The 115,343-nt window shown below is 71.4% G+C and carries 95 protein-coding genes, 2 tRNA genes and 2 pseudogenes (1 of these 99 cut by a window edge); 40 read left to right on the forward strand and 59 right to left on the reverse strand.

Features of this window, described 5'->3' with window-relative positions; translation table 11 throughout:
• The 6 genes from AB0D53_RS26985 to AB0D53_RS27010 all read left to right on the forward strand — a co-directional run.
• Window positions 1-889 carry the final stretch of a phosphatidylglycerol lysyltransferase domain-containing protein gene (locus tag AB0D53_RS26985; RefSeq protein ID WP_362451074.1) on the forward strand. It extends 947 nt beyond the left edge of the window, so the window shows 889 of its 1,836 coding nt (coding positions 948-1,836); the start codon falls outside the window, past its left edge; the stop codon is at window positions 887-889.
• A gap of 89 nt (window positions 890-978) precedes the next feature.
• Window positions 979-1,776: a dihydropteroate synthase gene (gene folP / locus AB0D53_RS26990; RefSeq protein WP_362451278.1), complete on the forward strand. Its 798-nt coding sequence runs from the start codon at window positions 979-981 to the stop codon at window positions 1,774-1,776.
• Window positions 1,773-2,255, forward strand: a complete 483-nt coding sequence (locus AB0D53_RS26995) for a nuclear transport factor 2 family protein (protein ID WP_362451077.1) — start codon at window positions 1,773-1,775, stop codon at window positions 2,253-2,255. The genes folP and AB0D53_RS26995 overlap by 4 nt, the downstream gene beginning before the upstream one ends.
• A gap of 204 nt (window positions 2,256-2,459) precedes the next feature.
• Window positions 2,460-2,819: a dihydroneopterin aldolase gene (gene folB / locus AB0D53_RS27000; protein ID WP_072487082.1), complete on the forward strand. Its 360-nt coding sequence runs from the start codon at window positions 2,460-2,462 to the stop codon at window positions 2,817-2,819.
• Window positions 2,816-3,427, forward strand: coding sequence for a 2-amino-4-hydroxy-6-hydroxymethyldihydropteridine diphosphokinase (gene folK, locus AB0D53_RS27005; protein ID WP_362451082.1), 612 nt, complete (start codon window positions 2,816-2,818; stop codon window positions 3,425-3,427). Before folB ends, folK begins: the two co-directional genes overlap by 4 nt.
• Window positions 3,428-3,526: 99 nt before the next feature.
• Window positions 3,527-4,009, forward strand: a complete 483-nt coding sequence (locus tag AB0D53_RS27010) for a DUF3180 domain-containing protein (RefSeq protein ID WP_362451085.1) — start codon at window positions 3,527-3,529, stop codon at window positions 4,007-4,009.
• A 61-nt stretch (window positions 4,010-4,070) separates the two neighbouring features.
• Here AB0D53_RS27010 and folE read toward each other — a convergent pair whose 3' ends face one another.
• From folE to dacB, 6 genes are all read right to left on the reverse strand, one after another.
• Window positions 4,071-4,676: a GTP cyclohydrolase I FolE gene (gene folE, locus AB0D53_RS27015; protein WP_093547466.1), complete on the reverse strand. Its 606-nt coding sequence runs from the start codon at window positions 4,674-4,676 to the stop codon at window positions 4,071-4,073.
• Window positions 4,677-4,830: 154 nt separating this feature from the next.
• The gene (gene ftsH / locus AB0D53_RS27020; protein ID WP_362451088.1) at window positions 4,831-6,861 is read right to left on the reverse strand and encodes an ATP-dependent zinc metalloprotease FtsH; all 2,031 of its coding nucleotides are present in this window, start codon (window positions 6,859-6,861) and stop codon (window positions 4,831-4,833) included.
• 226 nt (window positions 6,862-7,087) lie between these two features.
• Complete coding sequence (gene hpt / locus AB0D53_RS27025; RefSeq protein ID WP_072487175.1) at window positions 7,088-7,627, reverse strand: hypoxanthine phosphoribosyltransferase; 540 nt, start codon at window positions 7,625-7,627, stop codon at window positions 7,088-7,090.
• A gap of 99 nt (window positions 7,628-7,726) precedes the next feature.
• Window positions 7,727-8,809 (reverse strand): tRNA lysidine(34) synthetase TilS, encoded by a 1,083-nt coding sequence (tilS, locus tag AB0D53_RS27030; protein WP_362451092.1) that lies wholly within the window; start codon window positions 8,807-8,809, stop codon window positions 7,727-7,729.
• A 198-nt stretch (window positions 8,810-9,007) separates the two neighbouring features.
• Window positions 9,008-10,141 (reverse strand): zinc-dependent metalloprotease, encoded by a 1,134-nt coding sequence (locus AB0D53_RS27035; protein WP_362451095.1) that lies wholly within the window; start codon window positions 10,139-10,141, stop codon window positions 9,008-9,010.
• A gap of 214 nt (window positions 10,142-10,355) precedes the next feature.
• Window positions 10,356-11,858: a D-alanyl-D-alanine carboxypeptidase/D-alanyl-D-alanine-endopeptidase gene (gene dacB / locus AB0D53_RS27040; protein WP_362451097.1), complete on the reverse strand. Its 1,503-nt coding sequence runs from the start codon at window positions 11,856-11,858 to the stop codon at window positions 10,356-10,358.
• Window positions 11,859-11,944: 86 nt separating this feature from the next.
• Between dacB and AB0D53_RS27045 the strand changes: the two genes are divergently transcribed.
• Window positions 11,945-12,439: an inorganic diphosphatase gene (locus AB0D53_RS27045; protein ID WP_031090989.1), complete on the forward strand. Its 495-nt coding sequence runs from the start codon at window positions 11,945-11,947 to the stop codon at window positions 12,437-12,439.
• A gap of 202 nt (window positions 12,440-12,641) precedes the next feature.
• Window positions 12,642-14,363: a threonine/serine exporter family protein gene (locus AB0D53_RS27050; RefSeq protein ID WP_362451101.1), complete on the forward strand. Its 1,722-nt coding sequence runs from the start codon at window positions 12,642-12,644 to the stop codon at window positions 14,361-14,363.
• 24 nt (window positions 14,364-14,387) lie between these two features.
• Here AB0D53_RS27050 and AB0D53_RS27055 read toward each other — a convergent pair whose 3' ends face one another.
• A complete protein-coding gene (locus AB0D53_RS27055; RefSeq protein WP_362451103.1) occupies window positions 14,388-15,098 on the reverse strand; it encodes a VTT domain-containing protein in 711 nt (236 codons plus the stop codon).
• A 170-nt stretch (window positions 15,099-15,268) separates the two neighbouring features.
• Between AB0D53_RS27055 and AB0D53_RS27060 the strand changes: the two are divergent.
• Window positions 15,269-15,672: pseudogene (locus AB0D53_RS27060) on the forward strand (YbjQ family protein).
• A 55-nt stretch (window positions 15,673-15,727) separates the two neighbouring features.
• Here AB0D53_RS27060 and AB0D53_RS27065 read toward each other — a convergent pair.
• A complete protein-coding gene (locus AB0D53_RS27065) occupies window positions 15,728-16,486 on the reverse strand; it encodes a MerR family transcriptional regulator (protein ID WP_362451106.1) in 759 nt (252 codons plus the stop codon).
• Window positions 16,487-16,622: 136 nt separating this feature from the next.
• Here AB0D53_RS27065 and AB0D53_RS27070 point away from each other — a divergent pair, with 136 nt between their 5' ends.
• From AB0D53_RS27070 to AB0D53_RS27080, 3 genes are all read left to right on the forward strand, one after another.
• Entirely contained in the window at window positions 16,623-17,909 is a 1,287-nt protein-coding gene (locus tag AB0D53_RS27070; protein ID WP_362451109.1) for an ion channel protein, read from the forward strand.
• Between the two features lie 95 nt (window positions 17,910-18,004).
• Window positions 18,005-18,628, forward strand: a complete 624-nt coding sequence (gene wrbA, locus AB0D53_RS27075; protein ID WP_362451111.1) for an NAD(P)H:quinone oxidoreductase — start codon at window positions 18,005-18,007, stop codon at window positions 18,626-18,628.
• A 71-nt stretch (window positions 18,629-18,699) separates the two neighbouring features.
• Complete coding sequence (locus AB0D53_RS27080; RefSeq protein WP_362451113.1) at window positions 18,700-20,124, forward strand: glutamate decarboxylase; 1,425 nt, start codon at window positions 18,700-18,702, stop codon at window positions 20,122-20,124.
• Between the two features lie 17 nt (window positions 20,125-20,141).
• On the opposite strand, the gene AB0D53_RS27085 is transcribed toward AB0D53_RS27080, so the two are convergent.
• The 4 genes from AB0D53_RS27085 to AB0D53_RS27100 form a co-directional block, all read right to left on the reverse strand.
• Entirely contained in the window at window positions 20,142-20,783 is a 642-nt protein-coding gene (locus tag AB0D53_RS27085; protein WP_362451282.1) for a PadR family transcriptional regulator, read from the reverse strand.
• Window positions 20,784-20,800: 17 nt separating this feature from the next.
• Window positions 20,801-21,352: a DinB family protein gene (locus tag AB0D53_RS27090; protein ID WP_362451115.1), complete on the reverse strand. Its 552-nt coding sequence runs from the start codon at window positions 21,350-21,352 to the stop codon at window positions 20,801-20,803.
• A 95-nt stretch (window positions 21,353-21,447) separates the two neighbouring features.
• Window positions 21,448-22,905, reverse strand: coding sequence for an aldehyde dehydrogenase family protein (locus AB0D53_RS27095; RefSeq protein WP_362451117.1), 1,458 nt, complete (start codon window positions 22,903-22,905; stop codon window positions 21,448-21,450).
• A gap of 53 nt (window positions 22,906-22,958) precedes the next feature.
• Window positions 22,959-23,840, reverse strand: a complete 882-nt coding sequence (locus AB0D53_RS27100; RefSeq protein ID WP_362451284.1) for a helix-turn-helix transcriptional regulator — start codon at window positions 23,838-23,840, stop codon at window positions 22,959-22,961.
• A gap of 329 nt (window positions 23,841-24,169) precedes the next feature.
• Here AB0D53_RS27100 and AB0D53_RS27105 point away from each other — a divergent pair, with 329 nt between their 5' ends.
• On the forward strand, window positions 24,170-24,667 hold the full coding sequence (locus tag AB0D53_RS27105) for an ATP-binding protein (protein ID WP_362451119.1): 498 nt from the start codon (window positions 24,170-24,172) through the stop codon (window positions 24,665-24,667).
• A gap of 96 nt (window positions 24,668-24,763) precedes the next feature.
• On the opposite strand, the gene AB0D53_RS27110 is transcribed toward AB0D53_RS27105, so the two are convergent.
• Window positions 24,764-25,006, reverse strand: coding sequence for a DUF397 domain-containing protein (locus AB0D53_RS27110; RefSeq protein WP_037690973.1), 243 nt, complete (start codon window positions 25,004-25,006; stop codon window positions 24,764-24,766).
• Window positions 25,007-25,271: 265 nt separating this feature from the next.
• Here AB0D53_RS27110 and AB0D53_RS27115 point away from each other — a divergent pair, with 265 nt between their 5' ends.
• Window positions 25,272-25,757, forward strand: coding sequence for a hypothetical protein (locus AB0D53_RS27115; protein WP_362451122.1), 486 nt, complete (start codon window positions 25,272-25,274; stop codon window positions 25,755-25,757).
• An 18-nt stretch (window positions 25,758-25,775) separates the two neighbouring features.
• Here AB0D53_RS27115 and AB0D53_RS27120 read toward each other — a convergent pair whose 3' ends face one another.
• Both AB0D53_RS27120 and AB0D53_RS27125 read right to left on the reverse strand, forming a co-directional pair.
• A complete protein-coding gene (locus AB0D53_RS27120; RefSeq protein ID WP_362451124.1) occupies window positions 25,776-27,947 on the reverse strand; it encodes an FUSC family protein in 2,172 nt (723 codons plus the stop codon).
• Between the two features lie 97 nt (window positions 27,948-28,044).
• Window positions 28,045-29,247, reverse strand: a complete 1,203-nt coding sequence (locus AB0D53_RS27125; RefSeq protein WP_362451127.1) for a DUF2786 domain-containing protein — start codon at window positions 29,245-29,247, stop codon at window positions 28,045-28,047.
• Between the two features lie 106 nt (window positions 29,248-29,353).
• On the opposite strand from AB0D53_RS27125, the gene AB0D53_RS27130 reads away from it, so the two are divergent.
• The 6 genes from AB0D53_RS27130 to AB0D53_RS27155 all read left to right on the forward strand — a co-directional run bounded on the left by AB0D53_RS27130 (window position 29,354) and on the right by AB0D53_RS27155 (window position 38,289).
• Window positions 29,354-30,163: an ABC transporter ATP-binding protein gene (locus AB0D53_RS27130; RefSeq protein ID WP_362451129.1), complete on the forward strand. Its 810-nt coding sequence runs from the start codon at window positions 29,354-29,356 to the stop codon at window positions 30,161-30,163.
• Window positions 30,157-32,316, forward strand: coding sequence for an ABC transporter permease (locus tag AB0D53_RS27135; RefSeq protein ID WP_362451132.1), 2,160 nt, complete (start codon window positions 30,157-30,159; stop codon window positions 32,314-32,316). The genes AB0D53_RS27130 and AB0D53_RS27135 overlap by 7 nt, the downstream gene beginning before the upstream one ends.
• 151 nt (window positions 32,317-32,467) lie before the next feature.
• Window positions 32,468-33,499: a DUF1259 domain-containing protein gene (locus tag AB0D53_RS27140; protein WP_362451134.1), complete on the forward strand. Its 1,032-nt coding sequence runs from the start codon at window positions 32,468-32,470 to the stop codon at window positions 33,497-33,499.
• A 230-nt stretch (window positions 33,500-33,729) separates the two neighbouring features.
• Window positions 33,730-34,935, forward strand: coding sequence for a cytochrome P450 (locus AB0D53_RS27145; protein WP_362451137.1), 1,206 nt, complete (start codon window positions 33,730-33,732; stop codon window positions 34,933-34,935).
• A 492-nt stretch (window positions 34,936-35,427) separates the two neighbouring features.
• On the forward strand, window positions 35,428-36,486 hold the full coding sequence (locus tag AB0D53_RS27150; protein WP_362451139.1) for a type III polyketide synthase: 1,059 nt from the start codon (window positions 35,428-35,430) through the stop codon (window positions 36,484-36,486).
• 108 nt (window positions 36,487-36,594) lie between these two features.
• On the forward strand, window positions 36,595-38,289 hold the full coding sequence (locus AB0D53_RS27155) for a bifunctional 3'-5' exonuclease/DNA polymerase (protein ID WP_362451141.1): 1,695 nt from the start codon (window positions 36,595-36,597) through the stop codon (window positions 38,287-38,289).
• On the opposite strand, the gene AB0D53_RS27160 is transcribed toward AB0D53_RS27155, so the two are convergent.
• The 3 genes from AB0D53_RS27160 to AB0D53_RS27170 form a co-directional block, all read right to left on the reverse strand.
• Entirely contained in the window at window positions 38,252-38,458 is a 207-nt protein-coding gene (locus tag AB0D53_RS27160) for a hypothetical protein (RefSeq protein WP_362451143.1), read from the reverse strand. The two genes, AB0D53_RS27155 and AB0D53_RS27160, sit on opposite strands and share 38 nt — an antisense overlap.
• A 215-nt stretch (window positions 38,459-38,673) precedes the next feature.
• A complete protein-coding gene (locus tag AB0D53_RS27165) occupies window positions 38,674-39,510 on the reverse strand; it encodes a carbohydrate-binding protein (RefSeq protein WP_362451145.1) in 837 nt (278 codons plus the stop codon).
• Window positions 39,511-39,573: 63 nt separating this feature from the next.
• A complete protein-coding gene (locus AB0D53_RS27170; protein WP_362451148.1) occupies window positions 39,574-40,935 on the reverse strand; it encodes an alpha-lytic protease prodomain-containing protein in 1,362 nt (453 codons plus the stop codon).
• A gap of 184 nt (window positions 40,936-41,119) precedes the next feature.
• Between AB0D53_RS27170 and AB0D53_RS27175 the strand changes: the two genes are divergently transcribed.
• Window positions 41,120-41,800 carry a phosphotransferase gene (locus tag AB0D53_RS27175; RefSeq protein ID WP_362451150.1) on the forward strand — a complete coding sequence of 227 codons (681 nt, stop codon included), beginning with the start codon at window positions 41,120-41,122 and terminating at the stop codon, window positions 41,798-41,800.
• Window positions 41,801-42,160: 360 nt separating this feature from the next.
• Here the strand turns inward: AB0D53_RS27175 and AB0D53_RS27180 are convergent, their stop codons facing one another.
• The 14 genes from AB0D53_RS27180 to AB0D53_RS27245 all read right to left on the reverse strand — a co-directional run bounded on the left by AB0D53_RS27180 (window position 42,161) and on the right by AB0D53_RS27245 (window position 65,427).
• Entirely contained in the window at window positions 42,161-45,100 is a 2,940-nt protein-coding gene (locus tag AB0D53_RS27180; RefSeq protein ID WP_362451153.1) for a hypothetical protein, read from the reverse strand.
• 2 nt (window positions 45,101-45,102) lie between these two features.
• Complete coding sequence (locus AB0D53_RS27185; RefSeq protein ID WP_362451155.1) at window positions 45,103-46,950, reverse strand: HSP90 family protein; 1,848 nt, start codon at window positions 46,948-46,950, stop codon at window positions 45,103-45,105.
• A 59-nt stretch (window positions 46,951-47,009) separates the two neighbouring features.
• On the reverse strand, window positions 47,010-47,996 hold the full coding sequence (locus AB0D53_RS27190; protein ID WP_362451157.1) for a hypothetical protein: 987 nt from the start codon (window positions 47,994-47,996) through the stop codon (window positions 47,010-47,012).
• Window positions 47,997-48,152: 156 nt separating this feature from the next.
• Window positions 48,153-48,226, reverse strand: a tRNA-Thr gene (locus tag AB0D53_RS27195).
• Between the two features lie 118 nt (window positions 48,227-48,344).
• Window positions 48,345-49,889, reverse strand: a complete 1,545-nt coding sequence (locus tag AB0D53_RS27200; RefSeq protein ID WP_362451160.1) for an alpha/beta hydrolase — start codon at window positions 49,887-49,889, stop codon at window positions 48,345-48,347.
• A gap of 270 nt (window positions 49,890-50,159) precedes the next feature.
• Window positions 50,160-51,365, reverse strand: coding sequence for a DNA polymerase III subunit delta' (locus AB0D53_RS27205; protein WP_362451162.1), 1,206 nt, complete (start codon window positions 51,363-51,365; stop codon window positions 50,160-50,162).
• A 242-nt stretch (window positions 51,366-51,607) separates the two neighbouring features.
• On the reverse strand, window positions 51,608-54,751 hold the full coding sequence (tmk, locus tag AB0D53_RS27210; protein ID WP_362451164.1) for a dTMP kinase: 3,144 nt from the start codon (window positions 54,749-54,751) through the stop codon (window positions 51,608-51,610).
• 173 nt (window positions 54,752-54,924) lie between these two features.
• Window positions 54,925-57,780: a type I DNA topoisomerase gene (topA, locus tag AB0D53_RS27215; RefSeq protein WP_362451166.1), complete on the reverse strand. Its 2,856-nt coding sequence runs from the start codon at window positions 57,778-57,780 to the stop codon at window positions 54,925-54,927.
• Window positions 57,781-58,109: 329 nt separating this feature from the next.
• Window positions 58,110-58,307, reverse strand: coding sequence for a hypothetical protein (locus AB0D53_RS27220; RefSeq protein ID WP_362451168.1), 198 nt, complete (start codon window positions 58,305-58,307; stop codon window positions 58,110-58,112).
• 416 nt (window positions 58,308-58,723) lie between these two features.
• Complete coding sequence (locus AB0D53_RS27225; RefSeq protein ID WP_362451170.1) at window positions 58,724-60,238, reverse strand: class I SAM-dependent methyltransferase; 1,515 nt, start codon at window positions 60,236-60,238, stop codon at window positions 58,724-58,726.
• A gap of 49 nt (window positions 60,239-60,287) precedes the next feature.
• A complete protein-coding gene (locus AB0D53_RS27230) occupies window positions 60,288-60,905 on the reverse strand; it encodes a small secreted protein (protein ID WP_362451172.1) in 618 nt (205 codons plus the stop codon).
• A gap of 325 nt (window positions 60,906-61,230) precedes the next feature.
• The gene (locus tag AB0D53_RS27235) at window positions 61,231-63,681 is read right to left on the reverse strand and encodes a sodium-translocating pyrophosphatase (RefSeq protein WP_362451175.1); all 2,451 of its coding nucleotides are present in this window, start codon (window positions 63,679-63,681) and stop codon (window positions 61,231-61,233) included.
• A 407-nt stretch (window positions 63,682-64,088) separates the two neighbouring features.
• On the reverse strand, window positions 64,089-64,571 hold the full coding sequence (locus tag AB0D53_RS27240) for an ATP-binding protein (RefSeq protein WP_329820350.1): 483 nt from the start codon (window positions 64,569-64,571) through the stop codon (window positions 64,089-64,091).
• Window positions 64,572-65,073: 502 nt separating this feature from the next.
• Window positions 65,074-65,427 carry an STAS domain-containing protein gene (locus AB0D53_RS27245; RefSeq protein ID WP_003967428.1) on the reverse strand — a complete coding sequence of 118 codons (354 nt, stop codon included), beginning with the start codon at window positions 65,425-65,427 and terminating at the stop codon, window positions 65,074-65,076.
• 78 nt (window positions 65,428-65,505) lie between these two features.
• On the opposite strand from AB0D53_RS27245, the gene AB0D53_RS27250 reads away from it, so the two are divergent.
• A complete protein-coding gene (locus tag AB0D53_RS27250; RefSeq protein WP_362451179.1) occupies window positions 65,506-67,995 on the forward strand; it encodes a DEAD/DEAH box helicase in 2,490 nt (829 codons plus the stop codon).
• On the opposite strand, the gene AB0D53_RS27255 is transcribed toward AB0D53_RS27250, so the two are convergent.
• Genes AB0D53_RS27255 through ssd form a run of 7 tightly spaced genes read right to left on the reverse strand, consistent with a single transcriptional unit; the run spans window position 67,925 to window position 73,039 of the window.
• Window positions 67,925-68,437, reverse strand: coding sequence for an Rv3654c family TadE-like protein (locus AB0D53_RS27255; RefSeq protein ID WP_362451287.1), 513 nt, complete (start codon window positions 68,435-68,437; stop codon window positions 67,925-67,927). The genes AB0D53_RS27250 and AB0D53_RS27255 overlap by 71 nt on opposite strands.
• Window positions 68,438-68,487: 50 nt before the next feature.
• Entirely contained in the window at window positions 68,488-68,886 is a 399-nt protein-coding gene (locus AB0D53_RS27260; RefSeq protein ID WP_362451181.1) for a TadE family type IV pilus minor pilin, read from the reverse strand.
• On the reverse strand, window positions 68,873-69,073 hold the full coding sequence (locus AB0D53_RS27265) for a DUF4244 domain-containing protein (protein WP_362451183.1): 201 nt from the start codon (window positions 69,071-69,073) through the stop codon (window positions 68,873-68,875). The genes AB0D53_RS27260 and AB0D53_RS27265 overlap by 14 nt, the downstream gene beginning before the upstream one ends.
• A 57-nt stretch (window positions 69,074-69,130) precedes the next feature.
• Window positions 69,131-69,958 carry a type II secretion system F family protein gene (locus tag AB0D53_RS27270; RefSeq protein ID WP_362451185.1) on the reverse strand — a complete coding sequence of 276 codons (828 nt, stop codon included), beginning with the start codon at window positions 69,956-69,958 and terminating at the stop codon, window positions 69,131-69,133.
• A complete protein-coding gene (locus AB0D53_RS27275; RefSeq protein ID WP_362451187.1) occupies window positions 69,955-70,836 on the reverse strand; it encodes a type II secretion system F family protein in 882 nt (293 codons plus the stop codon). The genes AB0D53_RS27270 and AB0D53_RS27275 overlap by 4 nt, the downstream gene beginning before the upstream one ends.
• Window positions 70,833-71,981 (reverse strand): TadA family conjugal transfer-associated ATPase, encoded by a 1,149-nt coding sequence (locus AB0D53_RS27280; protein WP_362451189.1) that lies wholly within the window; start codon window positions 71,979-71,981, stop codon window positions 70,833-70,835. The genes AB0D53_RS27275 and AB0D53_RS27280 overlap by 4 nt, the downstream gene beginning before the upstream one ends.
• Window positions 71,978-73,039 carry a septum site-determining protein Ssd gene (gene ssd / locus AB0D53_RS27285; protein WP_362451289.1) on the reverse strand — a complete coding sequence of 354 codons (1,062 nt, stop codon included), beginning with the start codon at window positions 73,037-73,039 and terminating at the stop codon, window positions 71,978-71,980. The genes AB0D53_RS27280 and ssd overlap by 4 nt, the downstream gene beginning before the upstream one ends.
• Before the next feature lie 567 nt (window positions 73,040-73,606).
• Between ssd and AB0D53_RS27290 the strand changes: the two genes are divergently transcribed.
• Window positions 73,607-74,446: an HAD-IB family hydrolase gene (locus AB0D53_RS27290; protein ID WP_362451191.1), complete on the forward strand. Its 840-nt coding sequence runs from the start codon at window positions 73,607-73,609 to the stop codon at window positions 74,444-74,446.
• A gap of 522 nt (window positions 74,447-74,968) precedes the next feature.
• Here AB0D53_RS27290 and AB0D53_RS27295 read toward each other — a convergent pair.
• On the reverse strand, window positions 74,969-75,793 hold the full coding sequence (locus AB0D53_RS27295) for an oxidoreductase (RefSeq protein WP_362451193.1): 825 nt from the start codon (window positions 75,791-75,793) through the stop codon (window positions 74,969-74,971).
• Window positions 75,794-75,895: 102 nt separating this feature from the next.
• Here AB0D53_RS27295 and AB0D53_RS27300 point away from each other — a divergent pair, with 102 nt between their 5' ends.
• Entirely contained in the window at window positions 75,896-76,891 is a 996-nt protein-coding gene (locus AB0D53_RS27300; protein WP_362451195.1) for an ATP-binding protein, read from the forward strand.
• Window positions 76,892-77,063: 172 nt separating this feature from the next.
• Here the strand turns inward: AB0D53_RS27300 and AB0D53_RS27305 are convergent, their stop codons facing one another.
• Window positions 77,064-78,455, reverse strand: coding sequence for a hypothetical protein (locus AB0D53_RS27305; protein WP_362451197.1), 1,392 nt, complete (start codon window positions 78,453-78,455; stop codon window positions 77,064-77,066).
• 285 nt (window positions 78,456-78,740) lie between these two features.
• Between AB0D53_RS27305 and AB0D53_RS27310 the strand changes: the two genes are divergently transcribed.
• The 6 genes from AB0D53_RS27310 to AB0D53_RS27335 all read left to right on the forward strand — a co-directional run bounded on the left by AB0D53_RS27310 (window position 78,741) and on the right by AB0D53_RS27335 (window position 87,350).
• Window positions 78,741-81,467 carry a SulP family inorganic anion transporter gene (locus AB0D53_RS27310; RefSeq protein WP_362451199.1) on the forward strand — a complete coding sequence of 909 codons (2,727 nt, stop codon included), beginning with the start codon at window positions 78,741-78,743 and terminating at the stop codon, window positions 81,465-81,467.
• Between the two features lie 235 nt (window positions 81,468-81,702).
• Window positions 81,703-83,700 (forward strand): acetate--CoA ligase, encoded by a 1,998-nt coding sequence (acs, locus tag AB0D53_RS27315; protein ID WP_362451201.1) that lies wholly within the window; start codon window positions 81,703-81,705, stop codon window positions 83,698-83,700.
• Between the two features lie 243 nt (window positions 83,701-83,943).
• Window positions 83,944-85,359, forward strand: a complete 1,416-nt coding sequence (nhaA, locus tag AB0D53_RS27320) for a Na+/H+ antiporter NhaA (protein ID WP_362451203.1) — start codon at window positions 83,944-83,946, stop codon at window positions 85,357-85,359.
• Between the two features lie 47 nt (window positions 85,360-85,406).
• Entirely contained in the window at window positions 85,407-85,940 is a 534-nt protein-coding gene (locus tag AB0D53_RS27325; RefSeq protein ID WP_362451205.1) for a phage holin family protein, read from the forward strand.
• Complete coding sequence (locus tag AB0D53_RS27330) at window positions 85,937-87,040, forward strand: alpha/beta hydrolase (RefSeq protein ID WP_362451207.1); 1,104 nt, start codon at window positions 85,937-85,939, stop codon at window positions 87,038-87,040. Before AB0D53_RS27325 ends, AB0D53_RS27330 begins: the two co-directional genes overlap by 4 nt.
• 106 nt (window positions 87,041-87,146) lie before the next feature.
• Entirely contained in the window at window positions 87,147-87,350 is a 204-nt protein-coding gene (locus tag AB0D53_RS27335; protein WP_362451209.1) for a hypothetical protein, read from the forward strand.
• 201 nt (window positions 87,351-87,551) lie between these two features.
• Here AB0D53_RS27335 and AB0D53_RS27340 read toward each other — a convergent pair whose 3' ends face one another.
• The 3 genes from AB0D53_RS27340 to nth form a co-directional block, all read right to left on the reverse strand.
• Window positions 87,552-88,757, reverse strand: a complete 1,206-nt coding sequence (locus AB0D53_RS27340; protein ID WP_362451211.1) for a MarP family serine protease — start codon at window positions 88,755-88,757, stop codon at window positions 87,552-87,554.
• Between the two features lie 89 nt (window positions 88,758-88,846).
• A complete protein-coding gene (locus tag AB0D53_RS27345) occupies window positions 88,847-89,575 on the reverse strand; it encodes a CoA pyrophosphatase (protein WP_362451214.1) in 729 nt (242 codons plus the stop codon).
• A gap of 277 nt (window positions 89,576-89,852) precedes the next feature.
• Window positions 89,853-90,674, reverse strand: a complete 822-nt coding sequence (gene nth / locus AB0D53_RS27350) for an endonuclease III (RefSeq protein WP_362451216.1) — start codon at window positions 90,672-90,674, stop codon at window positions 89,853-89,855.
• Between the two features lie 313 nt (window positions 90,675-90,987).
• On the opposite strand from nth, the gene AB0D53_RS27355 reads away from it, so the two are divergent.
• The gene (locus tag AB0D53_RS27355; protein WP_014046869.1) at window positions 90,988-91,662 is read left to right on the forward strand and encodes a Crp/Fnr family transcriptional regulator; all 675 of its coding nucleotides are present in this window, start codon (window positions 90,988-90,990) and stop codon (window positions 91,660-91,662) included.
• A 69-nt stretch (window positions 91,663-91,731) separates the two neighbouring features.
• On the opposite strand, the gene AB0D53_RS27360 is transcribed toward AB0D53_RS27355, so the two are convergent.
• The 4 genes from AB0D53_RS27360 to AB0D53_RS27375 form a co-directional block, all read right to left on the reverse strand.
• A complete protein-coding gene (locus tag AB0D53_RS27360; protein WP_362451218.1) occupies window positions 91,732-92,562 on the reverse strand; it encodes an MBL fold metallo-hydrolase in 831 nt (276 codons plus the stop codon).
• A complete protein-coding gene (locus AB0D53_RS27365; protein ID WP_362451220.1) occupies window positions 92,559-93,449 on the reverse strand; it encodes an NUDIX hydrolase in 891 nt (296 codons plus the stop codon). The genes AB0D53_RS27360 and AB0D53_RS27365 overlap by 4 nt, the downstream gene beginning before the upstream one ends.
• A 182-nt stretch (window positions 93,450-93,631) precedes the next feature.
• Window positions 93,632-94,102: a RidA family protein gene (locus AB0D53_RS27370; RefSeq protein WP_362451222.1), complete on the reverse strand. Its 471-nt coding sequence runs from the start codon at window positions 94,100-94,102 to the stop codon at window positions 93,632-93,634.
• Window positions 94,102-94,260 (reverse strand): DUF4177 domain-containing protein, encoded by a 159-nt coding sequence (locus AB0D53_RS27375; RefSeq protein ID WP_003967454.1) that lies wholly within the window; start codon window positions 94,258-94,260, stop codon window positions 94,102-94,104. The genes AB0D53_RS27370 and AB0D53_RS27375 overlap by 1 nt, the downstream gene beginning before the upstream one ends.
• A gap of 71 nt (window positions 94,261-94,331) precedes the next feature.
• Here AB0D53_RS27375 and AB0D53_RS27380 point away from each other — a divergent pair, with 71 nt between their 5' ends.
• On the forward strand, window positions 94,332-95,318 hold the full coding sequence (locus tag AB0D53_RS27380; protein ID WP_362451225.1) for an ArsA-related P-loop ATPase: 987 nt from the start codon (window positions 94,332-94,334) through the stop codon (window positions 95,316-95,318).
• Window positions 95,315-96,727 carry an ArsA family ATPase gene (locus AB0D53_RS27385; RefSeq protein WP_362451227.1) on the forward strand — a complete coding sequence of 471 codons (1,413 nt, stop codon included), beginning with the start codon at window positions 95,315-95,317 and terminating at the stop codon, window positions 96,725-96,727. The genes AB0D53_RS27380 and AB0D53_RS27385 overlap by 4 nt, the downstream gene beginning before the upstream one ends.
• A 13-nt stretch (window positions 96,728-96,740) precedes the next feature.
• Here AB0D53_RS27385 and AB0D53_RS27390 read toward each other — a convergent pair whose 3' ends face one another.
• The gene (locus tag AB0D53_RS27390; RefSeq protein WP_176740522.1) at window positions 96,741-97,091 is read right to left on the reverse strand and encodes a WhiB family transcriptional regulator; all 351 of its coding nucleotides are present in this window, start codon (window positions 97,089-97,091) and stop codon (window positions 96,741-96,743) included.
• Between the two features lie 386 nt (window positions 97,092-97,477).
• On the opposite strand from AB0D53_RS27390, the gene AB0D53_RS27395 reads away from it, so the two are divergent.
• A complete protein-coding gene (locus AB0D53_RS27395; RefSeq protein ID WP_362451230.1) occupies window positions 97,478-99,727 on the forward strand; it encodes a transglycosylase domain-containing protein in 2,250 nt (749 codons plus the stop codon).
• 111 nt (window positions 99,728-99,838) lie between these two features.
• Here AB0D53_RS27395 and AB0D53_RS27400 read toward each other — a convergent pair whose 3' ends face one another.
• The gene (locus AB0D53_RS27400) at window positions 99,839-100,303 is read right to left on the reverse strand and encodes a GatB/YqeY domain-containing protein (protein ID WP_362451232.1); all 465 of its coding nucleotides are present in this window, start codon (window positions 100,301-100,303) and stop codon (window positions 99,839-99,841) included.
• A gap of 79 nt (window positions 100,304-100,382) precedes the next feature.
• Here AB0D53_RS27400 and AB0D53_RS27405 point away from each other — a divergent pair, with 79 nt between their 5' ends.
• Entirely contained in the window at window positions 100,383-101,321 is a 939-nt protein-coding gene (locus AB0D53_RS27405) for a metallophosphoesterase (protein WP_362451234.1), read from the forward strand.
• Window positions 101,322-101,421: 100 nt separating this feature from the next.
• Window positions 101,422-101,495: transfer RNA gene (locus AB0D53_RS27410), tRNA-Pro, on the forward strand.
• A gap of 82 nt (window positions 101,496-101,577) precedes the next feature.
• Here the strand turns inward: AB0D53_RS27410 and AB0D53_RS27415 are convergent.
• Window positions 101,578-101,793: pseudogene (locus AB0D53_RS27415) on the reverse strand (tyrosine-type recombinase/integrase); the annotation flags it as partial.
• A gap of 97 nt (window positions 101,794-101,890) precedes the next feature.
• Here AB0D53_RS27415 and AB0D53_RS27420 point away from each other — a divergent pair.
• Complete coding sequence (locus AB0D53_RS27420) at window positions 101,891-102,100, forward strand: hypothetical protein (protein ID WP_362451293.1); 210 nt, start codon at window positions 101,891-101,893, stop codon at window positions 102,098-102,100.
• Window positions 102,101-102,312: 212 nt separating this feature from the next.
• Here the strand turns inward: AB0D53_RS27420 and AB0D53_RS27425 are convergent, their stop codons facing one another.
• On the reverse strand, window positions 102,313-103,710 hold the full coding sequence (locus tag AB0D53_RS27425; protein ID WP_362451236.1) for a hypothetical protein: 1,398 nt from the start codon (window positions 103,708-103,710) through the stop codon (window positions 102,313-102,315).
• A gap of 732 nt (window positions 103,711-104,442) precedes the next feature.
• Window positions 104,443-105,837, reverse strand: coding sequence for a hypothetical protein (locus AB0D53_RS27430; RefSeq protein WP_362451238.1), 1,395 nt, complete (start codon window positions 105,835-105,837; stop codon window positions 104,443-104,445).
• A gap of 162 nt (window positions 105,838-105,999) precedes the next feature.
• On the opposite strand from AB0D53_RS27430, the gene AB0D53_RS27435 reads away from it, so the two are divergent.
• Window positions 106,000-107,313, forward strand: a complete 1,314-nt coding sequence (locus AB0D53_RS27435; protein WP_362451240.1) for a molybdopterin-dependent oxidoreductase — start codon at window positions 106,000-106,002, stop codon at window positions 107,311-107,313.
• Between the two features lie 352 nt (window positions 107,314-107,665).
• Here the strand turns inward: AB0D53_RS27435 and AB0D53_RS27440 are convergent, their stop codons facing one another.
• The 3 genes from AB0D53_RS27440 to AB0D53_RS27450 are packed head-to-tail and all read right to left on the reverse strand — an operon-like array spanning window position 107,666 to window position 109,895.
• Window positions 107,666-108,478, reverse strand: a complete 813-nt coding sequence (locus tag AB0D53_RS27440) for a methyltransferase domain-containing protein (protein WP_362451243.1) — start codon at window positions 108,476-108,478, stop codon at window positions 107,666-107,668.
• Window positions 108,475-109,152, reverse strand: a complete 678-nt coding sequence (locus AB0D53_RS27445; protein WP_362451245.1) for a DUF2064 domain-containing protein — start codon at window positions 109,150-109,152, stop codon at window positions 108,475-108,477. Before AB0D53_RS27445 ends, AB0D53_RS27440 begins: the two co-directional genes overlap by 4 nt.
• Entirely contained in the window at window positions 109,149-109,895 is a 747-nt protein-coding gene (locus AB0D53_RS27450) for a glycosyltransferase family 2 protein (protein WP_362451247.1), read from the reverse strand. Before AB0D53_RS27450 ends, AB0D53_RS27445 begins: the two co-directional genes overlap by 4 nt.
• A 123-nt stretch (window positions 109,896-110,018) precedes the next feature.
• On the opposite strand from AB0D53_RS27450, the gene AB0D53_RS27455 reads away from it, so the two are divergent.
• Window positions 110,019-110,807, forward strand: a complete 789-nt coding sequence (locus tag AB0D53_RS27455; protein WP_362451249.1) for a response regulator transcription factor — start codon at window positions 110,019-110,021, stop codon at window positions 110,805-110,807.
• On the forward strand, window positions 110,804-111,916 hold the full coding sequence (locus AB0D53_RS27460; RefSeq protein ID WP_362451252.1) for a HAMP domain-containing sensor histidine kinase: 1,113 nt from the start codon (window positions 110,804-110,806) through the stop codon (window positions 111,914-111,916). Before AB0D53_RS27455 ends, AB0D53_RS27460 begins: the two co-directional genes overlap by 4 nt.
• 37 nt (window positions 111,917-111,953) lie before the next feature.
• Here the strand turns inward: AB0D53_RS27460 and AB0D53_RS27465 are convergent, their stop codons facing one another.
• The 3 genes from AB0D53_RS27465 to AB0D53_RS27475 form a co-directional block, all read right to left on the reverse strand.
• Window positions 111,954-113,030 (reverse strand): NAD-dependent epimerase/dehydratase family protein, encoded by a 1,077-nt coding sequence (locus AB0D53_RS27465; RefSeq protein ID WP_362451255.1) that lies wholly within the window; start codon window positions 113,028-113,030, stop codon window positions 111,954-111,956.
• A gap of 160 nt (window positions 113,031-113,190) precedes the next feature.
• Window positions 113,191-114,630 (reverse strand): alpha/beta hydrolase, encoded by a 1,440-nt coding sequence (locus tag AB0D53_RS27470; RefSeq protein WP_362451258.1) that lies wholly within the window; start codon window positions 114,628-114,630, stop codon window positions 113,191-113,193.
• A gap of 209 nt (window positions 114,631-114,839) precedes the next feature.
• A complete protein-coding gene (locus AB0D53_RS27475; protein ID WP_362451260.1) occupies window positions 114,840-115,259 on the reverse strand; it encodes a DUF4190 domain-containing protein in 420 nt (139 codons plus the stop codon).
• Window positions 115,260-115,343: the final 84 nt, after the last annotated feature.

A 115,343-nucleotide genomic window follows, 5' to 3' on the forward strand; every position in this document is an offset into this window, starting at 1 on the left:
CAGGGCCCACTCCTGGACCCCGGCCGTGATGGGCTGCAGCGAGACCGGCGGCGAGGTCTGGACCCGCGAAACCGGACTCGACGCCCTGGAACTCGGCGACGAGGCGGTGGTGGATGTCGCGGATTTCTCGCTCGCCGGGCGCGCGATGCGCAACGTACGCCAGATGGTGAAGCGCATTGAACGGCTCGGCTACGAGACCCGGGTCCGGCGCGTGAGCGACATCGGCGAGGCCGAACTCGCCCGCATCCGGCGCGCCGCCGCCGACTGGCGCGGCACCGACAACGAGCGCGGCTTCTCCATGGCGCTCGGCCGGATCGGCGACCCGGCCGACGGCGACTGCGTCATCGCCACCGCCCACAAGGCCGACGAGCACACCGCCGACTCCCCCTACGGCGACCTGAAGGCCGTACTCCACTTCGTCCCGTGGGGCCACGACGGCATGTCCCTCGACCTGATGCGACGCGACCGCTCCGCCGACCCCGGCATGAACGAGCTGCTGATCGTCGCCTCCCTCCAGGAAGCCCCCCGGCTGGAGGTCGAACGCGTCTCGCTCAACTTCGCGATGTTCCGCTCGGCGCTCGCCCGGGGCGAGAAACTGGGCGCGGGACCGGTGCTGCGGACCTGGCGCGGACTGCTGATCTTCCTCTCGCGCTGGTTCCAGATCGAGTCGCTGTACAAGTTCAACGCCAAGTTCCGGCCCCGCTGGGAGCCGCGCTTCGTCGTCTACCGCGCCGCCCGCGACCTGCCCCGCATCTCCCTCGCCGCCATGCAGGCGGAGGGCTTCGTGAACCTCGCCCTCCCCTTCGCCCGCCGCTTCCCGGCCCGCCGGCCCCGCCCCTGCGCCCACACCCCGGCGCCCGGACAGGAGCAGCACGCCCGCGCGGCGTAGCGACGTACGGGGCCTACGCTGGTCGCATGAGTACGTTGCGTGGACGAGGCACGGTCCAGGGCCTGCCGGAGTGGGACCGCTGCGCGGTCATGGGTGTCGTGAACGTGACCCCGGACTCCTTCTCCGACGGGGGCCGCTGGTTCGACACCACGGCCGCGGTCAAACACGGCCTCGACCTGGTCGCCGAGGGCGCCGACCTGATCGACGTCGGCGGCGAGTCGACTCGCCCCGGCGCCAGCCGCGTGGACGCCTCGGAGGAGCTGCGGCGCGTGATCCCGGTGGTCAAGGGCCTGGCCTCCGAAGGAGTCACGGTCTCCGTGGACACCATGCGGGCCCGGGTCGCCGAGGAGGCGGTCGCGGCCGGTGCCGCCCTGGTCAACGATGTGAGCGGCGGCCTCGCCGACCCCGACATGATCCCGGTCGTCGCCGCGGCCGGCGCCCCCTTCGTCGTGATGCACTGGCGCGGCTTCAGCGAGTCCATGAACAGCCGGGCGGTGTACGGGGACGTCGTCGCCGAGGTCGTCACGGAGCTGCGGGAACGGATGGACGCCGTGGTCGCGGGCGGTGTCGCCCCGGAACGGATCGTGATCGACCCCGGTCTCGGCTTCGCCAAGGACGCCTGCCACGACCTCGCCCTGGTCGCCCACCTCGACGAGCTGCACGCCCTGGGCCGACCGCTGCTGGTCGCCGCCTCCCGCAAACGCTTCCTCGGCCATGTACTGGCCGGCGGGGGCGCCGCACCCCCGCCCGCCCGCGAACGCGACGCCGCCACCGCGGCGATCTCCGCGCTCTCCGCCCACGCGGGCGCCTGGGCCGTCCGGGTCCACGAGGTACGGGCCACGGCCGACGCCGTACGGGTCGCCCGCGCCGTCGAGGGAGCCGCGTGACCGGGCCCCGCGACGAGCACGCGGAGGCGGCCGCCGACATCGCGGCCGTCGAGGGGGCCAACACCGCCTTCTACGAGGCGATGGAACGCGGCGACTTCGAGGAGCTCTCCGGGCTCTGGCTGCCCGGCGAGGACCTCACCGTCTCCTGCGTCCACCCGGGCTGGCCGGTGCTGACCGGCCGCGGCGAGGTGCTGCGCAGCTACGCGCTGATCATGGCGAACACCGAGTACATCCAGTTCTTCCTGACCGACGTCGGGGTCTCGATGACCGGCGACACCGCCCTGGTGACCTGCACGGAGAACATCCTCAGCGGCGGCCCCGCGGAGGACGGCAACGCGCTCGGACCCCTGGTCGGCCAACTCGTCGTGGCCACCAATGTGTTCCGGCGCACACCGGACGGCTGGAAACTCTGGTCCCACCACGGCTCGCCCGTACTGACCGAAACCGGTGAGGAAGAGGACGAGGAGACACCCTCCTGACCCGGTGGCCGAGCGGCCGCACCCCCGCAAGGGGGTTGGATCCGGGAAGCGCGGGTATACGCGGCTACCAGTCCCGTGAGGCCGCTCCCACGGCCACCCACGGGCGAGCACTGTCGGTGCTCGCAGGTAGATTCGGAAGAGAGCACCTTGCCGTCCGCACGCGGCCCCGTGTCTCTACGCCCAACGACAGCAGGAGTGATTCGCGTGGATCGTGTCGCGCTGCGCGGCCTCAAGGCCCGTGGACACCATGGCGTCTTCCCCAAGGAACGGGAAGAGGGCCAGACGTTCATCGTGGACCTGGTGCTCGGCCTGGACACCCGCCCCGCGGCGGCCGCCGACGACCTGACGAAGACCGTGCACTACGGCGTCGTCGCCGAGGAGGTCGTCGAAGTGGTGCAGGGTGAACCCGTCGATCTGATCGAAACGCTCGCGGAGCGCATCGCCCAGAAGTGCCTCAAGCACGAAGGAGTCGAGGAGGTGGAGGTCGTGGTGCACAAGCCGGACGCGCCGATCACCGTCCCCTTCGACGATGTGACCATCACCATCACCCGGAGCCGAGTATGACTGCGTTTTCCACCGAAGGGCAGAGCGACCCGACCGTACAGCCGGTGCCCGCCTCCGTGGTCGAGCAGGTGGACGCGGCGGACGTCACCCTCTCCAACCCCAAGCGCGCCGTGATCTCCCTGGGCTCCAACCTCGGCAACCGCCTGGAGACCCTCCAGGGCGCCATCGACGCCCTGGAGGACACCCCCGGCCTGCGGGTCAAGGCCGTCTCCCCGGTGTACGAGACGGAGCCCTGGGGCGTCGCCCCCGGCTCCCAGCCCTCGTACTTCAACGCGGTGATCGTCGTGAAGACGACGCTCCCCCCGTCCTCCCTCCTGGAGCGCGGCCAGGCCATCGAGGAGGCCTTCGACCGGGTCCGCGAGGAGCGCTGGGGCCCGCGCACCATCGACGTCGACATCGTGGCGTACGCGGACGTCGTCGCCGACGACCCGGTGCTCACCCTCCCCCACCCCAGGGCCCATGAGCGGGCCTTCGTCCTCGCCCCGTGGCACGACGTCGACCCCGATGCCCAGCTGCCCGGCGCCGGACCCGTCACGGAGCTGCTGGCCGGGATCGGCCGGGACGGCGTGCTGCCCCGGGCCGATCTGGAACTCCGTCTGCCCGAGTAGTCGTTAGGCTCGACGGAAACGGATCACCGGCGCCGCGGTCTCCCGGCGACGGTGACCACGGGCGACACGGACCACTGGCGGCGAAGGGCGGACCACTCGGTGAAGCAACTCAGGCTCGGGGTACTGGCCGGCCTCTTCGCCGCGGCCGGGGTGATCTCCTGGGGCGGCGCCCGCCTCTGGGACTCCCTGGGCAATCTGCCGAGCGTCCCCCTCGCCGCGCCCATCGTGCTCGCCGTGATCGCCGTCATCCTGCTGGCGACGGCGCTCTCCATCCGTTCCCGGCTGCGCGCCCAGCGCGAGCGCCGGCCGGGAGCCAAGGGCGTCGAACCGCTGATGGCGGCCCGGGCGGTCGTCTTCGGCCAGGCCAGCGCCCTGGTCGTCTCCCTGGTCTCCGGCATGTACGGCGGCATCGGCGTCTTCCTGCTCGGCTCCCTCGACATCCCGGCCCGCCGCGACCAGGCGATCTACGCGGGCTTCGCGGTCCTGGCCGGCATCGCGGTGATCGCCGCCGCCCTCTGGCTGGAACGCATCTGCAAGCTCCCGGACGACGAGGACAACGACAAGAGCTCGGCGGCCGCGTAGGGCTGTCCGGCGGACGGCCCAGGGCCTCCGAGCTCTTGTCGCGCGACTGCGCAGGAGTTCGTCAGCGCGCCATGATCAGGCTCATGGCCTCGGCACGTGTCGCGGGGTCGCGGAGCTGTCCGCGCACCGCCGAGGTCAGCGTCTTCGCCCCGGGCTTGCGGATGCCCCGCATCGACATGCACATGTGCTCGCACTCGACGACGACGATGACCCCGCGCGGCTCAAGGATCTCCATCAGTGACTCGGCGATCTGCGTGGTGAGCCGCTCCTGGACCTGCGGGCGCCGGGCGTAGACATCGACCAGCCGGGCCAGCTTGGAGAGGCCGGTGATCTTTCCGCTGGTGGCCGGGATGTACCCGACATGCGCGACGCCCCGGAACGGCACCAGATGGTGTTCACAGGTACTGAACACTTCGATGTCCTTGACCAGCACCATCTCGTCGTGACCGAGGTCGAACGTGGTCGTGAGGACGTCCTCGGGCTCCTGGTGGAGCCCCGCGAATATCTCCTTGTACGCCCGTGCCACCCGCCCCGGCGTCTCGCGCAGCCCCTCGCGGTCCGGGTCCTCGCCCACCGCGATGAGGAGTTCGCGGACGGCTGCCTCGGCCCTCTTCTCGTCGAACTCGCCGATCGAACCCTGGCCGTCCAGCGTCACCGGGTCGGTCATCTGTGCCTCGTTCCTCTGAGCTGTCACCCGCGCATACCTCCGCACGGGCGTACGTAAAAGCCGCGCCCCCACAGGCTAGAACCTGTGAGGGCGCGGCTTCCATTCCGGGCCCGGTGGGACTCCCGTGAAAGGGGCCACACCGGGGAACGGGACCTCAGCTCTCGGGGTGGTCCTCCGGGACGACCTCGGTGGCCGGGACGGTGTCCGTGGGGACGGCCGTTCCGTTCGCCGTGGTGGCGCCGTTGGTGAGGGCGAGCTCCTTCGGCGAGAGCACCGGCGGCCGCGTCGACGGCGTACGCCGCGCGGAACCCGTCCATGCCGGACGGGCCGGACGCTTCACGATCGGGGCGAAGATCTCGGCGATCTCCTCCTTGCCGAGCGTCTCCTTCTCCAGGAGCTGGAGAACGAGGTTGTCCAGCACGTCGCGGTTCTCGACGAGGATCTCCCACGCGTCGTTGTGGGCGGTCTCGATGAGCTTCTTGACCTCTTCGTCGACGAGCGCCGCGACCTCTTCCGAGTAGTCGCGCTGGTGGCCCATCTCCCGGCCCACGAAGGGCTCAGTGTTGTCGCCGCCGAACTTGATCGCGCCGAGCCGCTCCGTCATGCCGTACTGCGTGACCATCGCGCGGGCCGTTGCGGTGGCCTTCTCGATGTCGTTCGCGGCACCGGTGGTCGGGTCGTGGAAGACCAGCTCCTCGGCCGCGCGCCCGCCCAGCATGTAGGCCAGCTGGTCGAGCATCTCGTTGCGCGTCGTGGAGTACTTGTCCTCCTCCGGGAGCACCATCGTGTAACCGAGGGCGCGGCCGCGGGAGAGGATCGTGATCTTGTGGACCGGGTCCGCCTGGGGGGAAGCCGCCGCGACCAGGGCGTGTCCGCCCTCGTGGTACGCGGTGATCTTCTTCTCCTTCTCGGACATGATCCGGGTCCGCTTCTGCGGGCCCGCCACGACGCGGTCGATGGCCTCGTCGAGCATCTTGTTGTCGATCAGCTTCAGATTGCTGCGCGCCGTGAGGAGCGCCGCTTCGTTCAGCACGTTCGACAGGTCGGCACCGGTGAAGCCGGGCGTACGACGGGCGACGGCGCCGAGATCGACGTCCTTCGCGACCGGCTTGCCCTTCTGGTGCACCTTGAGGATCTCCAGCCGGCCCTGCATGTCCGGCCGGTCGACCGCGATCTGCCGGTCGAAGCGGCCCGGACGCAGCAGCGCCGGGTCGAGGATGTCCGGCCGGTTCGTGGCGGCGATCAGGATGACGCCGCCCTTCACGTCGAAGCCGTCCATCTCGACGAGCAGCTGGTTCAGCGTCTGCTCGCGCTCGTCGTGCCCGCCGCCCATTCCGGCGCCGCGGTGCCGGCCGACGGCGTCGATCTCGTCGACGAAGACGATCGCCGGGGCGTTCGCCTTGGCCTGCTCGAAGAGGTCACGGACCCGGCTGGCACCGACACCGACGAACATCTCGACGAAGTCGGAACCGGAGATCGAGTAGAACGGGACGCCCGCCTCGCCGGCGACGGCGCGTGCGAGCAGCGTCTTGCCGGTACCGGGAGGCCCGTACAGCAGGACGCCCTTGGGAATCTTGGCGCCGACGGCCTGGAACTTCGCCGGCTCCTGGAGGAACTCCTTGATCTCCTGGAGCTCCTCGACGGCCTCGTCCGACCCCGCCACATCGGCGAACGTCGTCTTCGGCGTGTCCTTGGTGATCAGCTTGGCCTTGGACTTCCCGAACTGCATGACCCGGGAGCCGCCGCCCTGCATCTGATTCATCAGGAACAGGAAGACGACCACGATCAGGACGAAGGGCAGCAGGGAGAGGAGGATCGAAATGAACGGGGACTGCTTGGACGGCGAGACCGTGTAGCCCTTGTCGATCTTGCCGCTCTCGAACTTCTGCTGCAGCGTGTCGGCCAGCTGGACACCCTGGTCGCCGATGTAGCTCGCCTGGAACTTGGTGCCGGACTCGCCCGAGAGCTCCTGGCCCTTCTTCAATTCGATCTTGATGATCTGGTCGTCACCGGTGGTCAGCTTGGCCTGCGCCACCTGGTCCTTGCTGATCGCCTGGATCACCTTGCCGGTGTCCACCGATTTGTAGCCGCCCGACGAGCCGACGACTGTCATCAACACGACCACGGCGAGGACGGCCAGCACGATCCACATGACCGGCCCACGGAAGTATCGCTTCACGTCCATCCATACGGGGCGAATCCGCCCCGTCCCTCCTGCCCGTAGGTAAATGCTGCTGTGAGAAAAGACTGTTCTTCGGACGGTACCCCAGCATTGTCACCTGCGACCGCCGGGGACGTCTGTCAAAACCCGCCTTCGAAGACTCAACGGCGGGAATCCCGTGAAAGGTTCCCGCCGCCCGCTCCGGCCGGTCCGGGCACCCCGGGTCCGGGCGAAGGGCTCCGGTAGGAGGTCAGCCCCCGTAGACGTGCGGGGCCAGCGTGCCGACGAAGGGGAGGTTGCGGTACTTCTCGGCGTAGTCGAGCCCGTAACCGACGACGAATTCGTTGGGGATGTCGAAACCGACCCACTTGCAGTCGAGCGCGACCTTGGCCGCGTCCGGCTTGCGCAGCAGGGTGCAGATCTCCAGGGAGGCGGGCTCGCGCGAGCCGAGGTTCGACATCAGCCACGACAGGGTCAGGCCCGAGTCGATGATGTCCTCGACGATCAGGACGTGCTTGCCCTTGATGTCGGTGTCCAGGTCCTTGAGGATCCGGACCACTCCGGAGGACTGGGTGCCCGCGCCGTACGACGAGACGGCCATCCAGTCCATGGTGACGGGGGTGGACAGCGCGCGCGCCAGGTCCGCCATCACCATCACTGCGCCCTTGAGGACGCCGACGATGAGCAGGTCCTTGCCCGCGTACTCCGCGTCGATCTTCGCGGCCAGCTCGACGAGCTTCGCGTCGATCTCTTCCTTGGTGAGGAGCACCGACTGAAGGTCGGTGCCCATGTCCTTCTCGTTCACCCGCGTCTCTTTCTCTGCCTGCCGGGTCCGGGGTGTTGCCCCGCACCTGCGCGGCCGCTCGCCTGCATGTCAGCCGCTTGTGCTTCAGCTCTGCCGAATGACCAGTCTGCCACCCTGCCGCATGGCTTCGACGCGACCGGGCAGGTTGATGGCGCGCTGGCCGCGCCAGCCGGTGATCAGACGGTCGACTTCCTCGATGTGCCGGGCGAAGAGCGAACCGGCCGGGGAACCCGCCTCCATGGCGGCCCGGCGCAGGACCCGGCGGCGCACGGCGGGCGGCAGCGCGTACAGCTTGGCGCACTCCAGACGGCCCGCGTCGTCCCGCACGGTGCGGTCGGCCTCGGCGGCCCAGGTGTCCAGTGCGTCGGCGTCGTCGCGGGAGAGCTGGGCGGTACGGGCCAGGGCCTCGACGACCCCTTTGCCCAGCGCCTTCTCCAGGGCGGGCAGGCCCTCGTGGCGCAGCCGGGAGCGGGTGTAGGCGGGGTCGATGTTGTGCGGGTCGTCCCAGACGGGCAGGGACTGGACGAGGCAGGCCTTGCGGGCGGTCTGCCGGTCGAGCTGGAGGAAGGGGCGGCGGTAGCGGCCGGCCGGTCCGGACGCGGCGGCCATGCCGGAGAGCGAGCGGATGCCGGAGCCGCGGGCGAGGCCGAGCAGGACCGTCTCGGCCTGGTCGTCGCGGGTGTGTCCGAGCAGGACGGCGGCGGCGCCGTGCCGCTCGGCCGCGGCGTCCAGGGCGGCGTAGCGGGCGTCCCGGGCCGCGGCTTCGGGCCCGCCTTCGTGGCCGACCTGCACGGCGACGGCCTCGACCGGGTCGAGACGCATGTCGGTGAGGCGGTCGACGACCTCGGCGGCCCGGTCGTCGGAGCCGTCCTGGAGGCCGTGGTCGACGGTGATCCCGCCGGCCCGGACGTCGAGTTTGCGGGCCTCGAAGGCGAGGGCGGAGGCGAGGGCCATGGAGTCGGCGCCGCCGGAGCATGCCACCAGCACCAGCGGGGTGCCGGGGCGCTCGGGGAGTGCGGCGCGCTGCCTGCCCGCACCGGCTTCGGCGAACTCGGGGTGCGGGGTGCGCCGGGTGTGTTCGGCGCTTCGGGTGTGTTCGGTGAGTACGTCGTGGAGTACGCGGCGGACCGCCAGGCGTATCGCCGCGACCGCAGGATGGGGACCCATGTCCGGTGCCCTTCGTGGAGTTCGGTGAGGTGCCTCGAAGTGCCGGACAGGACGTGTGCCGTCACTCAGAGTGCGTCGATGGTGACAGAGGCAAGCCGTTCATCGAGCATTGCACGCCTTCCCATGCCCCTACGGTCCCTCGGATGGGTGATTACCGGCGCGTTTTCTTCCTGTCGCCCACCGTCGGACCGGTCGCGGTCAGGACTCTGCCTTACGGTGCACCCTCGCGATCCAGTCCGCGGGCTTCGCGATCTCCGCCTTGGTGGGCAGGGTGTTCGGCGAGGTCCAGACCCGGTTGAAGCCGTCCATGCCGACCTCGTCGACCACGGCCCGGACGAATCGCTCGCCGTCGCGGTACTGGCGCAGTTTCGCGTCGAGGCCGAGGAGCTTGCGCAGCGCCTGGTCGAGGCGGCCGGCGCCGCGCGCCCTGCGCTGCTGGAACTTCTCCCGGATCTCGCCGACGGAGGAGACGACCTCGGGGCCGACGCCGTCCATCACGTAGTCGGCGTGGCCTTCGAGCAGGGACATCACGGCGGTGAGCCGGCTGAGGATCTCGCGCTGGGCGGGTGTCTGGACGAGTTCGACGAGGCTGCGGCCGCCGTCCTCGCCGTCCTCGCCCTCGGGGCGGCCCCCGGCCAGGGACTGGGCCGCCTCGCGGAGCCGCTCCAGCACGGTCACCGGGTCGACGTCGGTCTCCTCAAGGAATGACTGGATCTCGCCCTGAAGGTGGTCCCGTAGCCAGGGCACCCCGGTGAACTGGGTGCGGTGGGTCTCCTCGTGGAGCGCGACCCAGAGCCGGAAGTCGTGCGGGTCGACGTCCAGTTCGCGCTCGACGTGCACGATGTTCGGGGCGACGAGCAGCAGCCGGCCGCCGCCGTCGGCCGAGGCCGGGAGTTCGCGGGTGGCCGGGGCGAACGTCTCGTACTGGCCGAGGACGCGGGAGGCCAGGAACGACAGGAGCATCCCGACCTCGACGCCGGTCACCTTGCCGCCGACCGCGCCGAGCACCGCGCCGCCGGGGCCGCCCGGGCGCCGGTCCTGCATCTTGCCGAGCAGCGGGCGGAGCAGTTCGCGGAAGCCCGCGACATTGGCCTTGATCCAGCCGGCCCGGTCCACGACCAGGACCGGGGTGTCCTCGGGGTGGGCCCCCTCCGGGATCATCCGGGTGAAGGCGCGGACGTGCTCCTCCGAGGCCTTGGCATGCCGGCGCAGCTCCGCGACGACCTCGCGGGCCTCCTCGCGGCTGATCTCCGGCCCCGGCCGCACAAGTCGGGTCGCGGTCGCGACCGCGAGATTCCAGTCGACCATCTCGGCACCACCGATGCTCGTCATGCGTCAACCGTACGTGCTCGGGTCCGTCCGCGGTGTGGTGTTGACCGGCTCGGTGGGGGCGGGAGGAGAGGGCTGTGGCGTGGTTCCCGGCGGATCGGCGCGCGGCGTCGGATGCGGTGCGTCGCATGGCCGGGGAGCGCTCGCGCACGGGGTGTGTGCGGGTGTTCCGACGGCGCGGCGGGGTGCCGTGGCCGGCGTCGCGCGCCCGCCGGGGTCACGGGGCGGCCCTCAGCGCTGTGGCGAGGCGGTCGAGGGCGGACTGGGCACCGGAGGGGGAGGTGGTGCCGGACGCCAGGAAGGCGAAGGCGAGCAGGCGGCCCTGCCGGTCGACGACCGTTCCCGCGAGGGTGTTCACGCCGGTGAGGGTGCCGGTCTTGGCGCGGATCAGGCCGGTGCCCGCGGACCTGCCGGTGTAGCGGTCGCTGAGCGTGCCGCTGAAACCGGCCACGGGCAGGCCGGTGAGGACGGGGCGCAGTTCGGGGTGGTCCGGGTCGGCCGCGCGGGCGAGGAGGCCGGCCAGCAGTCCGGCGGTGACCTTGTCCTTGCGGTTCAGTCCGCTGCCGTCAGCGAGGTCGGCGCCCTTCAGCGGCAGGCCGAGCTTCTTGAGCTGTGCGGTGACGGCCCGTCGGCCGCCGTCGAAGTCGGCCGGTTCGCCCGCGGCGAGGGCGGTCTGCCGGGCGAGTGCCTCGGCGATGTCGTTGTCGCTGTTGGTCAGGGCGCGTTCGACCAGGGCGGAGAGCGGGGCCGAGCGGTGTTCGGCGACCTTCTCGGACCCGGCGGCCGGGCGGCCGGGCTTCGGGCCGGACCCGGTGGCGATGCCCGCGCCGTGGAGGAACCTCGCGAAGGTGCGGGCGGTGTCGCCGGCCGGGTCGTCGCTGCGCGGGGCGGGGCCGCTGTCGGTGCTGTCGAGCCTGCCCTCGTCGGTCATCAGGGCGCTGACGGGCGCGATGTTCTCGTTGGGGCCGATCGGGTGCCGGGCGGGGCCGGAGTAGCGGGAGGTGTCGTACGCGAGGCGGACCTTGTCGACGCCGCGGTCCTTGAGGGCGCGGGCGGTGTCGGTGGCCAGCCCGCGCAGGGCGGCCTTGTCGAGGGTGGGGTCGCCGCCGCCGGTCAGGACGATGCTGCGGGAGTCGGCGGAAGCCCGGACGGTCGTGGCGATGCGGTACTCGGGGCCGAGGGCGCTCAGGGCGGCGGCCGTGGTGGCGATCTTGACGGTGGAGGCGGGCGTCATGGGGGTGTCGGTGCCCTGGCCGTACAGCCGCTCGCCGCCGGCGGTGTCGATCACGACGGCGGTGCGCCGCTTGCCCAGGGCGGGGTCCTTCAGCAGCGGGCCGAGGGCGGAGCGGAGCGCGGCGGCTGCGCCGTCCGGGGCGGAGCGGGCGTCGGGGGCGGAGTTGTCGACGGCGGCGGAGAGGGGCGCGAGGACGGCCGGGGCGCTGGGTGCGGGGGAAGGTCCGGCCGGCGCGGCGGGCTCGTGATGTGCGCCACCTGTGCGGTCCCTGGCGGCGGCGAGGTCCGCCTCGGCCTTACGCTGACCCGAGTCCCAGGGTCCGGCGGCAAGGACGACGCCGGCTGCGAGCGCCAGGCCGAGGCCGGCGGAGACGGCGGTGAACTGCCGGTCGTTCAGTCCCTTCAACCTGATCACGGCGGCCCGAGGGGTGAGCCGGCTCAGTTTGTCCAGCGGGTTGACCGACGGTCTCTTCACCGGCTCGTCCACCGTTGACCAGCCCCTTTCGCGAGCACACATCTGCGTGGGGGACACTTAATCACCAGTCGTATGTGTTGATCATGGAGGAGCCACCCGTGGAGTTCGACGTCGTTATCGAGATCCCGAAGGGTTCGCGGAACAAGTACGAGGTGGACCACGAGACCGGTCGGATCCGTCTGGACCGTCGACTCTTCACCTCGACCAGCTACCCGGCGGACTACGGCTTCGTCGAGAACACCCTCGGCGAGGACGGCGACCCGCTGGACGCGCTGGTCATCCTGGAGGAGCCGACCTTCCCCGGCTGCCTCATCAAGTGCCGCGCCATCGGCATGTTCCGGATGACGGACGAGGCCGGCGGCGACGACAAGCTGCTGTGCGTGCCGGCCTCCGACCCCCGGGTGGAGCACCTGCGCGACATCCACCACGTGTCGGAGTTCGACCGCCTGGAGATCCAGCACTTCTTCGAGGTCTACAAGGACCTGGAGCCGGGCAAGTCCGTCGAGGGCGCCGACTGGGTCGGCCGCGCCGAGGCCGAGGCCGAGATCGAGGCCTCCTACAAGCGCCTTGAGGCGCAGGGCGGCGCGCACTGACCCGAGGGTCGTGACCCGGTTCCGTTTCCACGGTTCCGGGCAGGTAACGGGCGGTACTCCTTCCGAGGGGTGCCGCCCGTTCCGTATGCCCCGCCGGTCCGCGCACCGGCCTCCTGTCGTCCACGGGCGGCCCTCCCTCGTCCCCGCCCCGGCCCGTGGCCATACTGGGCACAAAGGCGCAGCCGACGAGGAGCGAGATCAAGTGGTGGCGGAACAGGGCGGTCCCGAGGACCAGAAGCCCCAGTCCGACGAGGCGCGCAGCGCCTTCGTCCCGCCGGCCGGGGTGGGGCGGCGCGCGTCCGCCTCCGAGGACGACCAGCCGACGTCGGAATTCGCCATTCCGGCAGGTCTGGCGGCCGAGCCCCAGGGGTCCGCAGCGGGTTCCGCTTCCGGTTCCGCCCCGGGTTCCGCCCCGGGAGCGGGTTCGGGTTCGGACACGATCGGTTCCGCCTTCGCCCCGCCACGCACCTACAGCGCCCAGCACTCGCCGCCCGCCTTCACTCCGGCCCACGGCAGCCCGATGATCCGGCTGACCAAGGAGGCGCCCTGGCAGGACCGGATGCGCACGATGCTGCGGATGCCGGTCGCCGAGCGCCCGGCGCCCGAGACGGTGCAGAAGCCCGACGAGACGGGGCCCGCGGTGCCGCGCGTGCTCGACCTGACGCTGCGCATCGGCGAGTTGCTGCTGGCGGGCGGCGAGGGCGCCGAGGACGTCGAGGCGGCCATGTTCGCGGTGACCCGCAGCTACGGACTGGACCGTTGCGAGCCCACGGTCACCTTCACCCTGCTGTCGATCTCGCACCAGCCGTCGCTGGTCGACGACCCGGTGACGGCGAGCCGTACCGTACGCCGCCGCGCCACCGACTACACCCGGCTGGCCGCCGTCTTCCGGCTGATCGACGACATCACCACCGAGGACGTCGAGGTCTCGCTGGAGGAGGCCTACCGGCGGCTGGCGGAGATCCGGCGCAACCGGCATCCGTACTCCGGCTGGGTGCTGACGCTGGCCGCCGGCGGTCTCGCGGGGGCGGCTTCGGTGCTGCTCGGCGGTGGTCCGCTGGTGTTCCTGGTGGCGGCGGTCGGCGCGATGCTCGGCGACCGGCTCGCCTGGCTGTGTGCCGGGCGGGGGCTGCCGGAGTTCTACCAGTTCGTGGTGGCGGCGATGCCGCCGGCCGCGCTGGGGGTGGCGCTGACCCTCACCCACTGGTCGGACGTACGGCCGGCCGCGGTCATCACCGGTGGGCTGTTCGCGCTGCTGCCGGGGCGGGCCCTGGTGGCGGGTGTGCAGGACGGGCTGACCGGTTTCTACATCACCGCGGCCGCGCGGCTGCTCGAAGTCATGTACTTGTTCATCGGCATCGTCGTCGGTGTGCTGCTGGTGCTGTATCTGGGGCTCCAGCTGGGCGCCCAGCTGAACCCCGAGGCCAGGTTCATCGCCCATGACCGGCCGGTGGTGCAGATCCTGGCGTCGATGGCGCTCTGTTTCGCCTTCGCGATCCTGCTCCAGCAGGACCGGTCCACGGTGCTGGTGGTGACTCTCAACGGCGGTGTGGCCTGGGTGATCTACGGGGCGATGGCCCGCACCGGCCATATCTCGGCGGTGGCGGCGACGGCGACGGCGGCCGGTCTGGTGGGCCTGTTCGGGCAGTTGCTCTCGCGCTACCGGTACACCTCGTCGCTGCCGTTCATCACGGCGGCGATCGGCCCGCTGCTGCCCGGTTCGGCCACGTACTTCGGTCTGCTCGCCGTGGCGCAGGGGCGGGTGAACGCCGGGCTCGCCTCGCTGTCGACCGCGGTGGCCACGGCGCTGGCCATCGCGATCGGGGTGAATCTGGGGAGCGAGATCTCCCGGCTGTTCATGCGGGTGCCGGGAGCGGTCGGCGGGGCCAACCGCCGCGCGGCCAAACGGACGCGCGGCTTCTGAGCTCCTCGGCGGGCGGGGCGTACGTCAGCGCTTGGCGTGCCGGCCGCGCTGGCCCGAGGACGGGCCGCCCCCGGCGGACGGGCCGGGGCCCTCGCCGCCGGCCGCCGCTTCCTTCTTCGACTTGGAGCGGGCCCGCAGGAACTCGATCGCGATCGGCACCACCGAGATGAGCACGATCAGGATGAGCATCGCCTCGATGTTCTGGTGGACGAAGTCGATCTTGCCGAGGGCCGAGCCGAGCAGCGTGACGCCGACGCCCCAGAGCACTCCGCCGATGATGTTGAACACGATGAACGAGCGGTAGTTCATCCGGCTCACACCGGCGATGATCGGGGTGAACGTACGCACCACGGGCACGAAGCGGGCCAGGATCAGCGACTTCGGGCCGTACTTCTCGAAGAATTCGTGCGCCTTCTCGACGTTCTCCTGCTTGAAGAGGCGGGAGTCCGGGCGCTTGAAGAGCGAGGGGCCGACCTTGCGGCCGAAGAGATAGCCCACCTGGTCACCGATGATCGCCGCCAGTGCCACCAGGAGGCAGACCAGCCAGAGCGGGGTGTCCAGCTGCTTCGTGGTCACCAGCAGACCCGTGGTGAACAGGAGCGAGTCGCCGGGGAGGAAGAAGCCGATCAGCAGTCCGGACTCGGCGAACACGATGAGGAGGACGCCGGGAAGTCCGAAGGTGTTGATCAGATAGTCCGGGTCCAGCCAGCTCGGGCCGAGCGCAAGCGTATTCAAGGGTCCGGGGCTCCTGGATCGATCGATGGCGGCTGCGTGGCCGCCCAAAGCTATCAACGCAGGATGACACCCCCGGGTTCCAGATGGCCCCCGCGAGGAAGCACACCGGGCCGGCCGGGGATGCACTCCGGATCAACCGGGACAAAGCTGTCCCCAGGAGGTGCCACGCGATGGGCATCGAGGATTACGGCGGCGGACAGACGGAACGGTCGGACGTCCTGGTCGTCACCACGAACGACGTACCGGGCTACCAGGTGACCCGGGTGATCGGAGAGGTCTTCGGCCTCACGGTCCTTCCCCAAGCTCTCGGCTGCGCTCGAACAGGGGAGACCCCGTCCGCCATCCGGGCCGCCGGATCGGCGCCGGGCTGAAGTCCATGATCGGCGGCGAGCCGAAAGGGCTGACCAAGACCCTCGTCGAGACCCGTAACCAGGCGATGGAGCGGCTCATCGAGCAGGCGAAGGCCCGGGGCGCCAACGCGGTGCTGATGATGCGCTTCGACGTGACCGAGGCGGCCGACGTGGGCACGGAGGTGTGCGCGTACGGCACCGCGGCCGCGATCAGCCGCGGCTGAGCGGGCACAGCCGCGGGGGTGGGGCGCCCGCCCGGCACCCCCACCCCCGCGGCACTCACGCCAGGCGCCGGGCGTTGGCGTCGATCGCGTCCCGCAGATGCTCGGCCAGGCCCGGCCGCATCGAGTCGTAGAAGGCGCGGAACCGCTCGTCGGACACGTACATCTCGCCGAGCCCCCGGTGCATCTCGGCGGAGCACTCGTAGAACCACTTGCCGATGTGGAGCCGGTGGGCCTCGGCCAGCTCCATCGCCCGCTCGCCGGTGGCCGGCTCCCCGGCCTCCATCAGCGCGTCGTAGGCGGCGCCCCATTCGGCGACCTCCGCCTGCATCCGCTTCCAGTCGTCCTTGGTGTACCGGGCGGCCCGGCGCTGCGACTCGGCGTACGCGTCGGTGCCGCCCCAGCGGCGTTCGGCCTCCTCGGCGTGCTCCTCGGGGTCCTTGCCCCCGAAGACCTCGAACTTCTCCTCGGGTGTGAGGTTGATGCCCATCTTCCGTGCCTCCATGGCTGTCTCGACGGCGTCGGCCATCCTTCGCAGCTCGGCGATCCGGTCGGACAGCAGCCGGTGCTGGCGCCGCAGATGCTCCTGCGGGTCCGCCCGCGGATCGTCGAGCAGTACCGCGATCTCGTCGAGCGGGAAGCCGAGCTCCCGGTAGAACAGGACCTGCTGGAGCCGGTCGAGGTCGCCGTCGTCGTAGCGGCGGTGCCCGGACCGGCTGCGCCCACTGGGCGAGAGCAGTCCGATGCCGTCGTAGTGGTGCAGGGTGCGCACCGTGACTCCGGCGAATCCGGCGACCTGTCCCACGGGGTACTCCATGACTCCCCCGCTCCCTTCCTCGATCGGGTACGTCCCGAGCCTGGGTCCTGACGTGACGTGAGGTGCAAGCCCGAATGGCCGCCACTCCAGCGCCATTCGAGGGGTTATGTACCTTTTACGCCGTTATGGTGATCCGGTGGCCACCGAATCCTCCGCCCTCGCCGGATCCGCTCCCGAATCCACCCCCGTACGACGGCTGCTGCCCGTCATCGTGCCCGCCCTGACCGTCGGGATCCTCTGCGCCCTCATCCTGCTCGGCGTCAGCCTGCTCGCGGAGAGGCTCCAGGCCGTGCTCTGGGAGACGCTCCCCGACGCGCTCTCCGTAGGCCGCTACTCCGCGCTGTGGATGATCGTGATGCTCACCGCGAGCGGGCTGGTGATCGGTCTGCTCATCCGGGCGGTGCCCGGTCACGCGGGCCCCGATCCGGCGACCACCGGGCTGGTCGATCCGCCGCTGCCGCCGGGCGTGGTCCCGGGGCTGCTGCTCGTCACGGCCCTCACCCTGGCGGGCGGGATCAGCCTCGGTCCGGAGAACCCGATCACGGCCGCCAACATCGCGCTGGCCTTCTGGCTCGGCCGCCGCTTCCTGCCGGGCACACCGGCGGAGCTCTGGCTCGCGCTCGCCGCGGCCGGCACCATCGGGGCGCTCTTCGGCACCCCGGTCGCCGCCGCGCTGATCCTCACCGAGACCCTCACCTCGCGCGCCGGACCGGGCGCGCTCTGGGACCGCCTCTTCGGCCCGCTCGCGGCGGGTGCCGCGGGCGCGCTCACCATGACCCTGCTGGCCCACCCCAGCTTCGACCTGTCGCTGCCGCCCTACACCCGCCCGCACTGGGGCGATCTGCTCTCCTCCGTCGTCATCGCGCTCGCCGGGGCGGCGCTCGGACTGCTGGCGGTGTACGCGTTCCCGTACGCGCACCGGTACTTCCTGGCCCTGAAACACCCGGTCCTGGCACTGACCGCGGGCGGGCTGCTGCTCGGCCTGCTGGGCGCCCTGGGTGGCCATCTCACCCTGTTCAAGGGGCTCGACGAGGTGAAGGAGCTCGCCGCCGACCCGAGCCGCTGGACGGCCGGGCAGTTCGCGGTCATGGCCGTGGTGAAGACGGCCGCGCTGCTGATCGCGGCGAGCTGCGGCTTCCGGGGCGGGCGGATCTTCCCCGCCGTCTTCGCGGGGGTCGCGCTGGGGTTCTGCGCCCACGCCCTCGTCCCGGCGGTGCCTGCGGCGCTCGCGGTGACCTGCGGGGTACTGGGGATCCTGCTGGCCATCACCCGGCAGGGCTGGCTGAGCCTGTTCACCGCGGCGGTGCTGGTCGGCGACGCGGCCGTGCTCCCGATGCTGTGCATCGCCTCGCTGCCCGCCTGGCTGCTGGTGACCGGGCGGCCGCAGATGCAGCTGCACGAGGACGGTACGCCGCTGAGGTGAGCCGGGCCTCCCGCCCGGCGCGCCGGATGCCCGGCTCTTCCGTATCGTCGCATCCGTATGGATTCGTCCCGCCAGGTCCGTCGGAGGTCTCCGCGATGCCCACGCCCGTCAACGTCGCCGTCATCTACTACTCGTCGACCGGAACCGTCGCCACGATCGCCAAGGCCATGGCGCAGTACGCCGAGAAGGCCGGCGCCGAGGTGCGGCTGCGCAAGGCCGGTGAGCTGGCCCCGCAGGCGGCCATCGACTCCAACCCGGCCTGGGCGGCCAACGCGAAGGCCACCGCCGACATCGCCGTGGCCTCGCCGGACGACATGATCTGGGCGGACGCGGTGATCCTCGGTTCGCCGACCCGGTTCGGCAACGTCACCTCCCAGCTCAAGCAGTTCCTCGACACCCTCGGCGGCCTCTGGCAGGCGGGCCACCTCGCGGACAAGGTCTACAGCGGCTTCACCTCCACCAGCACCGCCCACGGCGGCCAGGAGTCCACACTGCTCGCGCTCTACAACACGGTCCACCACTTCGGCGGCATCCTGGTCGCCCCCGGCTACACGGACCCGTCGAAGTTCGTCGACGGCAACCCGTACGGCACCTCGCACGTGGCCGGCCAGGGCGACATCCCGGTCGGCGAACAGACCCTGACCGCCGCCCGGGTCCAGGCCGAGCGGGTCGTGAAGTTCACCCGGGCCATCAAGGACGGCCTCGCCGCCGGGAACTGACGGCACCGCACACCGACCGGACCCCCGCGGGTCGCACAGCACCGCCGAGAGCCCAGAAGGACTGTCCGCCGATGCCTCTCCACAAGGGTTCGCCCCGGACCACGAAACCCTCCGACGCCCACCGCAGGCTCGCCCTCAACCCGTTCTACGGGGAGGCCGACCCGGCCGCCGGCATGGAGTCGGCGCCGCCCCGGCACAAGCTGCCCGACGGGCCGATGCCGCCGGCGACCGCGTACGGGCTGGTCCACGACGAGTTGATGCTCGACGGCAACTCACGGCTCAACCTCGCCACCTTCGTCACCACCTGGATGGAGCCGCAGGCCGGGGTGCTGATGGGCGAGTGCCGCGACAAGAACATGATCGACAAGGACGAGTACCCGCGCACGGCCGAGCTGGAGCGGCGCTGCGTGGCGATGCTCGCCGACCTCTGGAACGCCCCCGACCCCTCGGCGGTCGTGGGCTGTTCGACGACGGGGTCCAGCGAGGCCTGCATGCTCGCGGGGCTGGCGCTGAAGCGCCGCTGGGCGGCCAGGAACGGCGACCGCTATCCGGCGACCGCCCGGCCGAATCTGGTCATGGGCATCAATGTGCAGGTCTGCTGGGACAAGTTCTGCACCTTCTGGGAGGTCGAGCCGAGGACGGTCCCGATGGAGGGCGACCGCTTCCACCTCGACCCGCAGGCCGCGGCCGACCTCTGCGACGAGAACACCATCGGCGTCGTCGGCATCCTCGGCTCCACCTTCGACGGCTCCTACGAGCCGGTCGCGGAGCTGTGCGCGGCGCTGGACGCCCTCCAGGAGCGCACCGGTCTCGACATCCCCGTCCACGTCGACGGCGCGTCCGGAGCGATGGTGGCGCCGTTCCTGGACGAGGACCTGGTGTGGGACTTCCGGCTGCCGAGGGTCTCCTCCATCAACACCTCCGGGCACAAGTACGGCCTGGTCTACCCGGGCGTCGGCTGGGTGCTGTGGCGCTCGCCCGCCGAACTGCCCGAGGAGCTGGTGTTCCGGGTCAACTACCTGGGCGGCGACATGCCGACCTTCGCGCTGAACTTCTCCCGGCCCGGCGCGCAGGTGGTCGCGCAGTACTACACCTTCCTGCGGCTGGGCCGGGATGGATACCGGGCCGTTCAGCAGGCCTCCCGGGACGTGGCCCGCGGGCTCGCCGGACGGATCGAGGCGATCGGCGACTTCCGGCTCCTCACCCGGGGCGACCAGCTGCCCGTCTTCGCGCTGACGACCGGGCCGGACGTGACGGCGTACGACGTCTTCGACGTGTCGCTGCGACTGCGCGAACAGGGCTGGCGGGTGCCCGCGTACACCTTCCCGGCCAACCGGCAGGACCTGGCGGTGCTCCGGGTGGTGTGCCGCAACGGCTTCTCGTCGGACCTCGCCGAGCTGCTGCTGGAGGACATCGGGCTGATCCTGCCCGACCTGCGCCGCCAGCCGCACCCGATGAGCCAGGACCGGCAGGTGGCGACGGCCTTCCACCACTGAGCAGGGCCGGCGCCCGCTCACTCCTCGTCGCCGGGGTCCGCCACCCCCGTCGCGTACGGATTGCGCTGCCCCTCGGCGAGCACGCCGACGAAGGGTTCGCCCTCCCCCGCGAAGGTGTACGCCCCGCCCTCGATGCGGGCGATCAGCCCGCGCGTCCACTCGGCCCCGGCGTCCGCCGAGTGGACCCACAGGTTCATGATCTCGCCGATGTGGCCGACCGAATCGGGCCCGGCCTCCGGCACATAGTGTTCGGTGACCGTGGCCCGCCAGGCCGCGAGACCGGCGACCCGTTCCTTGAGCAGCGCGACCGCCTCGGACCGCTCCAGGTCGACGATGCCGCCGAGGGCCGCCGACAGCACGTCCGGCCTCTGGTCGTACGCGGTCAGCGCCGCGCGCAGCAGCGTGAAGTACTCCTCGTCACCCTGCGCGGTGATCTCGTACTCGGTACGGGGCGGGCCGCCCGCCGTGCTCGGGGCGGTCTCGTGGGCGAGCAGCAGCCCTTGCTTCGCCATCTGCTTCAGCGCGTGATAGACCGACCCGGGCTTGGCGTTGGACCACTCGTGCGCGCCCCAGTACTCCAGGTCGTTGCGGACCTGATAGCCGTGCGCCCGGCCGTGCTGGCGCACGGCGCAGAGGACCAGCAGCCGGATCGCGGACATCTCACCCGCCCTTCTGCTCAACTTTGATCAGAGTAGCCCCCCGCCTCGGCGACCAGCTCGAACGCGGTCCGGCCGTCCAGGGACTCCCGGATGATGTCGGCGTGCCCGGCGTGCCGGGCGATCTCCTCGACGAGATGGGCCAGCAGCCACCTCATCGAGACCCGCCCGTCCTTCGGGAACCAGGGCGCGTCCGGCAGCGGGAAGGTGTCGTCCAGGCTGGGCACCGAGCGGATGAACTCCTCCTCCTCGGCCACGACGCCGTCCCAGAACTTCAGCACCTGCTCCACCGTCTCGTCGCCGACGAGACGGAAGCCGTCCGCCCAGGTGCTCTCGTCGCGGACGGCCTCGTTCAACCGCTGCTGGGCCATCCGCAGCCAGTTCAGCTCGCACTCGGCGACATGCTTGGCCAGTCCGGAGAGGGAGAGCTCACTGGCGCTGGGGCGGCTCGCCGCCTGCTCCTCGGTCAGCCCGATCAGGGAGCGCCGGATCGCACCGCGCTGGGCCTCGATGAAGGAGAGGAACATTCCGCGCTCGTCGCCGGGTGCTTCCGAGGGAACGTGAGTGACCATGGTGTCCGCCTTGATGATCCGTGCCGGTTCTTCCTGACACCGGCCAAGCTACGGACCCTTGCGGTCAGCTGCTGTCCGCAACGGGAAGCAGGTCGTCAGAAGGGGAAGGCCGCCCGGCCGTGCTGGATGGAGATCCACTTCCGGGTGGTGAAGGCGTCGACGGTCGCCTCGCCGTTCAGCCGGCCGGTCCCGGAGGACTTCTCGCCGCCGAAGGCCACCAGCGGATCGTCCTGGACGGTGGAGTCGTTGACGTGGAACATCCCGCTGACCACGCGCCGCGCGAACCGCACCCCGCGTTCGGTGCTGCGGGTGTGCACGGCACCGCTCAGTCCGTACGGGGTGTCATTGGCGATCCGCACGGCCTCCTCCTCGCCGTCGAAGGTCACCAGCAGCGCCACCGGGCCGAATATCTCCTGGGCCAGCAGCGGGGAGTCCTCGGGGAGCCCGGCGAGCACCGTCGGCTCGACGAGGTTGCCGCGGGTCCGGCCCCGGACGAGCGCGGTGGCCCCTTCGGCGACCGCCTGGTCGACCAGGGCGGTCAGCGCGTCGGCCTGGAAGGTGTTGATGACCGGGCCGATCAGGGTCTCCGGGTCGCGCGGGTCACCGGTCCTGAGCGCGGCCACCCTGGCGGTGAACCTCTCGGTGAACTCCCGCTCGACGCGGCGGTCCACCAGGATGCGGTTGGCGGCCATGCAGACCTGCCCCTGGTACACGAAGCGGCTGAAGACGGCCGCGTCGACCGCGTAGTCGATGTCCGCGTCCTCCAGCACCACCAGGGCGCTGTTGCCGCTGAGTTCGAGGACCGTGCGCTTGAAGTGCCCGGCGGCGACCGCGCCGACATGGCGGCCGGCCCGGTCCGAGCCCGCGAACGAGATCACCTTGGGCACGGGGTGCTCGATGAACGCGTCCCCGATCTCGGCGACATCGGTGATCACGACATTGAGCAGCCCGGCGGGCAGCCCGGCGTCCGCGAAGATCTTCGCGATCAGTGTGCCGCCGACGACGGGGGCGTTCTGATTGGGCTTGACGACGACCGCGTTGCCCAGCGCGAGGGCGGGGGCGACGGACTTCATCGCCACCAGGAAGGGGAAGTTGAAGGGGCTGATCACGCCGATGACACCGACCGGCAGCCGGTAGAGGCGGTTCTCCTTGGCGTCCGCCAGGGCGGGCAGGATGCTGCCCGGCGGGCGCAGCGTCCGGTGGATCGCGTCGCGCAGGAACTCCTCGGCGGCACGGACCTCGTACTCCGCCTTGACCCGGGTGCCACCCAGTTCGTCGATGATCGCGTCGACTATGTCGTCGTGCAGTTCCCCGATGATCCGCAGCGCGCGGTCCAGGACTTCGCGGCGCTCGTACGGTCCGGTGGTGGCCCAGGCGCGCTGGGCGCGTTCGGCGGCGCGGTAGGCCAGGTCGACCTCCTGCACGGTCGCGATGGTGATCGCGGCGAGTTTCTCCCCGTTGTAGGGGTTGAAATCGATGATGTCCCACGAGCCGGTACCGGTCCGCCACTCACCGTCGATGTATTGGTCGGCCAGCTCGTAGAAGAAGGACATGCGATCCCTTAACTCAGGTGCAGACTCCGTCGAACCGTCATCGTACTGACGAATCAGATGAGTTGGAGCAGACCACGGAGCAGATCGCGGCTCTCCTCGGGCCCCGGGCTGTCCTCGTGCAGCCGCGTCATGGCCTTTTCGTACTGGGCGACGTCCTCGGCCTTGTCCAGATAGAGCGAACTTGTCAGCTGCTCCAAATAGACAATGTCCGACAGATCGGATTCGGGGAATCGCAGCATCGTAAAAGAACCGCCCTCGCCGGCATGCCCACCGAAACTGAAGGGCATGACCTGGAGAGTGATGTTGGGCTGTTCAGACATTTCGATCAGATGCCGCAATTGCCCACGCATCACTTCACGGTCACCGTAGGGTCGGCGCAGTGCCGCCTCGTCCAGTACGGCATGGAAGTGGGGGGCGCGTTCGGAGACGAGGGCCTTCTGGCGCTCCAGCCGCAGCGCCACGCGGCGGTCGATCTCGACGGCGGGCGCGGCGCCCATGCCGCGGGTGACGACCGCGTGCGCGTAGGCCTCGGTCTGCAACAGGCCGTGGATGAACTGGACTTCGTACACCCGGATGAGCGACGCCGCGCCCTCCAGGCCGATATATGTCTGGAACCAGCCGGGCAGCACGTCTCCGTAACTGTGCCACCAGCCTGCCACGTTGGCTTCACGGGCCAGGCCGAGCAGAGCGTCCCGCTCCGCGTCGTCCGTGACTCCGTAGAGCGTGAGCAGGTCCTCGACGTCCCTGGCCTTGAAGCTCACCCGTCCCAACTCCATGCGGCTGATCTTCGATTCGGAAGCCCGGATGGAGTAGCCGGCCGCCTCACGGGTGATGCCGCGCGAGTCGCGCAGCCGCCTGAGCTGCGAGCCCAGCAGGATGCGCCGCACCACCGATCCACTCGACTCGCCTGCCGCCACTGGCCCGGTCCTCCCCATCGCTTCCTGGACACCGGGGCTCCCCCCGAAACCCCAAGTGCCGGATTCTGCCATCAAAACGCTTCAGCCCGTACTCATTCGATTACGGAAATGAGAAGCCTTCCAGAAAGCTGCGAAAATACCCATGGGAAGAAATGACCAAGAACCGGCACGGGTTCGGACAGGTCAGGCGCGTGCACGTGCATCTGCCCTTGCATCTGCCCAACGCATTGGGAACCATGGGGCTCGCGCACCTGCGTGCTCGTTCGTGTTGTGCCGCTGTACCCCCCGCAGTACTGATACAGCCGCGAATCCCGGGAGTGCCTCGCATGGGGACGAATGGATCGACGATGCTCGAGCCGTTACGGCAGGGGCTTCCCCCCATCGATCCCTCAGCCGTCTCCGGATCGGCGACCTGCACCCTGCCCGCCCGGTACGAAGCGGTGGGCGGAGCACGGCGGTTCACCCGGGCGACGCTGAACGGATGGGGCCTTTCCGAGCGCTTCGACGATGTCGCACTGGTGGTCTCCGAACTCGTCACCAACGCACTGAGGCATGCCCTGCCCTCGGACAGCATCGCGCCGGATCCCCAGGATCCGCCGGTACGGCTGCACTTGATGCGCTGGAGCTCGCGCCTGGTGTGCGCCGTGCGCGACCCCAGTCGGGAGAGCCCGGTCGCCTCCGAGGCGCCGGACTGCGCCGAGTCCGGGCGCGGTCTCTTCCTCGTGGAGTCCTTCAGCGACTCCTGGGGCTGGCACCCGTCGCCGGAGCCGGAGACCCCGGGCATGCTGTCGGCACCGCGCGGCAAGGTGGTCTGGGCGCTGTTCCGGCTCTCCGACGGCGTGTGACGCGGCCGGCCTCGACGAGACCTCTCGCCTGGACCATGCCGGGCGGGAGGGCCCGCGGCCGGCGGTCCGGGCCGGACACCGGCCCGTGGGGTGCGTTCAGCCGCCCGCTATGAGGTGGTCGAACTCCCCGTCCTTCACCCCGAGCAGCAACGCCTCTATCTCGGCCGGCGTATAGACCAGCGCCGGCCCGTCGGGATGGCGCGAATTCCGCATCGCCACATCCCCGTCGGGCAGTTTCGCGAACTCCACGCAGGAACCCTGGGAGTTGCTGTGTCTGCTCTTCTGCCAGACGACTCCGCGAAGCTCTGTGGCCGCCATGCCGTTGTACACGTGGTGCACAGGACGCTCCCCGAGTTGCAAGGTGCAAGTGTCAACTGTCTCGGATCATAGCTCTGTTCAAATTTCCCTGCATGGGCAGATGCATGGGCCGATGCACGTGCACGCGGGGTGTTCTCGCGATTACAGCTTTACTCCGTACGGACCTCCACATGAACAGACGTATCCGGCGGCGTTTCGGCTCCGTCTACCCCCGTTCGAGCTCCCCATCCCGACGTTTCACGCTGATAACTTGGCCCGGTCTTTCGTCGGCAAGGGGGAATTGCAGATGCACGGAGTCGCACGTACCGGTGCCGTGATCGCCACCGGAATCCTCACCGCGGTGGCACTGACCGGCTGCAGCAGTGACGGCGAGAAGAACGACGGACCGGCCGGCGGCCCCGGCGCCGGGCGGACCACCCCGGCCCCCGGTGGCGACGGGAGCGGTTCCGGCTCGAACGCCGCCGACCTGGAGGGCGGTTGGGCGGGAAGGACCGGCGGCAAGGCGGTCGTCCTGTCGGTGTCGTCGGGGAAGGCCGTGCTCGTCACCGAGCAGCATGCCTGCACGGGCACGGTACAGGGCACGGGCAGGGTGACGCTCGCGCTGAAGTGCGTCGACGGCGGCGACGACCGCACCACGGGGTCCGTCGAGTCCAATGACGGCAGGACGGTCGTGGTGTCCTGGGGCAGCGGGGTCAGGGACACCCTGGCCAAGACCGCGCCGGGTGCGCTGCCGTCCGGCCTGCCGGACCTGGAGGGCCTGCCGACCTCCTGACGTGGACCGGACGCCCCGTCAGGCCGCCTGGTCTCCGGGCGGGTTCGAGTCCGGCTCCGGTTTCGGTTCCGGCTTCCCGTCCAGCCCCCGGGAGAACTCCTCCAGGGCTTCGAGGAGGAGGTGGGCCCCTTCCCGTACGAAGGGGTCCGCCCCGTCCTCGTCGGTGCGCTGCCGCGCGTCCCACTCCGCCAGCGCCTCGCGCACCTCGGTCCAGTCCGGCACCCGCCGCTCCCGCACCGCCTTCGCCCCCTGCTCGGTGGCCCGGCGCAGCGCCTCCGCCAGGCGCGCCGCGTCCGGTACGGGGGTGGCGCCGCCGCCCGGCAGATGGGCCTCCAGCAGCATCGCGGCCCGGCCGAGCTGGGCGAGCGCGTGCTGGGTGTCGTCGGCGGCGGCGCGGGAGAGGCCGCGGTTGCGCACCGGTTCGTGCTGGGCGGTGGCCAGCGCCTCCTGCCAGGCGACCCGGGCCTCGCGGGTGTCGAGCAGCGCGGAGCGCACGTCGTCGTGGCCGCGCGCGGCCGGTTCGGCGTACTGGTCGACGACCGAGGCGGCGTACCGCCCGTCCGCCTTCAGCCAGTCGCCGAGCCTGCCGCGGAGCCTCGGCGTCTCCCAGGCCGGGTAGAGGGCGTACGAGATCATCGCCAGGAGGCCGCCCGCGAGGGTGAGGACGACCCGTTCGAGCACGGTCTGCGACCAGCTGTCGCCCGCCATGCCGAGCAGGAAGACGACATACGCCGAGACGCAGGCCTGGCCGACCACGTACCCGGTGCGCATCAGCAGATACATCAGCAGGGCGCAGAGCACGGAGAGCATCGCGGCCAGGGTCACACCGGGGTGGGTGGTCTGGACGATCGCGGTGGCGAGCGAGACACCGACGATCGTGCCGCCGAACCGGGCCACGGACCGCGCGTACGTCTGGGAGAACTCCGGCCGCATCACCATGACGGCGGCCATCGGCGCCCAGTAGCCGTGCCCGAACGGCAGCGCGGTGCCGATGAGGTAGCCGCCGGCCGCGACGACGGAGACCCGGACGGCGTGCCGCAGGATCGGTGACCCCGGGCGCAGTTCGGCGCGCATCGCCTTCAGGACGACGGGGACCAGCCGCAGCAGGGTGGGGCGGGGGCGGTGCGGGGCGGCCGGGGTACCGTCCGCGGGCGCCTTGATGGCCTCGGCGGCCTCCTCGGCCCTGGCGTCCTGCTCCTTCGTGCCTTCGCCCTCGGCCGTCTCGATGACGTCGGAGAGCAGTGCGCCGAGCCGGTCGGCGGCGCGCAGCGGCGGGCCGGTGAGGAGCGTGCCGGTGTCCGGGGTCTTCAGCACGGCCACCGCGGACGGGGCGAGTTCGACCGGGTCGCCGTGCCGGATCGCGCGGGCGGCCGAGTCGAGCACCGATCCGGCGGCGGCGAGCAGTTCGCGGACCCGTTCCCGCTCCGGCCCTTCGGACGGCACGCCCAGCGAGGGGTCGGCGAGCGAGGCGAGCACCGGTCTGATCCGTTCGGCGACCCCGCGCGGGCCCTGCAGCTCGGGCGGCCGGCGGCGGGCCTGGCGCGGGGTGAGCGCCGCCGCGCTGCGGGCCGTCATCAGAGGCACCGGGTCGAAGGGGGCGAGCGGGTCGTGGCGCAGCCGGCGGGCGTAGTCGGCCTCGGCGGCCAGCGCGTCGGCCAGCGCGTCGCGCTGGGCGCCCCATCTGCGTACCGGGAACAGGACGATCAGCGCCGCCTGCACGATTCCGCCGAACAGGATCATCGCGGCGTGCACGGCCGAGTTGGCGACGGAGGTGGGCAGGGTGACCGTGACCAGCATGATCGCCACGTTCGACGCCGCGATGATGCCGGCTGTCGGCCCGGCCGCCCAGGCCAGGCCCGCGACGAAGGTCCAGAGCACCAGCAGGGCGAGGAAGAGCGGCAGCCGGGCGCCGGTGAGATAGCCGAGGAACGTCGACACGGCGAGGCTCGCCCCGGAGACCAGGGCGAGCACGGGCCGGGGCCGCCAGCTGCGCTGGAAGGTGGCGATGGCGGCCTGGAACGCGCCGAACGCGGAGCTCGCGGCGACCACGGGCCCGAAGAACGCGAGGCTGATCCCGATGACGAGGGCGAGACCGGCCGCGCCCCGGATCGCGATGAGCGGTTCGAGGCGGCGCCGCTCGATCGACAGCCCCGAGCGCGCGGTCCCCTTCAGCGCCCGGAGCCAGCTCATGCCCAGAGCCTAACCGGAATTACCGTTTGGCCCGAGTTGTCGGAAATCGGCTCGCAGAGGCGGCACCCACCGCTTCCCGCGTCCGCGAGGGCGGCGCCTACCGCTTCCCGCGTCCGCCGCGCAGCTCCGGACCGCTCCCGCCCATCCGCGCCCGGTCCGCCGCGTCCGTGCCATGGGTCCAGCCGTCCAGGTCGGTGGCGCCCCGGACCCGGGTGGTCGTGGTCTCGGGGAACATCCGCTCGGCGGTGTCCGTGACGGCCATGTCGCGGGCGGCGAGCACCGGGAGCAGCCCAGGACTGCCGGATCCGGCCGGTCCGGCACCGCTCCCACCCTCGGTCCCGGCCCCGGCCTCGGCGGTGACACGGGCGGTGTCGGCGGCGAGCCGGCTGCCCAGCCGCTGGGCGTACGCCATCAGGAACGACTGCCGGAACGTCTTGGTCCGCTTGCGGCCGCCGGCCCGCTGGCCCGCCTCCGCCCTCGTCATCGCCGCCGTGCCCTGCACCAGCAGGGAGGTGTAGAGCAGTTCCACGGCGTCCAGGTCCGGCTCGAAACCGACCACCGTGGAGAAGCCGAGGTCGCTGTTCCACACCGCACGGCAGCGGTTCGCGGCGGCGACCGCGTCGAGCAGGATCGCCTTCGCCGTCTCGCACGGCGCGTCGACCCCGATCCGGCACGCCCCCGGCGCCTCCTTGCTGTGGGTACGGGCGGCGAGCAGGGCCTCGTCGATGGAGTGCCGGGCCATCAGCTCCTGCGCCTTGGTGGTGAGGGCCTCGGCCTCCTCGGGGAAGCCGGTCGCCTCCGCCTTGGCGAGCAGGGCGCGGATCCGGGTCAGCATCCGGGGCTCGTCGTGCGCGGGCGGCAGCCGGAGTCCGTGCGGGGCGGCGCCGGGCGGGGGCCCGACCGGTTCGACGGCGGGGAGCCGGAGCAGCAGCCGGTACAGGCCGAGGACGGCACCGGCGTAGGAGAAGCGGTCCGGGCGGTTGCGGGGCGGGGCGTCCGGGAGCGCGTCGAGCTGGGACCGCCAGCGCGGCGGGAGCCGCTCGTACCGTGCGGTCTCCGAGCCGATCAGCCCGGCGGCGAGGCCGGCCGCGTGCTCGTCGAGCTCGCGGCGGACGAGGCGTATGACATCGGCGGGCTGCCAGCCGCGCTCCCAGGCCCGGCGGACGAACTCCTCGCCGCGCCGGAACAGTTCCGCGTCGGCCGTCGGGTCGGCGGCGAGAAGGGAGGCCCCGGTGTCGAGACCGGCGTCGCCGTCCGAGTAGAGCGCTGCCGCGAATGCCTGGTCGGTCACCGGTTCCATGAGGTCAGGGTAGGCAGGGCGGTGCGGCGGGGTAGGGCTGGCCCCACCCCGTGGACGGGCTCTGGTGGTCGTGATCGCGGGGCGCGGAGACGCTTCGATCGAGGGCATGACCTCCTCCCGCGCTTCCGTCACGTTCCCGGGTGCCGCCGACGCCGTACGGCTTCGCTCCGTGCGCCGCTCCTACGGCGGTGTAGACGCCCTCGACGGCATCGACCTCACCGTCCGGGCCGGTACCTTCACCGCCGTCATGGGCCCGTCCGGGTCCGGCAAGTCCACGCTGCTGCACTGCGCGGCCGGGCTCGACCGGCCGACGTCCGGCACCGTCGAGGTGGGCGGGGTGGGGCTGACCGGGCTGAGCGAGCGCCGGCTGACGCTGCTGCGCCGGGACCGGATCGGCTTCGTCTTCCAGGCGTTCAACCTGCTTCCCTCGCTGACCGCCGCCCAGAACGTCGCGCTGCCGCTGCGGCTCGCGGGGCGCCGCCCGTCCCGTAACGAGGTGCGGGACGCCCTGGCCCGGGTCGGTCTCGCGGACCGGGCGCGGCACCGGCCCGGCGAACTGTCCGGGGGCCAGCAGCAGCGGGTGGCCCTGGCGCGGGCGCTGATCACCCGTCCCGCGGTGCTCTTCGGGGACGAGCCGACCGGTGCGCTGGACACCGCGACGGGCCGGGGGGTGATGGAGATGCTGCGGGAACTGGTGGACGTGGAGGGGCAGACGGTCGTGATGGTCACTCACGACCCGGTGGCCGCGGCGTACGCGGACCGGGTGGTCTTCCTGGTCGACGGACGGGTGGCGGACGACCTGACCGGCCCCGGCGCCGAGCGGATCGCGGCCCGGATGGCGGAGGGGCGCGGTGCCGCCGGGCAGCGGGCCGCCGCCGGGTCCGTCGCGGACCGTGCGCGGGAGGCGTCGTGCTGACCGTCGCCCTGGCCTCCCTGCGCACCCGCTGGACCGTGCTCGTCGGCACCTTCGTCGCGCTCGCGCTGGGCGTGGGGCTGATCGCGACCATGGGCCTCGGCCTCGCCTCGACCCTCGACGCCCCGGACCGGGCGCCCCGGCGCTTCGCCGCGTCGCCGGTGGTGGTGATGGGCGACGACACCCTGACCGTGCGGGTGCGGCGCGGGCCGTCCACAGCGGAGGTCAGCCGCAGGCTCGCTCATCCACACCCTGTGGATATCGAACTCCTGCACGAGCTCCGGCGGCTCGGCCCGGTGACGCGGGACGACGGCGGGGACGCCGTACGCGCCCGGCACGCGCCCGACGCCGTGGGTGTGGACGCGCCCGCCGCCGAGGTGCGCCGGGTGGTCGGCGACCGCGCCCTGGTCCTCACCGGGGACGACCGCCGCCGGGCCGACCCGGCCACCGAACGGGACGCCGAGGCGCTGCTGAGCGCGAACGTCCTGCTCGGCACCGCGGGCGGGCTCACCGCCTTCGTCTCGGTCTTCGTCGTCGCGTCGACGTTCGCCTTCGCGGTGGCGCTGCGGCGGCGCGAGTTCGGGCTGCTGCGCACGGCGGGCGCCACCCCGGGCCAGCTGCGGCGGCTGCTGCTGACGGAGGCCGCCGTGGTCGGCGTCCTGGCCTCCGCCGCCGGGTGCGTCCTGGGCCGGCTGGGCGCGCCGCTGCTCGCCGGAGTGCTCGTCGACGAGGGGATGGCGCCGTCCTGGTTCACCGTCCGGCCGGCCGCCTGGCCGCTCCACGCCGCCTTCTGGGCCGGACTGGCCGTGGCCTTCGCGGGGGTCTGGGCGGCCTCGCGGCGGGCGGGCAGGACCGGCCCCGCCGAGGCGCTGCGCGAGGCCGATGCCGATACGGGGGTGCTCCCGCCGGTCCGCCGGCTGCTGGGTCTCGTCCTGCTCGCGGCGGCCGCGTTCCTGATGGCGAAGTCCCTCGTCGGCGACCCGTCCGCGCTGCTGAAGCGGAAGACGTACATCACCCGGCCGATGGTCCTGATCACCGCCGTCGCCCTGCTCGCGCCGCTGCTCGTGCGCCCGCTCGCCCGGCTGGTCCGGCTGCCGGGCGCGACCGGGATGCTGGTGACCGCGAATGTCTCGGCGGCGCTGCGGCGTACGGCCGCGGTGGCCGCTCCGGTGCTGATCACCGTGGCGCTGGCGGGTTCGGTGGCCGGCTCCGCGATGACGGTCCCGGCCGCGAAGGCGGCGGAGGCGCGCGAGCGCACCGGGGCCGATCTGGTGGTGACGGGTGAGGAACTGAGGGTCCGTCCGGTGCCCGGCGCCACGCTGTCCGCCTCCGCCCCGACCGCCGTCCATGTGCGCGAGGAGGGCTCCGCGCTGATCACCTCCGAGGCCCGCGCGGTGGACGACGCGAAGGCCCTGGCGCGGGTCGCGCGGCTGCCGGTGGTGGCGGGCGACCCCGGGGATCTGGACGACGGCTCGATCGTGGTGAACGAGGAGTGGGAGCAGCACACGGTCGGCTCGGTGGTACGGGTGTGGCTCGGCGACGGGCGGCCGGCCTCCTTGCGGATCGTGGCGGTGCTGACGCTCGGCACGGGGAACAACGGGGCCTATGTGACCCGGGCCAACGCCCCGGCGGCAGCCGTGGACCGGATCGACGTACGCCTCGCGCCGGGCGCCGACCGCGACCGGGTCGCCGAGCGGCTGCGGGCGACCGGCGGCACGGTGCGCACGACGGAGCAGTGGCTGGCCGCGACGTACCCCCGCACGAGTCCGCAGACCCGGACCGGCCTGGCCGTGATCCTGGGCATCGCGCTGGTCTACACCCTGATCGCGCTGGCCAACACGATGGTGATGGCGGGGTCCGTACGGTCCTCGGAGCTGACCGCGCTCCGGCTGGCCGGCGCCACCCGGCCGCGGGTCCTCGCGGTGGTGGCCGGGGAGACCCTGTTCGCGGTCGGGCTCGGGGCGCTGCTCGGCCTGGCGGTGACCGCGGTGCACCTGGCGGGCCTGGCCGCCGCGCTGGCCTCGGTGTCGGCGCCGGTCGTGGTGTCGGTGCCGTGGGCGCTGATGGGCGGTGCGGCGGGGGTGTGCGCGCTGGTCGCGGTGGGGGCGGCGGTGCTGCCGCGCGCGGTGCGGCGCCGCTCGCGGCGGACGGGCTGAGGAACCGGGTCCGGGACCCGGCCGGACAACGCGTTTAGTCCATCCAGAGGCACCCGCTGACGATGTATCCGCTTTCATCCTTTCATCACGATTTCGCATGCTTTCATCTCGCCATGAAGGCGAGCAGGCGACCCATGGAGGCGATCAGAGGATGACCGGAGACCGACAGCGGGACGGCGGCGCACGGGCGATCACGTCACGACGGCGGCTCCTTGCCGCCGCCGCCCTCGCGCCCGTACTGGCGGCGGCGAACCCCGTCCCCGCCCATGCGCTGCGCACCGGGGCGACCGGGGCGGGGCATGGGAAGGACGGGCACGGAGAGGACGGGCACGGAAAGCGGGTCAGGCCGGTGCCGACCGGCCTCGACGACTGGGCGGACGTAGCGAAAGCGCTGGGCCGCCCCGGCAACATGCTGCGCGACACGATCTACCACACGGGCTTCCCCAGGCGGGATCTCCACGTGGTCTCCGACGGCGTCGTCGTCACCCCGGGGCTCGCGCTGGGTACGCATGTGGCCTTCGTCCGCTACGCCGACGGCACCTCGATGCTCATGGGCGACGTGGTGGTCACCGAACAGGAGCTCCAGCGGGTGACCGACGCCTGGCAGGCGCACGGGATCGAGCAGGCCGCGCTCCACAAGCACCTGCTCGCCCAGACCCCCGACCTCTGGTGGACCCACGTCCACGGACACGGACACGACGCGGTGGCCCTGGCCCGTGGGCTGCGTGCGGGCCTCGACCGCACCGGCACCCCGCCGCCCGCGCCGCCGCTGCCCCCGGCCCCGGTCGACCTGGACATGGCAGGCATGGAGGCGGCGCTCGGCACCAAGGGCACCATCGAGGACGGGCTCTACAAGATCCTCTTCGTCCGCCGCGAGACCATCGCGGACGGCCATCTGATCCTGCCTCCCGGCCTGGGGTCGACCAGCGCGTTCAACTTCCAGCCGGTGGGCGGCGGCCGGGCCGCGCTCAGCGGCGACTGCGCCATGCGCGCCGACGAGGTCCCGCACGTGCTGCGGGCCCTGCGACGCGGTGGGATCAAGCTCGTCGAACTGCACAACCACCATCTCTCGGAGGACCCCCGCCTGTTCTTCACCCACTTCTGGGCGGTGGGCGACGGCGTCGAGCTCGCCCGCGCCCTGCGCCCCGCGGTGGACGCCACCGACGTCGTACCGAACACCTGAGACCCCGGCCGCACCGGCCGTACGCCATCGGGCCCGTGCGGATTCACCGGCCCCGTGCCGGTCGCCGGACCGCATTGCGCCGGTCCAGCGACCGGCACCGTCGAATCCGTTCTGCATATGGACCAATCGGCCCGGACCGGCGCGTGGCCCCGCGGGCGACCGGGCACCCATGTCCCGTCCAGCCCGCACCTGCCATGAACCACCCGTCAGATCCCCCTCTGGAGCTCCGCATGGAACCAGTCGCCGGCGCCCGGCACTGCCCGTTCGACTACGCCGAGGCCCTCGAATTCGACCCGGTGCTCAGGCACTTGATGACCGAAGAACCCGTCTCCCGCATCCGCCTCCCGCACGGCGACGGCGAGGCGTGGCTCGTCACCGGCTACGACGACGTGCGTACGGTGACCACCGACCGGCGCTTCAGCCGCCGCGCCATCATCGGCCGGAACTTCCCGCGCATGACCCCTGAGCCGATCGTCCAGGACGAAGCGATCAACGTCATGGACCCGCCGGGCAGCAGCCGGCTGCGCAGCCTGATCTCCAAGGGCTTCGCCCCCCGCCACATGGAGCGCATGCGGGTGCGTACGCAGCACGTGGTCGACGAGCTGCTGGACCGCATGGAGGAGCACGGCGCCCCGGCCGACCTGTTCGAGCACCTGGCCGCCCCGCTGCCGCTGACCACCATCTGCGAGGTCCTCGACATCCCGGAGGCCGACCGCGCACAACTGCGCGGTCACGCCCGGACCATGATGGACACCACGGTCGAGAACAAGGACGCGGCGATCCGGTCCAAGGCCGAACTCCGCGCATACTTCGACGAGTTGACCGCCGAACGGCGCGCCAACCCGGGCGACGACCTGATCAGCGCACTGGCCACCGCGCGCGACGGGGACGAGATCCTCAACGACCAGGAACTGACCGTCATGGCCATGGTCCTGCTCATCACCGGCCAGGACACCACCACGTACGAGATCGGGAACATCGCCTACACACTGCTCACCAGGCCCGACGAGCTCGCCATGGTGCGCGAGCGCCCCGAGATGCTCCCGCAGGCCATCGAGGAGCTGCTGCGCTTCATCCCCTTCCGCAAGGGCGTCGGCATCCCCCGCGTCGCCCTTGAGGACGTGGAGCTGAGCGGGGTGCGGATCCGGGAGGGGGACATCGTGCACGTCTCCTATCTGACGGCCAACCGCGACGCCCGGAAGTTCGACCGCCCCGACGAGCTGGACCTGGAGCGTCAGGGCACGTCCCACATGACCTTCGGATGGGGCGGGCACCACTGCCTCGGCGCCCCGCTCGCCGCCACGGAGCTGGAGGTCGCCATCGGAACGCTGCTGAGGCGCTTCCCGGCCCTGAAGCTGGCGACACCGGCCGAGGAAGTGCGCTGGAACAAGACGTCGATCTGGCGCTATCCCCTGGAACTGCCCGTCACCTGGTGACCGGGGAGCGCGGGTGATCCGCCCGTCCTGGACGGCTCACCCGTCGTGGCCGCGGCCGACGCCGGGCCGCCCTCGATGATGCGCCGGCCCCTGGCCGGCGGCAACCCGGGGGTCCGCGGGGCGCCGGACGCCCCGCAGACCCCCGGCACGAAAACCGCCGCGCGCCGGGCCCCGCACCCTCCGCGTACGGCCCCGAAGCGCGCCTCCCTGCGCTCGACGTGCGGCCCCGGTCCGCCTGCCGTAGCGTGAATCCGACGGCCACCCAGCCGTGGCGGAACCTGGTTCCGCCCATGAGACGGCTGGAACTCAGTCTTCGAGGTCGGCCCGTCCGCGCCCGTTCCAGGGGTACCTGACCCGGCGCCGGAATCCACCAGCGCTCCACCGTCCGCGCAACGCCGCGCGCGACGGAGCCGCAGTGGCCGTCTCCGGCAGGCGAACGCCCCGGAACCCCTCGGGCCGGCCGTGTGGACCAAGTCCGCTAGGAGGAGTTCCATGGCGGTTCTCTGCAAGCCGGCCATCGCGGTTCCCGAGTACGTCATCACCAACGAGGAAACCCTTGAGCTGGCCGAACGGCTGCACGGCGACCATCCGCAGATCGACCTGGTCCTTCGTCTGATCGAACACACCGGGGTGCAGAAGCGGCATCTGATCCAGCCGATCGACAAGGTGCTGCAGCACCCGGGGTTCGACGCCCGCAGTGTGACGTACGAGGAGCACACCAAGGCCCGGGTTCCGGAGGTCGTCCGCCGGGCGCTCGACCAGGCCGAACTGGAGCCGCGGCAGATCGACTTGATCGTCTATGTCTCCTGCACCGGCTTCATGATGCCGCCGGCGACCGCGTGGCTCATCGGCGAGATGGGCTTCCGGCCGGAGACCCGGCAGCTGCCGATCGCCCAGCTCGGCTGCGCGGCGGGCGGCGCGGCCGTCAACCGGGCACACGACTTCTGCACGGCCTACCCCGATGCCAATGTGCTGATCGTGGCCTGCGAGTTCTGCTCGCTCTGCTACCAGCCCACCGACCTCGGCGTGGGATCGCTGCTGTCCAACGGGCTGTTCGGCGACGGCATAGCCGCCGTCGTGCTCCGCGGCAGCGGCGGCACGGGGGTACGCCTGGAACGCAACGGCTCGTTCGTCATTCCGGACACCGAGGACTGGATCTCCTACGCGGTCCGGTCCACCGGGTTCCACTTCCAGCTCGACAAGCGGGTGCCCGGCACGATGGAACCCCTCGCCCCGGCCCTGGAGGCGGTCGCCGAGGAGCACCAGTGGAACGCCGGCAAGATGGACTTCTACATCATCCACGCGGGCGGCCCGCGCATCCTGGACGACCTGAGCCGCTTCCTGGACGTGCCGCCCGAGGCGTTCCGCTTCAGCCGGGCCACGCTCACCGAGTACGGCAACATAGCCAGCGCCGTGGTGCTCGACGCCCTCGGCCGGATGTTCGACGAGGCCTCGGCCCTGGAGGGGCACCGCGGCCTGATGGCCGGCTTCGGCCCCGGCATCACCGCCGAGATCTCCCTGGGCACCTGGACCTCCGAATCCGATTCCTGACGCTCTTCGCTCCCCCGGTCCCGGTGCCGTCCCCGGCACCCGCGGACCGGGGGACACGCACCGCCCGCCCGCCGTGCGTTGTCAGTACCGGGTGCCAGACTCGAAGGCATGACCGAACGTTGGGCTCTGGCCATGACGGAGACCGGCGGCGCCCTCCTGGCCCCGCTGACTCCCTCCGGCCTGCCCGCCGCCCCAGTCGTCACCGAGCCCGACCTCGTGGCGGCGGTCCGCGCCCGCCCGGACGTCACCCGCTGGGTGTGGCGCTCCACCGCCGAGATCTACCCGCGGCTGCTCGCGGCCGGCGTCCCCCTGAGCCGCTGCTACGACATCGAGGTCGCCGAATCCCTCCTGCTCGCCCACGAGGGCCGCCTCGGCGAGCCCCGGTCGGCGGCCGCCGCCCACGCCCGCCTGCACAACGCCCCCGTGCCGCCCGATCCCCCGCCCCGCTCCGCGGAGCCCGGCTCGCAGTCCTCGCTCTTCGAACCCCGGTCCGGCACCCGGCTGCCCTTCGACGGCCTCCTCCAGGTCTACGCCGACCAGCTCCGCCGTCACGACGCCGCCGAGCACCCCGGCAGAATGCGCCTGCTCACGGCCGCCGAGTCGGCCGGAATGCTGGTCGCCGCCGAGATGAACCGGTCCGGTCTGCCCTGGCGCGCCGACGTCCACCGGGACGTCCTCCACGATCTGCTCGGCGAGCGCTACGCGGGCGGCGGCGAGCCCCGCAGACTGGCCGAGCTGGCCGACGAGGTGTCGGCCGCCTTCGGCAGACGGGTCCGCCCCGACCTCCCCGCCGACGTGGTGAAGGCCTTCGCGCAGGCCGGCATCAAGGTGAAGTCCACCCGCCGCTGGGAGCTGGAGGAGCTGGACCACCCGGCGGTGGAGCCCCTCGTCCAGTACAAGAAGCTGTACCGGATCTGGACGGCGCACGGCTGGAGCTGGCTCCAGGACTGGGTGCGCGACGGCCGCTTCCGCCCCGAGTACCTGCCGGGCGGCACGGTCAGCGGCCGCTGGACGACCAACGGCGGTGGGGCGCTGCAGATCCCCAAGGTGATACGGCAGGCGGTCGTCGCCGACGAGGGCTGGCGCCTGGTCGTCGCGGACGCCGACCAGATGGAGCCCCGGGTGCTCGCCGCGATCTCCCGCGACCCCGGCCTGATGGAGGTGGCGGGCCATGACGGCGATCTGTACACGGCCCTGTCGGACCGGGCGTTCCACGGCGACCGGGACCACGCCAAGCTCGCGCTCCTCGGCGCGGTCTACGGCCAGACCTCGGGCGACGGCCTGAAGAACCTGGCCGCCCTGCGCCGGAGATTCCCGCAGGCCGTGGCCTATGTCGACGATGCCGCGAAGGCGGGCGAGGAGGGACGTCTCGTACGGACGTGGCTGGGCCGGACCAGTCCCCCGGCGGCCGGGAGCGGGGCGTACGAGGAGGCCGGCATCCCGCAGGAGAGCGCCGACCCGCCCTCCGCAGACGGCGGGTTCACTCCTGGGTACGCATCGACGAACGCCCGCGCGCGCGGCCGCTTCACCCGCAATTTCGTGGTGCAGGGCAGCGCGGCCGACTGGGCACTGCTGCTCCTGGCCGCGCTGCGCGGCTCGCTCCGCTCCGCGGGCCTCCGCGCCGAGCTGGTCTTCTTCCAGCACGACGAGGTGATCGTGCACTGTCCCCGCGAGGAGGCGGAGGCGGTGGTGGCGGCGATCCGGGCGGCCGGTGAGCTGGCCGGGCGGACCGCCTTCGGCGGGACCCCGGTGCGTTTTCCGTTCACTACGGCGGTGGTGGAGCGCTATTCGGACGCGAAGTAGGACCCTTGTCCGGCCCGCTGCCCGGCTCCTCGTCGAACCCGGCGAGACCGTGGTCGTAGTGCGCCGGACGCAGATGCTGATGCCGGTGCCGTGCGTTGAGCAGATGGATGACGAACGCCGCGATCGCGATCATCGCGAGGACGACCACGATCATGACCAAGGTGTCCATGCGATACCGGCCCCCTTCGATGCGCAGGCCGACCCGAGCGGCTCACCGGGAGCCGTACGCATCCAGGCTACTCCGCCGCCCGGTCCCCCGCCCCGACAGGAACCGGGGGCGAGGGACCGGGAAAGAGTGACGGAGAGGGGGACGGGAAGGGGTCCGGGCCGAATGGTGCGTCCGGCCCGGACCCGGCGCGGCGTGCGCCCCGCCGGTCCGCGTGTCTACCCGCGTTCCCACAACGCGGGGACGTTCGGCGGTTCCCAGCCGGTCATGGCCGAGTGCGCCTGCAGACAGCGGTAGGCGACGCCGCCGTAGGTGACGCGGTCTCCCGCGCTGTAGAGCGTCCCGGCCGCCCAGGTGGAGCCGGGCGGGTCGGTCGGCGGATCGGTGGGCGGATCGGTCGGGGTCTGGGCGACGTCGAGGACGAAGTCGAACGTTCCCTGCTTCGCCGATCCGGCGTCCCGGACGTTCATCAGGAGCGCCGGGTCGAAGAGGGAGTCGGTGTTGTTGCGCGGCTCGTCGGGGAAGTACAGCTGGGTGGTGAGGATGCCCGAGCCGGGCGCCTGGACCTTGACGTGGATGTGGCGCGTGCGCCCCGGGTACAGCCCCGGCACGATCGTGGTCAGGCTGAAGGCCCCCGACTGGTCGGTGAACTGGTGGCCGCGGAAGGCGAATCCGCTCATGTCGTACGCGCCGTTGGTGTCGGCCTGCCAGAAGTCCAGGAGCACTCCGGGGATGGCCTGGCAGGCCCGCCCGAAGACATAGCCGCTCACGGTCAGCCGGACACCGGGCGTGCTGCCGGTCACCAGGCTCGTGCGGAGCGGGGAGTTGGGCTTGAAGTAGGGGCCCTCGATCTGGTCGTGGGTCGGGCCGTCACCGTCGTCGCAGTTCGGCGTGGGGGCCAGCGGCCGGCCGCCGGTCCCGGCATCGCGGGCCAGCGCGACGCCTCCGCCCGCCAGCAGCGGGACGGTGCCGGCCACGAGAGCGGCCTTGAGCAGGGTCTTCCGGCTGATCCGGCGGACTTCGCCGTCGGTGCCTTCGGGCGTTTCTGGGGTCATGGCTGATTCCTCGGGTCGGGGAAGGGCACGTGCATGACACAGAGCTGGTCCGCGGGACGGCCGTCAGACGCGCGCCCAGAGGGCCGGCACGTTCGGCGGCGTCCAGCCCGGCTGCGCCAGGTGCGGCTGGAGGCAGCGGTAACTGTCGGAGCCGTACGTCACGACATCGCCCGCCGCGTAGGTCGTGCCCGCCGCCCAGGTGCCGCCCGGCTCGGTCGGCGGGTCGGTGGGCGGGTCGGTCGGGGTGCCGTTGGTGACCAGGGTGAGCCCGTACGCCTGGAGCGCCGGGTTCACCGGCTGGAAGTACGTCGTGCCGCCCTGGGAGCAGTTGCCGGAGCCCCCGGAGGTGACGCCCTGCGCCTGGCTGCCGGAGATGAACGAGCCGCCGGAGTCACCGGGTTCGGCGCACACATTGGTGCGGGTGACCCCGGAGACGGTGCCCTCCTGGTAGGTGACGCTGGTGTTGCGCTGCTGCACCGTCCCGCAGTGCCAGCCGGTCGTCGATCCGGAGCGGCAGACCGACGCCCCCTCCAGCGCCTCGGTGGACCCGGTGACCGTCACATCGCCGTTGCCGTAGCCGTTCACCAGGGCGCGCGGCGTCCAGCCGGTGTTGGTGGCGACCCAGGAGTAGTCGCGGCCGGGGAAGGTGGAGCCCTGGAAGGAACCCTGCGCCTGCTGGTTGTAGCCGCTGGTGCTGACCCCGGGCGTTCCGCAGTGCCCGGCGCTGACGAAGCCGGACTGGCTGCTGCCGCGCTTGACCGGGAAGCCTATGGAGCAGCGCCCCGAGCCGTTCATGTAGTACGCGTCACCGCCCCGCAGATCGGTGAACGTACGTGGCTGTGCCATGGACTGACGCAGCGTCACCAGGGCGCGCGACACCCCCGCACCGGCGAGGAACCGATCGGCGGCGGAGGTGCGGGCGGCCTCCAGGACGACCCGGTTGGTGGCCACGTCGACGTACCAGACGGGCACGCCCGAGGGGGCGTCGCGCAGCGCCACCCGGTCCAGCGCCGCTTTGGCCGCGTCGAGTTCGGCCTGGCTGTGCTCGACGACGACGGGCCTGGCACCGGCCTCGCGGATCCGGGCGGCGTCCGAGGCGTCGGTGGTGGCCACGGTCAGGGCCGCGTCGTCACCGCTCACCCTGGCGCCGGCGAAGTCCGCGCCGAGCGAGCGCTTCAGCCCGGCGGCGACGGCCGCCGCCCGGGCCTCCTGGCCGATCCGGGCGCGCGCCTGGTCGGCGGTCAGCCCGAGATCGCGCCGCATGGCCTTCAGCAGACCGGGCGAGAGCTGCTCGGCCCCGGTGGCGGTGGGGGTACGGAGGTCGGGGGCCGGGTCGGCGGAGGCGCTGCCGGTCAGGCCTGCCAGCGCGAGCACACCGACGGCCACGGTGGCGGTACACGCGGCCAGGGCACGTCTGCGGAGCATGGATCTCTCCACGGAACTCTCCTTGACTTCGGGGGAATTGCCGCCAAGGTAGCCGCGTACACGTCACCCCCAGGAGATCCCGTCCGCCCCCTCACTTCGCGTTATGGGGCCCCTGACCAGCGACGTAGGCCCCGTACCGCCACCACACCACCGCACCCGGCGTCCGTCCCCGTAGGTTCGCCCCATGCGAATTGGTGAGCTATTGGGTGCGGGGCGGTCCGCCGATGTGTATGCACTCGACGAGAAGTGGGTCCTGCGCCGTTACCGCGACGGCATGGACGCCACTCCCGAATGGATCGTCATGTCCTATCTCGGCGCACACGGCTACCCGCTCCCCCGTCTCGGCCCCAGGGACGCCGAGACGCCCCCCTGCGATCTGATGCTGCAACGCCTGACCGGCCCGACGATGCTGGACTCCCTGCTGGGCGGCGGCCTGTCGGCGCCCGACGCGGCGGCCGTGCTGGCCGGCCTGCTGGCCGAACTCCACACCGTTCCGGCCCGGCTCTCCCCGCACCCCGAGGACCGGATCCTCCATCTCGACCTGCATCCGGGCAATGTGATGCTGACGGACCGGGGCCCGGTGGTGATCGACTGGAGCAACACCCGGGAGGGTGCTCCGGCCGCGGACCGTGCCATGTCGTCCCTGATCCTGGCCCAGGTGGCGGTCGACCCCCGCTCCCGCGCGGCGGCGGGCGCCCGCGCCCTGCTGGACGCCCTGCTGCCGCACCTCTCCGCGTCCGGCGGAATCCCCGCCCATCACCTCGCCGAGGCCGCCGCACAACGCGCCGCCAACCCCACGATGAGCCCGCACGAGGTGGCACTCATCGGTGAGGCGGCATCCCTGATAACGGAACTGACGGCCTGAATACCGCCCCGCCGGGCCCGCAGCACGGCGGGCCGGGCGGGGCGGGCAGCGCAAGGACGTGCCGCGGGGTCACGATGCGGGTGATCGCCTCGCCGAAGAGGGTGCTCGGCACCGAACCCCGGTGGCCGGTGGCCGGTACCCGTACCGAGGAGCACGACCGGAGTCGGGAGCGACCCTGGTCGTACCCAGGAGCACTACCGGAGCCGGGGGCGGCCCCTGGTCGCACCGAGGAGCACGACCGGAGTCGGGGGCGACCCTGGCCGTACCCAGAAGCACGACCAAGGGCCGCCTCCGGCTCCGGCGAATACACCGACCGGGGCTTCGTACCCCGACGGGACGCGGCAGCGCCGCGCCTCCTCGTCACCCCCCGTCGCGCAGCCGGTTCGCCAACGAGGCCAGCGGCTCGGCCTCCTCGGTGTGGCCGAGGGCGGACAGGCGGGAGACCGCCGCGTCGAGGCGGTTGAGGGCGGGGGCGGGGCGTTCCAGGTAGATGCCCTCCACGGCGGCGGCGAGACGGACGCATTCCGCCCACTCACCGGCGTGGTCCTCCTCCTGCCCCGGATCGCCGAGCAGGGCGAGGGCCTTCTCCAGTGCGGCCAGGGCGGCATCGCACTCACCGGCGTAGGCGTTGACCCGCCCGTGCTCGTAGGCCAGGGCGGTGTCCAGGGACCGGCCGCGGGCCTGGTACCCGTCGGCGCGGGCCTCGTCGGCGATCCGGCCCGCCTCGGCGAGGTGGGACAGTGCGTCGGCCAGGCCGTCGGAGCCCTGCTGCTGGGCCTGGAGGCGGGCGAGTTCGCGCAGGCAGTTGCTGAGCTGCTCATAGCGCGGGGCCCGCGCATGGGCGGCGAGCGCCTGGTCGACGACCTCGCGGGCCCGGCCGAACTCGCCGGACTCGCCGAGGAGTACGGCCGTCTCCGCGGCGATCATGGCGTGGCTCCCCTGGTCGTCGTCCCAGCGGGCCGACTCGGCCGCGAGGGCGACGAACTCCGCCGTCGCGGCCTTGAGGTCCTCCCCCGCGTGCAGCGCGCGGGCCCGGGTCAGGCGCAGCTGGGCGACGAGCCGGTCGTCCAGCTCTCCGGCTGTGACGTCCGGTTCGGCCAGGAGGGAGTCGAGCAGGGCGATGCAGTCCTCGACGCGGCCCAGGTCGAGGCAGAGCTGGGCCGCGTTGCTGTAGGTGCAGAACGCGTCCGTCCGGCTGCCGCCGCGCAGGTTCAGCTCCGCCGAGCGCGTCAGGTGCCGCAGCGCCTCGTCGGGGCGCCCGAGGTGCATGCAGGCCTCGGCCAGATCGCTGTGGAACCGGGCGGCTTCGGTCACGCCGCCCGGCCAGCCGGCGGCCAGTCGCAGGCCCTCCGTCAGGTCCGCGTGCGCGGCCTGCGCGTCCTGGAGCCCGATCTGGATCCGGCCGCGCAGTCCGAGCGCACGGGGCAGGTGCCAGGCGGGTCCGTGCTCCTTCAGCCGGCCGAGGAGGCCGTCGATCCCGGCGACCGCGGCGGGCAGGTCGCCGGAGAGGGCGTACGTGCCGGCCCGCAGCAGGAGGGCGCCGGAGATCTGCCCGCCGAGGTCGTGGCGGGTGGCGAACGCGTGCAGCAGGTCCACCTCGGCGAAGACCGGCGCGACGTGCTCCTCGCTGCCCGACGTCTGCAGGCGCATGCCGAGCACGGTCGCCCGCAGCCGCAGCAGGCGGGCTTCCTGGTACGGGGCGAGGCCCGACGTCTCCTCGTGCAGCCGGACCACGGCCGCGTGGGCATCGGTCAGCGCGGCGGCCATCGCCCCGGCCCTGTCCGCGCCTTCGCCCTCCGCGGGGATCTCGGCGGTGGCGAACAGGGCGCAGGCGCGGGCGATCACCGCGTCACCCGGCACTCCGGCGTCCTCGTACAGCCCCGCGGCCTCCTCGTAGAGAGCGGCGGCGTCGGCGAACTCTTCCTTGTCGCCCACCAGACTCGCCTCGTCGGCCAGCAGATCCGCGCGCAGCTGTACGAGCGGGCCCACGGCCGGGTCGTCGGGGTGGGTGTAGCCGCCGGCGGCGACGAGCGTGCGCAGCCGCTCCCAGCATGCCTGGGCGTCCGGATGCCCCTGCTCGTCCAACTCCCTCGCGCGCCGGATGAGTTCGGGCAGCGACTCCGGGACGGCGGCGGCCGTACGAGGGGCGGGCGCGGCGACCGCGACGGCCTGGGGCGCCTCGTCGAGGCCGCGGGTGCGCAGGGTCAGCTCCAGCGACTCCAGGAGCGGGGCACGGTCGAGACGCGCCCTGCGGCGGTCGGTGTGGGCCGTGGTTCCGTTGCGGGCGTCGAAGCGGGCGGCGAGGTCGTCGGCGCGACCGCGCACCTCGGCACGGAGTGCGGCCACCGTCCACGTGCGGCCCGCGTATCCGGCGGCGGGCAGCTCTCCGTGGCCGAGGTCGTCGACGCGCTGGAGGAGGACCTCCACGCCGGTCAGGAAGTCGAACAGGTCCAGCGGCGAGTCCACCTCGTCGAACAGGCTCCGGTTCTCGGCGAGCAGCTCCAGCCCGCGTGCCTCGTTCCCGGTCAGCGCGCAGAACTCCAGGTGCCGGCCGACCTCCCGGGACATCGAGGGGTTGCGGCGGCACCCGCGGTAGCCGGCGAGGTGCAGTTCGCGGGCCCGGTCGGTATGGCCGGTGCGCAGCAGGGGCAGCAGCGCGTGCGAGGCGGAGCGGGCCGGCTCCTCCTGGCAGGACTCCTTCCCGGCCAGGACGGGCTCCCAGGTGCTCAGCGCCCGCTCGTCGTCGCCCGCCGCGAGGTGGTGCAGGGCGAGCTCGCCGATCTCGCAGGCCTCGCAGTCGCTGAGCCGGGTCCGTGGACGTCCCGCCCACAGCTCGTAGGCGAGGGTGGTGTCCTCGCCGACGTGGACGGCGAGCTGGAACGCCTCTCCGTAATAGGGCTGGAGGCCCAGGTCGGCCTTCGAGTAGCGGTCGCGCATCTCCTTCAGCCACTGGCGCAGGCTGGCCAGCGGCATCTCGGGCAGCTCGCGAAGGGCGCCGGCCACCCACTTGAACCGCCAGAACAGCGTGTGGCGCCGGCGCTCGTCGAAGACATCGGGCTGCTCGTCGAAGAGGGTGAGCAGGCGGGCGAAGACGACGGGAGACTTCCGGGGTTCGGATCCGTAGGTGTACGCCTCGTGGAGTTCGAAGAGCGCGTCGACGAGCGGGAGGGGCTCCTCGAACTGCTCGGCGGCGTCCACGAGTTCCTCGGCCGTGACGGTGCGGAGGCGGCCGTAGGAGCGCCGGTCGTTCTCCTGGAGCGCCTGGTACAGCTCGTCGGTGGTCTGGGGTGCGGTCGGCATCGTCAGCTGTCCTTGCGGAGGGCGTGGGCGAGAAGGTCGAGGAAGGAGCGGTTGATGAGGCTCGACTCGGCGGGCCTGAGCGGACGCCGGGACAGCATCGCGGCCTGTCCGTAGAGGGCTTCGGCGCTGGTACGGGCCAGCTCGGGCTCGTCGATGGCGACGGCGGCGCGGACCAGCGGGTTGAGCTGGTTGAGGATCAGCTGGGCCCGCGGGGCCTCCTGGCGCAGGGCGCCGAGGATGTCGCCCCACAGGCCGCCCTCCTGCTCACGGGCGAGCTGGGAGCGGGTGCGCTCGTGCCGGGCCTCGCGGCTGTCCACGAGGAGGGCGGGGGCGGAGGCGGGCTGGAAGGTGCGCAGCGCGACATCGCAGTCGAAGACGGCGAGGGCGTCGCGGGCCAGAGCCAGGTACGCCATGGCGGCCAGTTCCGTCTCCCGGTCGACGGGGTCCAGATGGGCGGTGAGGGTCGCCGGGTCGAGGTCGGCGACGCTGACCTCGGGCCTGATCTCGGGGAGCCGGTGGACCAGCTCACGGTCGTAGGTGTAGCCGCCGTTGACGACGCCGAGCCCGGCGGCCGAGGCTATCGCCGCGACCTGGCGGAACTCCTCGACGCTGGACGTCACGAGCACGGTGCGGTGGGTGCGCGCGAACTCGTCGAGGGTGGCGTGCCCGTCGGTGGTCTCGAACGGCAGCCAGGGCAGCAGCATCCGCAGGATCTCGTCGTCGTGCACCGCCAGCGACTTGACGGCCAGGTGGTGGGCCTGGAGGAAGCGGCCGAGCAGGTCCGGGTCGCTGGCGGCGGCCCGGGCGATCCATGCGCGCAGCCGCTCGGCGAGGGCCTCGCGAACGGCGGCGAGCGTGTCGTCCTCGTACAGGGACTCGCGTGACGCCGTCGGGCGCAGGCTCTCGGCGTCGACGACGCAGCGGACGAAGAACGCCCACTCGGGCAGGATCTCCTCGGCCTGCTCGGACAGCAGCATGCCCTTGACGTGCACGCGATGGCCGTGTCGGCGCCCGGCCGGCACCGCCTCGGGCAGCACGCACGCGATGCCTTTCAGCCCCACGGCCGGCAGATCCAGCTCGATGGTGTCCAGCGGCGTGAACCCGAAGACCTCCTCGCCGTACGCGGCCAGCGCCCGGGAACGGGCTCCCGGCGTGGGGTACGTACGTGCCCAGGGCGCGGGCTCCGGGTTGACGGCCACGCTCCGGCCGCCCGTGCCGTCGTCGAAGGTCACCGGGTGCCGCAGCAGCGAGCCGAAGTGCCGGGCCAGCGAGTGCACCCGCGCCGGCCGGGTCCACTCGCCCGTGTCGGCGCGCGGTGTCAGCGTGACGGTGGTACCGGGCCGGGGGCGGGCGGATGCGGGCAGGGTGCGGACGGTGTAGCTGCCGTCGCCGCGCCCCCGCCACTCCACGGCACGTGCTTCGGGGGTGCGGGCGGAGCGGCTCAGGACATGGATCTCGTCGGCGACCAGGAAGCAGGAGAGCAGGCCGATTCCGAACTGGCCGATGAAGTCGCCGCGTTGCTCGGCGATCCGTTCGGCGCGCTTGCTGCTGCGGCCGATCGTGGCGAGGAAGGTGTGCACATCGGCCTCGGTGAGACCGACGCCGTCGTCCTCGACACGTACCACCGAACCGTCGGCGTACAGGCGGATACCGAAGGCGTCGGCGGAGGCGTCCGGTTCGAGACCGCGCCGCGCGGTCAGCGCGTCCACCGCGTTCTGCAGGAGTTCGCGCAGATAGACGCGGGGGCTGGAGTAGAGGTGGTGGGAGAGGAGATCGACGAGGCCGCGCAGATCCACCTGGAAGGTGCGATCGGCGCCGGGCGGGGTCGTGGCGGTGTCGGGCAGATTCATCGGGCAGTCCGAAGTGGGAGAGGCGGCGGATGGCGGGCGGGACCGGGTCCGGCGTGTGCTCAGACGCGACGGTGCCGGCGGGCGAACTGCTTCTCGGGATCCGCGAAATAGACCCAGGGCCAGCGGGTGTAGGCGCCGTCGAGCGCCTGGAAGACGCGCCGGACCGTGTGGCGCTCACCGGCCAGCGACAGTGCCATGGCGAACATGTTGAAGTCGTGCTGCCAGCCCGGTCGCCGCACATAGGCGGGGTGGAGGATGCTGTGATCGGCCGCGTTCCGCAACTCGGCCTGGACGCCGGGAGTCACGAGGCAGTTCTCACGCTCCGACTCGACCCATTCCTCGATGTGCGCCATGGCGATCACACAGCCGATCGGGTGCCCCTGCGGGGCGCGGGCGAACGCGTCGCGGGCGAACGCCAGGGCCTGGCCCGGCTCGCCGCCCCAACGGGGCTGCAACTGCGACAGCCATTCGAGGTGGATCTCCTTGTCCAGTGGTTCGCGGCGCAGGGCTGCGTCGAACCGGGCCCCGTTGACAGCGGACCCCAGCGACATGCCGCGCCCGGAGGTGAGGAGTTGGCGCCACGGCGTGACCCACTCCGGCCGCAGCTCGGCGGCCTCCAGCAACTGCTCCTCGGCGATCCGGAGCCGCTCGTGGAAGACCCGCCACTGCTCCTGCGTGACGTTCGCGGCACGCTCGTCGGTGCGCGCGTCCCAGCCCCATCTGATGTAGCGCGTCCCGGATATCAGCAGGGCCGTCGCCCGGTGCTCCTCGTCCTCCTCGACGGCGCGGCCGATCCAGTCCTGCACACCGTCCAAGTCGGCGAACTCACCGAGGACTTGATGGTCACGACCGAGGTCGAACGGAACCAGCGCCGCCTTGACCGCCGCCCAGTCCCCCGCGTCGGCCGCCTCCACCAGCGCGAGCACCCGCACGTCCCCGAGCGCGCGCAGCGTGTACATCCCGTTCCTCCGCCTGCGCGGGACGGGCAGGGCGTGCGGATCCGCCGCCGGCCTCTCCCCACCCCCGCCGAACAGCTTGCCGAACATCCGAGCCCTCCCCTGGTCCCGCGCGATCGTCGGGTGCAGCATAAGCGGCCCCACCGACATCGCTTCCACGGAGTATTCACGGATGCTTCACAGCCCCGCCCCGGAGATCACCCACGAAAAAACCCCAGGCCAATAGCTTGACCTGGGGTTCATCGGAGCCGCCTTCGGGATTCGAACCCGAGACCTACGCATTACGAGTGCGTTGCTCTGGCCAACTGAGCTAAGGCGGCACGCCCTGTCGCACCATGGTGCGATCAGCAGCGTCGCCAAGTCTACACAGTTTCCGGGGGTGCTCCGTACCAGCCTCTTTCTGGGACGTTTTCGCAGGTCAGGGGCGAGGCGGAGTGGTCAGGAGCACTTCTTGCCCTTGGTCGGCGGGGCGCCTTCCAGGAGGTAGGTGTTGATCGCCGTGTCGATGCAGTCGCTGCCGCGGCCGTACGCCGTGTGGCCGTCGCCCTGGTAGGTGAGGAGGGTGCCGGAGTCGAGCTGGCCGGCCAGGGACTGAGCCCACTTGTACGGGGTGGCCGGGTCGCGGGTCGTGCCGACGACGACGATCGGGGCGGCGCCCTTCGCCTCGATGCGGTGGGGGGCGCCCGTGGACGGGACCGGCCAGTCGGCGCAGTTCAGGGCGGCCCAGGCGAAGGCCTTGCCGAAGACCGGGGACGCCTTCTCGAAGCCGGGCACGGCCCGGGTGGCGGCCTCGGTGCCGGCGAAGGCGGGGGGCAGGTCCAGGCAGTTCACTGCGGCGTTGGCGAACATGAGGTTGGCGTACGTGCCGTTCGGCCGGCGTTCGTAGTAGCTGTCCGACAGGGCGAGCAGGCCGGAGCCGTCGCCGCGCCGGGCGGCGGAGAGGGCCTCCCGGAGCTGGGGCCAGGCCGATTCGTCGTACATGGCGGCGATGACCCCCGTGGTGCCCAGGGACTCGGTGAGCCTGCGGGAGTCGCCGGTGGCGATCGGGTGGGCGTCCAGATCGGAGAAGAACCGCTTCATACGGGTGGCGGCGTCGGCGGTCGAGGTGGTGCCGAGCGGGCAGTCCTTCTTCTTGACGCAGTCGGCGGCGAAGGCCTGGAACGCGGTCTCGAAGCCCTCGGTCTGCTCACGGTTGAGCTCGACGGCGTCGAGCGACGGGTCCATCGCGCCGTCGAGGACCAGTCGGCCCACCCGGGCGGGGAAGAGTCCGGCGTACGTCGCGCCGAGGAAGGTGCCGTACGACGCCCCGACGTAGTGCAGCTGATCATCGCCGAGCAGGGCTCGCAGCATGTCCATGTCGCGGGCGGTCTCGACGGTGGAGACATGGGGAAGGATCCTGCCGGAGCGCTCCTCGCAGCCGTTCGCGAACTGCTTGAACGACTTGTTCAGCGCGGTGACCTCGCGGGCGTCGTCCGGAGTCTGGTCGACCTGGGTGTAGGCGTCCATCTGCGGGCCGGTGAGGCATACGACGGGCTCGCTGCGGGCCACTCCGCGCGGGTCGACGGCGACCATGTCGTACCGGGCCCGGACCTGCGCCGGGTAGCCGACGGCCGCGTAGCTCTGGAGATATTCGACGGCGGAGCCGCCGGGACCGCCGGGGTTCACCAGGAGGGAGCCGATCCGCTTGCCCGGGCCGGTGGCCTTCTTGCGGGAGACGGCCAGCTTGATGTCGCCGCCGTCCGGCTTCTTGTAGTCCAGCGGCGCGATCATGGTGGTGCACTGGAATCCCTCGACACCGCAGTCCCGCCACTTCAGCTCTTGCGCGTAGTACGACTTGAGCCCTGCGGGGACGGGCGGCGCGGACGACGCGGCCGATGCGGACGGCGGGGCGCTCGTCGAACTGCCGCCGGAGCAGCCGGAGATGAGAAGGCCGGCTGTGCCGAGCGCGGTGGCGAGAATGCGGAGCGAGCGCCTGGAGTCCATTCCCGGAGCGTAGTCGCCGCAGGTCGGTTCGCCCGATTCGCTCCCCGTTCGAGTGAATACGCGATCACGAATGAGCAATCGTGAATGAGCGATCGTGAACGGGCGATCGCGAACGGGCCGGGTGCGGTGAGCGGCCACTATCCGGGCCAGGTGCGGGTGCGGATGCGGGTGCGGATGCGCGGCCACTGACCGGGCCGGATACGGATACGGATACGAATGGACCGCCACGAACCGGGCCGAGCACGGATGCGCGGCCGCCGTCAGGCCGGGTCAGCCCGCGCGCAGGGCCATCGTCATCGCCTCCACCGCGAGCAGCGGCGCCACATTGCGGTCCAGCGCCCGGCGGCAGGCGCTCACCGCCTCTATCCGGCGCAGGGTGCGCTCGGGCGTGGAGGAGCGGGCGATGCGGTCGAGGGCGTCCTGGGCGTCCCCGTTGGCGATGGCGATCCGCGAGCCGAACTGGATGGCCAGTACGTCGCGGTAGAAGCCGGTCAGGTCGGTGAGCGCGAGGTCGAGGCTGTCGCGCTGCGTACGCGTCTTGCGGCGCTTCTGTCTGTCCTCCAGCTCCTTCATCACCCCCGCGGTACCGCGCGGCAGCCGTCCCCCGGCAGCTGCGCCCAGCGCGGCCTTCATCTCCTCGGTCTCCTTGGCGTCGACCTCCTCGGAGACCTGCTTGGCGTCATCGGTGGCGGTGTCGATCAGCTCCTGGGCGGCCTTGAGGCAGCCCTCGATGTCCTCGACCCGCAGCGGAAGCTTGAGCACGGCGGCGCGGCGCGAGCGCGCCTGCTCGTCGGTCGCGAGGCGGCGGGCCCTGCCGATGTGGCCCTGGGTGGCCCGGGCGGCGGACGCGGCCCGCTCCGGATCGATGCCGTCACGCGTGATCAGGACATCGGCGACCGCGTCGACCGGAGGTGTGCGCAGTGTGAGGTGACGGCAGCGGGAGCGGATGGTGGGCAGCACGTCTTCCAGGGAGGGCGCGCAGAGCAGCCACACCGTGCGGGGCGCGGGCTCCTCGACCGCCTTCAGCAGTACGTTCCCCGCGCCTTCGGTGAGCCGGTCGGCGTCCTCCAGGACGATGACCTGCCAGCGGCCGACGGCCGGGGAGAGCTGGGCGCGGCGGACCAGGTCGCGGGTCTCCTTCACACCGATGGAGAGCAGATCGGTCCGGACCACCTCGACATCGGCGTGTGTGCCGATGAGGCTGGTGTGGCAGCCGTCGCAGAAGCCGCAGCCGGGTGCGCCGCCCAGGGCGCGGTCGGGGCTGGTGCACTGGAGGGCGGCGGCGAAGGCACGCGCGGCGGTGGAGCGGCCGGAGCCCGGCGGCCCCGTGAAAAGCCAGGCGTGGGTCATCTTCGATCCCGGCGCGACCGGCTCCCCCGCGGAGTGGGCGGTGACCAGCGCATCGGCGTCCCGGGCGGCGGCGCCGAGCTGCTCCTGCACCCGGTCCTGGCCGACCAGGTCGTCCCATACGGTCATGAGTCACCGCCCTTCCGGTGGTGTGCGCGCCGCGCGGCCTCGTGCGATGCCGCCGCGCAGCTCCGATGTCGCCGGTTGCGGCGCTGATGCCGCCGCATGTCGGTCCGGCTTCCCCGATCCGACTCCCATTGTGGGGGACGGGTCTGACAATCCCGGCAGCCGGACGGTCCGGACGGTCCTGCAGGACGGTCCGGCTGCCGGGCCGGGCAGGTACGGAAGCGCCCGCCCGGCAGCCTCACGGATCAGCGGCGCGGGCGGCGTCCCCGGCCCGAACGGCCCGGGTCCCCGTCGTCGGGCTGGTCGCGGTGATCGCCCAGCAGCTCGTCCGCCAGCGTCGGCAGATCGTCCAGCGGGGTCTCCTCGGCCCAGTCGGGACGAGGACGGCGGGCGAGGCGCTCCTGGCGTTCCCGGTGGTCCTGGGCCGGCTGCGGGGTGCCCGCGTGCGGATCGCCGATCTGCGGAAGCTCGCGGGTGCGCTCGTTCTCGCTCTCCGGTGCGGAGCCCGCCGGGCGCTCGTCGCGGAAGATGCCCCGCGGAATCCGGTCCGCCGGATCCGCGTCCCGCACCGGCGGGAGAACCGCCGTCTCGTCCGCCGCACCGGGCCGCTCCGACCGGTCCCGGACCTTGGGGATCATCGCCGTCTCGGCATCGTCGGAGTGCGAGGAGGAGTGCCGGGACGACGGGCTGTCCGGCGCGGGCACCTGCTGCGTCACGTCGTTCGGGTCGACGATCGGCGTGGGCACCGTGATCTCGTTCTCCGGCACGGACGCCGCTGCGGCCGCCTCCGCCCGGGCCTTCTCCGCCGCGGCGGCGGCCTCGGCCTCGGCCCGCCTGCGCGCCTCCTCGGCCCGCAGCAGTGCCTCCTCGGCCTTGCGCTGCTTCTCCAGCCGCAGCGCCTCGGCCTCCTTGCGCAGCCGCGCCTCTTCCTCGGCCTGCCTGCGGAGCCTGGCCTGTTCGGCCTCGCGGACCGCTTCCTCGGCCTCGCGCCGGACCCGCTCCTCCTCGGCCACCCGGCGGGCCTCCTCGGCCCGCTGCCGGGCCTCCTCCGCCTGGCGTTCGGCCTCGCGCCGGCGGGCCTCCTCCAGCTCGCGGGCCTTGCGCTCCTCCTCCTCGGCACGGAGCTTGGCGAGCTGTTCCTGTCGCTCGCGCTCCAGCCGCTCCTCCTCGGCCTTGCGGGCCGCCTCTTCCTCGGCCTTGCGCCTGGCCTCCTCCTCGGCAGCCTTGCGCGCCTCCTCCTGGGCCTTGATCTCGGCCTCGGAGAGCGGCAGGAGCTGGTCGAGCCGGTGGCGTACGACCGTGGTGATCGCCTCCGGTTCCTGGCCCGCGTCCACGACCAGATAGCGGGTCGGGTCGGCCGCGGCCAGGGTCAGGAAGCCGGACCGCACCCGGGCGTGGAACTCCGGCGGCTCGGACTCCAGCCGGTCGGGCGCCTCGGTGAACCGTTCCCGCGCGGTCTGGGGATCGACGTCCAGCAGCACCGTCAGATGCGGTACGAGCCCGCTCGTCGCCCAGCGCGAGATCCGGGCGATCTCGGTCGGGGAGAGGTCGCGGCCCGCGCCCTGGTAGGCGACGGACGAGTCGATGTAGCGGTCGGAGATGACGATCGCGCCGCGCTCCAGCGCCGGACGGACGACCGAGTCGACGTGCTCGGCGCGGTCGGCGGCGTACAGCAGTGCCTCGGCCCGGTTGGACAGCCCGGCCGACGAGACGTCGAGCAGGATCGAGCGCAGCCGCTTGCCGACCGGCGTCGCGCCCGGCTCGCGGGTGACGACGACCTCGTGGCCCTTGGCGCGGATCCACTCGGCGAGCGCCTCGACCTGGGTGGACTTGCCCGCGCCGTCGCCGCCCTCCAGCGCGATGAAGAATCCGGTCGCGGCGGGGGCGACGGCCGGGTCGCCGCCGCGCAGCGCCTCGCGCAGATCGCGGCGCAGCGGAACGCCCGAGCGGTCGTCCGTCCTGGCGAGGACGATCACGGCGACCGGCAGCAGCAGCGCGCCGGTCAGCATCAGGGCGAAGGCCGCCCCGCCGTGCTCGAAGACGAAGTCGCCCGAGGCCAGCCGGTGGGTGCCGATCGCGGCGGCCAGCAGCGGGCCGGCGAGCGCGCCGAGCGCGATGAGGACCCGTACGACGGCCTGGAGGTGCTCGGTGGTCCTGGCGCGGCGGGACTCCTCGGTCTCCTGGTCGACCAGGACATGACCGGTGTGGGCGGCGACGCCCGCGGCGTATCCGGCGAGCACCGCGATCATCAGCACGGTCGCCGTGTCCGGCACCAGGCCCATGGCGAGCAGCGCGATACCGGTGACGGCGGTGGCCAGCGCGAGCAGCCGGCGCCGCGACAGGGCGGGCAGCACCTTCTCCGCGGTCCGGATGCCGACTCCCGTGGCGCCGGTCAGGGCGAGGATCAGCAGCGCGAAGGTGGCGGGTCCGCCGCCCAGGTCGGCGGCGTGCAGCACCGAGACCGCGGCGGCGGCGGCGATGGCCCCGGCGACCGCCGCCGACGCACCGACGATCAGCGGGACGGCTCCGGTACGGCCCCGGTCGGGTCCGCTGCCGGCCGACGGCCTCCGCAGGCCCTCCAGCGGCGAGCGCGGGCGCGGGGTCTGCGTACCGGGCAGTTCCAGGAAGTACAGGGTGGAGATCGACGCCGAGAAGAGCCCGGCCGCGACGTACGAGCCGAGGGCCGCCTGGTGGATCGAGAACCACTCCAGGCCCGAGCCCAGCAGGTTGCCGACGAGGGTGGCGATCAACAGGACGGCCGCCGCGACCGGGATCGCGGCGAAGTCGGTACGGACGGAGAGCCGGCGCAGTGCGTCGAGGTGGTCGGGCAGCGGGCGCACCGCGGCGCCCTCGGGGGGCGGGGCGGGCAGCAGCCCGGGGGCGGCGCCGTCCTTGGCGACCGTCCACAGGCGCTCGGCGGCACCGATGACGAAGACGGTGATGAGGATCATCATGAGTGCCTTGTCGGGCATCCAGTCGATCCACAGCGGTGCGACGACCAGCAGCGCGAGCCGCAGGCCGTCCGTCCCGATCATCAGCCACCGCCGGTCCAGCGGCCCTCCGGGCGCGGTGAGCGTCGTCAGCGGCCCGAGGAGTACGGCTCCGAAGAGCAGGGTGGCAAGGATCCGGGCACCGAACACCGCGGCGACGGCAAAGGCCGCACCTCGGTACCCGGCTCCGAATGAGCCCTCCAGGACCGCCGCTTGCAGCGACATCAGCACCAGCACGAGAAGGGCGAGTGCATCGCCGGTACTGCCGACGAGCTGCGCGCTCCACAACCGCTTCAGCGGGGGAACACGCAACAGGGCTCGTACGGCGCGCTCGCGTGAGTCTGCGGCAAGTGTGTCGGAGGTGGGGCTCACGACCGTTGGCTGCTCGGCTCGCGTCATCCGCCCAGCCTATCCGGAGCGGCGGGGTCCCCGGAGGCCCCGTCCGAACATATGGGCGCCCGAGCCGTCCCGGCACCTCCGGTCCGCCCCACCGGAGCCCGTACGAACGCCGGAGGGGGCCGGATCACCCGGCCCCCTCCTGCGTACTCGACGCGTACCGCTCAGACCTGCGCTCAGTCCTCGGCCGACGACGCGGCAGCCGTCTTCTTCGCCGCGGTCGCCTTCTTGGCGGTCGTCGTCTTCTTCGCCGTCGTCGTCTTCTTCGCCGCGGTCTTCTTGGCTGCCGTGGTCTTCTTGGCAGCGGTCTTCTTGGCGGTCGCCTTCTTGGCCGGGGCCTTCTTCGCCGTCTTCTTGGCGGGTCCCTTGGCGCGCTTCTCGGCGAGCAGCTCGTAGCCGCGCTCCGGCGTGATGTCCTCGACGCTGTCGGCGGTCCGCAGCGTCGCGTTGGTCTCGCCGTCGGTGACGTACGCGCCGAAGCGGCCGTCCTTGACCACGACCGGAGCCCCGCTCACCGGGTCCGTGCCCAGCTCCTTCAGCGGCGGCTTGGCCGCGGCCCGGCCGCGCTGCTTGGGCTGCGCGTAGATCGCGAGGGCCTCTTCGAGCGTGATGTCGAAGAGCTGGTCCTCGGAGGTGAGCGACCGCGAGTCCGTGCCCTTCTTCAGGTACGGGCCGTAGCGGCCGTTCTGCGCGGTGATCTCGACGCCCTCGGCGTCCTCGCCCACGACGCGCGGCAGCGACATCAGCCTGAGCGCGTCGGCCAGCGTCACCGTGTCCAGGGACATGGTCTTGAAGAGCGAGGCGGTCCGCGGCTTCACCGCGTTCTTGCCGGTCTTCGGGGTGCCCTCGGGCAGCACCTCGGTGACGTAAGGCCCGTAACGCCCGTCCTTGGCGATGATCTGGTGACCGGTGACCGGGTCCGCGCCGAGCTCGAAGTCGCCGCTCGGCTTGGCCAGCAGCTCCTCCGCGTACTCCACGGACAGCTCGTCGGGCGCCAGGTCCTCCGGCACGTCCGCGCGCTGGTGGCCCTCGGCGTCCTTCTCCCCGCGCTCGATGTAGGGGCCGTAGCGGCCCACGCGGAGCTTGATGTCGTTGCCGACGGGGAAGGAGGAGATCTCCCGCGCGTCGATCGCGCCGAGGTCGGTGACGAGCTCCTTCAGGCCGCCGAGGTGGTCGCCGTCGCCGTTGCCCGCGTCGGAGGCCGCGCCCGCGCCCGCCGTGTCGTCGTCGCCCGCGCCGAAGTAGAAGCGCTTGAGCCACGGCACGGACTGGGCCTCACCGCGCGCGATGCGGTCGAGGTCGTCCTCCATCTTCGCGGTGAAGTCGTAGTCGACGAGCCGGCCGAAGTGCTTCTCCAGCAGGTTGACCACGGCGAAGGAGAGGAACGACGGGACGAGCGCCGTGCCCTTCTTGAACACATAGCCGCGGTCCAGGATCGTGCCGATGATCGACGCGTACGTCGACGGGCGGCCGATCTCGCGCTCTTCGAGCTCCTTGACCAGCGAGGCCTCGGTGTAGCGGGCCGGCGGCTTGGTGGCGTGGCCGTCGGCCGAGATCTCCTCGGCGGACAGCGCGTCGCCCTCGGCGACCTGCGGCAGGCGCCGCTCGCGGTCGTCGAGCTCGGCGTTCGGGTCGTCGGCGCCCTCGACGTACGCCTTCATGAAGCCGTGGAAGGTGATCGTCTTGCCGGACGCGGAGAACTCGGCGTCCCGGCCGTCGCTCGCCCGGCCGCCGATCTTGACGGTGACGGAGTTCCCGACCGCGTCCTTCATCTGGGAGGCGACGGTCCGCTTCCAGATCAGCTCGTACAGCCGGAACTGGTCGCCGCTGAGGCCGGTCTCGGCAGGGGTGCGGAAGCGGTCGCCGGAGGGGCGGATCGCCTCGTGCGCCTCCTGCGCGTTCTTGACCTTCCCGGCGTACGTGCGCGGCTTGTCCGGCAGGTAGTCGGCGCCGTAGAGCTGGGTGACCTGCGCGCGGGCCGCGGAGACCGCGGTGTCCGAGAGGGTCGTGGAGTCGGTACGCATGTAGGTGATGAAGCCGTTCTCGTACAGCTTCTGCGCGACCTGCATGGTGGCCTTGGCCCCGAAGCCCAGCTTCCGGCTCGCCTCCTGCTGGAGGGTCGTCGTACGGAACGGGGCGTACGGGGAGCGGCGGTACGGCTTCGACTCGACGGACCGTACGGCGAACGTGGCGTCGGCGAGCGCGGCGGCCAGGGCGCGGGCGTTCGTCTCGTCCAGGTGCAGCACCTGGCCGGAGCCGGGCTTCAGCTGCCCGTCCGGGCCGAAGTCGCGGCCCTGTGCGATGCGGCGGCCGTCGACCGTGCTCAGGCGGGCGGCGAGGGTCGACGGGTCGGAGGCGTCACCGGGGCGGCCGGTGGCGAAGGTGCCGGTGAGGTCCCAGTACTCGGCGGAGCGGAAGGCGATGCGCTCGCGCTCCCGCTCGACGACGAGCCGGGTCGCCACGGACTGGACACGGCCGGCCGACAGCCGCGGCATGACCTTCTTCCACAGGACCGGCGAGACCTCGTAGCCGTAGAGGCGGTCGAGGATGCGACGGGTCTCCTGGGCGTCGACCATGCGCTGGTTGAGCTCGCGCGGGTTGGCGACGGCGGCCCGGATCGCGTCCTTGGTGATCTCGTGGAACACCATCCGGTGAACCGGGACCTTGGGCTTCAGGACTTCCTGCAGGTGCCACGCGATGGCTTCGCCCTCGCGGTCCTCATCGGTGGCGAGGAAGAGTTCATCGGACTCGGCCAGCAGCTGCTTGAGCTTCCTGACCTGCGCTTTCTTGTCCGCATTGACGACATAGACGGGCTGGAAGTCATGCTCGACGTCGACGCCGAGCCGACGGACCTCGCCGGTGTACTCGTCCGGAACCTCTGCGGCGCCGTTCGGCAGGTCGCGGATGTGCCCGACGCTCGCCTCGACGACGTATCCGGGGCCGAGGTAGCCCTTGATCGTCTTCGCCTTGGCAGGCGACTCGACGATGACGAGTCGGCGGCCGCCCTGTGCGGTCTCGCTGGTCGGGGACAACTTCGCTCTTCTCTCCGGTCGACGCTCGGTGGGCATCCGGGCAACGCGATGACGCTGCCGACGGTGCTGTCGCTGCGGAGTGTGACGGTACAACCCGCCCCCGTGTCAAACGGCAAAAGCCCGCAACGGCCACTCGAACGGTAACCCGACTTCCGCCATTCCTGCCGCCCGGACCGTCCGGTACGCCGTGTGCGCGGTCACTGCCTGCGGGTTTCCGGGTGCTGTCGCGGCGCTGCGGGCCCCGGCGGCGGGCCGCGTACGGTCCGGGCGTGTTCCCCGCCACTGCCTGCCGTGTTCCGCGGGTCCGGGCCGGGCCGGTGGGGAGTGGATCAGATACGGGTGAAGCACCACACGCCGAGGACGAGAAAAAGTACGCCGAACACAGTGGCGAGAGTGGCGGAGGCGACGGGACTCACACCATCTGCCACCGGCGCGCGGTGCAGGACGCGCGCCCCCGTCCACAGCAGCAGCGCGGCACCGGACAGCGCGAACACCGCCCCGGCGAAGACCGCAGGTCCGCTCTCCATACGCGTACGCCTCCCTGTCCCTGCCCGGCCGGGGCGGGTGCGCTCCGGTCCAGGGGAGGCTGTCACCCGAGGGCGTCGCCGATGCGAACCCCGGGTGAATGGCCGGATTCGTCTGCCTCCGTCCCGCCTCGCGGATATGGGGCGTGCGGGGGAGCGAACACGGGGCGGGCACCCCGGGCGCGGACCGGCCGGCGAGTCGTTCCGGCCGCCGCCCGGAACCCTCGCCCGCGCATCATCCGGAATCCGCGGCCTCCACGGCGCACCGGACGGCGACGACACGGAAGTCGCTGATCGCAGCGCCCCTTCTTTACGTACGGCGGTACGCGTCCGAAAGGGAACGGAGCCCGGGAGGACCAGCGGCACGAGCGGCGCACGACCGGCGCGTCACCGGCCGCGCCGGACCGGTCCGGCGCCGATCAACTCGCCGGAGGAACCGGCTCCAGGAAGCCCTCCTCGACCAGCAGCCGGATCGCCTGCGGGGTCCGGTCGCGCAGCAGCACCGAGTCCTCGTCCATCAACTGGGCGATCGCGTCCAGAATCCGGCCCGCGGGCAGCGACCCGTCGCACACACCGGCAAAGCCCGCACCGACGGCGTCGACCTTCGTGGCACGCCGCATGCCCCGGTTCTGACGGAGCACCACATGCTCCGGGTCCTCCGCGCCCGGCAGGCCGACCTGCTCCTGCACGACCTCGGCGGCCAGGGTGAAGTGCCCGGCCAGGAGCGCCGCGTCGTCCTGCTCGCGGAGGTAGTCCTGGCGTGCGAAGTGGGCCTCGACGGCCGGGCCGAGCGGCTGCTCCACCGCGTGCGGCCACTCCTCGATCACGACGGACGGACTGCCGGCGGCGGCCGCGGCGGACTTGCGCAGGGTGATCCAGCCGAAGCCGACGCCCTTGGTCCTGCGGGCCTCGAACTCGTCCAGCCAGGCGTCGTACCGCGCGGCGTACTCGGCGGGGTCCGTGCGGTGGTCGCCGCTGTCGCGCAGCCACAGCTCGGCGTACTGCGTGACGTCCTGGACCTCACGCTGCACGATCCAGGCGTCGCAGCCGTACGGGACCCAGGAACTCAGCCGGCTCTGCCACTCCTCGCCCTCGACGTGCTGCCAGTTGGCGAGGAAGTGGGCGTATCCGCCCTCGTTCAGCCGGTCGCCGGTCTGCTGCACCAGGGTCCGGCACAGGTCGTCGCCGCCCATGCCGCCGTCGCGGTAGGTGAGGCGGGCGCCGGGCGAGATGACGAACGGGGGGTTGGAGACGATCAGGTCGTACGTCTCGGCGCCGACCGGTTCGTACAGCGAGCCCTGGTGCAGCTCGGCCGGGGCTGCGCCGGACAGCGCGAGCGTCAGCCGGGTGAAGTCCAGCGCGCGCGGGTTGAGGTCGGTGGCCGTGACCCGGGTGGCGTGCTGCGAGGCGTGCAGCGCCTGGATGCCGGAGCCCGTACCGATGTCGAGCGCGGAGGCGACAGGCGTACGGACGGTGATCCCGGCGAGCGTGGTGGACGCCCCGCCGACCCCCAGGACCACGCCCTCCTCGCGCGAGCCGATGCCGCCCGCGCCGCCGACCGCACAGCCCAGGTCGGAGACGATGTACCAGTCCTGCCCCTCGGGCCCGCTGTACGGCCGTACATCGACCGTGGCCCGCACCTCTTCGCCGGCGTGGGTCACCCAGCCGTCCTCGACGCACTCGGCCAGCGGGAGCGCGGCGCGGGCCCGCTCGTACGGCACGGGGTGCTGGAGCAGGAAGAGCCGCACCAGCGTGTCGAGCGGGGAGTCGCCCCGGGTGGCGCGGAGCGCCGGGACCGTCTCGCTGCGGGCGAGCGCGGCGTAGGCGGGCGCACCGAGCAGGTCGAGCAGCCCGTCGGCGGTGAAGGCGGCGGCGAGCAGGGCTTCGCGGAGCCGGGGCGAACGGTCGGGCACGGGGAGACTGGTCGTACTCACCCACCCATTGTGGCCGCTCCCGCTGACAACCGCTGCTGCCGCCGCCCGGTCACGACTTCTTGCCGGCCGAGGCGGAAGGCGCGGCAGCCGGGGACGTGCCGGACTTCGGCGGTACCGAGGCCGTCGGCTTCTGGCAGCCCTTCTGCTTCGCCATCGCGGTGCCGACCTCGCCGGACTGAAGCTTCTTCAGCGCCTCGTCACCATTGGTACTGATCTTGGTCAGCTCGTCCGCGATGCCCTTGAGCCCGTCGGCGAACTTCGCCTGGTCCTTCGTTTCGAGGGCGTCGACCTTCTTCTGCAGGTTCGCGTACGCCGCGGAGGACGCATCGAGCTCCTTCACGGCCTCCTTCTGCGTGGTCTCACCGCCGTCGACCGGTGGCGCGCCCGCGGATTCGACCGCCGCACCCAGTGCCTTGTACGCCTGCGAGATCTGCTGGAAGGCGGCCGAGTCGGTCTTCTGGACGTCGGCGGGCTTGCTGTTGTCGGCGGTCTGCTGCTGGATCGCGGCATTGGCGTTGGCGATCTTCTGGAGCTGGGGCTGCACCTGGTCGCAGACCTTCTTGGCCCAGTCGTTCACCTTGTCGCTGTTGTCGTCGCTGCTGCAGCCCGACAGCATAAGTACCAGTACCGCACCACCGGACAGCGCGGCCGCAAGCTTCTTGTTCACCGGATCGGTCCCTTCCAAGGCTCTCGGCCCCGGAACTTACACGGCGAGCGCCCTCCGCCCGGGTGCCGGGTGTCCGATGAGTAACCTTTTGCAGCCATTTGCACCAAGGGAAATGAGGGAGATACAACTCACCCGCACAGCCCTCGGCATCCGGGGACACCCGCACGAGCAATCACGCGGACGGGGGACGGATCGACGGCAGGTCAGCAGTGGGCCGACATGTCGGCCGGGATGCGACCGGGCGGACGGGGCATCAGAACGCGCCGCCCGCCCGGTCCTTGAGCCGAGGCCGGCTATGTACCGGCACCCCGCCCAGGCCGCGGCGTCACGAAACGGCCGCCTGGCCCGGCGACTTGGCCGGCCTGTCCCCTCCTCCGTCCCCGTCGCCGGGATCTTCCGCGTCGCCCACGGCGATTCCGCGCCGCTTGGAGACATAGACCGCGCCGACGATGACCGCGACGGCGACGACCGCCACCACCGCGCGCACGCCGGCGCTCGCGTCCTGCCCGTAGCTGAACTGCACCACCGCCGGGGCGATGAGCAGGGCGACCAGGTTCATCACCTTGAGCAGCGGGTTGATCGCCGGCCCCGCCGTGTCCTTGAACGGGTCGCCGACCGTGTCGCCGATGACGGTCGCGGCATGGGCCTCGCTGCCCTTGCCGCCGTAATGACCGTCCTCGACGAGCTTCTTGGCGTTGTCCCACGCACCACCGGAGTTGGCGAGGAAGACCGCCATCAGGGTGCCGGTGCCGATGGCGCCCGCGAGATAGGAACCGAGCGCTCCGACACCGAGCGTGAAGCCGACGGCGATGGGCGCCATGACGGCCAGCAGGCCGGGCGTGGCGAGCTCTCGCAGGGCGTCCTTGGTGCAGATGTCGACGACGCGCCCGTACTCCGGCTTCTCGCTGTAGTCCATGATCCCGGGGTGCTCGCGGAACTGCCGCCGCACCTCGTAGACCACGGCCCCGGCCGAGCGCGACACCGCGTTGATCGCAAGACCGGAGAAGAGGAAGACGACCGCGGCACCGAGGATCAGGCCCACCAGGTTGTTGGGCTGCGAGATGTCCAGACTGAGCGTCATCTCCCCGGCCTTGGCCCCCACGCCGTCGACCGCCGTGGCGATCGCGTCGCGGTACGAGCCGAAGAGCGCCGACGCCGCCAGAACGGCGGTGGCGATGGCGATGCCCTTGGTGATGGCCTTGGTGGTGTTGCCGACGGCGTCCAGGTCGGTGAGGACCTGCGCACCGGCGCCCGTGACATCACCGGACATCTCGGCGATGCCCTGCGCGTTGTCCGAGACCGGGCCGAAGGTGTCCATGGCGACGATGACACCGACGGTGGTGAGCAGCCCGGTCCCCGCCAGGGCCACCGCGAAGAGCGCCAGCATGATCGACGTACCGCCGAGCAGGAACGCCCCGTAGACGCCCAGGCCGATCAGCAGCGCCGTGTAGACGGCGGACTCCAGACCGATCGAGATGCCGGCGAGTACGACGGTGGCCGGACCGGTCAGCGAGGACTTGCCGATGTCCTTGACGGGACGCCGGCTGGTCTCGGTGAAGTAGCCGGTCAGCTGCTGGATCAGGGCGGCCAGCACGATACCGATGGCCACGGCGACCAGCGCGAAGATCCGCGGGTCACCGCCGTGCGAGGTGATGGCGCTGTCGGTGACCCCGGCCAGGTCCGCGTACGAGGACGGCAGATAGACGAAGACGCCCACGGCCACCAGCACCAGTGAGATCACCGCGGAGATGAAGAATCCGCGGTTGATGGCGGTCATACCGCTGCGATCGGTGCGCCGCGGGGCGACCGCGAAGATCCCGATCATCGCGGTGATCACGCCGATCGCCGGAACGATCAGCGGGAAGGCCAGCCCGGAGTCGCCGAAGGCGGCCTTGCCGAGGATGAGTGCGGCGACGAGCGTCACGGCGTACGACTCGAAGAGGTCGGCCGCCATACCGGCGCAGTCACCGACGTTGTCGCCCACGTTGTCGGCGATGGTGGCCGCGTTGCGCGGGTCGTCCTCCGGGATGCCCTGCTCGACCTTGCCGACGAGGTCGGCTCCGACGTCCGCCGCCTTGGTGAAGATGCCACCGCCGACCCTCATGAACATGGCGATCAGCGCGGCACCGAGGCCGAAGCCCTCCAGCACCTTCGGGGCGTCGGCGGCATAGACGAGCACGACGCAGGAAGCGCCGAGCAGACCGAGGCCCACGGTGATCATGCCGACCACACCACCGGTGCGAAAAGCGATCTTCATCGCTTTGTGCGAAACGGTGGTGAGATCTTTTTCCGGCTCGCCTTCCGCGGGAGTCGCCTCACGCGCAGCAGCGGCCACACGGACATTACTGCGTACCGCGAGCCGCATCCCGATGTATCCGGTGGTCGCCGAGAAAAGGGCACCCACCAGGAAGAACAACGAACGGCCCGCGCGCTGCGACCAGTTGTCGGCCGGTAGCAGCAGAAGCAGGAAGAAGACCACGACGGCGAAGATGCCGACGGTGCGCAGCTGCCGGGCCAGATAGGCATTCGCGCCTTCCTGCACGGCGGCCGCGATCTCCTTCATGCGGTCGGTGCCCTCGCCGGCCGCCAGCACCTGGCGCACCAGCAGTCTGGCGACGACCAGGGCGGCGACGGCGACGACCGCGACGACGATCACGATGACGCGATTGTCATCGGTGAGAACCGCAGCCGCCAGAGAAGTGGACCGGCCGGAAGGCGCGGAAAATGCGGAATCTTGCGCGGGTCCTGCCAGTGGGGTGTTGAAGAACTCCGCCATACGTCCTCCTTGACGCTCAGCGCTCAAGACGTGGACGGATTGTAGGGAGCAGAAGCCGATCAAAACAGTGCGCGGTAAATGCAATTGACCTTCATCAGCCGATCGGCAAATGATCGAACTCCTGAAACGACCCGAATGCAGTAATGGGGCAGACACATTTTCCGCAGATCGGCGATCACGCATGAACGATCACACACAAATGAAAAAGGCCCTGCTCGGCAGGGCCTCAAAAGGCGGATCAAGAAACGGAGCGAGGAAGACGCCTCGGGCCCCTGGGGCCCTTGCGACGCCCGGGGCGCCGGGGGGCTCGGAGGAGACTCCGGAAGAGCAAGGGGCGCCCGGGGAGCATCGGCGCGGCAGCACTGTCACGGCGGGGCTGCCACGGCATAGCTGCCACAGCAGGACTGTCACGGCAGCACTGTCACGGGCGTCTTCGGCCAGCTCATACGGATCACTCCGCCCTTGGCTCCCGATCTGACTTCCACATCGTCGACGAGGCCGCTGATGACCGCGAGACCCATCTCGTCCTCGCCGTCCGCCTCGCTCTCGTGACCCGGCTCGTCGAGCCCCGCGCCGGGCGTGGCGCCGCGTGCCGCGGAGGCTCCGGCGGGCCCACCGAGAGCGGGATCGTCCCCGGGCCCGGGGACCTCGTCGCCGACCTCGGCGGAGAAGGACTTCTCCTCCTCGATCAAAACGACGGAGACGGGAGCGGTGATGCCATGGCTGCGGTGCAGCCCGACAGCTCGGCTGCAGGCCTCACCGACTGCGAGTCTGACCTCGTCGAGCACGGCTTCGTCGACCCCTGCCCGGCGCGCCACGGCGGCCGCCACGAGGCGGGCCGTCCTGACGTGTTCGGGCTGGGCGCTGAAGCGGAGTTCAACGGTGGTCATGCGATACCCCTCAGACGTACGGGCGTGCATCCCAGGGGCCCGGGCGTGCTGCCCGATGTCCCTGCTCTTTTCTTCTCTTTTTCCGGGCCGACGGCTCGTCTTCTTCCGGCCGACGGCTCGCCTTCCGCAACCGTCTTGCCGCGCCGGCCCCGCCGGACAGCCGCCGGAGCCGACCTGGCCGACGGACGCCCCGGCCTCGGAAGACAGAGCGGCTGACCACCGGCCGGCTGCCGAACGGCTCACCGGCCGACCGGCCGGCATCCCGTCGAACTCCGACCGGCCCGGCTGCCCGGCCGCCCGGGGCGCCGGTCACCCGGCTCCCAGGCCTCCGATCGCCCGACCGGTCGCTGTCCGACCGGCCGATCGGTGTGCCTCACGACACATCGGCCACCAGGCACGCACGCATCGCACCGGCTGCCCGGTGGGCAGCAGATGCGCCGGCTGCGTGCCGAACCGCCTCCGGCCGATCCGATCGATCGGTGGACCGGCCTCGGGCGGACCGTCAGTCGGTGGCCGCGACGGCCTCGTCGACCGTGGTGTGAATGGGGAACACCTTGGTCAGACCAGTGATCCGGAAGATCTTGAGAATGCGCTCCTGGTTGCAGACCAGGCGCAGCGAGCCCTCATGGGCCCGGACACGCTTCAGGCCGCCCACGAGCACGCCGAGGCCGGTGGAGTCGAGGAAGTCGACGCCTTCCATGTCGACAACCAGGTGGTAGCTGCCGTCATTCACCAACTCGACCAACTGCTCGCGCAGCTTGGGCGCGGTATACACATCAATCTCGCCACCGACCTCGACGACCGTACGGTCGCCACCAGGGCCGGACACATTGCGAGTCGACAAGGACAGGTCCACGGATCCTCCAGCACCTTGCTATCGAGCGGTCGCCCCTCGGTCTCCCCGGCGGAGCCAGGGAACGGATCGCCAGCCGCGATGGCATTCAATCACTTACCAGCAGGCATGCACGACGCCTTGGGACCATTGTCCGTCACGCCAGTGACACACTCGGTACCGATGGCCAAGAATCACCGTCCCAGTCGACCACCCGGGAACAGCGAGTCCAGCCCTTCTCCCGCCATGGTCCTCGACCGGCTCGCCGCAGTGGCGGGCCGGTCCGCGCGCATCACTCATACGGAGCACTTGCCCCCGCGTGCGGGAACCCATGCCATTTGGCCCGATCGCATCCGGCCGGAAGTCGTCGCCGCGATCCGGAAGGCCGGAATCGACCATCCGTGGGCGCACCAGGCAGCAGCAGCCGAGCACGCCCTGGACGGCGAATCCGTGGTCATCGCCACCGGCACGGCGTCCGGCAAGTCCCTCGCCTACCTCGCCCCGGTCCTCAGCGCCCTGCTCGACGGCTCCGAGGCCCCGAACGGCCGCGGCGCCACCGCCCTGTACCTGGCCCCCACCAAGGCCCTGGCCGCCGATCAGAGGCGTGCCGTGAAGCAGCTCGCAGCACCGCTCGGCAACGCCGTCCGGCCCGCGGTCTACGACGGCGACACCCCGGTCGAGGAACGCGAGTGGGTGCGCCAGTACGCCAACTACGTCCTGACCAACCCCGACATGCTGCACCGCGGGATACTCCCGTCCCACCCCCGCTGGTCCTCCTTCCTGCGCGCCCTGCGCTTCGTCGTCATCGACGAGTGCCACACCTACCGCGGTGTCTTCGGCTCCCACGTCGCCCAGGTGGTACGCCGGCTCCGCCGCCTGTGCGCCCGTTACGGCGCCGATCCGGTCTTCCTCCTCGCCTCCGCCACCGCGGCGGAACCCTCCGTCGCGGCCGGCCGGCTCACCGGCCTCCCGGTCAAGGAGGTCGCCGACGACTCCTCGCCCCGCGGCGAAATGGTCTTCGCGCTGTGGGAGCCGCCCCTGACCGATCTGCACGGCGAGAAGGGCGCCCCGGTCCGGCGCACCGCCACCGCCGAGACCGCCGACCTCCTCACCGATCTCACCGTCCAGGGCGTCCGCTCGGTCGCCTTCGTACGTTCCCGGCGCGGCGCCGAGCTGATCTCCGTCATCGCCAAGGAGCGCCTCGCCGAGGTGGACCGTTCCCTGCCGGCCCGGGTCGCCGCCTACCGCGGGGGCTACCTCCCCGAGGAACGCCGCGCCCTGGAGCGCGCCCTGCACTCCGGGCAGCTGCTCGGACTGGCCGCCACCACCGCCCTCGAACTCGGCATCGACGTCTCCGGCCTGGATGCCGTCGTCATCGCCGGCTACCCCGGCACCCGGGCGTCGCTGTGGCAGCAGGCGGGCCGCGCCGGACGCTCCGGGCAGGGTGCCCTGGCCGTCCTGGTGGCCCGCGACGACCCGCTGGACACCTTCCTCGTCCACCATCCCGAGGCGCTGTTCCAGCAGCCCGTGGAGTCGACCGTCCTCGACCCGGACAATCCGTACGTCCTCGCCCCCCATCTGTGCGCCGCCGCCGCCGAGCTCCCCCTCACCGATCCGGACCTGGAGCTCTTCGGCCCGGCCGTGGCCGAACTGCTGCCGCAGCTGGAAACCGCGAAACTGCTGCGCAGGCGGCCGTCGGGCTGGCACTGGACCCGCCGCGAGCGCGCCGCCGACCTCACCGACATCCGCGGCGAGGGCGGCCGCCCCGTCCAGATCGTCGAGGAGGGCACCGGCCGGCTGCTGGGCACCGTCGACGAGTCGGCCGCGCACACCGCCGTCCACGAAGGCGCCGTCCACCTCCACCAGGGCCGCACCTACCTGGTCCGGAAGCTGGACCTGGAGGACTCGGTGGCCCTGGTCGAGGAGGCCGTCCCGCCGTACTCGACCACCGCACGCGACACCACCTCCATCGCCGTCCTGGAGACCGACACCGAGATCCCGTGGGGTACCGGACGGCTCTGCTACGGCTCGGTGGAGGTCACCAGCCAGGTCGTCTCCTTCCTGCGCCGCAGGCTGATCACCGGCGAGGTCCTCGGCGAGACCAAGCTGGACCTGCCGCCCCGCACTCTGCGCACCCGCGCCGTCTGGTGGACGGTCACCGAGGACCAGCTCGACGCCGCCCGCATCAACCCGGAGATCCTGGGCGGCACCCTGCACGCCGCGGAGCACGCGTCGATCGGGATGCTGCCGCTCTTCGCCACCTGCGACCGGTGGGACATCGGCGGCGTCTCCGTGCCCCTGCATCCGGACACCCTGCTGCCCACGGTCTTCGTGTACGACGGCCACCCGGGCGGCGCCGGATTCGCCGAGCGGGCCTTCCACACCGCCCGTACGTGGCTGACCGCGACCCGCCAGGCCATCGCCTCCTGCGAATGCGAGGCGGGCTGCCCGTCCTGCGTCCAGTCCCCCAAGTGCGGCAACGGCAACGAACCACTGCACAAGCGCGGTGCCGTGCGCCTCCTCACCGAACTCCTGCGGTGCGCGCCTCCGGCCCCCGGGGCACCCGGCCCGGAGGATCCGCCGAAGGCGTAGGAGGCCGGGGCGGGGAAGGCCGGGCAGCAGGTGACCGGGGCGCAGGTGGCCCGGGGTCAGGAGGCCGGGTCGGCGGCACCGGCCCGGGAGGACCGGGGGCAGCCCCCGGAGGGCCGGCCCTGGACCTGACCACTGGTTCGTACGGCCCGAGACTCACCCGGGCCGTCACATCGGCGACCTCCCCGCGCACCGCACACCGGACGACCACGGCCCCCTGCGCCGCGGCCACCTGCTCGGCGGCCCCGCATGCCGCCCCAGGCCCTTGCAGGGCCCGGTCGGCCGCCGCCAGGGCTGCCAGGTCCGCCGCACCGCCCGCCCGGTGCCGAACGGCCACCACCTGCCCGAGGGCCAGCACGACCGCGAACACCGCACACAACGTGGCCGTGGTCATCGCCACCCACACAGTGGCCAGCCCCCTGTCCCCGTCCGCCGGCCCACGGATTGCGCGCAGGCGAGCGAGGGCGGCCGCACACCGCTTCCGGCGCGTCCCGGTCACTGCGCCACCCCCACCGTGTCCTCGGCCAGTGCCGCCGCCTCGGCGCGAAGTTTCAGGGCCAGTGGTCCCGGCCCCGGCATCGATGCCGCCACCCGGACCCGCCACAGCTCCCCGCTCCGTTCCATCGCGACTTCGGCCCCGCCCGGTGCGGCCGAACGGGCGGCCTCCAGCGCCTGCGCCTCCGGCTCGGAACGGGCGGCCGCCCTCGCGCCGGCCCGTGCCGCGTCCACACACCGGATCTGGGCGGAGGCGGCCATCAGCGCCCACACCAGCGTCAGGGCGAACACCACCAGCACCGGAATCGCCATGGCCGCTTCCGCCGTCACCGCGCCCCGGTCCCCCCGGGCCCCGGCTCCCCCGCTTCCCGCGCTTCTCCTGCTCTCAGAACTTCGCATCGAGCGCGTCCTTCAACAGTGACTGCAGCGCGGACATCACCGGCTGGCTGGTGACCACCTTGTAGAGCACCGCCGCGAACGCACAGGCCGCAATCGTCCCCACCGCGTATTCGGACGTTGTCATTCCGTTGTCCGTCCGGACTCGGCGTGCCATGCCACGCACCCAGCCCTTGATTCGCCGTACCATCCCAACCCCCGTGGAATTTCTCATTCATGCTGAATGGTTTTTATTCATACTTTTCGGTCATCCGATGCGGAGCAGTCCGGTCGCCAGGCCGATCACCACCGGTGCCACCCCGACCATCAGGAACGCGGGCAGAAAACAGAGTCCGACGGGGGCGGTGACCGCCACCCCGGCCCGCTGGGCGCGCGCCACGGCCGCACTCGCACGCTCGGCCCGCATCGCCTCGGCCAGCCTCGCCACCGGCTCCGCCGCCGGGGCCCCGGTCGACCCCGCCCGCTCCAGACATCGGGCCAGCGCACTCGCACCCGGTATCTCCCCGAACCGCCCCCAGGCCACCGCGGGTTCACCACCGAGACGGATCTCCGCGGCCGTCCGCGCCAGCCGCACGCCGACCGGCCCACCGAGCGACTCCCCCACCGCCTCCGCAGCCTCCCGCGGCCCGGCTCCGGCCGAGATGCAGGCCGCCAGCAGATCGGCCGCCAAAGGGAGCTGACGTGCGGCCTCCGCCGACTCCGTCTGCCCGGCTCCCGGTCCGGGTCCGCGCCGGGACCGCTGCCACCGCCAGGCGCCGTACGCCACTGCCAGCCCCGCCACGCACCCCGGCAGGCCGCCGACCAGGACCCAGCCCGCAGCCACAGCACCCACCGGTGCGATCCACTCCTTCGCCCGGACACCGGATGCCGGGTGCCCACGACGGCCCTGCCCACAGCCGCGCCTCCGACCGCGCCGACGCTTCCGCACGCCGATCGCCAGCAGCACCGCGCCCCGGCGACGCACCGTCCGGCCCCGCCGCGCTCCCGCCAGGGCGAAGCCCGCACCGGCGACCGCGCTCAGCACCGCGCACACTGCCGCCACCCGATGAACGGCTTCACCGGCGGCCCCGCTCATGCCGCCTCCCCCGCCCGTACGATCCGGCCGGCCCAGTACAGCCCGGCCGCCTCCAGCAGTCCGCCCGTCACCAGACAGACCAGCCCGGCCGGTGTGTGCAGCAACACCCTCAACGGGTCGGCCCCCAGCGCCGCCCCCAGCCCCATGCCCAGCACCGGAAGCAGCGCCAGCACGGCCACCGTCGACCAGGCACCCGCCAGTTGGGCCCGAAGCTCCTCCCGTCCGCGCCGCTCGGCCCGCAACGCGCCCTCCAGGCGGTCCAGACCCGCCGCGAGTCCGGCCCCACCGTCGGCCGCCACCCGCCAGCAGGCCGCCACCCCGGCGAGCCCGTCCAGGCCCGGTTCCCGTGCCGCCTGCAGCAGTGCCCCCGGCACATCGCCACCGAATTGCGCCGCGGCGGACACACCGGCCTCCGCTGCCCCGATCGCCCCGGTGCCGCGGACGGCGACGAGCAGCGCCCGGCCCGGTTCGTGTCCGGCCCGCAGCTCACCCACGACCACACCGCACAGCGCCACCACCCCGGCCGCCCCGCGTTCCCGCTCCCTGTCCCGGGCCCGCCTGCGCAGCCACCGCCGCACCAGCGGCACCGCCAGTGCCCCGGCCAACAGCGGCAGCACCGACTCGCCCAACACGGCGACGACCACCGCAGCCGGGAGGCAGAGCCACTCCCGCCGCTCCCGCACCCGCCCCAGCACCTGCGCCCCGGCCCGCTCCCAGCGCGCACGCGGCGGCGACCGGTCCACCCCGTCGACGAACAGCACCCGGGCCCTCCGCCGCCCGTGGTCCTGCGCCACCACCAGCCAGGCCGCCACCCCGACGCACAGGACCACCGCACAGCTCACGCCCGTCGACAGCCCCGTCGGCGCACCCCCGGTCACAACGCACCCCCGATCAGCGACCGCAGCCGCTCCCAGCCACGCTCCCGCACGAATCCATCGGCGCCCCAGCGCAGTGCGGGAACGGTCATCACCAGCCCTGCCGCGTCCCGTTCCAGGACCTGCACCTCGGCGATGCGCCGCTGTCCGGCCCGGTCCCGTACGAGATGGACCACCACCGACAGCGCAGCCGCCAACTGGCTGTGCAGCGCTGTCCGGTCCAGCCCCGCCGCCGTCCCCAGCGCTTCCAGACGGGCCGGTACGTGCTCGGCCGCATTGGCGTGAACCGTCCCGCAGCCGCCTTCGTGGCCGGTGTTCAGAGCAGCCAGGAGTTCGGTGACCTCTGCGCCGCGCACCTCTCCGACCACCAGCCGGTCGGGCCGCATCCGCAGCGCCTGCCGCACCAGGTCCCGGAGCGTCACCCGGCCCGCCCCCTCCTGGTTGGCGGGGCGCGACTCCAGCCGCACCACATGGGGGTGGTCCGGCCGCAGCTCCGCGGAGTCCTCGGCGAGCACGATCCGCTCCCGCTTCCCGACCGCACCCAGCAGACTGGACAGAAGAGTCGTCTTGCCCGCACCCGTCCCTCCACTGATCAGATACGAGACCCGGGCCTCCACCAGGGCCCTCAGCACCCGCTCACCGCCCGGCGGCACCGTCCCCGCCGCGACCAGCTCCGTCAGCGAGAAGGCCCTGGGCCGCACCACTCGCAGCGACAGACACGTCGAGCCGACGGACACCGGTGGCAGCACGGCATGCATACGGGTGCCGTCCGGCAGCCTCGCGTCCACCCAGGGGCGGGCGTCGTCCAGCCGTCGCCCCGCCACGGCGGCCAGCCGCTGGGCCAGCCTGCGCACCGCAGCGGCGTCCGTGAAGGTCACCCCGGTGAGTTCGAGGCCACCACCCCGGTCCACCCACACCCGGTCCGGCGCGGAGACCAGCACATCCGTGACCTCCGGATCGGCGAGCAGCGGCTCCAGCACCCCGGTCCCGACCAGTTCGCCACGCAACTCGTCAGCCGCACCGAGCACTTCGGCGTCCCCGAGCAGCCTCCCCTGGGCCCGCAGCGCGGCCGCCACCCCGGCCGGGGTCGGTGCCGTGCCGCTCTGCGCGAGCCGCTGCCGTACCGCATCGAGCAGCGTCTCCGTCATGACGCACCTCCACCGGCGCGTCCCCCCGCGCCCTCCGGCGCGAGCGCCCGCTCCCAGAACGCCGCGCAGAACCTGGCCAGCGGACCGCGCGCGCTGCCACCCGGCGGCGCACCGCCGTCCTGAGCGGCCGACAGCCCGGCGTCGAGAGGGAGTTCACCGGCGAGCGGCAGCCCGAGCGCCTGCGCCACCCACCGTTCGTCGAGGCCCGCCGCGTACGGCCCGCGGGACACCACCCGCAGGTCGTCCAGGACCATCCCGGCCATCGACGCCACCCGCTTCGCCGCCGCGACCGCTCGAAGCTCACCCGGTACCACCAACAGCCCGAGGTCCAGCTGTGCGAGCGCCTCGGCCACCGATTCGTCGACCCGGCGCGGCAGATCGACGACCACCACCCCGCCGAGCCTGCGGGCGGCGGCCAGCACGGCCCGTATGGCCTGCGGCGGGATGACCACCCAGTCGTCGCGGCCCCAGCTGAGCACCCGCAACCCGTGGAGCGCCGGAAGTGATTCCTCCAGCGCGCCTCCACCGACCCGCCCCTTGGAATGAGCGAAATCCGGCCATCGCATTCCCTCGGCCCGTTCGCCGCCGAGCAGCACGTCGATGCCGCCGCCGAGCGGATCAGCGTCGATCAGCATGGTCCGCCGCCCGGCCCTGGCTGCGGTCACCGCGAGGGCGCAGGCCAGGGTGGACGCGCCGGAGCCGCCCCGGCCGCCGATCACCCCCACGGTGAGCGCCGGCCGGCCCACGCCTTCCGACGCATTGGCGATCTGGTCGACGAGCCAGCTCTCCGAATCGGGCAGCCTCAGCACGTATTCGGCCCCGATCTCCACAGCGCGGCGCCAGACGTCCGGGGCGTCCTGATCCCGGCCGACGAGCATCACACCCCGCCTGCGTACCGCCCCTCGACACCGCTGGGCGGCGTCGTCGCCCACCAGGACCATCGGGGCCTGCTCCCAACTGCCTCTGTTCTCGGGCAGCGAGTGATGAACTTCCGGTTCCGCCCCGGCGGCCGCACACAGCCGCAGCAGATCGTCGAGCAGTTCCACATCCTCGGTCACGATCAGCGGTCCGCCCCGCCGCACTCCGGCGGCCGGCAGAGGATCCCGCGCGATGGACTCGGCCACGATCTCCGCCCCCTTCTCACTGCACCTTCGTCGCGGATCGCGGTGAGCCCGGAGCGTTCCGGGACCGGCGATTCCACAACCCGCGGACTTCGCGGCTGGAATCACCGTGCAGCGCTTCGGGAAATCGTGTGGATCTTGCTCGAAAACTGTGGACAACTCCGCTGTTGTGGATATCTCCGTCGCTCAAACCGGCGACTTCCGGAGCGCACCCCTTCCGCTACACAGCGTGACGAGTCAAGGTGATGGGAGACGGACCGAGAAGCGGGCCGTCGCGCCCGGAATGGAGGCAGAATGCTTGGTTCCGAACAGCAAAAACGCGTCCGGACATGCGACGACCCCCGCCGGGGGGGGAGAGCGGGGGTCGTCCCCACGGCCGACTCGGGGGGGGAGGAGCCGGACCGGGTTAGCACGGTCGCGAACGATCCGTGACTTCCATGGTGTACCCGAGAGCCTTCTCAGGCAAACCCACGCGCCGGAGTTTACGCCGAATGGTGTCCCCCTATGCTCTGCCTTGTGGAAAACCGCTTCTTGCCGCGCACAGCCGCCTTCTTTGACCTGGACAAGACGGTCATTGCGAAGTCTTCGACGCTGACCTTCAGCAAGTCCTTCTACCAAGGCGGACTGATCAACCGCCGCGCTGTACTGCGCACCGCGTACGCACAGTTCGTGTTCCTTGCCGGGGGTGCAGATCACGACCAGATGGAGCGGATGCGGGAATATCTCTCCGCACTCTGCAAGGGCTGGAACGTCCAGCAAGTGAAGGAAATCGTCGCCGAGACCCTTCATGATCTGATCGACCCCATCATCTACGACGAAGCCGCGACACTCATCGAAGAGCATCACACCGCCGGACGCGATGTGGTGATCGTTTCGACCTCGGGCGCCGAGGTCGTCGAACCGATCGGCGAGCTGCTCGGTGCCGACCGGGTCGTCGCCACCCGAATGGTCGTCGGCGACGACGGCTGCTTCACCGGCGAGGTCGAGTACTACGCGTACGGGCCGACCAAGGCCGAGGCGATCAGATCCCTCGCGGTGTCGGAGGGGTACGACCTCTCCCGCTGCTACGCCTACAGCGACTCCGCCACTGATGTACCGATGCTGGAGTCGGTCGGCCATCCGCACGCGGTCAATCCCGATCGCGCGCTGCGGCGCGAGGCGACCCTCCGCGAGTGGCCGGTTCTCGTCTTCAACCGGCCGGTCCGGCTCAAGCAGCGACTGCCCGCGTTCTCACTGCCGCCACGTCCGGCGTTGGTCGCCGCGGCGGCCGTGGGCGCGGCCGCCGTCACGGCAGGGCTGGTCTGGTACACCTCCCGCCGCCGCGCTGCCACGGCCTCCGCCTGACACACCCCGGACGGAGGCTCGGCGCAACACCTATACGGCCTGCACCGAATTATCCAACTCGCCCGTAATTGAACCTAAAAGTAAAGAAGTGGGGCCAGCACTACCGCTCGCCTCGGCCCTGGAGTACAAATGAGTCAACGGCCCGCGAGACCAAGGACATCCGAGAGGATTACCTGTAACGCAGAGACGGCCCCACGGACCGAGCATGAAAACCGAGCACCCACGCGACGTCGACCCGTCGATTACGGGCCAGCCGCACCAGGGAAACGGGCAAAGCATCCCGACCTGATGGGCACATATCGAGGACGCATGGTAACTGGGTAGACATGCCAGCGGCGGTACCGAGGACGGTACCGCCGCAACCCTTTTACCGGGCAGTGAAGTCGGTGCGGCGAAGACAATTCGGCGAAGTTACCGCGGTGAAGTTACTTCGGCGGGTTTAACTCGACACACGTCTCGGAACGCATCCCGACGCACATCGCGGCACCGGCCGTGAGGCACACACGACGCGCCCGTTATCCGTTACGCGGCTCCGCGCTGCAGCGCCTCGCAGACCGCCGTCGACTCCCTGACACCCAGCTCCACGGAGCGACCGCAGTGCGCGATCCAGGCCGCCATCCCCTCCGGCGTTCCCGACAGATAGCCCTCGAACGCCGCGATGTACGCCGCCCGCCCCTGTTCGGCGTGGCCGACCTCGGCGGGGCAGATCGATTTGGGGTCGAGCCCGCTCCCGATCAGCACGACCCTCTCGGCGGTCCGCGCCACAAGGCCGTTGTGCGAGCCGAAGGGACGCAGGGCCAGCAGTTCGCCGTGCACGACCGCCGCCATCACCAGCGCGGGCGCCGAACTACCCGCGAGAATCAGCCCGGAGAGCCCCTCCAGTCGCCCGGCCACCTCGTCGGCGTCCGGCAGCGGCGCCTCGACCAGTGGCTCGGCCACGGACTCTCCCGCCAGCCTCGGCCGGCCCACGGCGTCGTCGGGTGCCGCCCCACCGGCCGCGACCAGATGCAGCCGCGCCAGCACCCGCAGCGGTGACTGCCGCCAGATGGAGAGCAGTTGGCCCGCTTCGGCGGTCAGCCGCAGGGCCGCCCCGACAACCTGTGCCTCGTCGTCACCACTGAAGTCGGTGCGCCGTCGCACCTCCTCCAGGTTCCAGTCGGCGCCGGACAGCGCCGCCGAGCCGCGGGCGCCGCGCAGTGCCGCTTCCGCGGTGACCTCATTGCTGCGGCGCCGCATGACGCGGTGACCGTAGACCCGGTCGACGGCCTTGCGCACGGAGTCCACCGCATCGGCGACGCCCGGCAGGGTGCCGAGGGCGGCAAGCGGATCAGAGGCAGTCGTACTCATAGGTAACGAGGCTACGCGCCTGCTGCGCCGATGCCGCCCGGGAGTGGCCTTCTTCACGAAGTGTGACAGCGGACCGCGATCGCACCGCTACCCTAGGTGAACATGAAGATCGCTTTCGTGGGGAAGGGCGGCAGCGGCAAGACGACGCTGTCCTCGCTCTTCATCCGCCATCTCGCCGCCAATGAAGCCCATGTCGTCGCGGTGGACGCCGACATCAACCAGCACCTCGGGGCCGCGCTCGGCCTCGACGACCAGGAGGCCGCCGCGCTGCCCGCCATGGGAGCGCACCTGCCTCTGATCAAGGAGTATCTGCGAGGCAGCAATCCCCGAATCGCCTCCGGCGAGACGATGATCAAGACGACTCCGCCCGGCGAGGGCTCCCGGCTGCTGCGGGTCCGCGAGGACAACCCGATCTACGACGCGTGCGCCCGTACGGTCCGGCTCGACGACGGGGACATCCGGTTGATGGCCACCGGACCGTTCACCGAGTCGGATCTGGGCGTGGCCTGCTACCACTCCAAGGTCGGAGCGGTCGAGCTCTGCCTCAACCATCTCGTCGACGGCCCCGACGACTACGTCGTCGTCGACATGACGGCCGGCTCGGACTCCTTCGCCTCGGGGATGTTCACCCGCTTCGACATGACGTTCCTGGTCGCGGAGCCGACCCGCAAGGGTGTCTCGGTCTATCGCCAGTACAAGGAGTACGCGCGGGACTTCGGGGTTGCGCTGAAGGTCATCGGCAACAAGGTGCAGGGCGAGGACGATCTGGAGTTCCTGCGCGCCGAAGTGGGCGACGACCTGCTGGTCTCCATCGGGCACTCCGACTGGGTTCGGGCGATGGAGAAGGGCCGCCCCGCTCGCTTCGAGCTGCTGGAGGCGGACAACCGGATGGCTCTGCAGGCGCTGCAGAACGCCGCGGAGGACTCGTACGAACAGCGGGACTGGGGGCGCTACACACGGCAGATGGTGCACTTCCATCTGAAGAACGCGGAGAGCTGGGGCAACGAGAAGACGGGGGCCGATCTTGCCGCCCAGGTCGACCCCTCCTTCGTCCTCGACGAGCGGTACGCGCAGGACGGCGCCGCTCAGCCCGCCTGAGCCGCCGACACTCCGCCGGCAGGGTTCGCGCTCGGCTCTCCCCGCGGCAGCCGTTGCGTCCCCGGGCGCCGGACGGGATCGGCTCTCCGACCCGTCCGGCGCCCGACGCGCGGCCCTGCTGCCCGGCCCGTCCGGCACATGACACGCCGGACGCAGCCGAAGGCCGCGCAGCTCAGCGGCCGTGCCCGGCGGTTCCCCGGTCACGCTTGTCGGCCTCCGGTGCCCGGTCGGTCCCGGAGGCCCCTGTTCCGTCGAGGAACGCGGCCCATCCCTTCGCGGGCGCCTGGCCGACCTCCAGCGTGCCGAGCTTCGCCAGCGTCGCCGGGTCCTGCGCGTCAAGCCAGTCGGCGAGCTGCCGGAAGGACACGCAGCGCACGTTCTCCTTCGTGCAGACCGTCGCGATGGTCTCCTCGACGGCGCGCATGTAGGTGCCGCCGTTCCAGGACTCGAAGTGATTGCCGATGATCAGCGGGGCACGGTTTCCGTCGTACGAGCGGTCGAATGCCTGGAGCAGGCCGTCGCGCATCTGATCGCCCCAGTACTTGTGCCGGCCCGGGTCGCCCTGTGTCGTTCCGGACTGGTTGAACATGAAGTTGTAGTCCATCGACAGGGTCTCGAAATCGCGGCCCGGCACGGGAACGAGCTGCATCGACAGGTCCCAGAGGCCGTCCTTCTTCTTCGGCCAGACCTGATCGTTGACCCCGCTGGAGTCGTAGCGGAAGCCCATCGTCCGTGCTGCTGCGACCATGTTCTTCCGCCCTTCCAGGCAAGGGGTGCGGCCGCCGATGAGCTCCTTGTCGTAGTCGAAGGGAAGCGGCTTCTCCCCTTCAAGGCCCGGGTCGTTGGTCTTCCAGTTCTTCACGAAGGACTTGGCCTGGGCGATCTCGCTCTTCCACTGGTCGACGGACCAGGTGCCACCGCCCTCGGGACCGCAGAAGTGGCCGTTGAAGTGGGTGCCGATCTCGTCACCGTCCTCCCAGGCCCCGCGTACCTGGATGATGGTGTTCCGGATTCCCTCGGTGTCGTTGAAGCCGATGTCCGAGCTGCCGGCGTTGTGCTTCGGCGGGTCGTAGAGCTTCGCCTTGCCCTCCGGCAACATGTACACGCCACTGAGGAAGTACGTCATGCCGGCGTGATACTTCTTGCCGACCTCACGGAAGTGCGAGAAGAGCTTCTGACTGTCCTCACCCGCACCGTCCCACGAGAACACCACGAACTGCGGCGGCTTCCGACCGGGGACCAGGCGCTTGGCCACGGGCTGGTTCGGCTGGCTGCCGGTGAAGGCGGTCGAGCCGTCGCCGATGAGCCGGAAGACGTTCTTGGGCGCGGCTTCAGGGGCTTTCTCCCTGGCTCCTGCGGCCGGCTTCTTCGCTCCGGCGGCCGGCTTCGCCGCTCCCGGTCCGGCGGATCCGCGGCCGGTGTCGGAACCGGAGGAGCAACCCGCCACTCCCGCGGTCAGCGCGACGGCCACGGCCCCCAGGGCGACCCGCCCGGCGGCGGCCCTCTTCGCGGTGGCTCTCCTCGCAACGACTCTCTTCTCGGCGACTCTCGTCGTGGCGGCCATCATCCGCCCACCTCTTCCTTGCCGGTGATGTGCGTCGAAGTGCCGACATGGCGCGGTCAAGCTCGCACACGGCTTCGCCGGATCAGCACGACAGGCCGAATGAAAAGATGCTTATTCACTTGAATGGGTGAGCAAACGAGTCATTTGACCTTAAGCATGGACACAAATCTTTACTCTCCATTACGATCTGTTTACTGAGAGTTGAGAAATCCCGCCGCTGCACGCCGTGACCCACGGCCGCGTCCCCCCATTCCGCGACCGCGCTGCCCCGGAGGAGACGGGAAAATGTCTGCTTGCGTCCCCACTCGTCACAACCGCACATCCCGTAGTTCGCGCCCGCCGCGTGCCTCGGGAGTCAAGCGACCACATAGCCCGCCGCCACCACGCGGCGGACGATTCCATATCCCGGGCGCCGATCTGTCCGCATCGATCACCGTCTTCCTGCTCGCCGTCCCCATGTCTCTCGGCCTCGCCGTCGCCATGGACGCCCCGCTGGAAGCCGGCCTCATCTCCGCCGCGATCGGAGGGATCGTCGCCGGGCTGCTCGGCGGCACGCCCCTCCAGGTCAGCGGCCCGTCCGCCGGCCTGACCGTGGTCACGGCCGAGCTGATCCAGGTCTACGGCTGGCGCACCACCTGCGCGATCACCATCGGCGCCGGGCTTCTGCAGATCCTGTTGGGCTCGCTGCGGGCGGCGCGCAGCGCCCTCGCGGTCAGCCCCGCCATCGTCCACGGCACCCTCGCGGGCATCGGCGTGGCCATCGCGCTCGCCCAGCTGCACATCGTGCTCGGCGGTTCACCGCAGAGCTCCGCCGTCGCCAACGCCCTCGCACTTCCAGAACAGTTGGACCGGGTGAGTCCGGCCGCCCCGCTCATCGGTGTGCTGACCATCGCGGTCCTGGCCCTGTGGCCGCGGATTCCGGGCCGGATCGGCAGCGGGGTACGACGGATTCCGGCCGCCCTCGCCGCGGTGGTGACCGCTACGGCGGTGGCGGCGACCGCCGCCCCCGGGATCGCCCGGGTCGATCTGCCGTCCTGGCGCTCGCACGCCCTGCCGGAGTTGCCGCACGGCCCCGTGCTCGCCCTGGCCACCGCCGTGTTCACGGTGATGCTGGTGGCCAGCCTGGAGTCGTTGCTCGCCGCGGTGGCCGTGGACAAACTGTCGGCCGCACCTTCGCACCCGGCCTCGGCTTCGCCCCCGGCCGCACCTTCGCACCCGGGCGCTGCTCCACACGCGACCGCACCTTCGCACTCGCCCCCGTCCCCGGCCCCGGCCCCGGCCCCGGCCCCGGCCCCGGCCTCAGCAACGGCCACGCCGTCCGGCCCATCGAGCCCGGCCGGTTCAGCCGGCTCGACCACCGGGCCCACGCTGCCCGCCAGACGCTCCGATCTCGATCGTGAGCTGCGGGCCCAGGGCATCGCCAACACCTTGTCCGGACTGGTGGGCGGACTGGCCGTGTCCGGCGGCGCGGTGCGCAGTTCGGCGAACGTACGCGCGGGAGCGACCGGGCGCGCATCCACCGTGCTGCACGGCGTCTGGGTGCTGCTCGCCACCGGGCTGCTGGTCACGGTGCTGGAGTGGATCCCGCTGGCCGCGCTCGCCGCGCTGGTGATGATGGTCGGCATCAAGATGGTGAGCTTCGCCCACATCCGCAACGTCCACAGGCACCGCGAAGTCCTGGTGTACGGGGCGACGATCACCGGCGTGATCCTCTTCGGCGTACTGAAGGGCGTGGTGATCGGTATCGCGGTGGCGGTGGCGGTCGCCCTGCACCGGCTCGCCCGCACCCGGATCACGGTCACCGATCACGGCGAACAGCATCTGGTCGTCGTACGGGGCCAGTTGACGTTCCTCGCGGTGCCCCGGCTCAGCCGCACGCTCGGACAGCTGCCCGAGGGCAGCGATGTCGTCGTCGAACTGGACGGCTTCTTCATGGACCATGCGGCGTACGAGGCGATTCAGGACTGGAGCACCGCCCACACCGCGCACGGCGGCAGGGCCGTGTTCACCGGCAGGTCCGGCGGCCGGATCGCCGAGCCCGCCTCGGCGGCGCACTCCTGTTGCCGCCCCTGGACGCCCTGGCGCAACCACCACTGCCACGACGAGCCCGGCAGCGCGCCCGAGGCCGGTCACTTCATCGGCCGCTCCACCGAAGCCCACCCCGGCGCCGACCGGATCGACACATCCCAGGACACGCCCCACAAGGCATCCGCTTGCGTCTCGGGCCCGGAGCCCGCTGTCCACCGCTCCCCCGGCCGGGTGGCCGGCCCGCACTCCCCCACCGGCCGCCGGCCCGGCGGCAACCGGCTGATCAGCGGCCTCAGTTCGTTCCAGCGCAACACCGCTCCGCTGGTGCGCGACGAACTGGCCCGACTGGCCGCCGAGGGCCAGCGCCCCTCCCAGCTCTTCATCACCTGCGCGGACTCCCGCCTGGTCACCAGCATGATCACGGCAAGCGGCCCGGGCGACCTGTTCACCGTGCGGAACATCGGCAACCTGGTGCCCCTGCCGAACGCCGAGTCGGGCGACGACTCGGTGGGCGCGGCGATCGAGTATGCGGTGGACGTACTGAAGGTGGAGTCCATCACCGTCTGCGGACACTCCGGTTGCGGAGCTATGCAGGCGCTGCTCGGCACCCGACCGGACCCGAGCGCTCCGCCCACGTCCCTGTGGCGGTGGCTGAGACATGGGCTGCCGAGCCTGGAACGGATGGCGTCCCGGCACCACGCCTGGGCCCGGATCTCCGGGCGGCTGCCGACCGATGCGCTGGAGCAGCTCTGCCTCACCAATGTGGTCCAGCAACTGGACCATCTGCGGGCACATGAATCCGTGGCACGGCGGCTCGCCGAGGGCACGCTGCGCCTTCACGGCATGTACTTCCACGTGGGCGAGGCGCAGGCGTATCTGCTGACCGAGGGGGCGAGCAGCGGGCTGGAACTCGACGAGGTCTTCGACCGGGTGGGCCCCGGCGAGCCCTCCGGCCCGGGCGAGTTGGAACGGAGCGGCGTCTGAACCACCTTTGCCCCGGGTCCGTGAGACCTTGTGGTCCTGCCTCCGCACTGCGGCGCACCACGTCGCACCGCGTCAGACCGCGTCGCATCCGTCGCACCGCGTCGCATCCGTCGCGTCCGTCGCACCGCGCCCGTCGTGCCGCATGTGGATGCGGGATCGTGTCTCCATACACGAGACACAGGTCTAAACCAATTCCGGGCAGACACTTGTCACCCGGCCTTTGGCCTGATGAGCTATGCCCCGGGACACAACGGACACCCTGGGAATGGGAGATGTCGTGAGCAACGAAAGCCTGGCCAATCTGCTCAAGGAGGAGCGGCGGTTCGCACCGCCTGCCGATCTGGCCGCCAATGCCAACGTCAAAGCGGAGGCGTACGAGCAGGCCGAGGCGGACCGGCTGGGCTTCTGGGCCGAGCAGGCCCGTCGCCTGACCTGGGCCACGGAGCCGACCGAGACGCTCGACTGGAGCAACCCGCCCTTCGCGAAGTGGTTCGCGGACGGGAAGCTCAACGTCGCGTACAACTGCGTGGACCGTCACGTCGAGGCCGGCAACGGCGACCGGGTCGCCATCCACTTCGAGGGTGAGCCCGGCGACAGCCGCGCCATCACCTACGCACAGCTCAAGGACGAGGTCTCCCGGGCCGCCAACGCGCTCAGCGAGCTCGGTGTCGGCAAGGGCGACCGGGTCGCCGTCTATCTGCCGATGATCCCCGAAGCGGCCATCGCGATGCTGGCCTGCGCCCGCATCGGCGCCGCCCACTCGGTGGTCTTCGGCGGCTTCTCCGCCGACGCCATCGCCGCCCGCATCCAGGACGCGGACGCCAAGGTCGTCATCACCGCCGACGGTGGATACCGCCGCGGCAAGCCGTCCGCGCTCAAGCCCGCCGTGGACGACGCCGTCTCCCGTATCGACGGCGTCGAGCACGTCCTCGTGGTGCGGCGCACCGGCCAGGACACCGCATGGACCGAGGGCCGCGACGTCTGGTGGCACGAGATCACCGGCCGCCAGTCCGCCGAGCACACCCCCGAGGCCTTCGAGGCGGAGCAGCCGCTCTTCATCCTCTACACCTCCGGCACCACGGGTAAGCCGAAGGGCATCCTGCACACCTCCGGCGGCTACCTGACGCAGGCGGCGTACACCCACAACGCGGTCTTCGACCTCAAGCCGGAGACCGATGTCTTCTGGTGCACCGCCGACATCGGCTGGGTGACCGGCCACTCGTACATCGTCTACGGCCCGCTGGCCAACGGTGCGACGCAGGTCATGTACGAGGGCACGCCCGACTCCCCCCACCAGGGACGTTTCTGGGAGATCGTGCAGAAGTACGGCGTCACGATCCTCTACACCGCGCCGACCGCGATCCGTACGTTCATGAAGTGGGGTGACGACATCCCCGCCAAGTTCGACCTGAGCAGTCTGCGGATCCTCGGTTCGGTCGGTGAGCCGATCAACCCCGAGGCGTGGGTGTGGTACCGCAAGCACATCGGCGCCGACAAGTGCCCGATCGTGGACACCTGGTGGCAGACCGAGACCGGCGCGATGATGATCTCGCCGCTGCCGGGCGTGACGGAGACCAAGCCGGGCAGCGCCCAGCGCGCCCTGCCCGGCATCTCGGCCACGGTCGTCGACGACGAGGCCAACGAGGTTCCGAACGGCGGGGGCGGCTACCTCGTCCTCACCGAGCCGTGGCCGTCGATGCTCCGCACCATCTGGGGCGACGACCAGCGCTTCATCGACACCTACTGGTCGCGCTTCGAGGGCAAGTACTTCGCGGGCGACGGTGCCAAGAAGGACGAGGACGGCGACATCTGGCTGCTCGGCCGGGTCGACGACGTGATGCTCGTGTCCGGGCACAACATCTCGACCACCGAGGTCGAGTCGGCGCTCGTCTCGCACCCCGCGGTCGCCGAGGCGGCCGTGGTCGGTGCCGCCGACGAGACGACCGGCCAGTCCATCGTCGCCTTCGTGATCCTGCGCGGCACGGCCGACGCCTCCGACGAGCTCGTCGCCGAGCTGCGCAACCACGTCGGTGCCACGCTCGGCCCGATCGCCAAGCCGAAGCGGGTCCTGCCGGTGGCCGAGCTGCCGAAGACCCGCTCGGGCAAGATCATGCGCCGGCTGCTGCGCGATGTCGCCGAGAACCGCGAGGTGGGAGACGTCACCACGCTGAGTGACTCCTCGGTGATGGACCTGATCCAGACCCAGCTGCCGTCGGCCCCCTCCGAGGACTGACCACAGTCTGCGAGCACCGGCCGCAGCAAGCGGCAGTACGTCCCCGAGGGGTATCCGGTAACGCGCCGGATACCCCTCGGGCACTTAAGGTGAAGATCACCGGATACAGCCCCGCACGCCCCGGGTACAGTGGCAACTGCGTCAATAAGGCAATAAGAAAATTCCACAGGGGTGCCGGGAAGTCTGGTCGGCAAGTGCATCAGCCATGCCATCGCTGCCGTACCGACCCGGAGGTCTCCACCTGTGGCCGCGCCCACCCCCACCCCCGCACCGCCTTCTTCCTCCCGCCGCACCTTTCTAGGGCGGCTCTCCCTCCCCGAGCGGAACTACCTCGCCGACGCCCTGCGCACCGAGACCGTCGGCGGCGTCATCCTTCTGGTCGCCGCGATAGCCGCGCTGGTGTGGGCGAACACCTTCTATTCCGGTTACCGGGCCGTCAGCGACTTCCACTTCGGGCCGGAGTCGCTGGGCCTCAACCTCTCGGTGGCGCACTGGGCGGCGGACGGGCTGCTCGCGGTCTTCTTCTTCGTCGCGGGCGTCGAGCTCAAGCGGGAGCTGGTCGCGGGCGAACTGCGCGATCCCAAGGCGGCCGCCCTCCCGGTCGTCGCCGCACTGTGCGGGATGGTGGTCCCGGCCGTCGTCTACACGCTGGTGAACGTGGTCGGCGGAGGTTCGACGGGCGGCTGGGCCGTCCCCACCGCCACCGACATCGCCTTCGCGCTCGCCGTACTCGCGGTCATCGGCACCTCGCTGCCGAACGCGCTGCGCGCCTTCCTGCTGACCCTCGCCGTCGTCGACGACCTCTTCGCCATCCTGATCATCGCGGTCTTCTTCACCGAGCAGATCGACTTCATGGCGCTGACCGGCGCCTTCATCGGGCTGGCCGTCTTCTGGCTGCTGCTGCGCAGGAACGTGCGCGGCTGGTACATCTACGTACCGCTCGCACTGGTCATCTGGGGCCTGATGTACAACAGCGGCATCCACGCCACGATCGCCGGTGTCGCCATGGGCCTGATGCTCCGCTGCACCCGCCGGGAGGGCGAGACCCACTCGCCCGGCGAGCACATCGAGCACCTGATCCGCCCGCTGTCGGCCGGTGTCGCCGTGCCGCTGTTCGCCCTCTTCTCGGCCGGTGTCTCCCTCTCCGGCGGCGCCCTGGCGGACGTCTTCACCCGGCCCGAGACACTCGGTGTCGTCCTGGGCCTGGTCGTCGGCAAGACCGTGGGCATCTTCGGCGGTACGTGGCTGGCCACCCGCTTCACCAAGGCGGAGCTGAACAAGGACCTGGCCTGGGCAGATGTCTTCGCGGTCGCCACGCTCGCCGGGATCGGCTTCACCGTCTCGCTGCTCATCGGCGAGCTGGCCTTCGCCGGCGACGAGGCCATGATCAACGAGATCAAGGCCGCCGTGCTGCTCGGTTCCCTGACGGCCGCCGCGGTCGCCGCCGTACTGCTCAAACTCCGGGTACGCACCTACCGGACACTGCACGAGGCGGAGGAGCTCGACGAGGACGAGGACGGGGTGCCCGACGTCTACGAGCAGGACGATCCGGAGTACCACCTGCGGATGGCCGCGATCCACGAGAAGAAGGCGGCCGAGCACCGCCGCCTTGCCCAACTGGCGGGGGCAGCGAGCAACGAGCCGGACAGTCCGGCATGATCTGACACCAGATGTGTTGAGCAGGAGAACAGGAGAGGGAGTCAGGGATGAGCGACCCCGGCAACAACGCGGGCAGCGCCGACCGCAGTCTCGGGCAGCTGGTCGCCGCGGCGACAGCCGAGATGTCCGCACTGGTGCACGACGAGATCGCCCTGGCCAAGGCCGAGGTACGACAGGACGTAAAGCGCGGCGTCACCGGCAGCGCGGCGTTGATCATCATGGGCGTGCTGGCCCTGTTCTCGGTGCCCGTGCTCTCCTTCGCTGCGGCATACGGGATTCACAGTCTGGGGCTTGCGCTGGGCTGGTCGTTCCTGATCGTGGGGGTCGCGTTCTGGGTCCTGGCCGGGCTGCTCTTCCTGTTCGGCCGGGCCAAGCTCAAGAAGCTGAAGCCGCCGGAGAAGTCCATCGCCTCGGCCAAGCAGACGGCGGCCGTGCTGCAGGGCGTCAAGCCGCACCCGCGGCCCGCCGTCACGGCAGGAACGAGCCGTCCGGCCGTCTCGGGCAGCACGCTCGCGGGCACCGCCATGGAGAAGGCTCCGGTCCAGGACAAGGCCTCCTCTGTGGCACGCTCGTCCACATGACGGTCCCCGATTCCAGCGCATTCGACCCAGAAGGTCCGGCAGATCCTGTAGGCCCTGCAGATCCGGCAGGCCCGGTCGATCCCGCGGGCCCGGCAGGTGGAACAGGCCCCGCGGGCAAGGACAGCCGGCCGGGCTCGGACGGCCCAGCGGCCCCGGGCCCTGCCTCACCGGGCTCCTCCGTCCTCGGCGGGCCCGTACGCATCGAAGGGCCGTGGACCCATCGGGACGTGGCGGCCAACGGCGCCCGCTTCCACATCGCCGAGCTCGGCGAGGGGCCGCTGGTGCTGCTGCTGCACGGCTTCCCGCAGTTCTGGTGGACCTGGCGCCACCAGCTCACCGCGCTGGCCGACGCCGGTTTCCGGGCCGTCGCGATGGATCTGCGCGGGGTCGGCGGCAGCGACCGTACGCCCCGGGGTTACGACCCCGCCAACCTGGCGCTCGACATCACCGGCGTGATCCGCTCGCTCGGCGAACCGGACGCCGCCCTGGTCGGCCACGACATGGGCGGCTACCTCGCCTGGACGGCCGCGGTGATGCGGCCGAAGCTGGTGCGCCGCCTCGTGGTCTCCTCGATGCCGCATCCGCGCCGCTGGCGCTCCTCGATGCTCTCCGACTTCGCGCAGTCCCGGGCCGGCTCGTACATCTGGGGTTTCCAGCGCCCGTGGGTACCGGAGCGTCAGCTCGTCGCGGACGACGCGGCCTTGGTCGGCCGACTGATCCACGAATGGGCCGGTCCCCGGACCCCGGACTTCCCCGACGACGCGACGGTGGACGTCTACCGGCGCGCGATGTGCATCCCGTCGACGGCGCACTGCTCCATCGAGCCGTACCGCTGGATGGTGCGTTCCCTCGCCCGTCCGGACGGGATCCAGTTCAACCGGCGTATGAAACTGCCGGTGCGGGTACCGACGCTGCATCTTCACGGTTCACTCGATCCGGCGATCCGCACACGGAGCTCGGCGGGCTCCGGCGAGTACGTCGAAGCGCCTTACCGTTGGCGACTTTTCGACGGTCTGGGGCACTTCCCGCACGAGGAGGACCCGGCCGGGTTCTCCGCCGAACTCATCAGCTGGCTCAAGGATTCCGAGCCCGATCGGTAGCTGTACGGGCACAGTTGTCCGACGAACAGCCAATTGCCCGGCGCATAGGCCAATTGGCTGACGGATGGGCGGTTACCGACCATGAGGCACGGGCAGACGTCCCGGTATGGGCTGGACGCACGACTTCGGTGACACAGCACGCAATCGCCGCTCGACCGCCACGGCGGGTTCGAGCGCTCATGAGGGGGGCGGCCCCCAGGGCCGGGTGCTCGATATGCATGTTCTGCATGATCCCCAGCTCGGTATTCCGCGCATTCTGCGCCGTCGGGCCCGCTGGGTCTCGGCGCGGCTGCGCCATCCACGCGGATGACCTCCGCCCCGGTCGGCCGGTGAACGCTCACCGGCCGGGCGGGTCTTCATCACGGCTCTCCCGGGCCTCGGCACGCCGTGCTGCGCCCGCGCCCTGCCGCACACGGGCCACTCGCGCGCGGGCCTGCTCGGGTACGGACCGCTCAGGTACTGGTTGCTCAGGCAGTGACCGCTCAGGGACCGGCTGCTCAGGGGCAGGCGCTCAGAGCGCGCACGCCTGGCTGTCGACCTGCTGGTTGGCCGAGCGGCCGCGCTTGATGTCCTGGCGGATCTCGTCGGCCGTCAGCGCGTAGCCGGTCTCGGGGTCGTCGAGCGACTTGGCGAAGACGACGCCGTACACCTGGCCGGCAGGGGTCAGCAGCGGGCCGCCGGAGTTGCCCTGACGGACCGTCGCGAAGAGCGAGTACACATCGCGGCGGACGGTGCCCCGGCGGTAGATGTCCGGGCCCTTGGCGCCGATACGGCCCCGGACGCGCGCGGCCCGTACGTCGTACGAGCCGTTCTCCGGGAAGCCCGCGACGATGGCGCTGTCCCCCGTCCGGGCGTCGTGGTCGGTGTCGGCGAACTGCAGCGGCTTCGCGTCGAGATCCGGTACGTCGAGCACCGCGATGTCGCGCTGCCAGTCGTACAGGACCACCTTCGCGTCGTACAGCCGGCCCTGGCCGCCGATCTGGACGGTCGGCTCGTCGACTCCGCCGACGACGTGTGCGTTGGTCATCACCCGGCGGTCGGAGAAGACGAAGCCGGTGCCTTCGAGGACCTTGCCGCAGCTCGGGGCCGTACCGACGACCTTGACGATGGACTTCTTGGCGCGGGCCGCGACGGGGCTGCCCACCAGCGCCGGGTCCGGGGCCTGGACCTCGGTGATCGGCTCGTTGGCGAACGGGCTGAAGACCTGCGGGAAGCCGTTCTGCGCAAGGACCGAGGAGAAGTCCGTGAACCAGGTGGATGCCTGCGTGGGCATCACCCGGGAGATGCCGAGCAGGACGGACGAGCTGCGGACCTCCTTGCCCAGCGTCGGCAGCGAGGTGCCGGCCAGCGCGGAGCCGATCAGCCAGGCGACCAGCAGCATCGCGACGACGTTGACCAGGGCGCCGCCGGTGGCGTCGAGGGCGCGCGCGGGCGACCACGTGATGTACCGGCGGAGCTTGTTGCCGAGGTGGGTGGTGAATGCCTGGCCCACCGAGGCGCAGACGATCACGATGACGACGGCGACGACGGCGGCCGTCGACGAGACCTCGGAGCCGTTCGTGAGCTGGTCCCACAGGACCGGCAGCAGGTAGACGGCGACGAGACCGCCGCCCAGGAACCCGATCACCGACAGGATGCCGACGACGAACCCCTGTCGGTAGCCGATGACCGCGAACCACACGGCGCCGGCCAGCAGCAGGATGTCCAGCACGTTCACCGTCTATAGCCTCACAGATTCGTCACCGGGCCCGTTTCCCTCGGCTGGGTCCGGGCGGGGCCGGACAGCGCAGCAGGGGTCTCAGCCTGTCATGCGCGCCAGTCGAGCGGCACCTGCTTGGCGGCGTCCCAGGGGCGCTCCCAGCCCGCGTAGTGCAGAATGCGGTCGATCACTCCGGCCGTGAAGCCCCACACCAAGGCGGATTCGACCAGAAATGCCGGGCCTCGGTGGCCGCTCGGATGGACCGTGGTCGCGCGGTTGGCCGGATCCGTGAGATCCGCCACGGGAACGGTGAAGACCCGGGCCGTCTCACCCGGATCGACGACACCGACCGGACTCGGCGACCGCCACCAGCCCAGGACCGGCGTCACCACGAAGCCGCTCACGGGGATGTAGAGCCGGGGCAGCACGCCGAAGATCTGGACCCCGCGCGGATCGAGGCCGGTCTCCTCCCTGGCCTCCCGCAGAGCGGCCCTGAGCGGCCCCGTCGTCGCCTGGTCGCCGTCCTCCGGGTCCAGGGAACCGCCGGGGAAGGACGGCTGCCCGGCGTGGGAGCGCAGGCTCCCGGATCGCTCCATGAGCAGCAGCTCGGGGCCGCGCTCGCCCTCGCCGAAGAGCACGAGCACGGCGGACTGCCGCCCGGCGCCGCTCTCCGGCGGCAGAAAGCGGCTGAGCTGGTCGGGCTCGATCGTCCGCGCGGCACGGGCCACGGGGTCGAGCCAGGCGGGCAGGCCCTCGTCCGTGACGGTGACCGCGGCGTCCTCACCGGCACCGGCCGCTGCGGCGGCCGCCGCGACCGCCGCCGCGGGACTGACCACTGCCGGGCCGCATCCCGTGGGCGCAGCTGCGGCTGCGGCCCGGTTTCCGGCCGCGGGCGTGGCCGCCGCAGATCTGTCTGCCGCGTGCGCGGCTGCCGCTTCGCTGCCGCGTCCGCGTGCCGTGTTCTGTTCGCGTTCTGTGCTCTGTCCGCGTTCCGTGCTCTGTTCGTGCGTCTTCATAGGCACCCCTCGTCTCACAACGCCTGTGGTCACGCATTTCGTTCCGGCCGTGCCGGAACCGGCGGCGCGCGTCGGCTCCGGAGCGGTGTGCCGCGGCTCAGTCGGCCCCGAGGGGCGGCGCGGGCCTGCCGGGGTAGTCCGCCGGCGGGCTCAGCCGCTGCCCCGGCCGGCCGCCCATCTCGTACTTCAGCAGCTTCCGGGCCTTCTCCGGGTCCGTCTCGCCCTCGCCGTACGCGGGGCAGAGCGGGGCGATCGGGCAGGCGCCGCATGCGGGCTTGCGGGCATGGCAGATCCGGCGGCCGTGGAAGACGACCCGGTGCGAGAGCATCGTCCACTCGCTCTTGGGGAAGATCGCGGCGATCTCGGCCTCGACCTTCTCCGGATCCTCCTGCTCCGTCCACCGCCAGCGCCGGACCAGGCGGCCGAAATGGGTGTCGACGGTGATCCCGGGGACACCGAAGGCATTGCCCAGCACGACATTGGCGGTCTTGCGGCCGACCCCCGGAAGCGTGACGAGATCGGCGAGCCGGCCCGGCACCTCACCGCCGAAATTGTCCCTGAGCGCCACGGAAAGGCCTATCAGCGACTTGGTCTTGGCCCGGAAGAATCCGGTCGGCCGGATGAGCTCCTCCATCTCCTCCGGGACGGCCGCCGCCATGTCCTCGGGGGTGGGGTAGGCGGCGAAGAGCGCGGGAGTGGTCTGGTTGACCCTCAGATCGGTGGTCTGGGCGGAGAGGACCGTGGCGACCAGGAGCTCGAAGGGGTTCCTGAAGTCCAGCTCGGGGTGGGCGTACGGGTAGAGCTCGGCGAGCTCGCGGTTGATCCTGCGGGCGCGGCGCACCATCGCCAGACGTGATTCCGGCTTCCACCCCGCTCCCGCTCCCGCTCCCGCTGCCTTCGCCTTCCCGGGGCGTTTCACCGCCTCCCCCGCGGGGCGTTTTGTCGCTTTTTTCGGGCGAATCGCACCCTGTTCGCCCACAGCGGAATCACGGCCTTCCGACACCCCATCAGCCCCCTTGGCCTGCACTCTCACCGGCGATTTGGACACCCGGCCAGCCTAGAGCCACACACCGACATCCGCGCCTGTCACCGTGTATCCGCCCCCAATCGGCCCCCTGCCGCTCGGATCGGCACGCCCGTGCGTCAAACTGGTTTGTGATTGATCGCACTGTTTTACCGTCCGGCATGATGGGGACCACGGTTCCCTGAACAGGCCGACAAGGAGAGAACTCGTGGACGACGTTCTGCGGCGCGCCCCGCTTTTCGCGGCGCTCGATGATGAGCAGGCCGCGGAGCTCCGCGCCTCGATGAGTGAGGTGACCCTCGCACGCGGCGACGCGCTCTTCCACGAGGGCGACCCGGGCGACCGCCTCTACGTGGTCACCGAGGGCAAGGTGAAGCTCCACCGCACCTCGCCCGACGGACGCGAGAACATGCTGGCCGTCCTCGGCCCCGGCGAGCTGATCGGCGAGCTGTCGCTCTTCGACCCGGGCCCCCGCACCGCCACCGCGACCGCGCTGACCGAGGTCAAGCTCCTCGGCCTGGGCCACGGCGACCTCCAGCCCTGGCTGAACGCCCGCCCCGAGGTGGCCACGGCCCTGCTGCGCGCCGTCGCCCGCCGCCTGCGCAAGACCAACGACCAGATGTCCGACCTGGTCTTCTCCGACGTGCCGGGCCGTGTCGCCCGCGCCCTCCTCGACCTGTCGCGCCGCTTCGGCGTCCAGTCGGAGGAAGGCATCCACGTCGTCCACGACCTGACCCAGGAAGAGCTGGCCCAGCTGGTCGGCGCCTCCCGCGAGACGGTCAACAAGGCGCTCGCCGACTTCGCCGGCCGCGGCTGGCTGCGCCTGGAGGCGCGCGCCGTGATCCTGCTGGACGTGGAGCGCCTGGCGAAGCGGTCCCGCTAGCCCGGACACCTCCCCCTCACGACGTGGAAGGCCCCGCCCGGCGGGGCCTTCCCGTGCTCGTGCCGCGGATCAGATCAGCCCGTGCTCGCCCAGGTACTCCAGCTGAGCCAGCACCGAGAGTTCCGCGGCGGGCCACAGGGACCGGTCCACGTCCGCGTACACCTGCTCCACCACCTCCGACGCCGAACGGTGCCCCGCCTCGACGGCCGTCTCCACCTGGGCCAGCCGGTGCGCGCGGTGCGCGAGGTAGAACTCGACCGCGCCCTGTGCGTCGTCCAGCACCGGGCCGTGCCCCGGCAGCACCGTGTGCACGCCGTCGTCGACGGTCAGCGAGCGCAGCCTGCGCAGCGAGTCGAGGTAGTCGCCGAGCCGCCCGTCCGGATGCGCGACCATGGTGGTACCGCGCCCCAGGATCGTGTCCCCCGTCAGTACCGCCCGGTCGGCGGGCAGATGGAAGGAGAGCGAGTCCGCGGTGTGCCCGGGGGTCGGCACGACCCGCAGCTCCAGGCCGCCGGTGGTGATCACATCGCCCGCGGTCAGCCCCTCGTCGCCCAGCCGCAGCGCCGGGTCCAGGGCACGCACCTTCGTACGGGTCAGCTCGGCGAACCGCGCCGCGCCCTCCGCGTGGTCGGGGTGCCCATGGGTGAGCAGGGTGAGCGCGATCCGGCGGCCGGCCCGCTCGGCGGTCTCGATGACGGCCCGCAGATGCGTGTCGTCCAGCGGGCCCGGGTCGATGACCACCGCGAGATCGGAGCCGGGCTCGGCCAGGATCCAGGTGTTGGTGCCGTCCAGCGTCATCGGCGAGGCGTTGGGGGCGAGGACGTTGACGGCACGGCTGGTGGCGGGTCCGGACAGGACCCCGCCGCGCGGCTGCCCCGGAAGGGCTGCGGCCCCGGTCATACGGCATCGCCGCCCACGCCGCCCGGGATGTGCTTGGTGAACTCCTCGTGCCCCGGCCAGCTCAGCACCAACTCGTCACCCTCCAGCCGCGCCTGTGCCAGCACGGGGGCGAGGTCCTGGTGATCCGCCGCCTTCAGGGCCTCTGCGGCCGTCCCGTACGGCCTCAGCGCCCGGAGCGTCGACACGGTCGGCGGCATCATCAGCAGCTCGCCCCTGTCGTATCCGTCGGCCGCCTCGCCGGGCCGGATCCACACCGTGCGGTCGGCCTCCGTGGAGGCGTTGCGGGTGCGCTGGCCCTCGGGGAGCGCGGCGACGAAGAACCAGGTGTCGTAACGGCGGGGCTCGAACTCGGGGGTGATCCAGCGCGCCCAGGCACCCAGCAGATCCGAGCGCAGCACCAGCCCGCGCCGGTCCAGGAACTCGGCGAAGGACAGTTCCCGGGCGACCAACGCCTCCCGGTCCGCCTCCCAGCCGGCGCCGGTGATGTCGCCGACCACCGTGCCCGGGCCCGGACCCGCGAGGAGGACACCCGCCTCCTCGTACGTCTCGCGGACCGCCGCGCAGACGATGGCCTGGGCCTCGGCCGGGGTCCCCACGCCGAGCCGCTCGGCCCAGACCTCCAGCGCGGGCCCGGCCCAGCCGACGAGCCGGTCGTCGTCGCGCGGGTCGACCCCGCCACCCGGATAGGCGTACGCGCCGCCGGCAAAAGCCATGGAGGCGCGGCGGCGCAGCATGTGGACGGCGGGACCGCCCCCGGTGTCGGCGGCGGAGTCCCGGAGCAGCATCACCGTGGCGGCCCGCTTCGGGGTCGCGGCCGTCAGCTCACCTGCGGCGAGTGCCCGGATCCGGTCGGGCCATTCCGGTGGGTACCACTGACCATTGGACATGGCCGGAGGCTATCCGGAACCGCGCCGATGTTCGAGAGGTGCTTGGAGAAGCGCATCGGCAGGCATACCGGGTCCGAGCGTCACATCGGTTCACAGATGCCGCGCACGGCCCCGTAAACGGACGATCCCGTCCGGTCGTGACGACCGGACGGGATCGGAAAAGCGGTGCAGAACCCGAATCCCTAGGCCCCGGCCAGCTCGACCTGGACCTCGACCTCCACCGGTGCGTCCAGCGGCAGCACCGCGACGCCCACCGCGCTGCGCGCGTGCACGCCCTTGTCGCCGAGCACCGCGCCCAGCAGCTCGCTGGCGCCGTTGATCACGGCGGGCTGTCCGGTGAAGTCGGACGCCGAGGCGACGAAGCCCACGACCTTCACCACCCGCGCGATCCGGTCCAGGTCGCCCGCGACGGACTTCACGGCGGCCAGCGCGTTGAGCGCGCAGGTCCTCGCCAGTTCCTTGGCCTCGTCGGGCGTGACCTCGGCACCGACCTTGCCGGTGACCGCGAGCTTTCCGTCCACCATCGGCAGCTGGCCGGAGGTGTAGACGTACACCCCCGACTGCACGGCCGGCTGGTACGAGGCCAGCGGCGGTACGACGTCCGGCAGCGTCAGCCCGAGTTCGGCGAGCTTCGCCTCGACGGCGCCCGCCACTACGCCTTCTCCCGCTTCAGGTAGGCCACGAGCTGCTCGGGGTTGTTCGGGCCGGGAACGACCTGGACCAGCTCCCAGCCGTCCTCGCCCCAGGTGTCCAGAATCTGCTTGGTCGCGTGCACGAGAAGGGGCACGGTCGCGTATTCCCACTTGGTCATGGCCCGACTGTAATACCTGGCACGCACGGCCTCGTGCGTAGCCTGCGGCGCGACTGGTTAGGCTCGAATACGTGAGCAGGTTCCAGGTCGTCAGCGGCAAGGGCGGTACCGGTAAGACCACGGTCGCCGCCGCCCTCGCGCTTGCCCTCGCGACCGAGGGCAAGCGCACCCTTCTCGTGGAGGTCGAGGGCAGGCAGGGCATCGCCCAGCTCTTCGAGACGGAGTCCCTCCCGTACGAGGAGCGCAAGATCGCCGTCGCACCGGGCGGCGGCGAGGTGTACGCCCTCGCGATCGACGCCGAGCGCGCCCTTCTCGACTACCTCCAGATGTTCTACAAGCTGGGCAGCGCGGGCCGGGCGCTCAAGAAGCTCGGCGCGATCGACTTCGCCACCACGATCGCGCCCGGCGTGCGGGACGTGCTGCTGACCGGCAAGGCCTGCGAAGCCGTACGCCGCAAGGACAAGCAGAACCGGTTCGTCTACGACTACGTGATCATGGATGCCCCGCCCACCGGGCGCGTCACCCGCTTCCTCAATGTGAACGACGAGGTGGCGGGGCTGGCCAGGATCGGCCCCATACACAATCAGGCCCAGGCCGTGATGCGGGTGCTGAAGTCCCCGGAGACCGCCGTCCATCTGGTGACGCTGCTGGAGGAGATGCCGGTCCAGGAGACCGCGGACGGCATCGCGGAGCTGCGCGCCGCCGAACTGCCGGTGGGCCGGGTCATCGTGAACATGGTGCGGCCCCATCTGCTGGACGAGGACGCCCTGCGCACCGCCGCGGGCGGCCGCCGCAAGGAGATCGCCAAGGCGCTGACGAAGGCGGGGGTGACGGGGTCCGCGGGGCTCGTGCGTCCCCTGGTCGAGCAGGCGGCCGAGCACGCCCAGCGAGTCGAGCTGGAGCGCGAGCAGCGCGCCGTCCTCGCGGACCTGGAGCTTCCGGGGTACGAACTCCCTTTGATCGGTGAGGGGATGGACCCGGCCGGTCTCTACGACCTGGCGACCGAGCTCCGCAAGCAGGGCGTGGGCGAAGGGGCGGGACAAGGGGTGGATGCATGACACAGCGCACGGACGCGGCCACGAAGACGGACCCGACCGGATCCTCCGCGTCCGGTTCCACCTCCGCGCCGGCTTCCGCGCCCGCGCTGGACGCCGACGCACTCCTCGACGACCCCGACATCCGGATCGTCGTGTGCTGCGGTTCGGGTGGCGTCGGCAAGACCACGACCGCGGCGGCCCTGGGCGTGCGGGCGGCCGAGCGCGGCCGCAAGGTCGTCGTGCTCACCATCGACCCGGCCCGCAGACTCGCCCAGTCCATGGGCATCGACTCGCTGGACAACATCCCGCGCCGGGTGCCGGGCATCGAGGGCGACGGCGCCGGGGAACTGCACGCCATGATGCTCGACATGAAGCGGACCTTCGACGAGATCGTCGAGGCGCACGCGGACGGCGAGCGGGCCCGCGCGATCCTGGAGAACCCCTTCTACCAGTCCCTGTCTGCCGGTTTCGCGGGCACGCAGGAGTACATGGCGATGGAGAAGCTCGGGCAGCTGAGAGCGCGCAACGAGTGGGACCTGATCATCGTCGACACCCCTCCGTCGCGCTCCGCGCTGGACTTCCTGGACGCGCCGAAGCGGCTCGGTTCGTTCCTGGACGGAAAGTTCATCAAGCTGCTGATGGCTCCGGCGAAGATGGGCGGCCGGGCGGGGATGAAGTTCCTGAACGTCGGCATGTCGATGATGACCGGCACCCTGGGAAAACTGCTCGGCGGTCAGTTCCTGCGCGACGTACAGACCTTCGTCGCGGCGATGGACACCATGTTCGGCGGATTCCGTACCCGGGCCGACGCCACGTACCGACTGCTCCAGGCGCCCGGTACGGCGTTCCTCGTCGTCGCGACACCGGAGCGGGACGCGCTGCGCGAGGCGGCGTACTTCGTGGAACGGCTGGCCGCGGAGAAGATGCCGCTGGCCGGACTGGTGCTGAACCGGGTCCACGGCAGCGATGCCGCCCGGCTCTCCGCCGAGCAGGCCCTGGCCGCCGCAGAAAATCTTGACGGGGTCGGCATTGTGGATCAGACGACCGGGAAGGCTGGACTTCGTGACCCGGCCGACCGGTCGGCCGACTCCCCCGCGGCCGTTCCCACACCGGACACCACCCCCGACGCCACGCCCCACGACTCCGAGCACGAGGACACCGAAGACCGCGAGCCGACGCCGGGACACGTTCCCGATACCCCCGGAACCCCCTCCGTCGAGGAGCTGACCGCAGGTCTGTTGCGGCTGCACGCCGAACGGATGCAGGTGGTCGCGCGCGAACAGCGCACACGTGACCGCTTCACCGCGCTGCACCCCGAGGTCGCCGTGACCGAAGTGGCCGCGCTGCCCGGTGACGTACACGACCTCGAAGGACTTCGGGCCGTAGGGGACCGGCTCGCGACCGGTTCCGTCCCGGCCGGAGCTGAGTAACCGCTCGTCAGCCCTATCCCACCGCGGCGTACCTCTCGTGCAGTTCGTCGTCGTCCAGTCCGATCGCCACGGGCAGGATGCCCGTCGACTGCTCGTACTCGCTGCGCGCGGTCTCCAGCAGCCGACGCCAGGACGTGACGGTGGGCCGCCTGCGCAGCAGTGCGCGGCGCTCCCGCTCGGTCATTCCGCCCCACACGCCGAATTCGACGCGATTGTCCAGCGCATCGGCCAGGCACTCGGTCCGCACCGGGCATCCGGTGCACACCGCCTTGGCCCTGTTCTGCGCTGCCCCTTGTACGAACAGTTCATCCGGATCGGTAGTGCGGCAGGCTGCCTGCGCACTCCAGTCGGTTACCCAGCCCATCACGGCGCCGTCCTCTCCCGAATCGAGGCTCCCCCACGGCGGTAGCGGCATATTCACCGCTGCCAGTTGAGGACGTTACGGAAGGTAGGGGCAGCACAACACCCCCTTCGGGCCCAATCTTGAATGGCCCGAACGGACTATGCGTATGCGGCAGATCACCCAGGGGAGTGAGGCGAGGGCATACGCGACTATCCCGTCAGAATCGGGACAGTTCACCTGGATCACAACGGACGTTCGATGACACACGAGGCGAATTCGGGAGCGCCTGAGGTCGTGGCCGGGATGTGCACGGGGGTTGATACGGAACCGGACAGCTGTGACAGTTGAGAGCAGCTTAGGCCAAGGCATATACGTGTGTCCGGCGAATGAGAACGTAGGCTGCCCCCATGCCAAAGAAGCGCTCGGGCGGGGGTCTCTCGACGACCCAGCAGGCCGCCAAGTTCCTCGGTGTCGCCGCGCTCTCCGGAGTCGTGCTCGCGGGCATCGCGCTGCCGGCCGCCGGAGCACTGGGGCTCGCCACCAAGGGAACGGTCGAGGGATTCGACGAGATCCCCGCCAACCTCAAGACCCCGCCGCTGAGCCAGCGCACCACGATCCTGGACAACAAGGGCGGAATGATCGCCTCGGTGTACTCGCGCGACCGCACGGTGGTCCCGCTGAAGAACATCTCGCCGTACATGCAGCAGGCGATCGTCGCGATCGAGGACGCCCGCTTCTACCAGCACGGGGCCGTCGACCTCAAGGGCATCCTGCGCGCACTGAACCGCAATGTGCAGTCGGGTGGAACCGCCGAGGGCGCCTCCACCCTCACCCAGCAGTACGTGAAGAACGTCTTCGTCGAGGAGGCGGGCGACGACCCGGACAAGGTCGCGCAGGCCACCCAGCAGACGATGGGCCGCAAGGTCCAGGAGCTGAAGTACGCGATCCAGGTCGAGGAAGAGCTCGGCAAGAAGAGGATCCTGGAGAACTACCTCAACATCACCTTCTTCGGGCAGCAGGCCTACGGCGTCGAGGCCGCCTCGCAGCGCTACTTCTCCAAGTCGGCGAAGGACCTGACGCTGGAGGAGTCCGCGCTGCTGGCCGGCGTCGTGCAGTCGCCCAGCCGCTACGACCCGGTCAACGACACGGCCGAGGCCACCAAGCGCCGCAACATGGTGCTCCAGCGCATGGCGGACGTCGGGGACGTCTCGCAGGCCGAGGCCGACAAGGCCAAGGCGAACCCGATCAAGCTGAAGGTCAAGAAGCCGCAGAACGGCTGCATCACCGCCGTCAGCGGCGCCGGCTTCTTCTGCGACTACGTACGCCATGTCTTCCTCACCGACCCGGTCTTCGGCAAGACCAAGGAGGACCGGGCCAAGATCTGGAACCGGGGCGGCCTGACCATACGGACGACACTCGACCCGCAGTCCCAGCAGTCGGTGCAGGCCTCGATCAAGAGCCACGTCTACAAGTCGGACAAGGTCGCGACGGCCGTGACGCTGGTCCAGCCGGGCACCGGCAGGATCATGGGCATGGGCCAGTCCAAGCCGTACGGCTTCGGGTCCAACGAGACCCAGTACAACTACTCGGTCAACAAGGCCATGGGCGGCTCCAACTACGGCTTCCCGACCGGTTCGACGTTCAAGCCCTTCCTCGCCGCCGCGGCCATAGAGGGCGGCAAGCCGGCCACCCAGGTCTATCCGTCCCCGTACGAGATGGACTACCCGGACACGGTGCGGTCCTGCGGGAAGCCGTGGGTCAACGACGGGGTGCCGAAGTATCACCTGGAGAACGAGAGCGAGACCGAGAAGGGCCCGTACGCGCTGAAGGAAGCGATGGAGAAGTCGGTCAACACCTACTTCGTCCAGATGCTCCAGGACATCGGCATGTGCCCGGTCTCGCAGATGACCGACAAGCTCGGCGTGGTGCAGGGCGACGGCACCAAGCTTCCGCAGAACCCGTCGACCCTGACCCTCGGCTCCAACGGTCTGTCGCCGCTGACGATGGCCAGCGCGTACGCCGCCTTCGCCAACCGCGGCACGTTCTGCACGCCGATCGCCATCGAGTCGGTCAACAAGGCCGACGGCAGCTCGCTCCCCGTGCCCAAGACCGCCTGCTCGCAGGCGATGTCGCCGACGACGGCCGACACCATCAACACGCTGCTGCGCGGTGTGGTCGACTCCGGTACCGGCCAGGAGGCGGGTCTCCAGAGCCGCGACAACGCGGGCAAGACCGGTACGACCGACGCCCGTAAGAACGCCTGGTTCGTCGGGTACACGCCGAACATGTCCGGCGCGGTCTGGGTCGGCAGCCCGTCCCAGAGCGTCGAGATGGAGCGCATCACGATCGGTGGTGTGTACCAGGACAAGGTGTACGGCGGGCAGGTCCCCGGACCCATATGGCGTGACGCGATGACGGGCGCCCTCAACGGTGTGGCCGCTCCCCCCTTCAACACGGTCGACATCCCGGACCCGCCGAAGCACGACGACCGGGGCCGCGACAGGGGCCGGGGCCGCGACGAGGGACGGCCCGGCGCCGGGGGCAAGAAGCCCACCGGCAAGAACCCGTTCCCGGGCATCACCATCCCGCCGAACCTGACCGGTGGGACCAACGGCGGCCACCGCGGCCAGACCAACGGCGGCACCCAGGGCCCCTGAGCCGCACGGCTCGTCCCCCGGCATGAAGGTGGGGTGCCCGGATCGATCACGATCCGGGCACCCCACCTCGTTCATGTCCCCGCGCGTACGCCCCGCGTACGTCGCGCGGGCTCAGCCCGCGAGGAGCTTCTTCACCGAGGCGGCCACCCGGCCGCCGTCCGCGCGCCCCGCCACCTTCGGGTTCACGATCTTCATGACGGCGCCCATCGCGCGCGGCCCCTCGGCCCCGGCGGCCCTGGCCTCCTCGACGGCGGACGCGACGATCACGCCCAGCTCGTCGTCGCTCAGCTGCTTCGGCAGGTACGCGTCGAGGACCTCGCCCTCCGCCTTCTCACGCTCGGCCTGCTCGGTGCGGCCGCCCTGCGCGAAGGCCTCGGCCGCCTCGCGGCGCTTCTTCGCCTCCTTGGCGATCACCTTCTGCACCTCGTCGTCGGAGAGCTCGCGGGCCGTCGTGCCGCTGACCTCCTCCTTCGTGATGGCGGTGAGGGTCAGCCGCAGCGTGGACGAGATCAGCTCGTCACGCGCCTTCATGGCCGTGGTGAGGTCTTCCTTGAGCTTGGACTTGAGCGTGGTCATGTGCTGATTGTGGCAGGTACGGGGCGACCGGCGCCCGCCGGTTTTCTCTCGGCCGCACGGTGTCTGCGACGATGGGCGCATGCGCGCACGCTACGGAGTACCCCTGAAAGTCACGGCAGTCGGCGCGGCGATCGGCGCAGCCGGCATCGCCTACGCCGCCGGATTCGAGGCCCGCTCGTTCCGGCTGCGACGGGTCACCATCCCCGTACTCCCGCACGGGGCACGCCCGTTGCGCGTGCTCCAGGTCTCCGACATCCACATGGTGAGCGGCCAGGGCAAGAAGCGCGCCTGGCTCCAGTCGCTGGCCGGTCTGCGCCCGGACTTCGTAGTGAACACCGGCGACAACCTCTCCGACCCCGAGGCCGTGCCCGAGCTGCTCGACGCGCTCGGTCCGCTGATGGAGTTCCCGGGGGTGTACGTCTTCGGCTCCAACGACTACTACGGCCCCAAGCTCCGCAACCCCGCCCGCTACCTCTTCGAAAAGGCCCGGGGCAAGCACGGCCTCAACGGGAACGCGCCCGCGGTCGGCGTCGTCCACAACCCGTGGGAACCGATGCGCGACGCCTTCGACGAGGCGGGCTGGCTGGGCCTGTCCAACACCCGCGGCCGCCTCAAGACCGACGGCCTGGAGATCGCCTTCACCGGCCTGGACGACCCGCACATCAAGCGCGACCGCTACGCGGAGGTGGCGGGCGGCCCCGAAACGGGTGCCGACCTCTCCATCGGCGTGGTCCACGCCCCCTACCTGCGCTCCCTGGACGCCTTCACCAGGGACGGCTACCCCCTGATCCTGGCCGGTCACACCCACGGCGGCCAGCTCTGCATCCCCTTCTACGGGGCCCTGGTCACCAACTGCGACCTGGACACGGACCGGGTCAAGGGCCTCTCCACCCACTCCGTGGACGACCGCCGCGCCTACCTCCACGTCTCGGCCGGCTGCGGCACCAACCGCTACACCCCGGTCCGCTTCGCCTGCCCCCCGGAGGCGACCCTGCTGACCCTGACGGCCCGGGACTGAGCGCCCGGCCCCTTCCCCGGCCGGCGGAACAGAAACCGGATTTCGTCTGCGGGCGCGGGTGGGCTAAAGTAATCGATGTCGCCAGGACACCGGCGGCGATCGGGGTGTAGCGCAGCTTGGCAGCGCGCTTCGTTCGGGACGAAGAGGTCGTGGGTTCAAATCCCGCCACCCCGACGCTGGTCAGAGGCCCATTCGCTTGATCGCGAATGGGCCTCTGTCATGTTTGGGGGCCGAACAGGGGGCCAAAGGCTTTCGATCAAGCCTCGCTGTCATTGCCCCGAGCCTCGTACTCGAAGATCTCATCCATTGCCTCAGCCCCCTGCGTGATCACGGGACGAAGCTGCTTGCGGTAGACGGCCTCAGTCGTGGCCTGGCTGCTGTGCCCTACCAGCATCGCGATCCGCGCCGACGGGATGCCATGGTCCGAGAGCAGTGATACGAAGCTGTGCCGAAGCTCCCGCGGCGTCCACTCCGGCGTCGCCGGGCATGCCGACGACAATGGAAGGGATCGTCTCCGACCTGCGAGTCGGCGTCCGATGCGGTCGGGGTGGATCTGACGATCCTCGCCGATGGAGACTTCCGGGACGACCGCCGTGGATGAGCAGCGCCAGCTGATCCTGACCATCGATGGCCGGCCGCTCATGCACAGCTGGTGGAGAGACCGCGCCGTGGCAAACCGCAAGTTCCGGCCGTGGGTTGGCGAGTACGGCAGCCTGCCCGGTGCGGGCATTGTCCTGGTGGACGCGGAGGCGGGGGAGGCGCTGGCCAGCTGGCCGTAAAGCCGTCACCGGCGAGACCAGGACTTTCCCACCCTCGCAAGGCGCCCGGCTGCGCTCCGCTCAGCCGGGCGCGCTCACGGATCCGCTGCGGGCACCGCTCCTGCTGCGATCACTTATGGCGCACTCGGGCGCTGAACCGCGTCAACGGCCGGAGCGCCGCGCCGTCGGGTTTGGCTGCTTTCGCCGCTGTTGTACCAGCCGCGACCGATCGCTCACCTGCGGTCGTACCCGGCGCGATGACAGTGTTTGTTGCGTTTGACGGTGGTGGGGTCGGTGGCGGTGTGGGCGGTGGTGTCGCCGCCTCCCGTGACGGTGGAGGTGTTCTTGATCTTGTGGTGTGTGTCGCTGCCGCAGGAGACCGTGACCTTGAGGGTGAGGGGTGGGTAGCTGTCGCCCGGTGCCAGGACGTCGCTGCGGGTGCAGGTGAGGGTGGTCCGGTGGCAGTTCCATCCGGTGCCGGTGATGCTGCGGGCGGTGAGTCCGCGCGGGAGCTTGTCGTGCACGGTGACGGTGCTGCCGTCGGTGGGGCCAAGGCCGGTGTTGCTGACGGTGATGGCGTAGGTGCCCTGTTTCCCTTGGGTGAAGTTGCCGGTGTGAGTTTTGGCGATGGCCAGAGTGGGCGGGGGCAGGGTGTAGGAGATGGTGACTTGGCCGTTGTTGTTTGCCGTCCCGCTCGTGGACAGCGCATAGCTGGTGCCGGTACCTGTGGGGGTGGCGAAGCTGCTGCCCCCACCACCTCCGCCTCCACTCCCCGAGGTGCCGCGGTTGTCGACGGTGGCGCTGCCGCCGCCCCCGCCGGAGAAGTACCCGCCCCCACCGCCCCCACCGGCCCCGATGATGGTGAGGGCGCAGCCGGCGCCGATGCTGCCTCCGGTGCCGCCGGTACCGACCGTGGTACCGGAGAACCCGCCTCCCACCCCGCCGTTCGTGGCGCCACAATGCGTGCCGGTGCCGGCGGTACCGGGGGTACCCCCGGTGCTGGTGCTGGTGCTGCCGCCGCCCCCGCCCTGCCCTGGTGAAGCCCCAGGGCCGGTGACACTTCCCGTGGTACCGGCGGTGGCATCCGCCGTCGTGCCGTTGCTTCCATTGCCCCCGTTCCCCCCTGGAGAGCCTGCTCCGGTGCCGCCGGCTGCACCGCCGCCCCCGGCGACCGCCAGCAAGGAGCCGCCCGCGCTGACGCTGGACGCGCCACCCCCGCCCGGACCTTCGTACTGAAAACCACTGGCCGGGAACGCCCCGCCCGGGGCGCCGCCGTTGAACCCGCCGGCACCCCCCGTCCCGGTGCCGTTGCAGCCCTTGCCGCCGGTACCGCCGACGTTGATGGTGTAGGTCGTGGGCGAGGCGGTTTGCGGAAGCGTGGTGACCACCCGCGCCCCCGTCCCGCCCGTCCCCGTGACGGAACAGGCGGTGCCGGTGTTGTCCGCGCCGCCGGCGCCGTCGGCGGTGATGGTGACGGTCGCGTTCGGTGGGACGGTGAGGCTCTGCGAGCCTCCGGTGAAGCTGAACGTGAAGGACGGGTCGGTCCCTCGCGTCCGCACCGGGTCGGTGGCCGGCCTGGCCCCCGTCGGTACAGCGGCCGCGGGGATCAGCGCGGTGCCGGACAGCGCCACGCACAGTCCTGCTACCGCCCCTGCCCGCCGCCACTGCTGACGAGTGCCGACGCCTGCGCGGGCTTGGCCTCGTCTCGTCCCCACTTCAGAGGGGGGTTGTTGTGGGGCGTGATGTTTGATCACCGGTGTCTCCTGACTTCCTGGCTTGGGGTGAGGCCTCTTTCCGCCGTGCGGGAGCCCGGCGGGGCACAACCTATGAATCACTCACCGTGATTTGATTTGCACGATAAGTGACCAGAGGGGAGTGTGTCCGACCTGACGACGTGTCATCCAGGTCTGGTGTTTGAGCTGGGCTCGGGCTCCACCGAATGGCTGGCGCCAGGTCAGGGAGGTTCAGTTCGGTGCCGGGCTGTGGTGTGCGTGCCGGTGAGGTGACCAAGTCGCAGGTCGCAGCCTTGATCGATTACACGGCCACAGGTCAGGGACCAGGCCCTTCGCTTCTTCGGCTACTGATTTCAGCAACGCGTCGATAGGCGCCATCCGGCATTCTGCTGACTCGGGCGACCCAGTTGGCCGCAGGGAGATGAGTCCGTCCTGGGCCTTGGAGACACAGATGGGCTCGATGGGGACAGACTCCGCAAGCCGACCAGCGATGGCACAGCCAGTCGGCGTCATCGGCGACGATGTCATCCCCTTCCCCCATCCGCACCCGTCGGTGCCTGTCGGCGCAACGGAACGTCGGCGTGGGGTCGTCCGTGCCCCGCAGCGGTCTCGCTCATCGCCACTGGCTCATCACCACTCGGTCAACAGCAGGTGGTTGATGAGCAGGGCGACGACAGCCTGTGCGGTCAGCCAGCCGCGCCGGGTGCCGGTGGGCAGAAGGGCGGCGGTGGGGAGCAGCCAGAGGATGAAGGGCTGCCAGATGCGTTCCGTCTCCGCCTTGCTCATCCCGGACAGGTCGGCGGCCAGGAGCGCCAGGAGTGCCATCAGAGCGAGCAGGATCAGCCGCTGGGACGCATGGGTGGTGCCGGCTCGCAGGGCTCTCACGGCTCCGGGGGCGCCGACCGCGGCTCGGCGGAGTCCGGCGACCGTGGCGAGGCCCGCGGCGATCGTGGTGCAGGCGAGATTCGCCCAGACCCAGTAGGAGTACGGGCGGATTCCGCCGACCCCCTGGTAGTAGCGCTCGACCAGCAGCCGGTAGCCCTCCCACCAGTTGTAGCCCGCCAGGGTGAAGAGGGCCGCGACGACCAGCGCTCCGGCGAGGAAGAGGGCAACGGGGCGGGCGCTGCGGGTGAGGGCGAGGACGGCCAGGAGCGGAATCGCGATCAGCGTCAGACCGTAACTGAGGTAGCAGGTCAGCCCGAACAGCAGGCCCGCGGCGAATGCGGCGGCCATGGGGAGGCGGACCCGACGGGTCGCGGCCAGGGCGAGGAATGCCACGGACCAGGCGGCGACGGCGGCGAAACAGGCATCCGCCGAGGCTCCGATCCACACCGCGACCGGCGCGAGGACCAGGAACGGGGCCGCGCGGCGGGCGAGGCGTTCGTCGGTCAGGGCCCGGAGCGCGATCAGGACGGCCGGGACGGCGGAGGCGCCGACGACGATGCACCAGCTCCCGGCCCAGGATCCGCCGCCGAGCCCGATGCGGTCGAGCAGGACGAAGATGAGCGTGGCGCCCGGTGGATGACCGGCGACATGGGTGGGCCAGTTGTCCGGGGAGCCGATCAGGATGTGGTCGTCGAAGCCGCGCAGGGCCGCGCCGATGTCCTTGAAACGGTCGACGGCCTGGAGATATTCGTGCTTGGTGGTGAGACGTCCGGCGATGCCCCGGCCCCAGCCGTCGATCAGCGCCAGCGAGAAGACCCAGGCGAGCGACGCCGCCCAGGCGGCCGGGAGCAGCGCCCGCCAGCGGATACGGTCGGCCAGCGGCGGGCCGTACGCGACGACGGCCGCGGCCACGGCGACGGCGGCCGGGGTGCCGGGCCCGATGTGCGGGTGCCAGGACGCCAGCAGGGGAGGCCAGTGGACGTAGAGAGTTCCTTCGGCGTCCTGGATCGACCGGCCGACGAGCACGGCGGCGGTGACGAGGAGAACGCCCGCCGCGGCGGCGATCAAGTCGGCGCGGCGGCCGGTTCGGTGACCTGTTTCGTTCATGGTGAGGTGTTCTGTCCGGTCCTCGGTCTTCACGCAGGCACGCTATGCACAGCGGGGCGGTTGTGCGTGATGCCACGGGACCGTGTCACCGAACCGTCAGATCTTGCTCCGGCTGCCCGCTCCGGAGTGTGACGTCAGAGTTTCGTCAGGAGTCGTACGCCTTGTGGCCGGGCGTCCCGGACATAGCTTCGGGACATGGGTGACAGACGTTTCGGAAAAGGCTCCGCCTCCTCGCCTCCGGGCCCGGCACCGGGTCGTGGCCCGGCCTTCACCGGGCGGCTTCCCTCCGCGCCCGGGTTCTGGCGCAGCCCGGTGCGGGGCGTCCGGTTCACGGCGGTGCTCGGGCTGGTCCTGCTCGCCGGGCTCACCCTGCTGTTCGTGACCGGTCTGCTGTCGTACGCCGCGTACAACCCGGACCTCGCCCCGGTCAACGACAAGACGCCGGACAAGGGGCTGCTGGGGTTCTATCTCTTCGCCTGGCCGACCGGCCCGCACTGGCTGTACCGGCTGACGCAGGGGCTGCACGTCACGGTGGGCATCGTCCTCGTCCCCGTACTGCTGGCGAAGCTCTGGTCGGTGATCCCGAAGCTCTTCGCGCTGCCGCCGGTCCGGTCGGCGGGGCATGCGCTGGAACGGCTGTCGCTGCTGCTGCTCGTCGGCGGGGCACTGTTCGAGTTCATCACCGGACTGCTCAACATCCAGCTGGAGTACGTGTTCCCGGGGTCGTTCTATCAGCTGCACTTCTACGGGGCGTGGGTGTTCTTCGCCGCGTTCCTCGCCCATACCGGGCTGAAGCTGCCGCGGGCCGTCCGGGTGCTGCGGGGCGGCCGGCTGGAGGGCTCCGCGCCGGGCGAGGCGGATGAACTGGCCGCGCCCGACCCCGCTTCGCCGACCATCTCCCGGCGCGGCGCGCTCGCCATGACGGGCGGTGGGTCGCTGCTGCTGCTGATCACGTCGGCGGGCCGGAGCTTCGACGGGCCGCTGCGGCAGATCTCCCTCCTCACCCCGCGCGGCGCCGCCGAACCGGGCCAGGGTCCGAACGGCTTCCAGATCAACAAGACGGCCGCGGTCGCCGGAGTGACGGCGACCGATACGGGGCGGGACTGGCGGCTGACCGTCAGCGGACCCGCCGGGAGGATCCGGCTCAGCAGGGAACAGCTGCTGGCCATGGACCAGTACAGTGCGGCGCTGCCGATCGCGTGCGTCGAGGGCTGGTCGACATCGGACCAGTGGTGGCGCGGAGTGCGTCTGAGGGATCTGGCGGCCCTCGTGGGGTATCCGGACCGGCCGCCGGGGGTGCTGGTGGAGTCCGTCCAGCACAGCGGGGCGTTCCGGGAGGCAGCGCTCCGCGACAACCAGGTACGCGACCCGCGCGCGCTGCTGGCCCTGCAGGTCAACGGCGAGACCCTCTCGCTCGACCACGGATATCCGGCACGGATCATCGTCCCGGCGGCCCCTGGTGTGCTCAACACCAAATGGGTGGCCCGGCTGACGTTCGAGGCACTGTGAGCGGGAAGGCGGGGAGCCGGGTGAATCCTCGGGTGGTTCTCAGGCGCTGGTACGGGGAAGGGCCGCTGCATCTCCTCCTGCTGGCGGCGACGTTCGCCCTCGCGGGCTATGCGGGCGTACGGCTGCTGGCGGGCGACACGTTCGCGATCGTGGTGTGGTTCGTCGGCTCCGCGCTCCTGCACGATCTCGTGCTGCTGCCGCTGTACGCGTCGGCGGACCTGGCCCTGCGCCGGGCGCTCGGACCCCGTACCCGTCGGCTGGTCAACTACGTCCGCGTACCGGCCTTCCTCTCCGGCCTGCTGCTGCTGATGTGGTGGCCGCTGATCACCCGGCACGCGGTGCGGTACGAGCCCTACAGCGGGCTGTCCCTCGATGTGTTCCTGGGGAACTGGCTGCTGATCACGGGGTTGCTGTTCGCGGGCTCGGCGCTGCTGCTCGTCATCCGTACCGCCCGGTTGCGGCGCAGGGACACGAAGGGGCGGCCGTCCGCCTCCCACTGATCGACGGGCTGCCAGCTGTACGCCCGCGCGTATCGCAGCAGGGCCGGTGTGCCGAGCCTGGCCCAGGGGAAGGGGCCGACGACACCGCTGTCGGCGGCAGCCGTGCCGCGTCCGTCGTCCAGCCGGACCTGGACTCTCTCGTCGAGGTCCTGCGGTGTCGTCTCGGCGATGAGCAGACCGCCGGGGGCGAGCAGGTCGGCCGTGCGGCGCAGGAGGAGAGGGGGGTTCCCGCCGATGCCGATGTTGCCGTCGAGGAGCAGGACGGTGCCCCAGCGGCCCTCGCCCGGCAGCGGGTCGAAGACGGAGCGGTGCAGCGCCGCTCCACCGAGCCGAAGGGTGCGGGCGACGGCGGTCTCGCTGATGTCGATGCCGAGTGCACGATGGCCGCGGACGGCGAGTTCGGCGACCAGCCGGCCGGGCCCGCAGCCGATGTCCAGAACGGGGCCTTCACAGCGGCCCAGTGCCGACAGATCGGCGGCGTCGGCGTCCGCGCACCAGCGTTCGACGTCCAGCGGCAACAGCCAGCCGTCGGTGCGGCGGAGGAAGAGCGGTCCACGACCGTTGCGCAGGGCGTCGGCGTACGGATCGGTGCCCCAGGGCGTGGGGCCGCGGTCGGGGGGAGGGGGTGCCGTGCCCGGTCCGCTGCGGTGAGGGACCGGGTTCACCGGGCCTCCGCCGGGGTCAGCAGGGCGAGCGTCGCGGCGAACCGGCCGTGCGGCGCCGCGGCGGCGACGGCGACGGCGTCCTGCGCGGTGTCCACATCACGCAACTGGGGAAGGTCGCGCACGGTCAGCCCGGCGTCGACCAGGCGTCGGCGCTGGACCGCGCCGGTCTCGGGTACGGACATGGGAACGCCGAGCAGGAGTTCCGGTGCGGGGGCCGCCAGCCCGAGCGCCCAGAAGCCGCCGTCGTCGGCCGGCCCGAACCAGGCGTCGCAGCCGTCCCAGGCGGCAGGGCACAGCGCGGCGGCCAGATGGGCGGCGGTGAACTGGGGGGTGTCCATGCCGATGAGGAGCGTCGGGCCGGTACAGCGGGCGAAGGCCGCGGCAAGCCGTTCGTCGAGGCTGCCGGTGCCTTGCGGCAACACCTCGATACCGGGCGGCAGCCACGGTCCCGGCCGTCCTTCGAGGACGACGGCGCGGCGCCGGGCGGGCAGGGTGCACACGGTCCGCAGAGTGTCGCCTAGCGCCGCTTCGGCGAGCAGGGCGGCCTGGGCGGGCGTGAACGGCGGGGTGAGCCGGGTCTTGACCCGGCCCCGCAGCGGTTCCTTGGCGATGACCAGCACGGTCGTGGGGCCCGACAGGTCCTCGCCCGCACCGGGGCCGGCCGGGGCACTCACCGGGTCACCCCCGGACGCACGGTCCCCGCGGTCGTCGCGGCCGGCGGCTGAAGCAGCACCGCGCGCATGTCGCGCACCGCCTGCCAGGTACCCCGCCAGGTGCCGGTGACCTTCGACTTTCCGCTGCGGGGGAGATACGGGACGTCGGTCTCCGAGACCCGCAGCCCGGCGTCCGCCGCACGGACCACCATCTGGAGCGGGTAGCCGCTGCGCCGGTCGGTGAGACCGAGCGCCAGCAGATCCGCCCGGCGCCCGGCCCGCATCGGGCCGAGGTCGTGCAGCCGCAGACCGGTGCGGCGGCGCAGCATCCGGGCCAGCGCGACATTGCCGACGCGGGCGTGCAGCGGCCAGGCACCGCGGCCCTCCGGGCGGCGGCGGCCGAGCAGCAGGTCGGTCTCGCCGTCGGCGATCCGGCGTACGAAGGCGGGGAGCAGGCCGGGGTCGAGGGAGCCGTCGCAGTCGCAGAAGCAGACGAACTCCGCCTCGGCGGCGAGCAGTCCGGCATGGCAGGCGGCGCCGAAGCCGCGTCGCGGCTCGTGCACGACCGTGGCGCCGAGCGAGCGGGCCAGTTCGGCCGACCCGTCGGTGGAGCCGTTGTCGACGACGATCGCGCGCCAGCCGTCGGGGACGGCGTCCAGCACCCGGGGCAGTGCGGCGGCCTCGTCCAGACAGGGCAGGACGACATCGGCACGCGGGGCGGGGACTTGGGCGGACGACGGGCCCGCCAGGGAGGAATCGGTCACGCCGCTCACCCTACGGAGCAGAATCCGACATTCCGGGCTCTATTTTCTTACGAAAAATGGACGTCGGCCCGATGGCGGCGGACCGGGCCCGTGCGTGCCGCACCTGCGTGCCAGGGTGGTGGGATGGAGAGCATCCCGGACGGTTCAGGCCCAGGCAATCGCTCCTGCCCCGGTACCGGACGCGGCCACGTCCTGGTCGTCGACGACGACCCGACGGTCGCCGAGGTCGTCGTCAGCTACCTGGTCCGGGCGGGGTACGACGTCGGGCGGGCGGACGACGGCCCGACGGCCCTGGAGCGCTTCACCGGCCGCCGGCCGGACCTGGTCGTCCTCGATCTGATGCTGCCCGGCATGGACGGATTCGAGGTCTGCCGCCGGATGCGGGCCCATGGTGACGTGCCGGTCATCATGCTCACGGCGCGCGGGGACGAGGACGACCGCATCCTCGGCCTGGAGACGGGCGCGGACGACTACGTCACCAAGCCGTTCAGCCCGCGCGAACTGGTGCTGCGTGTCGACTCGGTGCTGCGCCGGGGCCGCGCCGCGGCGCCCACCGCCGCCGCTGCCCCGGCCCCGTTGCGGGGCGCGGGACTCCACCTGGACCCCGCGGCCCGCCGCGCGACTCGCGAGGGCCGCGAACTGGCCCTCACGCTGCGGGAGTTCGACCTGCTCGCCTTTTTCCTGCGCCACCCTTCCCAGGTCTTCACCCGGGAGGAACTGATGCGGGAGGTCTGGGGCTGGGACTTCGGTGACCTGTCGACGGTGACGGTCCACGTGCGGCGGCTGCGCGGGAAGGTCGAGACGGACCCGGCCCGTCCACGGCTGATCCAGACGGTGTGGGGTGTGGGCTACCGCCTGGACCCGGCGCCGGGCCCGCGTCCCGGTGCGGCGACCGGTGCGGGCCCGTCATGACCGACATCCTCGTCATCGCGCTCTTCGCGTTTCTGGGTGCCGCGGTGGCCGGGCTGCTCGGTGCGCTCGCCCTGCGGTTCTTCCGGCACCGTTCGCTCGTGGTGTCGGTCTCCGTCGTCGCCGCTGTCGCCGTGACCGCGATGCTTGCCGGCACGCTCGCGGTCGCCCGGGCGATGTTCCTGTCGTCGCACGATCTGACCGTTGTCACCACTGTGGTCGCCATGGCCGCCGTGGTGTCCCTCGTGACCGCGGTGCTGCTGGGCCGCTGGGTCGCCGCCAGGAGCCGCGACCTGGCGCTCGCGGCCCGCTCGTTCGGTGACGGCGGTACGTTCGCCGCCCCCGCGGAGCAGGCGACGGCCGAACTCGCCTCGCTGGCGAAGGAGTTGGCCGCCACCAGCGCCAAGCTCGACAGTTCCCGCGACCGGGAGCGCGCGCTGGAGGCATCGCGGCGTGAGCTCGTCGCCTGGATCTCGCACGACCTGCGGACCCCGCTCGCCGGGCTGCGGGCCATGTCCGAGGCGCTGGAGGACGGCATGGCCACCGACTCCCGGCGTTACCTGCGGCAGATCCGCGCGGAGGTGGAGCGCATGAACGACATGGTCGGCGATCTCTTCGAACTCTCCAGGATCCATGCCGGATCGCTCGCCCTGTCGCCCGCCCGCACCTCCGTCCACGACCTGGTCGGTGACGCCCTCGCGGGCGCTGATCCGCTGGCTCTTGAGCACGGTGTACGGCTGGTCGGGAACCGCATCGACGCCGTTCCGGTGGAGGTCGACAGCAAGGAGATGAGCCGGGTCCTGGGCAACCTCCTGATCAACGCGATCCGCCGCACCCCCGCCGACGGGACGGTCGCGGTGACGGCGCGACGCGGTGAGGACACCGTGGTCCTCTCGGTGACCGACGGCTGCGGCGGGATCCCCGAGGAGGACCTGCCCAGGGTCTTCGACACCGGCTGGCGCGGCAGCCATGCCCGGACACCCCCGGCCGGTGCGGGCCTCGGGCTCGCCATCGTGCGCGGCATCGTCGAGGCGCACCGGGGTCACGCGGGCGTGCGCAACGTGGCCGGCGGCTGCTGCTTCGAGATCACGCTCCCTTTGGCACACGCATGAGCCGGCACCCGGGCAGGGCCTCATCGGTGCGAGGTGTTCAGACCCCTCCGGTGTCTGTTCGTCCGGCCCGCAACGGGGCCGTCGCGAACTCCGCCATTCCCTTGGCGAACCCTTCCTGGGGTTTCCAGCCCAGCTCGTCCCGCAGTCGTCGTGAGTCCGCGGTGACATGGCGTACATCACCGAGCCGGTATGCGCCGGTGACCTCCGGAGCAGGCCCGCCATGGGCCGCGGCCAGTGCCGAGGCCATCTCACCGATGGTGCGGGGATCACCGCTCCCGGTGTTGTAGACGGCGAAACCGCCCGGCCCGTGCCCTTCGACGGCTTCCAGCGCCAACGCGTTGGCGGCGGCCACATCCCTCACGTGGACGAAATCCCTCCGCTGGCCGCCGTCCTCGAAGACCTGGGGGGCCTCTCCGCGGGCCAGGGCCGACCGGAAGAAGGAGGCGACACCGGCGTACGGTGTGTCGCGCGGCATCCCCGGTCCGTACACGTTGTGGTAGCGCAGCGACACCGCGGACCCGCCCGTCGCGCGCGCCCATGCCGCGGTGAGATGTTCCTGGGCGAGCTTGGTGGCCGCGTACACATTGCGCGGGTCCGTGGGCGCTTCCTCGGTGACCAGACCGGGTGCCAACTCCGCACCGCAGGACGGGCAGTGCGGCTCGAACCGGCCCGCGTCCAGGTCGGCCGCCGTCCTCGGTCCCGGCCGGACCGTGCCGTGGCGGGGACAGTCGTAACGTCCCTCGCCGTAGACCACCATCGAACCGGCCAGGACCAGGCTCCGCACGCCCGCCTCGGCCATCGCCGCAAGCAGCACCGCCGTCCCGAGATCGTTGCACCCGACGTACTCGGGCGCGTCCGCGAAGTCGTTCCCCAGGCCGACCATCGCCGCCTGATGACACACGGTGTCGATGCCCCGCAGCGCCCTGTCCACCGCCTCCCGGTCGCGGACGTCCGCGATGATCCGCTCGGCATCATGGTCCGCGGGGTCTGCTGCCGCACCGTGCACCGAAGGCAGCAGTGCGTCGAACACGACCGCCTGATGCCCGGCCGACGTGAGGGTACGGACGATCTCCGACCCGATGAATCCGGCTCCACCGGTAACCAGTACGCGCATGGCTCCCACGCTAGGCCGCCGGCGAATCGCAGGGCCGGTTCCGGCGCGGCGCGTCAGGGGATCGTAAGAGATGCCCCGCGGGCGCCCGCGGAGGAGACGCACGCCGGTTCGGGGGACATGCGGCCCGGCTCACGGCGTCGGCATCCGGAAAGGTGACTGTTCATCGCCCGGTGGCCGGCGCAGGGCAGGTCAGGTCCTCGGACGGGAGCCTGCCCGTGGTCAGGTAGACCGTCGCGGACTCGTCCGCGCAGGACCCGTTGCCGTAGACGCCGTGCCCCTCTCCTCCCGCGACCGTGATCATCCGGGAACCTCGCAGGGCCCGGTGCATGCCCTGGCCGGCTGCCAGGGGGGTCTGGGAGTCCCACTCGTTCTGCAGGATCAGCGCCTTGACCTCGTTGCCCACCGTGGTCGGAGCCTCGGCGCCCGGCCTCCAGAAGGCGCACGGCTTGATGGTGGACGCGAAATCGCCGTACAGCGGATACCGGGCCTTGTCGCGGACGGCGTCGCGCCGGTACTGCTCGGGGTCGCGCGGCCACGAGCCGGCGGTGTCACCGCACATGACCGCCCAGAGGCTCGCGATCTGGTTCTCCGGCGGGAGCTCGGGGTCGGGCGCCGGTGTGCCGGGACCGCCGTCCTCGGCGGCCTTCTTCAGGCCGGTGACCCAGTCGGCGGCCTTCTGCGCCCGGAAGAACATGTGGCGCATGGCGCGGATGTCGTCACCGGTGAGGGGCCCCTCGTCGGTTTCGACGGGCTCGCGGTCGGCCCGGGCGACGATGTCCCAGAAGGTCTTGCGGACCTCCGCCGGGGTCCTGCCCAGTCGGTACGTCGCGTGCCGCTGGGCGGTCCACCGGCTCCACCTCACGAAAGCGGGCTCTGTTCCCTCCGCCATCTGCTGGAAGGTGCCCCTCCCGAACCGCGCGGGGTCGGTCGCGCTGTCCAGCACGAAGCGGTCGGACCGCCCGGGGAACATCTGCATGTAGACGGCGCCGAGATAGGTGCCGTACGAGCCCCCGAAGTAGGAGATCTTCTTCTCCCCCAGGACGGCACGGATGACGTCCATGTCGCGCGCGGTGTTGCGGGTGGTGATGTGCCGCAGCTTGTCACCTTCCTTGGCCAGGCACTTGTCGGCCACCGTACGGGCCCACCGCACGTCGTTCGCGAAGGTCTCGGCGTGGTAGGGGCGGTCGGGGTTCAGTTCGTCGGGGGTCAGGCCGCAGCCGAGGGGGGAGCTCTGCCCGATGCCCCTCGGGTCGAACCCGATCAGGTCGTACCGCCGCTTCACCTCCTGGGGGAGGTACGCCTCCATGTCGGCCGGCATGCTCAGGCCCGGCGCGCCGGGGCCGCCGGGGTTGAACAGCAGCACGCCGCGGCGTTCCTTCGTCCTGCTCGCCTTGAGCCGGTTCACCGCGATGTCGAGCTTTCTGCCGCCGGGATCGCCGTAGTCCAGTGGCACCTTGAGAGTCGCGCACTGAAAGGCGGCGGGGGTGTTCGCGTCGCAGCGCCGCCAGTGGAGCGTCTGCTGCGTGTACTGCCGGACGGGGTCCTGGGCCGCGGGGGGCCGCGATGCGGCAAGGGCCGTCGCGGGTGTCAGCGTCGTCATCAGAGTCGACGCGGCGCCAACGGCCAGAAGGGAGGCTATGCGTGTCTTTCGCACCGTGATGCTTGTCCTTGTCGGGTAATGGAAACCGGGTGCTGGGTGAGGGGTGCTGGGTGAGGGGTGAGGAGGGGAGATGAGCGGTCGGGGGGCGAAATCGCAGCTGCCGAAAAGCATTTGTCGTACGCCGTACCGACCGGGAAGCCCGTCGCCGGTCAGTTTCCGCTGAGGTGCCGGCTGACGCACTGCGTGTATTCCTGGAAGCTGTCGGGCCGGTAGCACTCCTGCGTTTTGTTCGCGTACCAGGCCATGAAGAGGGCGAAAAGAATGGACAGCGCGATCGCGAGGACCGATGTCACCACGCCGGTGATGGCCCGGCCCCGGCCGGCGCCGGTCCGCCCGGCCGTCCTGAGGCCGGCGATGCCCAGGACCGTGCCGATGACACCGAGCAGCCCACCCACGAAGAAGACCGAGGTGAACAGGCCGATGACGCCGAGCGTCATGGCCGCCGTGGCCATGCCGCCCCTGCCCGGCCCGCCCGCCTCGCCGGCCGGGGCCCGCGTGCCGTGGCCGGGGTTTCCGGACGACGGCGCCGTCCGATGCGGCGTCGGCGCCGCCATTCCTTGCGTGTTCATCTGCCGTCCTCCCGTTTCGACTGGGCAGGACACGATCATTGATTCCGGAGGCCCGGCCGCACATCGCGAGAAGGCGGGAAAAGG

This window comes from Streptomyces sp. NPDC048295, from assembly GCF_040652135.1.
In the GTDB taxonomy this organism is placed as follows: domain Bacteria; phylum Actinomycetota; class Actinomycetes; order Streptomycetales; family Streptomycetaceae; genus Streptomyces.

Excerpts from the sequence above, each read along its gene's own strand:
- AB0D53_RS27115 (WP_362451122.1), top strand. The coding sequence starts at position 25,272 with ATGCACGGAGTCGCACGTACCGGTGCCGTGATCGCCACCGGAATCCTC.
- AB0D53_RS27235 (WP_362451175.1), bottom strand. The coding sequence starts at position 63,681 with ATGGCGGAGTTCTTCAACACCCCACTGGCAGGACCCGCGCAAGATTCC.
- AB0D53_RS27400 (WP_362451232.1), bottom strand. The coding sequence starts at position 100,303 with ATGACCACGCTCAAGTCCAAGCTCAAGGAAGACCTCACCACGGCCATG.
- AB0D53_RS27330 (WP_362451207.1), top strand. The coding sequence starts at position 85,937 with ATGACGGTCCCCGATTCCAGCGCATTCGACCCAGAAGGTCCGGCAGAT.
- AB0D53_RS27360 (WP_362451218.1), bottom strand. The coding sequence starts at position 92,562 with ATGACCGGGGCCGCAGCCCTTCCGGGGCAGCCGCGCGGCGGGGTCCTG.
- AB0D53_RS27475 (WP_362451260.1), bottom strand. The coding sequence starts at position 115,259 with ATGAACACGCAAGGAATGGCGGCGCCGACGCCGCATCGGACGGCGCCG.
- ftsH (WP_362451088.1), bottom strand. The coding sequence starts at position 6,861 with ATGGACGTGAAGCGATACTTCCGTGGGCCGGTCATGTGGATCGTGCTG.
- AB0D53_RS27155 (WP_362451141.1), top strand. The coding sequence starts at position 36,595 with ATGACCGAACGTTGGGCTCTGGCCATGACGGAGACCGGCGGCGCCCTC.
- AB0D53_RS27180 (WP_362451153.1), bottom strand. The coding sequence starts at position 45,100 with ATGCCGACCGCACCCCAGACCACCGACGAGCTGTACCAGGCGCTCCAG.
- AB0D53_RS27100 (WP_362451284.1), bottom strand. The coding sequence starts at position 23,840 with ATGGGGAGGACCGGGCCAGTGGCGGCAGGCGAGTCGAGTGGATCGGTG.
- AB0D53_RS27455 (WP_362451249.1), top strand. The coding sequence starts at position 110,019 with ATGGAGAGCATCCCGGACGGTTCAGGCCCAGGCAATCGCTCCTGCCCC.
- AB0D53_RS27365 (WP_362451220.1), bottom strand. The coding sequence starts at position 93,449 with ATGTCCAATGGTCAGTGGTACCCACCGGAATGGCCCGACCGGATCCGG.
- AB0D53_RS27105 (WP_362451119.1), top strand. The coding sequence starts at position 24,170 with ATGCTCGAGCCGTTACGGCAGGGGCTTCCCCCCATCGATCCCTCAGCC.
- AB0D53_RS27095 (WP_362451117.1), bottom strand. The coding sequence starts at position 22,905 with ATGTCCTTCTTCTACGAGCTGGCCGACCAATACATCGACGGTGAGTGG.
- AB0D53_RS27265 (WP_362451183.1), bottom strand. The coding sequence starts at position 69,073 with ATGGTACGGCGAATCAAGGGCTGGGTGCGTGGCATGGCACGCCGAGTC.
- AB0D53_RS27280 (WP_362451189.1), bottom strand. The coding sequence starts at position 71,981 with ATGACGGAGACGCTGCTCGATGCGGTACGGCAGCGGCTCGCGCAGAGC.
- AB0D53_RS27190 (WP_362451157.1), bottom strand. The coding sequence starts at position 47,996 with ATGTTCGGCAAGCTGTTCGGCGGGGGTGGGGAGAGGCCGGCGGCGGAT.
- AB0D53_RS27150 (WP_362451139.1), top strand. The coding sequence starts at position 35,428 with ATGGCGGTTCTCTGCAAGCCGGCCATCGCGGTTCCCGAGTACGTCATC.
- AB0D53_RS27300 (WP_362451195.1), top strand. The coding sequence starts at position 75,896 with ATGAAGATCGCTTTCGTGGGGAAGGGCGGCAGCGGCAAGACGACGCTG.
- hpt (WP_072487175.1), bottom strand. The coding sequence starts at position 7,627 with ATGGGCACCGACCTTCAGTCGGTGCTCCTCACCAAGGAAGAGATCGAC.
- folE (WP_093547466.1), bottom strand. The coding sequence starts at position 4,676 with ATGACCGACCCGGTGACGCTGGACGGCCAGGGTTCGATCGGCGAGTTC.
- AB0D53_RS27375 (WP_003967454.1), bottom strand. The coding sequence starts at position 94,260 with ATGACCAAGTGGGAATACGCGACCGTGCCCCTTCTCGTGCACGCGACC.
- AB0D53_RS27270 (WP_362451185.1), bottom strand. The coding sequence starts at position 69,958 with ATGAGCGGGGCCGCCGGTGAAGCCGTTCATCGGGTGGCGGCAGTGTGC.
- AB0D53_RS27390 (WP_176740522.1), bottom strand. The coding sequence starts at position 97,091 with ATGGGCTGGGTAACCGACTGGAGTGCGCAGGCAGCCTGCCGCACTACC.
- AB0D53_RS27405 (WP_362451234.1), top strand. The coding sequence starts at position 100,383 with ATGCGCGCACGCTACGGAGTACCCCTGAAAGTCACGGCAGTCGGCGCG.
- AB0D53_RS27080 (WP_362451113.1), top strand. The coding sequence starts at position 18,700 with ATGCCTCTCCACAAGGGTTCGCCCCGGACCACGAAACCCTCCGACGCC.
- AB0D53_RS27305 (WP_362451197.1), bottom strand. The coding sequence starts at position 78,455 with ATGGCCGCCACGACGAGAGTCGCCGAGAAGAGAGTCGTTGCGAGGAGA.
- AB0D53_RS27065 (WP_362451106.1), bottom strand. The coding sequence starts at position 16,486 with ATGGAGTACCCCGTGGGACAGGTCGCCGGATTCGCCGGAGTCACGGTG.
- AB0D53_RS27335 (WP_362451209.1), top strand. The coding sequence starts at position 87,147 with ATGGGCTGGACGCACGACTTCGGTGACACAGCACGCAATCGCCGCTCG.
- AB0D53_RS27435 (WP_362451240.1), top strand. The coding sequence starts at position 106,000 with ATGGGTGACAGACGTTTCGGAAAAGGCTCCGCCTCCTCGCCTCCGGGC.
- AB0D53_RS27165 (WP_362451145.1), bottom strand. The coding sequence starts at position 39,510 with ATGACCCCAGAAACGCCCGAAGGCACCGACGGCGAAGTCCGCCGGATC.
- AB0D53_RS27290 (WP_362451191.1), top strand. The coding sequence starts at position 73,607 with ATGCTCTGCCTTGTGGAAAACCGCTTCTTGCCGCGCACAGCCGCCTTC.
- AB0D53_RS27120 (WP_362451124.1), bottom strand. The coding sequence starts at position 27,947 with ATGAGCTGGCTCCGGGCGCTGAAGGGGACCGCGCGCTCGGGGCTGTCG.
- AB0D53_RS27140 (WP_362451134.1), top strand. The coding sequence starts at position 32,468 with ATGACCGGAGACCGACAGCGGGACGGCGGCGCACGGGCGATCACGTCA.
- AB0D53_RS27420 (WP_362451293.1), top strand. The coding sequence starts at position 101,891 with ATGGAGACTTCCGGGACGACCGCCGTGGATGAGCAGCGCCAGCTGATC.
- AB0D53_RS27185 (WP_362451155.1), bottom strand. The coding sequence starts at position 46,950 with ATGAATCTGCCCGACACCGCCACGACCCCGCCCGGCGCCGATCGCACC.
- acs (WP_362451201.1), top strand. The coding sequence starts at position 81,703 with ATGCCCCGGGACACAACGGACACCCTGGGAATGGGAGATGTCGTGAGC.
- AB0D53_RS27460 (WP_362451252.1), top strand. The coding sequence starts at position 110,804 with ATGACCGACATCCTCGTCATCGCGCTCTTCGCGTTTCTGGGTGCCGCG.
- AB0D53_RS27385 (WP_362451227.1), top strand. The coding sequence starts at position 95,315 with ATGACACAGCGCACGGACGCGGCCACGAAGACGGACCCGACCGGATCC.
- AB0D53_RS27220 (WP_362451168.1), bottom strand. The coding sequence starts at position 58,307 with ATGGAGAGCGGACCTGCGGTCTTCGCCGGGGCGGTGTTCGCGCTGTCC.
- wrbA (WP_362451111.1), top strand. The coding sequence starts at position 18,005 with ATGCCCACGCCCGTCAACGTCGCCGTCATCTACTACTCGTCGACCGGA.
- AB0D53_RS27170 (WP_362451148.1), bottom strand. The coding sequence starts at position 40,935 with ATGCTCCGCAGACGTGCCCTGGCCGCGTGTACCGCCACCGTGGCCGTC.
- AB0D53_RS27250 (WP_362451179.1), top strand. The coding sequence starts at position 65,506 with ATGGCATTCAATCACTTACCAGCAGGCATGCACGACGCCTTGGGACCA.
- AB0D53_RS27465 (WP_362451255.1), bottom strand. The coding sequence starts at position 113,030 with ATGCGCGTACTGGTTACCGGTGGAGCCGGATTCATCGGGTCGGAGATC.
- AB0D53_RS27310 (WP_362451199.1), top strand. The coding sequence starts at position 78,741 with ATGTCTGCTTGCGTCCCCACTCGTCACAACCGCACATCCCGTAGTTCG.
- AB0D53_RS27295 (WP_362451193.1), bottom strand. The coding sequence starts at position 75,793 with ATGAGTACGACTGCCTCTGATCCGCTTGCCGCCCTCGGCACCCTGCCG.
- folP (WP_362451278.1), top strand. The coding sequence starts at position 979 with ATGGGTGTCGTGAACGTGACCCCGGACTCCTTCTCCGACGGGGGCCGC.
- AB0D53_RS27395 (WP_362451230.1), top strand. The coding sequence starts at position 97,478 with ATGCCAAAGAAGCGCTCGGGCGGGGGTCTCTCGACGACCCAGCAGGCC.
- AB0D53_RS27130 (WP_362451129.1), top strand. The coding sequence starts at position 29,354 with ATGACCTCCTCCCGCGCTTCCGTCACGTTCCCGGGTGCCGCCGACGCC.
- tilS (WP_362451092.1), bottom strand. The coding sequence starts at position 8,809 with ATGGGTCCCCATCCTGCGGTCGCGGCGATACGCCTGGCGGTCCGCCGC.
- AB0D53_RS27125 (WP_362451127.1), bottom strand. The coding sequence starts at position 29,247 with ATGGAACCGGTGACCGACCAGGCATTCGCGGCAGCGCTCTACTCGGAC.
- AB0D53_RS27470 (WP_362451258.1), bottom strand. The coding sequence starts at position 114,630 with ATGACGACGCTGACACCCGCGACGGCCCTTGCCGCATCGCGGCCCCCC.
- AB0D53_RS27260 (WP_362451181.1), bottom strand. The coding sequence starts at position 68,886 with ATGCGAAGTTCTGAGAGCAGGAGAAGCGCGGGAAGCGGGGGAGCCGGG.
- tmk (WP_362451164.1), bottom strand. The coding sequence starts at position 54,751 with ATGACGCGAGCCGAGCAGCCAACGGTCGTGAGCCCCACCTCCGACACA.
- AB0D53_RS27205 (WP_362451162.1), bottom strand. The coding sequence starts at position 51,365 with ATGACCGTATGGGACGACCTGGTCGGCCAGGACCGGGTGCAGGAGCAG.
- AB0D53_RS27325 (WP_362451205.1), top strand. The coding sequence starts at position 85,407 with ATGAGCGACCCCGGCAACAACGCGGGCAGCGCCGACCGCAGTCTCGGG.
- AB0D53_RS27240 (WP_329820350.1), bottom strand. The coding sequence starts at position 64,571 with ATGACCACCGTTGAACTCCGCTTCAGCGCCCAGCCCGAACACGTCAGG.
- AB0D53_RS27035 (WP_362451095.1), bottom strand. The coding sequence starts at position 10,141 with ATGACGAGCATCGGTGGTGCCGAGATGGTCGACTGGAATCTCGCGGTC.
- AB0D53_RS27200 (WP_362451160.1), bottom strand. The coding sequence starts at position 49,889 with ATGGACTCCAGGCGCTCGCTCCGCATTCTCGCCACCGCGCTCGGCACA.
- folK (WP_362451082.1), top strand. The coding sequence starts at position 2,816 with ATGACTGCGTTTTCCACCGAAGGGCAGAGCGACCCGACCGTACAGCCG.
- AB0D53_RS27090 (WP_362451115.1), bottom strand. The coding sequence starts at position 21,352 with ATGGTCACTCACGTTCCCTCGGAAGCACCCGGCGACGAGCGCGGAATG.
- AB0D53_RS27085 (WP_362451282.1), bottom strand. The coding sequence starts at position 20,783 with ATGTCCGCGATCCGGCTGCTGGTCCTCTGCGCCGTGCGCCAGCACGGC.
- AB0D53_RS27175 (WP_362451150.1), top strand. The coding sequence starts at position 41,120 with ATGCGAATTGGTGAGCTATTGGGTGCGGGGCGGTCCGCCGATGTGTAT.
- AB0D53_RS27145 (WP_362451137.1), top strand. The coding sequence starts at position 33,730 with ATGGAACCAGTCGCCGGCGCCCGGCACTGCCCGTTCGACTACGCCGAG.
- AB0D53_RS27160 (WP_362451143.1), bottom strand. The coding sequence starts at position 38,458 with ATGGACACCTTGGTCATGATCGTGGTCGTCCTCGCGATGATCGCGATC.